General features: G+C 44.8%; 123 protein-coding genes, 1 tRNA gene, 1 other RNA gene and 2 pseudogenes (1 of these 127 running past the window's edge). 95 read left to right on the top strand and 32 right to left on the bottom strand.

Going from position 1 to position 114,122, the window contains the following annotated elements; all coding sequences use genetic code 11:
• On the bottom strand, positions 1-2,572 hold the 5' portion of the coding sequence (locus L2W36_RS10165; protein WP_236109965.1) for a response regulator. The gene continues 1,046 nt to the left of window position 1, outside the view; only the first 2,572 of its 3,618 coding nucleotides appear in the window; the start codon lies at positions 2,570-2,572; the stop codon falls past the left edge of the window.
• A gap of 25 nt (positions 2,573-2,597) precedes the next feature.
• Positions 2,598-3,629, bottom strand: a complete 1,032-nt coding sequence (locus tag L2W36_RS10160; RefSeq protein ID WP_236109964.1) for a response regulator — start codon at positions 3,627-3,629, stop codon at positions 2,598-2,600.
• A 251-nt stretch (positions 3,630-3,880) separates the two neighbouring features.
• On the opposite strand from L2W36_RS10160, the gene L2W36_RS10155 reads away from it, so the two are divergent.
• Genes L2W36_RS10155 through L2W36_RS10145 form a run of 3 tightly spaced genes read left to right on the top strand, consistent with a single transcriptional unit; the run spans position 3,881 to position 7,080 of the window.
• Entirely contained in the window at positions 3,881-5,218 is a 1,338-nt protein-coding gene (locus tag L2W36_RS10155; protein WP_236109963.1) for an aspartate aminotransferase family protein, read from the top strand.
• Positions 5,215-6,057 carry a 3-keto-5-aminohexanoate cleavage protein gene (locus L2W36_RS10150; protein WP_236109962.1) on the top strand — a complete coding sequence of 281 codons (843 nt, stop codon included), beginning with the start codon at positions 5,215-5,217 and terminating at the stop codon, positions 6,055-6,057. The genes L2W36_RS10155 and L2W36_RS10150 overlap by 4 nt, the downstream gene beginning before the upstream one ends.
• Before the next feature lie 48 nt (positions 6,058-6,105).
• The gene (locus L2W36_RS10145; RefSeq protein WP_006070071.1) at positions 6,106-7,080 is read left to right on the top strand and encodes a TAXI family TRAP transporter solute-binding subunit; all 975 of its coding nucleotides are present in this window, start codon (positions 6,106-6,108) and stop codon (positions 7,078-7,080) included.
• An 82-nt stretch (positions 7,081-7,162) separates the two neighbouring features.
• On the opposite strand, the gene L2W36_RS10140 is transcribed toward L2W36_RS10145, so the two are convergent.
• On the bottom strand, positions 7,163-8,056 hold the full coding sequence (locus L2W36_RS10140; protein ID WP_236109961.1) for a LysR substrate-binding domain-containing protein: 894 nt from the start codon (positions 8,054-8,056) through the stop codon (positions 7,163-7,165).
• Positions 8,057-8,075: 19 nt separating this feature from the next.
• Positions 8,076-9,047, bottom strand: coding sequence for a KpsF/GutQ family sugar-phosphate isomerase (locus tag L2W36_RS10135; RefSeq protein WP_236109960.1), 972 nt, complete (start codon positions 9,045-9,047; stop codon positions 8,076-8,078).
• Positions 9,048-9,452: 405 nt separating this feature from the next.
• On the opposite strand from L2W36_RS10135, the gene srlA (L2W36_RS10130) reads away from it, so the two are divergent.
• The 9 genes from srlA (L2W36_RS10130) (at position 9,453) to L2W36_RS10090 (ending at position 15,728) form a co-directional block, all read left to right on the top strand.
• Positions 9,453-10,004 (top strand): PTS glucitol/sorbitol transporter subunit IIC, encoded by a 552-nt coding sequence (gene srlA, locus L2W36_RS10130; RefSeq protein WP_038230885.1) that lies wholly within the window; start codon positions 9,453-9,455, stop codon positions 10,002-10,004.
• A gap of 12 nt (positions 10,005-10,016) precedes the next feature.
• Positions 10,017-10,994 carry a PTS glucitol/sorbitol transporter subunit IIB gene (srlE, locus tag L2W36_RS10125; RefSeq protein ID WP_006075329.1) on the top strand — a complete coding sequence of 326 codons (978 nt, stop codon included), beginning with the start codon at positions 10,017-10,019 and terminating at the stop codon, positions 10,992-10,994.
• A gap of 31 nt (positions 10,995-11,025) precedes the next feature.
• Positions 11,026-11,382 (top strand): PTS glucitol/sorbitol transporter subunit IIA, encoded by a 357-nt coding sequence (locus tag L2W36_RS10120; protein WP_006075328.1) that lies wholly within the window; start codon positions 11,026-11,028, stop codon positions 11,380-11,382.
• Positions 11,383-11,499: 117 nt separating this feature from the next.
• On the top strand, positions 11,500-12,279 hold the full coding sequence (gene srlD / locus L2W36_RS10115; protein ID WP_062458724.1) for a sorbitol-6-phosphate dehydrogenase: 780 nt from the start codon (positions 11,500-11,502) through the stop codon (positions 12,277-12,279).
• 100 nt (positions 12,280-12,379) lie between these two features.
• Positions 12,380-12,733, top strand: a complete 354-nt coding sequence (locus tag L2W36_RS10110) for a transcriptional regulator GutM (RefSeq protein ID WP_006075326.1) — start codon at positions 12,380-12,382, stop codon at positions 12,731-12,733.
• A 100-nt stretch (positions 12,734-12,833) separates the two neighbouring features.
• Positions 12,834-13,613 (top strand): glucitol operon DNA-binding transcriptional repressor SrlR, encoded by a 780-nt coding sequence (srlR, locus tag L2W36_RS10105; protein ID WP_038230883.1) that lies wholly within the window; start codon positions 12,834-12,836, stop codon positions 13,611-13,613.
• Positions 13,614-13,824: 211 nt separating this feature from the next.
• Positions 13,825-14,385: a PTS glucitol/sorbitol transporter subunit IIC gene (srlA, locus tag L2W36_RS10100; RefSeq protein WP_275661188.1), complete on the top strand. Its 561-nt coding sequence runs from the start codon at positions 13,825-13,827 to the stop codon at positions 14,383-14,385.
• Positions 14,382-15,359 (top strand): PTS glucitol/sorbitol transporter subunit IIB, encoded by a 978-nt coding sequence (gene srlE / locus L2W36_RS10095; RefSeq protein WP_038230741.1) that lies wholly within the window; start codon positions 14,382-14,384, stop codon positions 15,357-15,359. Before srlA (L2W36_RS10100) ends, srlE (L2W36_RS10095) begins: the two co-directional genes overlap by 4 nt.
• Positions 15,360-15,368: 9 nt before the next feature.
• On the top strand, positions 15,369-15,728 hold the full coding sequence (locus L2W36_RS10090; RefSeq protein ID WP_031493292.1) for a PTS glucitol/sorbitol transporter subunit IIA: 360 nt from the start codon (positions 15,369-15,371) through the stop codon (positions 15,726-15,728).
• 21 nt (positions 15,729-15,749) lie between these two features.
• On the opposite strand, the gene L2W36_RS10085 is transcribed toward L2W36_RS10090, so the two are convergent.
• Complete coding sequence (locus L2W36_RS10085; RefSeq protein ID WP_236109958.1) at positions 15,750-16,025, bottom strand: hypothetical protein; 276 nt, start codon at positions 16,023-16,025, stop codon at positions 15,750-15,752.
• Between the two features lie 266 nt (positions 16,026-16,291).
• Between L2W36_RS10085 and L2W36_RS10080 the strand changes: the two genes are divergently transcribed.
• Entirely contained in the window at positions 16,292-16,693 is a 402-nt protein-coding gene (locus L2W36_RS10080; protein ID WP_006075320.1) for a hypothetical protein, read from the top strand.
• Positions 16,694-16,772: 79 nt separating this feature from the next.
• Here L2W36_RS10080 and L2W36_RS10075 read toward each other — a convergent pair whose 3' ends face one another.
• The 8 genes and pseudogenes from L2W36_RS10075 to L2W36_RS10040 all read right to left on the bottom strand — a co-directional run bounded on the left by L2W36_RS10075 (position 16,773) and on the right by L2W36_RS10040 (position 25,679).
• On the bottom strand, positions 16,773-18,104 hold the full coding sequence (locus tag L2W36_RS10075) for an anaerobic C4-dicarboxylate transporter (protein ID WP_062458712.1): 1,332 nt from the start codon (positions 18,102-18,104) through the stop codon (positions 16,773-16,775).
• 380 nt (positions 18,105-18,484) lie between these two features.
• Positions 18,485-19,540 (bottom strand): YjhT family mutarotase, encoded by a 1,056-nt coding sequence (locus L2W36_RS10070; protein WP_236109957.1) that lies wholly within the window; start codon positions 19,538-19,540, stop codon positions 18,485-18,487.
• 13 nt (positions 19,541-19,553) lie between these two features.
• Positions 19,554-20,705, bottom strand: coding sequence for an N-acetylneuraminate epimerase (locus L2W36_RS10065; protein WP_236109956.1), 1,152 nt, complete (start codon positions 20,703-20,705; stop codon positions 19,554-19,556).
• Between the two features lie 188 nt (positions 20,706-20,893).
• Positions 20,894-21,727, bottom strand: coding sequence for a MurR/RpiR family transcriptional regulator (locus L2W36_RS10060; RefSeq protein WP_031493297.1), 834 nt, complete (start codon positions 21,725-21,727; stop codon positions 20,894-20,896).
• A gap of 160 nt (positions 21,728-21,887) precedes the next feature.
• A pseudogene (locus L2W36_RS10055) lies at positions 21,888-22,776 on the bottom strand (dihydrodipicolinate synthase family protein).
• 55 nt (positions 22,777-22,831) lie between these two features.
• The gene (siaM, locus tag L2W36_RS10050) at positions 22,832-24,115 is read right to left on the bottom strand and encodes a sialic acid TRAP transporter large permease SiaM (RefSeq protein ID WP_063604823.1); all 1,284 of its coding nucleotides are present in this window, start codon (positions 24,113-24,115) and stop codon (positions 22,832-22,834) included.
• A 9-nt stretch (positions 24,116-24,124) separates the two neighbouring features.
• On the bottom strand, positions 24,125-24,634 hold the full coding sequence (locus L2W36_RS10045; RefSeq protein WP_006075311.1) for a TRAP transporter small permease: 510 nt from the start codon (positions 24,632-24,634) through the stop codon (positions 24,125-24,127).
• Positions 24,635-24,713: 79 nt separating this feature from the next.
• Positions 24,714-25,679: a sialic acid TRAP transporter substrate-binding protein SiaP gene (locus L2W36_RS10040; protein ID WP_006075310.1), complete on the bottom strand. Its 966-nt coding sequence runs from the start codon at positions 25,677-25,679 to the stop codon at positions 24,714-24,716.
• A gap of 248 nt (positions 25,680-25,927) precedes the next feature.
• On the opposite strand from L2W36_RS10040, the gene L2W36_RS10035 reads away from it, so the two are divergent.
• The 3 genes from L2W36_RS10035 (at position 25,928) to nagA (ending at position 28,688) form a co-directional block, all read left to right on the top strand.
• Complete coding sequence (locus L2W36_RS10035; RefSeq protein ID WP_062458694.1) at positions 25,928-26,644, top strand: putative N-acetylmannosamine-6-phosphate 2-epimerase; 717 nt, start codon at positions 25,928-25,930, stop codon at positions 26,642-26,644.
• Positions 26,625-27,485 (top strand): N-acetylmannosamine kinase, encoded by an 861-nt coding sequence (locus L2W36_RS10030; RefSeq protein WP_236109955.1) that lies wholly within the window; start codon positions 26,625-26,627, stop codon positions 27,483-27,485. Before L2W36_RS10035 ends, L2W36_RS10030 begins: the two co-directional genes overlap by 20 nt.
• A 66-nt stretch (positions 27,486-27,551) precedes the next feature.
• Positions 27,552-28,688, top strand: a complete 1,137-nt coding sequence (nagA, locus tag L2W36_RS10025) for an N-acetylglucosamine-6-phosphate deacetylase (RefSeq protein WP_236109954.1) — start codon at positions 27,552-27,554, stop codon at positions 28,686-28,688.
• A gap of 15 nt (positions 28,689-28,703) precedes the next feature.
• Here nagA and L2W36_RS10020 read toward each other — a convergent pair whose 3' ends face one another.
• Together L2W36_RS10020 and L2W36_RS10015 are read right to left on the bottom strand one after the other, a co-directional pair.
• Complete coding sequence (locus L2W36_RS10020; protein ID WP_006069378.1) at positions 28,704-29,177, bottom strand: DM13 domain-containing protein; 474 nt, start codon at positions 29,175-29,177, stop codon at positions 28,704-28,706.
• 60 nt (positions 29,178-29,237) lie between these two features.
• Positions 29,238-30,083, bottom strand: coding sequence for a LysR family transcriptional regulator (locus L2W36_RS10015; RefSeq protein WP_236109953.1), 846 nt, complete (start codon positions 30,081-30,083; stop codon positions 29,238-29,240).
• 412 nt (positions 30,084-30,495) lie between these two features.
• Between L2W36_RS10015 and gntH the strand changes: the two genes are divergently transcribed.
• The 5 genes from gntH to L2W36_RS09990 all read left to right on the top strand — a co-directional run bounded on the left by gntH (position 30,496) and on the right by L2W36_RS09990 (position 36,395).
• Positions 30,496-32,124, top strand: coding sequence for a guanitoxin biosynthesis MBL fold metallo-hydrolase GntH (gntH, locus tag L2W36_RS10010; RefSeq protein ID WP_236109952.1), 1,629 nt, complete (start codon positions 30,496-30,498; stop codon positions 32,122-32,124).
• Between the two features lie 80 nt (positions 32,125-32,204).
• A complete protein-coding gene (locus L2W36_RS10005) occupies positions 32,205-32,576 on the top strand; it encodes a hypothetical protein (RefSeq protein WP_062458680.1) in 372 nt (123 codons plus the stop codon).
• The gene (locus L2W36_RS10000) at positions 32,573-33,001 is read left to right on the top strand and encodes a hypothetical protein (RefSeq protein WP_031494541.1); all 429 of its coding nucleotides are present in this window, start codon (positions 32,573-32,575) and stop codon (positions 32,999-33,001) included. The genes L2W36_RS10005 and L2W36_RS10000 overlap by 4 nt, the downstream gene beginning before the upstream one ends.
• Before the next feature lie 174 nt (positions 33,002-33,175).
• Positions 33,176-35,359, top strand: a complete 2,184-nt coding sequence (locus L2W36_RS09995; protein ID WP_236109951.1) for a TonB-dependent receptor domain-containing protein — start codon at positions 33,176-33,178, stop codon at positions 35,357-35,359.
• Between the two features lie 151 nt (positions 35,360-35,510).
• A complete protein-coding gene (locus L2W36_RS09990) occupies positions 35,511-36,395 on the top strand; it encodes a DMT family transporter (protein ID WP_236109950.1) in 885 nt (294 codons plus the stop codon).
• 41 nt (positions 36,396-36,436) lie between these two features.
• Here the strand turns inward: L2W36_RS09990 and L2W36_RS09985 are convergent, their stop codons facing one another.
• Positions 36,437-39,487: an efflux RND transporter permease subunit gene (locus L2W36_RS09985; RefSeq protein ID WP_236109949.1), complete on the bottom strand. Its 3,051-nt coding sequence runs from the start codon at positions 39,485-39,487 to the stop codon at positions 36,437-36,439.
• Between the two features lie 266 nt (positions 39,488-39,753).
• On the opposite strand from L2W36_RS09985, the gene L2W36_RS09980 reads away from it, so the two are divergent.
• Together L2W36_RS09980 and L2W36_RS09975 are read left to right on the top strand one after the other, a co-directional pair.
• Positions 39,754-40,092 carry a hypothetical protein gene (locus tag L2W36_RS09980; RefSeq protein ID WP_236109948.1) on the top strand — a complete coding sequence of 113 codons (339 nt, stop codon included), beginning with the start codon at positions 39,754-39,756 and terminating at the stop codon, positions 40,090-40,092.
• Positions 40,093-40,340: 248 nt separating this feature from the next.
• The gene (locus L2W36_RS09975) at positions 40,341-41,153 is read left to right on the top strand and encodes a hypothetical protein (protein ID WP_236109947.1); all 813 of its coding nucleotides are present in this window, start codon (positions 40,341-40,343) and stop codon (positions 41,151-41,153) included.
• Between the two features lie 118 nt (positions 41,154-41,271).
• On the opposite strand, the gene L2W36_RS09970 is transcribed toward L2W36_RS09975, so the two are convergent.
• The 3 genes from L2W36_RS09970 to L2W36_RS09960 form a co-directional block, all read right to left on the bottom strand.
• On the bottom strand, positions 41,272-41,955 hold the full coding sequence (locus L2W36_RS09970; protein ID WP_006069367.1) for a hypothetical protein: 684 nt from the start codon (positions 41,953-41,955) through the stop codon (positions 41,272-41,274).
• 275 nt (positions 41,956-42,230) lie between these two features.
• Positions 42,231-43,262 (bottom strand): HlyD family secretion protein, encoded by a 1,032-nt coding sequence (locus L2W36_RS09965; protein ID WP_088878927.1) that lies wholly within the window; start codon positions 43,260-43,262, stop codon positions 42,231-42,233.
• Positions 43,259-43,720 (bottom strand): hypothetical protein, encoded by a 462-nt coding sequence (locus L2W36_RS09960; protein WP_006069365.1) that lies wholly within the window; start codon positions 43,718-43,720, stop codon positions 43,259-43,261. The genes L2W36_RS09965 and L2W36_RS09960 overlap by 4 nt, the downstream gene beginning before the upstream one ends.
• 811 nt (positions 43,721-44,531) lie before the next feature.
• On the opposite strand from L2W36_RS09960, the gene L2W36_RS09955 reads away from it, so the two are divergent.
• Positions 44,532-44,615: transfer RNA gene (locus tag L2W36_RS09955), tRNA-Leu, on the top strand.
• A 59-nt stretch (positions 44,616-44,674) separates the two neighbouring features.
• Positions 44,675-45,277, top strand: coding sequence for a DUF2913 family protein (locus tag L2W36_RS09950; RefSeq protein ID WP_038230711.1), 603 nt, complete (start codon positions 44,675-44,677; stop codon positions 45,275-45,277).
• A gap of 59 nt (positions 45,278-45,336) precedes the next feature.
• Here L2W36_RS09950 and L2W36_RS09945 read toward each other — a convergent pair whose 3' ends face one another.
• The 4 genes from L2W36_RS09945 to L2W36_RS27430 form a co-directional block, all read right to left on the bottom strand.
• The gene (locus L2W36_RS09945) at positions 45,337-48,450 is read right to left on the bottom strand and encodes an efflux RND transporter permease subunit (RefSeq protein WP_006069362.1); all 3,114 of its coding nucleotides are present in this window, start codon (positions 48,448-48,450) and stop codon (positions 45,337-45,339) included.
• Positions 48,451-48,459: 9 nt separating this feature from the next.
• On the bottom strand, positions 48,460-49,623 hold the full coding sequence (locus tag L2W36_RS09940) for an efflux RND transporter periplasmic adaptor subunit (RefSeq protein ID WP_236109946.1): 1,164 nt from the start codon (positions 49,621-49,623) through the stop codon (positions 48,460-48,462).
• A gap of 209 nt (positions 49,624-49,832) precedes the next feature.
• On the bottom strand, positions 49,833-50,327 hold the full coding sequence (locus L2W36_RS09935) for a TonB-dependent receptor domain-containing protein (RefSeq protein WP_329605670.1): 495 nt from the start codon (positions 50,325-50,327) through the stop codon (positions 49,833-49,835).
• Positions 50,328-50,535: 208 nt separating this feature from the next.
• A complete protein-coding gene (locus tag L2W36_RS27430; protein WP_236109945.1) occupies positions 50,536-51,393 on the bottom strand; it encodes a S24 family peptidase in 858 nt (285 codons plus the stop codon).
• Positions 51,394-51,666: 273 nt separating this feature from the next.
• Between L2W36_RS27430 and L2W36_RS09925 the strand changes: the two genes are divergently transcribed.
• The 51 genes and pseudogenes from L2W36_RS09925 (at position 51,667) to L2W36_RS09680 (ending at position 83,000) form a co-directional block, all read left to right on the top strand.
• Positions 51,667-51,924: a helix-turn-helix domain-containing protein gene (locus tag L2W36_RS09925; protein WP_236109944.1), complete on the top strand. Its 258-nt coding sequence runs from the start codon at positions 51,667-51,669 to the stop codon at positions 51,922-51,924.
• Positions 51,925-51,926: 2 nt separating this feature from the next.
• Entirely contained in the window at positions 51,927-53,912 is a 1,986-nt protein-coding gene (locus L2W36_RS09920) for a transposase domain-containing protein (protein ID WP_236109943.1), read from the top strand.
• Between the two features lie 35 nt (positions 53,913-53,947).
• Complete coding sequence (locus L2W36_RS09915) at positions 53,948-54,895, top strand: AAA family ATPase (protein WP_236109942.1); 948 nt, start codon at positions 53,948-53,950, stop codon at positions 54,893-54,895.
• A gap of 8 nt (positions 54,896-54,903) precedes the next feature.
• On the top strand, positions 54,904-55,224 hold the full coding sequence (locus L2W36_RS09910) for a hypothetical protein (protein WP_236109941.1): 321 nt from the start codon (positions 54,904-54,906) through the stop codon (positions 55,222-55,224).
• Positions 55,221-55,532 carry a hypothetical protein gene (locus L2W36_RS09905; RefSeq protein ID WP_236109940.1) on the top strand — a complete coding sequence of 104 codons (312 nt, stop codon included), beginning with the start codon at positions 55,221-55,223 and terminating at the stop codon, positions 55,530-55,532. The genes L2W36_RS09910 and L2W36_RS09905 overlap by 4 nt, the downstream gene beginning before the upstream one ends.
• Before the next feature lie 10 nt (positions 55,533-55,542).
• The gene (locus tag L2W36_RS09900; protein WP_236109939.1) at positions 55,543-56,160 is read left to right on the top strand and encodes a DUF3164 family protein; all 618 of its coding nucleotides are present in this window, start codon (positions 55,543-55,545) and stop codon (positions 56,158-56,160) included.
• 10 nt (positions 56,161-56,170) lie between these two features.
• Positions 56,171-56,443 (top strand): hypothetical protein, encoded by a 273-nt coding sequence (locus L2W36_RS09895; RefSeq protein ID WP_236109938.1) that lies wholly within the window; start codon positions 56,171-56,173, stop codon positions 56,441-56,443.
• Positions 56,436-56,654 carry an ANR family transcriptional regulator gene (locus L2W36_RS09890; protein ID WP_236109937.1) on the top strand — a complete coding sequence of 73 codons (219 nt, stop codon included), beginning with the start codon at positions 56,436-56,438 and terminating at the stop codon, positions 56,652-56,654. Before L2W36_RS09895 ends, L2W36_RS09890 begins: the two co-directional genes overlap by 8 nt.
• Positions 56,647-56,883, top strand: coding sequence for a hypothetical protein (locus L2W36_RS09885; RefSeq protein WP_236109936.1), 237 nt, complete (start codon positions 56,647-56,649; stop codon positions 56,881-56,883). Before L2W36_RS09890 ends, L2W36_RS09885 begins: the two co-directional genes overlap by 8 nt.
• Positions 56,852-57,037 (top strand): hypothetical protein, encoded by a 186-nt coding sequence (locus L2W36_RS09880; RefSeq protein WP_236109935.1) that lies wholly within the window; start codon positions 56,852-56,854, stop codon positions 57,035-57,037. The genes L2W36_RS09885 and L2W36_RS09880 overlap by 32 nt, the downstream gene beginning before the upstream one ends.
• Positions 57,037-57,375, top strand: a complete 339-nt coding sequence (locus tag L2W36_RS09875; protein ID WP_236109934.1) for a hypothetical protein — start codon at positions 57,037-57,039, stop codon at positions 57,373-57,375. The genes L2W36_RS09880 and L2W36_RS09875 overlap by 1 nt, the downstream gene beginning before the upstream one ends.
• Positions 57,368-57,832: a hypothetical protein gene (locus L2W36_RS09870; RefSeq protein ID WP_236109933.1), complete on the top strand. Its 465-nt coding sequence runs from the start codon at positions 57,368-57,370 to the stop codon at positions 57,830-57,832. Before L2W36_RS09875 ends, L2W36_RS09870 begins: the two co-directional genes overlap by 8 nt.
• Positions 57,831-57,902: hammerhead ribozyme type II (locus L2W36_RS09865), an RNA gene on the top strand. The genes L2W36_RS09870 and L2W36_RS09865 overlap by 2 nt, the downstream gene beginning before the upstream one ends.
• A 19-nt stretch (positions 57,903-57,921) precedes the next feature.
• Positions 57,922-58,158, top strand: coding sequence for a hypothetical protein (locus tag L2W36_RS09860; protein ID WP_038229014.1), 237 nt, complete (start codon positions 57,922-57,924; stop codon positions 58,156-58,158).
• 8 nt (positions 58,159-58,166) lie between these two features.
• On the top strand, positions 58,167-58,697 hold the full coding sequence (locus L2W36_RS09855; protein WP_236109932.1) for a gp16 family protein: 531 nt from the start codon (positions 58,167-58,169) through the stop codon (positions 58,695-58,697).
• A gap of 83 nt (positions 58,698-58,780) precedes the next feature.
• A complete protein-coding gene (locus L2W36_RS09850) occupies positions 58,781-59,182 on the top strand; it encodes a Mor transcription activator family protein (protein WP_236110025.1) in 402 nt (133 codons plus the stop codon).
• A gap of 197 nt (positions 59,183-59,379) precedes the next feature.
• Positions 59,380-59,610, top strand: coding sequence for a hypothetical protein (locus L2W36_RS09845; protein WP_236109931.1), 231 nt, complete (start codon positions 59,380-59,382; stop codon positions 59,608-59,610).
• Between the two features lie 79 nt (positions 59,611-59,689).
• Entirely contained in the window at positions 59,690-60,112 is a 423-nt protein-coding gene (locus tag L2W36_RS09840) for a DUF5675 family protein (RefSeq protein ID WP_236109930.1), read from the top strand.
• Between the two features lie 2 nt (positions 60,113-60,114).
• Positions 60,115-60,390, top strand: coding sequence for a hypothetical protein (locus L2W36_RS09835; protein WP_236109929.1), 276 nt, complete (start codon positions 60,115-60,117; stop codon positions 60,388-60,390).
• Positions 60,363-60,953: a hypothetical protein gene (locus tag L2W36_RS09830; RefSeq protein ID WP_236109928.1), complete on the top strand. Its 591-nt coding sequence runs from the start codon at positions 60,363-60,365 to the stop codon at positions 60,951-60,953. Before L2W36_RS09835 ends, L2W36_RS09830 begins: the two co-directional genes overlap by 28 nt.
• Positions 60,950-61,180 carry a TraR/DksA family transcriptional regulator gene (locus L2W36_RS09825; RefSeq protein WP_236109927.1) on the top strand — a complete coding sequence of 77 codons (231 nt, stop codon included), beginning with the start codon at positions 60,950-60,952 and terminating at the stop codon, positions 61,178-61,180. Before L2W36_RS09830 ends, L2W36_RS09825 begins: the two co-directional genes overlap by 4 nt.
• A complete protein-coding gene (locus L2W36_RS09820) occupies positions 61,167-61,466 on the top strand; it encodes a DUF2730 family protein (protein WP_038229024.1) in 300 nt (99 codons plus the stop codon). The genes L2W36_RS09825 and L2W36_RS09820 overlap by 14 nt, the downstream gene beginning before the upstream one ends.
• An 8-nt stretch (positions 61,467-61,474) precedes the next feature.
• A complete protein-coding gene (locus L2W36_RS09815; RefSeq protein WP_038229026.1) occupies positions 61,475-61,768 on the top strand; it encodes a VpaChn25_0724 family phage protein in 294 nt (97 codons plus the stop codon).
• 10 nt (positions 61,769-61,778) lie between these two features.
• Positions 61,779-62,357: a DUF3486 family protein gene (locus L2W36_RS09810; RefSeq protein WP_038229028.1), complete on the top strand. Its 579-nt coding sequence runs from the start codon at positions 61,779-61,781 to the stop codon at positions 62,355-62,357.
• The gene (locus L2W36_RS09805; RefSeq protein WP_236109926.1) at positions 62,357-62,548 is read left to right on the top strand and encodes a hypothetical protein; all 192 of its coding nucleotides are present in this window, start codon (positions 62,357-62,359) and stop codon (positions 62,546-62,548) included. The genes L2W36_RS09810 and L2W36_RS09805 overlap by 1 nt, the downstream gene beginning before the upstream one ends.
• A 2-nt stretch (positions 62,549-62,550) precedes the next feature.
• A complete protein-coding gene (locus L2W36_RS27305) occupies positions 62,551-62,682 on the top strand; it encodes a hypothetical protein (RefSeq protein WP_268980691.1) in 132 nt (43 codons plus the stop codon).
• Positions 62,672-64,237, top strand: coding sequence for a terminase large subunit domain-containing protein (locus L2W36_RS09800; RefSeq protein ID WP_236109925.1), 1,566 nt, complete (start codon positions 62,672-62,674; stop codon positions 64,235-64,237). The genes L2W36_RS27305 and L2W36_RS09800 overlap by 11 nt, the downstream gene beginning before the upstream one ends.
• Positions 64,234-64,404, top strand: coding sequence for a hypothetical protein (locus tag L2W36_RS09795; RefSeq protein WP_236109924.1), 171 nt, complete (start codon positions 64,234-64,236; stop codon positions 64,402-64,404). Before L2W36_RS09800 ends, L2W36_RS09795 begins: the two co-directional genes overlap by 4 nt.
• A complete protein-coding gene (locus tag L2W36_RS09790; protein WP_236109923.1) occupies positions 64,394-65,947 on the top strand; it encodes a DUF935 domain-containing protein in 1,554 nt (517 codons plus the stop codon). The genes L2W36_RS09795 and L2W36_RS09790 overlap by 11 nt, the downstream gene beginning before the upstream one ends.
• On the top strand, positions 65,940-66,719 hold the full coding sequence (locus tag L2W36_RS09785; RefSeq protein ID WP_236109922.1) for a phage head morphogenesis protein: 780 nt from the start codon (positions 65,940-65,942) through the stop codon (positions 66,717-66,719). The genes L2W36_RS09790 and L2W36_RS09785 overlap by 8 nt, the downstream gene beginning before the upstream one ends.
• 314 nt (positions 66,720-67,033) lie before the next feature.
• Complete coding sequence (locus L2W36_RS09780) at positions 67,034-68,008, top strand: phage protease (protein WP_236109921.1); 975 nt, start codon at positions 67,034-67,036, stop codon at positions 68,006-68,008.
• A gap of 3 nt (positions 68,009-68,011) precedes the next feature.
• On the top strand, positions 68,012-68,908 hold the full coding sequence (locus L2W36_RS09775; RefSeq protein ID WP_236109920.1) for a Mu-like prophage major head subunit gpT family protein: 897 nt from the start codon (positions 68,012-68,014) through the stop codon (positions 68,906-68,908).
• 85 nt (positions 68,909-68,993) lie between these two features.
• Positions 68,994-69,242: a hypothetical protein gene (locus tag L2W36_RS09770; protein ID WP_236109919.1), complete on the top strand. Its 249-nt coding sequence runs from the start codon at positions 68,994-68,996 to the stop codon at positions 69,240-69,242.
• A gap of 2 nt (positions 69,243-69,244) precedes the next feature.
• Positions 69,245-69,808 carry a hypothetical protein gene (locus L2W36_RS09765; RefSeq protein WP_236109918.1) on the top strand — a complete coding sequence of 188 codons (564 nt, stop codon included), beginning with the start codon at positions 69,245-69,247 and terminating at the stop codon, positions 69,806-69,808.
• 27 nt (positions 69,809-69,835) lie between these two features.
• Positions 69,836-70,507: a hypothetical protein gene (locus tag L2W36_RS09760; protein ID WP_236109917.1), complete on the top strand. Its 672-nt coding sequence runs from the start codon at positions 69,836-69,838 to the stop codon at positions 70,505-70,507.
• 14 nt (positions 70,508-70,521) lie between these two features.
• The gene (locus L2W36_RS09755; protein ID WP_236109916.1) at positions 70,522-70,956 is read left to right on the top strand and encodes a gp436 family protein; all 435 of its coding nucleotides are present in this window, start codon (positions 70,522-70,524) and stop codon (positions 70,954-70,956) included.
• A complete protein-coding gene (locus L2W36_RS09750; protein WP_236109915.1) occupies positions 70,956-71,498 on the top strand; it encodes a phage virion morphogenesis protein in 543 nt (180 codons plus the stop codon). The genes L2W36_RS09755 and L2W36_RS09750 overlap by 1 nt, the downstream gene beginning before the upstream one ends.
• Positions 71,499-71,511: 13 nt before the next feature.
• Entirely contained in the window at positions 71,512-72,105 is a 594-nt protein-coding gene (locus tag L2W36_RS09745) for a hypothetical protein (RefSeq protein ID WP_236109914.1), read from the top strand.
• A 40-nt stretch (positions 72,106-72,145) separates the two neighbouring features.
• A complete protein-coding gene (locus L2W36_RS09740; RefSeq protein ID WP_236109913.1) occupies positions 72,146-72,415 on the top strand; it encodes a DUF2635 domain-containing protein in 270 nt (89 codons plus the stop codon).
• A gap of 2 nt (positions 72,416-72,417) precedes the next feature.
• Positions 72,418-73,896 carry a phage tail sheath subtilisin-like domain-containing protein gene (locus tag L2W36_RS09735; protein ID WP_236109912.1) on the top strand — a complete coding sequence of 493 codons (1,479 nt, stop codon included), beginning with the start codon at positions 72,418-72,420 and terminating at the stop codon, positions 73,894-73,896.
• Positions 73,897-73,911: 15 nt separating this feature from the next.
• Entirely contained in the window at positions 73,912-74,265 is a 354-nt protein-coding gene (locus L2W36_RS09730; RefSeq protein ID WP_236109911.1) for a phage tail tube protein, read from the top strand.
• Entirely contained in the window at positions 74,265-74,636 is a 372-nt protein-coding gene (locus tag L2W36_RS09725) for a phage tail assembly protein (RefSeq protein WP_236109910.1), read from the top strand. Before L2W36_RS09730 ends, L2W36_RS09725 begins: the two co-directional genes overlap by 1 nt.
• 236 nt (positions 74,637-74,872) lie before the next feature.
• Positions 74,873-75,763 (top strand): annotated as a pseudogene (locus L2W36_RS09720) (tape measure protein); the annotation flags it as partial.
• A 677-nt stretch (positions 75,764-76,440) separates the two neighbouring features.
• A complete protein-coding gene (locus tag L2W36_RS09715; protein ID WP_236109909.1) occupies positions 76,441-77,760 on the top strand; it encodes a DNA circularization protein in 1,320 nt (439 codons plus the stop codon).
• Positions 77,757-78,845 carry a phage baseplate assembly protein gene (locus tag L2W36_RS09710; RefSeq protein WP_236109908.1) on the top strand — a complete coding sequence of 363 codons (1,089 nt, stop codon included), beginning with the start codon at positions 77,757-77,759 and terminating at the stop codon, positions 78,843-78,845. The genes L2W36_RS09715 and L2W36_RS09710 overlap by 4 nt, the downstream gene beginning before the upstream one ends.
• Positions 78,839-79,444: a phage baseplate assembly protein V gene (locus L2W36_RS09705; protein ID WP_236109907.1), complete on the top strand. Its 606-nt coding sequence runs from the start codon at positions 78,839-78,841 to the stop codon at positions 79,442-79,444. The genes L2W36_RS09710 and L2W36_RS09705 overlap by 7 nt, the downstream gene beginning before the upstream one ends.
• A gap of 2 nt (positions 79,445-79,446) precedes the next feature.
• Complete coding sequence (locus tag L2W36_RS09700; protein WP_038229063.1) at positions 79,447-79,902, top strand: phage GP46 family protein; 456 nt, start codon at positions 79,447-79,449, stop codon at positions 79,900-79,902.
• Positions 79,892-80,959 carry a baseplate J/gp47 family protein gene (locus L2W36_RS09695; protein WP_236109906.1) on the top strand — a complete coding sequence of 356 codons (1,068 nt, stop codon included), beginning with the start codon at positions 79,892-79,894 and terminating at the stop codon, positions 80,957-80,959. Before L2W36_RS09700 ends, L2W36_RS09695 begins: the two co-directional genes overlap by 11 nt.
• A complete protein-coding gene (locus tag L2W36_RS09690) occupies positions 80,944-81,531 on the top strand; it encodes a YmfQ family protein (protein WP_236109905.1) in 588 nt (195 codons plus the stop codon). Before L2W36_RS09695 ends, L2W36_RS09690 begins: the two co-directional genes overlap by 16 nt.
• A complete protein-coding gene (locus L2W36_RS09685; protein WP_236109904.1) occupies positions 81,531-82,301 on the top strand; it encodes a hypothetical protein in 771 nt (256 codons plus the stop codon). The genes L2W36_RS09690 and L2W36_RS09685 overlap by 1 nt, the downstream gene beginning before the upstream one ends.
• A gap of 9 nt (positions 82,302-82,310) precedes the next feature.
• Positions 82,311-83,000 (top strand): DUF4376 domain-containing protein, encoded by a 690-nt coding sequence (locus L2W36_RS09680; protein WP_236109903.1) that lies wholly within the window; start codon positions 82,311-82,313, stop codon positions 82,998-83,000.
• Between the two features lie 74 nt (positions 83,001-83,074).
• On the opposite strand, the gene L2W36_RS09675 is transcribed toward L2W36_RS09680, so the two are convergent.
• Together L2W36_RS09675 and L2W36_RS09670 are read right to left on the bottom strand one after the other, a co-directional pair.
• Complete coding sequence (locus L2W36_RS09675) at positions 83,075-84,640, bottom strand: TonB-dependent receptor domain-containing protein (protein ID WP_236109902.1); 1,566 nt, start codon at positions 84,638-84,640, stop codon at positions 83,075-83,077.
• A 213-nt stretch (positions 84,641-84,853) separates the two neighbouring features.
• The gene (locus tag L2W36_RS09670) at positions 84,854-85,777 is read right to left on the bottom strand and encodes a LysR family transcriptional regulator (RefSeq protein ID WP_236109901.1); all 924 of its coding nucleotides are present in this window, start codon (positions 85,775-85,777) and stop codon (positions 84,854-84,856) included.
• Positions 85,778-86,014: 237 nt separating this feature from the next.
• Between L2W36_RS09670 and L2W36_RS09665 the strand changes: the two genes are divergently transcribed.
• The 4 genes from L2W36_RS09665 (at position 86,015) to L2W36_RS09650 (ending at position 89,664) form a co-directional block, all read left to right on the top strand.
• Positions 86,015-87,040, top strand: coding sequence for an HlyD family secretion protein (locus tag L2W36_RS09665; RefSeq protein ID WP_006069358.1), 1,026 nt, complete (start codon positions 86,015-86,017; stop codon positions 87,038-87,040).
• Positions 87,037-88,524 carry an MDR family MFS transporter gene (locus L2W36_RS09660; RefSeq protein WP_062458657.1) on the top strand — a complete coding sequence of 496 codons (1,488 nt, stop codon included), beginning with the start codon at positions 87,037-87,039 and terminating at the stop codon, positions 88,522-88,524. Before L2W36_RS09665 ends, L2W36_RS09660 begins: the two co-directional genes overlap by 4 nt.
• A gap of 96 nt (positions 88,525-88,620) precedes the next feature.
• Positions 88,621-89,034 (top strand): helix-turn-helix domain-containing protein, encoded by a 414-nt coding sequence (locus tag L2W36_RS09655; protein WP_088878923.1) that lies wholly within the window; start codon positions 88,621-88,623, stop codon positions 89,032-89,034.
• 123 nt (positions 89,035-89,157) lie between these two features.
• Entirely contained in the window at positions 89,158-89,664 is a 507-nt protein-coding gene (locus tag L2W36_RS09650) for a porin family protein (protein WP_236109900.1), read from the top strand.
• Between the two features lie 82 nt (positions 89,665-89,746).
• On the opposite strand, the gene L2W36_RS09645 is transcribed toward L2W36_RS09650, so the two are convergent.
• Complete coding sequence (locus L2W36_RS09645; protein ID WP_088878921.1) at positions 89,747-90,343, bottom strand: TetR/AcrR family transcriptional regulator; 597 nt, start codon at positions 90,341-90,343, stop codon at positions 89,747-89,749.
• A gap of 130 nt (positions 90,344-90,473) precedes the next feature.
• Positions 90,474-90,899: a universal stress protein gene (locus L2W36_RS09640; RefSeq protein WP_006069355.1), complete on the bottom strand. Its 426-nt coding sequence runs from the start codon at positions 90,897-90,899 to the stop codon at positions 90,474-90,476.
• 312 nt (positions 90,900-91,211) lie between these two features.
• Between L2W36_RS09640 and L2W36_RS09635 the strand changes: the two genes are divergently transcribed.
• Together L2W36_RS09635 and L2W36_RS09630 are read left to right on the top strand one after the other, a co-directional pair.
• A complete protein-coding gene (locus L2W36_RS09635; RefSeq protein WP_038230704.1) occupies positions 91,212-91,871 on the top strand; it encodes a nitroreductase family protein in 660 nt (219 codons plus the stop codon).
• Between the two features lie 237 nt (positions 91,872-92,108).
• Positions 92,109-92,495: a hypothetical protein gene (locus tag L2W36_RS09630; RefSeq protein WP_236109899.1), complete on the top strand. Its 387-nt coding sequence runs from the start codon at positions 92,109-92,111 to the stop codon at positions 92,493-92,495.
• A gap of 68 nt (positions 92,496-92,563) precedes the next feature.
• Here L2W36_RS09630 and yghU read toward each other — a convergent pair whose 3' ends face one another.
• Together yghU and L2W36_RS09620 are read right to left on the bottom strand one after the other, a co-directional pair.
• A complete protein-coding gene (gene yghU / locus L2W36_RS09625; RefSeq protein ID WP_236109898.1) occupies positions 92,564-93,424 on the bottom strand; it encodes a glutathione-dependent disulfide-bond oxidoreductase in 861 nt (286 codons plus the stop codon).
• A 145-nt stretch (positions 93,425-93,569) separates the two neighbouring features.
• Positions 93,570-94,445, bottom strand: a complete 876-nt coding sequence (locus L2W36_RS09620; RefSeq protein WP_236109897.1) for a LysR family transcriptional regulator — start codon at positions 94,443-94,445, stop codon at positions 93,570-93,572.
• Positions 94,446-94,698: 253 nt separating this feature from the next.
• Here L2W36_RS09620 and L2W36_RS09615 point away from each other — a divergent pair, with 253 nt between their 5' ends.
• From L2W36_RS09615 to L2W36_RS09585, 7 genes are all read left to right on the top strand, one after another.
• Entirely contained in the window at positions 94,699-95,619 is a 921-nt protein-coding gene (locus L2W36_RS09615) for a DUF1989 domain-containing protein (RefSeq protein ID WP_088878916.1), read from the top strand.
• A gap of 12 nt (positions 95,620-95,631) precedes the next feature.
• A complete protein-coding gene (locus tag L2W36_RS09610) occupies positions 95,632-95,931 on the top strand; it encodes a hypothetical protein (RefSeq protein ID WP_006069349.1) in 300 nt (99 codons plus the stop codon).
• Between the two features lie 118 nt (positions 95,932-96,049).
• On the top strand, positions 96,050-97,060 hold the full coding sequence (locus L2W36_RS09605; protein ID WP_236109896.1) for a DUF1989 domain-containing protein: 1,011 nt from the start codon (positions 96,050-96,052) through the stop codon (positions 97,058-97,060).
• A 97-nt stretch (positions 97,061-97,157) separates the two neighbouring features.
• Positions 97,158-97,772, top strand: a complete 615-nt coding sequence (locus tag L2W36_RS09600) for an outer membrane beta-barrel protein (RefSeq protein ID WP_062458621.1) — start codon at positions 97,158-97,160, stop codon at positions 97,770-97,772.
• A gap of 193 nt (positions 97,773-97,965) precedes the next feature.
• Positions 97,966-98,190 carry a YqaE/Pmp3 family membrane protein gene (locus L2W36_RS09595; protein ID WP_086027610.1) on the top strand — a complete coding sequence of 75 codons (225 nt, stop codon included), beginning with the start codon at positions 97,966-97,968 and terminating at the stop codon, positions 98,188-98,190.
• Positions 98,191-98,251: 61 nt separating this feature from the next.
• Positions 98,252-98,788 carry a PadR family transcriptional regulator gene (locus tag L2W36_RS09590; protein ID WP_236109895.1) on the top strand — a complete coding sequence of 179 codons (537 nt, stop codon included), beginning with the start codon at positions 98,252-98,254 and terminating at the stop codon, positions 98,786-98,788.
• An 11-nt stretch (positions 98,789-98,799) separates the two neighbouring features.
• Positions 98,800-99,627, top strand: coding sequence for a hypothetical protein (locus tag L2W36_RS09585; protein ID WP_236109894.1), 828 nt, complete (start codon positions 98,800-98,802; stop codon positions 99,625-99,627).
• A gap of 129 nt (positions 99,628-99,756) precedes the next feature.
• Here the strand turns inward: L2W36_RS09585 and L2W36_RS09580 are convergent, their stop codons facing one another.
• Complete coding sequence (locus L2W36_RS09580) at positions 99,757-101,676, bottom strand: PTS fructose transporter subunit IIABC (protein WP_236109893.1); 1,920 nt, start codon at positions 101,674-101,676, stop codon at positions 99,757-99,759.
• Positions 101,677-101,988: 312 nt separating this feature from the next.
• Complete coding sequence (locus L2W36_RS09575) at positions 101,989-102,675, bottom strand: GntR family transcriptional regulator (protein ID WP_088878910.1); 687 nt, start codon at positions 102,673-102,675, stop codon at positions 101,989-101,991.
• Positions 102,676-102,936: 261 nt separating this feature from the next.
• Here L2W36_RS09575 and L2W36_RS09570 point away from each other — a divergent pair, with 261 nt between their 5' ends.
• The 3 genes from L2W36_RS09570 (at position 102,937) to L2W36_RS09560 (ending at position 107,502) form a co-directional block, all read left to right on the top strand.
• Positions 102,937-105,228 carry a pyruvate formate lyase family protein gene (locus L2W36_RS09570; protein WP_236109892.1) on the top strand — a complete coding sequence of 764 codons (2,292 nt, stop codon included), beginning with the start codon at positions 102,937-102,939 and terminating at the stop codon, positions 105,226-105,228.
• A gap of 70 nt (positions 105,229-105,298) precedes the next feature.
• Positions 105,299-106,249: a glycyl-radical enzyme activating protein gene (locus L2W36_RS09565; protein WP_236109891.1), complete on the top strand. Its 951-nt coding sequence runs from the start codon at positions 105,299-105,301 to the stop codon at positions 106,247-106,249.
• 86 nt (positions 106,250-106,335) lie between these two features.
• The gene (locus tag L2W36_RS09560) at positions 106,336-107,502 is read left to right on the top strand and encodes an MFS transporter (protein ID WP_329605668.1); all 1,167 of its coding nucleotides are present in this window, start codon (positions 106,336-106,338) and stop codon (positions 107,500-107,502) included.
• Between the two features lie 62 nt (positions 107,503-107,564).
• Here L2W36_RS09560 and glgC read toward each other — a convergent pair whose 3' ends face one another.
• Positions 107,565-108,878: a glucose-1-phosphate adenylyltransferase gene (glgC, locus tag L2W36_RS09555; RefSeq protein ID WP_124941733.1), complete on the bottom strand. Its 1,314-nt coding sequence runs from the start codon at positions 108,876-108,878 to the stop codon at positions 107,565-107,567.
• Between the two features lie 352 nt (positions 108,879-109,230).
• Here glgC and L2W36_RS09550 point away from each other — a divergent pair, with 352 nt between their 5' ends.
• The 3 genes from L2W36_RS09550 to dnaK all read left to right on the top strand — a co-directional run.
• On the top strand, positions 109,231-112,089 hold the full coding sequence (locus L2W36_RS09550) for a M16 family metallopeptidase (protein ID WP_236109889.1): 2,859 nt from the start codon (positions 109,231-109,233) through the stop codon (positions 112,087-112,089).
• 282 nt (positions 112,090-112,371) lie between these two features.
• Entirely contained in the window at positions 112,372-112,791 is a 420-nt protein-coding gene (locus L2W36_RS09545; RefSeq protein WP_031493751.1) for an Hsp20 family protein, read from the top strand.
• A gap of 203 nt (positions 112,792-112,994) precedes the next feature.
• On the top strand, positions 112,995-114,122 hold a 1,128-nt coding region (gene dnaK / locus L2W36_RS09540), incomplete at its 3' end, for a molecular chaperone DnaK (RefSeq protein ID WP_236109888.1).

Below are 114,122 nucleotides of genomic sequence, written 5' to 3'. Positions count from 1 at the left end.
GGCTGGTACGGTGGTTTTCTATATCATATAAGCCAACTATCGCATCGAACAAGTGAGAGGCCGTTACTGGCTTATCGAGAATACTTGGTACGATAAGGCCACGCTCTTGAACTGAGTCAGCCAGAAGCTGGCGATCATAGGCTGTGAGCATCAAGATTTTAGGATTGAGGGACTCAGATTGCTGGATAGCATGAATGAGTTCAACGCCATCTTTACCGGGCATCTGCCAATCCGTAATAACCACATCAAATGCCGAATCTGATTGTGCAGCGTGATTGAGTGCGTCGATTGCGCTATCAACTCCATTAGCGCTTCGAACATTAAAGTTGAGTGATTGCAGAATATCTTCAACGATAAGGCGCGCACTGGCGTTGTCATCCACAATCAGGATGTTGAGGTGGTTCAATGATGTTGGCACGACAATCGGTTTGGTTTCTAGCACTTGGCTGCGCTTCATGTTAATTGTGAACTCAAAGGTTGAGCCTTCGCCAAATTGACTCCTAACCTCAATGTCTCCGCCCATCAACAAACAAAGCTCCTTACTGATGGCTAAGCCTAATCCGGTTCCCCCATACTTGCGTGTGGTGGAACTGTCGGCCTGGGTGAACTTATTGAAGAGCTTTTGAGTTTGTTCTGGTGTCATTCCAATGCCAGTGTCAGAGACCGCAAATCTTAACGTGACATCGTCATTCTCTAAGTTGTCTGCGGTGATAGTGATTTTGACTTCGCCTTGTTCGGTAAACTTCACCGCGTTATTGGCAAGATTGGTCAAGATTTGCCCCAATCTTAATGGGTCACCGTAAAGTGCTGTTGGTACGTCTTTTGAAGTATGAATAAGCAGCTCTAAACCATGCTCCGACGCCTTAAGCCCAATTAAATTAGAAATATTGTCCAAGACGTTTTCGAGTCTAAAATCTACCTGCTCAATGTCGAGTTTACCCGCTTCGATTTTTGAGAAATCGAGAATGTCGTTGATAAGTCCGAGTAAGGTATCAGCCGACAGCTTTACTTTTTGAATATAGTTGCGTTGTGCCTTAGTTAAATCTGTTTTTAAAGCGAGGTAACTCATGCCTATGATGGCGTTCATTGGGGTTCTGATCTCATGGCTCATGTTCGCTAAAAAATCCGATTTAGCTTGGTTTGCGTAGTCTGCTTCATCTCTGGCAATAGCGAGCTTATCCGCAGACTTTTCAAGCGCAGCGTGGGATTTATTGGCGAGCAAAACAATAAAAACTATGGTGCTCATGAAAATGATGCCACCGATGGCAAGATAGAAAGAGATTTGAGATGAGTTCTCTACAATGTTTTGCTGGTGTTCAAAATCAGGTTCAATGACTTTGAAGGCTTTCAGGTAGGCATTGTCAAGCGCCGATGATTGTTGGGCGATAGCTTGTTTCTGCGTAAATAACTGTTCGAATAAAGCGAGATATTGCGTCAACTGCCCCTTAATTTTCCCAAGCGTTTGTTGTTGGGTCGCATCTGAAATTTGTGGTATCAAACCTGCCAATTGTTGTTGACTCTCTTTGATTGTTCCTTCAATTTGCTTGGCAATACCTTGCTGTTCGTTGAGTGTTTGTGCCAAGGAGAAGTCGCGTTCGTACTGAGTGGTATCGCTAAATAGGGAACGTAACGTCAGCAATTGAGCGGTAGTGGAGAGTTTGACGTTGGTTTGTTGTTGTATGTCGTTTAGTTCTTGTTGAAAGGCGGCTAACTCTTTTTGTAAGCTCGTTCTTAGCACTACACTCGCTCGTGTAAACTCTTCCCCCGCCGAATCGATCTGGGCGGCGATGTGCTGCTGCATTGGGGCGGTAACTAGTTTGAGGTTTCTGAGCTGAATGACCGCAGTTAAATACCGATTTCGAGCGTTATCAACCAGTGTCAGTTTGTCCTTAGCAGCCTGTGTAACCATCTTTGGTTGCAGAGCTCTAATTTGGTTACGCACTTCATTGAGGCCAAATTGTAGTTGTTTGTAATCGTCATTGTTCGGTTCGAGGATAAAAGACTTTTCATGACTTCGAATTGTAGAAATACGACTTGCTAAATGATGGCTTTCAATAGCGATTTGAGCACTAGCATCAATGTGTTGACGCATGCTTTCGACTAACGCGGCCTGTTTTTCTATCGAGACTTTAAGATCGACCTGCATCTCTTCTACATCATAAATAGACGTGTCCGAATTTGAGGTAAGAGCAACGCGGGTGGTTCTTTCTTGGTCGTTAAGTTCTACGTATTCGGCAAAAGTCGTCTTGTAATCTTGAAGTAGCGCCTTTACTTCTTGATTGACCTGTTCTGAAGGTTGGTAATCGGCAAGTAGGTAGGCCATATCAATATGTTCAAAGGTTTGTTCAGCCTGCGGATGGGTGGGCGATAGGGCGTAATTGCGCTCATGCAGCTTAACGCTATCTAGGGCGGCACGAAGTTGAGCGCTTTGAGCATAATTGTCGACAGTTTCAAAACGAAGATTGAGCTTTGACCAACCTATTGACCCGGCTATCACCAATAATGTTGCTGCGATGAAAAAACCAATAAGAATGCGTTTTGAGTTGAGATTTTGTCCGATAGGAAAATTCATGGAAATCCTTTAAACCAATGTAGTTCTAGTCTTTAAAAGCAGCTCTAATGGCGAGAATATCATCCAATTTACTGATGAAAATTGGTACTAAACTTGGGTCGAAGTGAGTTCCTGCATCGCGCTCTAGTAATGCGAGCGTTTCCTCAATGGACCAAGCCTTTTTATAGGGACGCACACTGGTCAGTGCGTCAAATACATCGGCTATTGCGACGATTCTTGCACTAAGCGGGATCTGCTCTCCTTCCAATTGGTTGGGGTAGCCACTGCCGTCCCATTTTTCATGATGGTTTAACGCAATTTCTTGCGCCATTTGTAATAGCAGCGAATCGCTGTCACCAATAATGTCACCGCCAATTTCGACATGCTTCTGCATGACGGCCCATTCGTCGGCATCGAGTTTACCTGGCTTTCTTAACACGTTATCTGGAATACCAATTTTGCCGATGTCGTGCATTGGTGCGGCTTGAAATACCAGCTCAACCCAGCGCTTACTAACGTTTAGCTGTGAGGCGAGAATGCGTGAGTAGTGGCTCATCCGCACTACGTGCATACCAGTCTCGTTATCTTTGTACTCTGCTGCTCGTCCCAAGCGTTGGATGACTTCCAAACGGCTTTGTTCAAGCTGAGCCGTTCTTTCACGTACTTTGATAGCAAGTTCGAGATTTTGGTCGTACAGCGCAATATGTGTCTTCACTCGAGCTAACACAATGGGTGGACTAATGGGTTTGGTAATATAGTCCACCGCGCCCAACTCAAAGCCTTTTTGCTCGTCGACCACTTCACTTTTCGCGGTGACAAAAATAATAGGAATATCAGCGGTTAGTGGATTGGCTTTTAGTGTTTTGCAAACCTCATAACCGTCCATTTCGGGCATCATGATATCGAGCAATATCATATGAGGTTTAGGTGTGGAGAGGGCGATTTGTATAGCTTTCGCGCCGCTTGTCGCCGCTTTCACTTTGTAATGTTCATTCAAAGAGCCAGCAATGGCATGGATATTATCGGGAATGTCATCAACGACAAGCACCACAGGTTTTTCTTGGTTGTCTGTATGCATAAGTACGAGTCCTTGTACCGAAAATGCAGAGATAAGGCTTTTAAGAATAGACAAGGTTTCGTATGTGTTACAAACAATTAGCTCACTATGAGAATAATATCGCACCAAGATTTGCTTTAACGATTAGGGGAAGCTTCATGATGCAGCCATTCCATTTTCTCATAGAGGTTGATAATTATTCGTTTGTAAAAATGCCATGTTAGAACAAAAATTAACCAATAAAGGATAAGTGGTTAACTGAGGGCGGCTGCGTGGGTAGTGTATTTCACCGACATTGTTCAGATACTTTGCCAAAAGTGAGCTTTGGCGAAGGCGTGTATTTGATTGATTCAGAAGGTCGATATTATTTAGATGGTTGCGGAGGGGCGGCGGTCTCTAACCTTGGTCACAACCATCAGCGAGTAAAAGCGGCGATTCAAGCTCAATTAGAGACTATTCCATATGCTCATACAGGGTTCTTTACCAGTGAAAGCAGTGAGAAATTAGCGCAGCGAATCGTGTCGTTAGCTCCAGAATCTTTGCAACATGTGTACTTTGTTAGTGGTGGTTCAGAAGCGGTGGAGTCAGCGCTTAAAATGGCACGCCAGTATTACGTTGAGCGCGGTATGGTGTCCAAAACTCAATTTATCGCAAGGCGACAAAGTTACCATGGCAATACATTAGGGGCGCTCTCTGTTGGAGGCAATGAGTGGCGACGAGAACCGTTTCGTCCTCTGCTTTCCTCTGCTCACCATATTGCGCCTTGTTATGCCTATCGTGACCAATTGGCGTCAGAAACTGAAGACCAATACAGTCAGCGTATTGCCAATGAACTTGAAGCGAAGATACTCGAACTTGGGGCGGAAAATGTGATGGCATTTATCGCCGAACCCGTCGTAGGGGCAACTGCGGGGGCAGTACCTGCGACTCAGGGCTACCTGCAGCGTATAAGAGAGATTTGCGACCAGTATGATGTATTGCTGATTTTAGATGAAGTGATGTGTGGAGTCGGCCGAACGGGGTCTTTCTTCGCATTTGAGCAAGACGAAGTAGTACCCGATATTGTGACCATGGCGAAAGGTCTGGGAGCTGGATATCAGCCCATTGGCGCTGTACTTGTTCACGAAAAAATCTATCAGGAAATAGCCAATGGTTCCGGGTTTTTTCAGCATGGTCATACCTTTATGGGACACCCAATGGCGTGTGCGGCGGCACTCGCGACTGTGGAAATCATCATAGAGGATGACTTACTAGCTCAGGTGGTTTCTAAAGGGGAAATGCTTAAGCAAAAGCTTTTCGAAGCGTTGGGGAATCTCGATATGATTGGTGATATTCGAGGTAGAGGATTGTTTATCGGCATTGAATTGGTTTCTGACAAACATTCAAAATCCCCGCTTGCTATCCAAACTCAAGCGCACAAATGGATTAAATCGTTGGCGATGGAGAATGGTTTAATGTGTTACCCAATGGCTGGGACGATCGACGGTACACACGGTCACCATATTTTACTTGCGCCTCCGTTTATTATTAGTGAGATCGAAATGGATGAACTGGTGACCAAGCTGAAAAAAACGCTACTTTTAGCAGAAGAAAAGTGGGCCTGCTTATGAGTAACCTAACAATGCCATCGCAGTCGGCTATTATCGTTGCGCCTAATGGCGCAAGAAAAACGCAGAAAGATCATCCTGCACTGCCCGTCACTCGTGGAGAGATTATCCAAGATGTTATTGCTTGCCGAAGTGCAGGTGCCGCAATGGTACATCTACATGCTCGCAATGAAAAAGGGCTGCACTCGTTAGACGTTGCAGACAACCTCCCGCTGTATAACGAACTAAAAGATGCTGTTGGAGACAGCATTATGGTGCAATTAACAACAGAAGCGGTGGGCCAATATCAACCTGAGCAACAAAGGCAATTGATCAAAACCGTCAAACCAGAAGCGGCGTCATTTGCGTTAAGTGAGTTGATTCCAAATGATGAACACTTGAGCGAGTCGGCCGAGTTTTTTCATTGGGTTGCACAGCAAGGCATTATTGCTCAATACATTCTTTACAGTGCTGACGATCTTGATCGTTATTTTCGACTGATTGATCAAAAGGTCTTGCCTGATCACGACCATCACCTATTACTTGTTCTCGGACGCTATAAGCAAGGACAAGTAGCAACACCTCAAGATCTTGTGCCATTTCTTAGTTGTCGATTATTTGAACTGCGTCACCGTTGGGCGGTCTGTGCGTTTGGTCAATTTGAACACAATTGTTTAACGGCTGCTATGCTTATGGGGGCTGACGTTAGAGTTGGGTTTGAAAATAATCATTATGACAATCAAGGTGCTATTGCTACAAACAATGCATCTTTAGTGAACCAGCTTTGTAAGACGTCAGCGGCGCTTAATATAGATTTACTGAGCGTTACTGAATTTAGAAACAGTCTTGCCATTCGCCAGTAATTAAGGAGTTTACTGGTTTCTGAACCCTACGACAGGAAAGGAATAACTATGACCAAATTAAAAACCATGTTGACCGTGTCTGCTGCATGTATTGCCATGGGAGGAGCAACTCTCGCGCAGGCAGAAGACCGATTTGTAACTATCGGAACCGGTGGCGTAACAGGGGTTTACTATCCAACAGGTGGTGCTATTTGTCGTCTTGTAAATAAAAACCGAGCTGAATTCGGTGTGCGTTGTTCGGTAGAAAGTACCGGCGGTTCGATATACAACATCAATACCATTCGAGCTGGCGAATTGGATTTAGGTATAGCCCAGTCAGACTGGCAATATCATGCATACAATGGCACCAGTAAGTTTGCGGAAGCTGGTCCATATAAAGATCTTAGAGCGGTATTCTCTGTTCACGCTGAACCATTCACTGTGGTGGCGCGTGCGGATTCTGGTATTGAAAGCTTCGAAGATCTTAAGGGTAAGCGAGTCAATATCGGTAACCCTGGTTCCGGTCAGCGCGGGACTATGGAAGTCTTGATGCAAGGTTACGGTTGGGACAAAGATGTATTCAAACTGACTTCAGAGCTAAAAGCATCTGAGCAGTCTAAAGCATTGTGTGACAACAAAATCGACGCAATGATCTACACCGTAGGCCACCCAAGTGGTGCGATTAAGGAAGCGACAACGTCTTGTGATAGCCGCATTGTATCGGTTACTGGACCAGTGGTAGATAAGTTAGTTGAAGACAATAGCTTCTACCGTAAAGCGACCGTTCCGGGTGGTATGTATAACGGTAATCCAGACGATGTGATGACGTTTGGTGTGGGTGCAACATTCGTTACGTCTACTGCTGTGCCTGATGATGTGGTTTATGCCATCGTTAAGTCTGTATTTGAAAACTTTGATGATTTCAAACGTCTTCACCCTGCTTTTGCTAACCTGAAGAAAGAAGAAATGATCAAAGATGGTTTGTCAGCACCATTGCATCCAGGTGCCGTGAAGTACTACAAAGAAGCGGGTTTGATGGACTAACAAACTCTTTTAATGCAACACTCTTCAAAGCCCAGCGATGTAATGCTGGGCTTTTTTATTAATGGTCGTGGGGTCACAGTGACTAGCAACGAAACTGCTCTTCTAGCCATTGGTTGAACAGATAGACTAGCTTGTTGTCGCGACGATGATTTGGGGTGATGGCATAGTAACCGTACTGGCTCACTAAACTAAGAGCGAGAGGGTTACTCAACTGCTTTGCTTCAATTAAAGGGTCGACCATAAAATCAGGAAGAAGAGCGAGCCCACAGTTTGCTTTTACAGCCTCCAAAGACATAAAGAAATGCTCGAATCCGACGCCATAAAAATTCATCGGTGTATCAGGGCAAAATTGATTTCGAAACTTCTCCCATAGTTGTGGTCGAGTAATATGGGGGATAAATTGGTGAACTTCCAAATCTTGGTGGCTACGAATAGGATGACGCTCGATAAGATCTGTTGAGCCGACCAAGCGCAGCGTTTCTATGTGTAGCAGAGTGGCATTTTCGTAATGGGTAGCGATTGGTAAACAGCGGATTATGATGTCACTTCGCGCGTTCAAGCCTTTAATGGGACCATCACCTGTTTTTAGGTTGATTCGTATACTGGCGTTTTGCGACCGAAAGTCTTGCAATGCGTTGATCAACCATAAGCTGGCAAAAGATGGCGTGACATCAAGGTTTAATACCGCCTCGTTGTTTTCAGACTGCTTGAGCCTTGCCGTTGCAGATTGAACACTTTCCAAGGCTTCGATAATACTAGGCAAATATTGCTCACCAATAGATGTAAGTCGAATCCCATCAATATGTCGCTCAAACAGTGCTTGACCAAGTTGTTGCTCTAGTGCCGCGACTTGTTTACTGACGGCTCCTTGAGTCACACACAGCTCCTGTGCAGCCTTTGAAAAACTGAGGTTGTGCGCCACTGCCACGAAGGTTTTGAGCGCTTTGATAGAAGGTAAGCCTGAGCTACTACTCATAGTGTTTTCCCGAACTTGTCTACTTGATACCTCGACGATGAATATCCGAGATGCTAATTACGCCAACACACTCATCGCGTTCATTGACAACAGGTAGTGCTGAAATGGCATTATCAAGCATTAAGTTCAACGCATCGTATGCTTTTACTCGCGCACTTGTTTGTTTGCCGTTGGTGGTCATATGCTGTTCAATTTTGTCTTCTAGAACGGCACCATTGGCGAGCGCTCGCCTTAAATCTCCGTCCGTGAAGACACCTACAAGCGTCGTTTGACGACAAATGGCGATAAGCCCTTTACCACTCTCACATAGTACGCTGATCGCTTCTGCTAAGCTTTGTTCTGGTTGGCAAATGGCATTGTGTTCAAACTCGGAGATTACGTTGCCGACTGTCGTAAGTAGTTTTGCTCCGAGAGCACCAGCAGGGTGAGACTGTGCAAAATCAATACTGTCGAATTTGCGAATTTTCATTGCAGTAATCGCTAAAGCATCACCCATGATTAATGTGTTGACTGCGCTGGATGTTGGAGCGAGTCCGAGTGGACATGCTTCGCTGTCTATGGCGATGTTGACCACACAATCACTGTTCTGCGCCAAATGAGATGAAGTGTTGCCAGTCATACCGATGATAGAAATCCCGCGCTCTTTTAATATCGGCAGCATAGTCTTAAATTCGGCAGATTCGCCTGAGTTTGAAATCAAGATCACTAAGTCTTCTTTAGTGATCATCCCTAGGTCTCCGTGAAGTGCTTCCGCCGGATGAACGAAAAAGGCAGGTGAACCCGTTGAAGCCAGTGTTGCGGCCATCTTCTTGCCAATGTGCCCAGACTTGCCTATTCCAGACACAATTATCTTGCTTTGACAGTTAACGATGTGCGATACCGCTTGCGCAAAATTGTCCTCCAATCGTCCCAATAGCTTCTGAGCTTCTGCTATCTCGGCATTAATGACTTGTGTGGCGTATTCGATGACTTCTGTCTTGACGACTTGCATGGCGATGTGTCCTACGAGCTGAACGATATAGATATTGCTGCCTAGTGTTTCACACCTCTGGTAAAGAGCAAGTTGTAATTTTCATTATTTTCATTATTGGGATCTCTCTCAATCTTGGTGTCTAGTTGAAAGTTAAGATTTTCATTTCATGGAAAGGAATGCAGAACGATTGGCTGTTATTGAAATCTTATTCAAAGGAGGTGTTTGTATATGTCTGATTTTTAAAGGTATATACTCTCTCGCGCTCAATTCTATCTCTTTTATTACTTTCATTGTTTTTATTTTTGCTTTCATTTATTTTGTGATTTGAATCAATAAATGAAAAATATTAACTTTCAAAATGAAAATAATAATGAAAAAGTAAAAAGGCAATCAGCACTTATCCTTGAAACAAAAGAGGTCAACATGGACTTTATAATTCACTCAGCGGAATGGTTTATCGGGCTATTCCAACAAGGCGGAGAGGTCTTTACCGGAATGGTAACAGGCATACTTCCTCTCTTAATTTCATTACTTGTCGCCATGAACGCATTGATACGTCTCGTTGGACAAGACAAAGTAGAAAAACTGGCACAGCGTAGTGCTGGCAACCCTGTATCTCGTTATCTGGTTCTGCCTGTTGTCGGTACCTTCATTTTCTGTAACCCAATGACGTTGAGCTTGGGTCGTTTTCTTCCTGAGAGATACAAACCTTCTTACTACGCGGCTTCTTCGTACAGTTGCCACTCCATGAATGGCCTGTTCCCTCACATTAACCCTGGTGAATTGTTTGTTTACCTTGGTATCGCTAACGGTATTACTCAGCTGGGTCTACCACTAGGTCCTCTAGCTGTGAGTTATCTACTAGTCGGCATGGTAACTAACTTCTTTAGAGGTTGGGTGACTGACTTTACTACTGCAATGGTAGAGCGTCAGCAAGGTGTTCAACTAGAACGTACTGTTCACTTCCAATCATAAGAGGCCTGTGTCATGTCAAACTCATTAATTATTAATAAAGGTAATGGCGGCTGGGGTGGTCCTCTATGTTTGCCAATCGAAGCAGGCAAGAAAATTGTCTACATCACTGGTGGTACTCGACCAGATATCGTTGACCGTATTGCCGAACTGACGGGTTATGAAGCAGTAGATGGTTTCAAAACTTCAGTACCAGATGAAGAGGTTGCTGTCGCGATTATTGACTGTGGTGGGACGTTACGTTGTGGTTTATATCCGAAGAAACGTATTCCAACAGTAAACATTCACTCGACAGGGCAAAGTGGTCCTCTAGCGCAATACATCAAAGAAGATATCTACGTCTCTGGTGTGAAACCGGAGAACATTCAGCTTTCTGATGCGCAACCAACAGTGACCCTAACTCCGGAGCCAGCAGCAAACGAGTCAGCTCGTTTTGCGACGGACAAAAAACTGACTGAACAAAGCGATAGCCTGTTGGCACGTATCGGTATTGGTATGGGCTCGGTCATGTCGACGTTTTTCCAAGCTGGCCGTGACACGATTGATACTGTATTGAAAACCATTCTGCCGTTCATGGCGTTTGTATCCATGCTTATCGGCGTAATCATGGCTTCAGGCTTCGGTGATTTGATCGCGTCAGCGCTGACACCATTAGCACAAAGTCCATTTGGTCTCGTTACTCTAGCTCTGATCTGTTCTTTCCCGCTGCTATCACCGTTCTTAGGCCCTGGTGCAGTAATCGCACAGGTTATCGGTGTGCTTGTCGGTGTACAAATCGGTGCAGGCAATATCCCTCCGCACTTAGCGTTACCAGCATTATTTGCGATTAACGCACAAGCGGCGTGTGACTTTATCCCTGTTGGTCTTGGCTTAGCAGAAGCAAAACCGCGAACTGTCGAAATTGGCGTTCCATCAGTACTTTACTCGCGATTCTTAACTGGTGCTCCAACCGTATTAGTCGCTTGGTTTGTATCAATGTTCATCTATCAATAAGTAAAACAGTAACTCCCAAAGGAATCTAAAAATGACCAAATTATACCAATCAACCATCAAGCATGTCGGTGAACTCGCAGAAGAAGCGTTGGCAGACAACATGATGATTCTATTCGGTGAAATGGCACCGGCAGATGCCGCTGAGTACTGTTTTATCCACTCTCACGATAGCTTGAAAGGCAATATTAATGTGGGCGGAACGTTACAGCTTGGTTCGAATGAATACCCTATCACTGCTGTTGGTGAGGTGGTGAATAAGAACCTTTCAGAACTCGGCCACATCACGATTCGGTTCGATAGCTTGAACGAAGCGGAATATCCAGGGTGTTTGCATGTGAGTGGATCTGTTCCTCACTGCAACATCGGAGAAACCATCTCTTTCTCATAAGGTTAACTAGATTCCAATCGGTATTTTGGCCTCTGCAGATGCTTTGAAGCACTCTCCCAAAGTGGAATGTAGAGGCCCTTTTTAAAGAATTAAATTTGTAAGAATGTCGGAGTATTTATGTGTAAAACAGCGTTAGTAGTCGGTGGCGGACAAACATTGGGTGCCTTTTTATGTGAAGGCTTGGCAGCAGATGGCTATCGCGTAGCCGTAGCAGATTTAAACGGTGATAATGCTCAGCAGATTGCTGATAAGATTAATCAAACTTATGGCGAAGGCATGGCGTTTGGTATTGCCGCTGACGCGACCGATGAGATGTCGGTTATCAATATGACCAAAAGTGTGGACGAGGTGTTTGGTAGAATCGATTTGATGGTTTACAGTGCAGGCACTGCTACCGCCGCTAAAATTGACACCTTCCCTATGGATGCATGGCAACGCTCATTAAGCGTTAACCTAACAGGTTACTTCCTGTGTGCACGTGAAGCGTCAAAAATCATGATTCGTGAAAATCGTGGAGGACGCATTATTCAAATTAACTCTAAATCAGGCAAAGTTGGGTCGAAACACAACAGTGGTTATTCGGCGGCTAAATTTGGTGGCGTTGGCTTGACGCAATCTTTAGCTCTTGATTTGGCTGAGCACAAAATTACCGTGCATTCATTAATGCTAGGTAACTTGCTGCAGAGCCCTATGTTCCAATCACTGAAGCCTCAATATGCGAAAAAACTGGGTGTCAGTGAAGAGGAAGTTGAGCAAATTTATATTGATAAAGTGCCGCTAAAAGCAGGCTGCGATTATCAAGATGTATTGAACGTACTGAAGTTTTACGCGAGTGAACAAGCCGCGTACTGTACAGGACAATCGATTAATATCACTGGCGGACAGGTGATGTTCTAGTTCCCCCACTAGGTGATGTCTTGTGCTCCTGATGCTGCGTTAGGTAGCAATTTCAAGGGCAGAATATCTGCCCTTATTTAAACAGTTAGAGAGGTGTTTTGTGGACTCAACAACTACATTAATTCTAGTGGCCATTGTGGCTTGGATTGGTCAAATTGCTTTGGGATTTTTTCAAATCCGCTCTTTCAATCGAATGGTTCAATCTATGTCACAGAAAGGGCATGTAAAGATCGGCAGAACTAAAAGTCGTTGGAAGGCGAGAACGCTCATTGTGGTTGCTGAGAATGACCAACAAACCATAGTGGATGCCAAAGTCCTAAATGGAATCTCTGTTTTTGCTAGACCTAAGACTTTGGACAAAATTGTTGGGCTAAGTTACCCATTATCCGCTGCGGTAATGAATGAACTAGCGAAAGGGACGCAAGAAGCCATCTCTGTTGCCTACGAAGGTTAACTAGGTCGCAGAATGTACCAAGAAATATAAACTTAGGTTTCTTTCTTTCACAGTGAAAGGGAAATTGTGTATAGTTTAAAAAAAATTAGTGATGGTGCATATGAACATTGAAAATAGACGTCAGAAGTTGGTGAACTATCTGAAACACGAGGGTAAGACCTCGGTAAATGATTTGGCAAACATTTTTGAAACATCAGGAGCAACCATTCGTACGGATTTGCGGACATTGGAAGAGGAAGGGTTGGTTGTAAGACGCTATGGGAGCGCAGAAGCTTGTGGTGCAAGTAAGATTGGTCAAGCCTCAATCGAGGATCGGTCAATGGATGAGAAGCAGACCTTGAATCTCGACCTCAAATCCGCCATTGCAAAGAAAGCGTGTGAGCTTATACGTGATGGTGATTCTATAATACTCGACTGCGGTAGTACTACATTACAAATGGTTCCTCATTTGGAAGATAAACTAGCGCTCACTCTAATGACCAATAGCATGCACATTGTAAACGCGATGGCACAATTAGAGCGCGAGCATACCGTGATTATTCCAGGCGGAACCTATCGTCGTATCTCTGCTTCGTTTCATGGCAAATTGGCTGAACAAGCTTTTAGTCAGTTCACTTTTGACAAGCTATTTATCGGTGCTGATGGTTTTGATCTTAACAGTGGAACAACCACATACAATGAAGCTTATCAAGTGAGCCAAGCAATGTACGAAGCGGCCAACGAAGTGATTGTCGTTTTAGATAGCAACAAATTTGGTCGTCGTAGCCCTAATGTTGTTGTGCCTTTGAAAGACATCGATGCCGTTATCACCGATAGTAATATTTCTCCAGAACATCTAGCAGAGCTAGAATCAAACAATATCAAAGTTTATCTCGTCTAATGTACTTCCCCCAGTGATACTGTAGGAATCTTGCCTACAGTATCTCCGTCGCAAAACTCTTCCTTGTTTACGCATTTACTTTTACATTAAGTGATATATTTTTTCACATAAAAAGTTAATTGGTGACTCCCTTCACGTTGCGAAAGTATATCTCTTTCATTTTGATAATGATAAGAGGAACAATATGGTTCAAAGTGTAAGGAGGATAACTTTGGACTACATGATTCTAGGCGCAGAATGGTTTATTGGACTATTCGAAAAAGGGGGCGAGGTTCTTTCTGATATGATCACTGGCATCTTGCCGTTATTGGTCTGTCTGCTTGTCGCCATGAATGCACTTATTCGTTTTATTGGTCAACATCGAATTGAAAGGTTAGCGACAAAGTGTGCAGGCAATCCAGTATCTCGTTATTTGGTTTTACCTTTTATTGGGACTTTCATTTTTTGTAATCCAATGACACTAAGTCTTGGACGTTTTCTTCCTGAAAAGTACAAACCCTCTTATTACGCGGCTGCATCTTACAGTTGTCACTCCATGAACGGCATGTTCCCTCACGTCAATCCGGGGGAGTTGTTTATCTATTTAGGTATTGCTGCCGGAATCACTCAGCTTAATCTGCCGTTGGCCCCGCTTGCTGTCAGCTATTTGTTTGTTGGTTTAGTGACTAACTTTTTTCGAGGTTGGATCACTGATTTGACGACAAGCATCATCTGCAAACAACAAGGCAGGGCGCTATCTGACAAGGTCGAAATTTCTAAGGAGGGCTCATGAGCATGATGTTAAAAGTCTCTGCGGGAAATGGAGGCTGGGGTGGTCCACTGTTTGTGCCTATCATTGCCGGAAAGAAAATTCTCTACGTGACCGGAGGAACCAAACCTGATTTGGTCACTGCCTTAGAAAATCTAACGGGATTGGAGAGTGTCGACGGTTTTAGACAGGTGCTTGAAGATGAGGATGTTGCATTAGCGGTTGTCGACTGCGGAGGAACGTTGCGATGTGGGCTGTATCCTAAAAAAGGCATCCCGACATTAAACATCCACGCGACAGGGCAAAGTGGTCCTCTTGCTCAATTCATCAAAGCAGATATCTATGCCTCTTCGGTAACTCCTCAGTGTATCGAATTGGTTGAAGGTGAATCCAATAGCCACGCTGAGCCGGTTAGCCAATCTGAGACGCCTCCTCAATACGATACGTCTCAGAAGTTAAGCGCCCAGTCGGATGGGCTGATCGCTAAGGTCGGGGTTGGCATGGGCTCGGTCATGTCGGTTTTTTATCAAGCTGGCCGCGACACTATCGACACGGTGCTTAAAACTATTCTGCCCTTTATGGCATTTGTTTCAATGCTGATTGGCGTCATCATGGCATCGGGGATTGGTGATGTGATTGCCAACCTGCTGTCGCCGTTGGCTCAGAATCCTTTGGGACTGGTGACGTTGGCATTGATCTGCTCTTTTCCGTTACTTTCACCATTTTTAGGCCCTGGGGCAGTGATCGCTCAAGTCATTGGTGTGTTAGTTGGGGTGCAAATTGGTGCGGGACATATTCCGCCTCACTTGGCGCTTCCAGCTCTGTTTGCAATTAACGCTCAAGCTGCGTGTGATTTTATACCCGTAGGGCTTGGACTGGCAGAAGCTAAGCAAGAAACGGTAGAAATTGGTGTGCCTTCGGTGCTTTATTCTCGCTTCCTGACGGGGGCTCCAACAGTCCTGTTTGCTTGGTTCGTCTCAATGTTCATTTATCAATAAGGGATGATGATGGGTTATCAATTTCGAGCCAATATTGTGAGCGTCGGAGAGTTTGCACAAGAGGCGCTTCAAGATGATATGTTGATACTGTTTAATGATTCTGCGCCAGAAGATGTGGCTGACTATTGCTTTATTCATGATCAAGCGGAGTACTCCGGCGAACTGTCTACTGAAAGCACCTTATTGATTGATGACGAGCCTTATGTGGTGACCTCTGTGGGCAGTGCGGCAAATACCAACCTGAAAAACCTAGGTCATATCACTATTAAGTTTGACGGAAACCTCACTCCGGACCTCGCAGGTACGGTCCATGTACTTGGAAGGAAAAAACCGCAGCTGGAATCGGGTGTGTCGTTGATTTTTGGTTAGTGTGTTAATTGGAACGACGCGTTACTTCTCTGGCGTAATTGCATAGTACCTAAGAAACATCAAATCGGCGGGAGTGGTGTCAGCGAGGTGATGAATAGTTGCTGGTGTAAGGCCATGGTCGAGTAGGGTTTCCCAGCTTTGGCACGCTTTGTTTATCTTTTCTATGTTTTGTCCTTGCTTCTGTTCGACTCCCTGTCTAATGAGGCGTATCTGTTCTCCAATCCAGTCCGCGGATAGGCTGGTTATTCCCATAGTCCTTGATGGCAAGCCGCTAGAGTTGTGGTTGGTTGTTATCATTGGCTATCTCTCGTTGCTTCATTAGATGGGCAGTGTAATGAAAGTGGTTCGGCAAATGTATGAGCCGAGCTAGGGTTGAGATATTAATGAGTTTTATAGATGTAGGAATAGGTAGCGCGCACTTTCTGAACCGCGTGGCACAAAATGGTAAGTCGCTATGAGTCGTTTGAATAGAATAGCGGCATCAAACGACATTACTCGATTTTGAGTAGATTCATAAACTCAAGGAATACATTGCTCAGGATGGCCTTACTGAGGTTACAACATTGAAAAACACACTTATCAAACACGCTTTAGTTGCAACAACCGGTATTTTGGCGCTAACGGCGACCACTGCACAGGCTTTCGAGCTAGGCGCTGATACCAAACGTGGTATTACGTTCCAGTTTGACAATATTATCATTGGTGTTAACGATAACTACGTAAACGGTGGTATGGCGTTTTTGCAGAAGCCACTATCGCAAGAGCACAATATTAGCTGGTTCGTTGAGGGTGGTGTGGGTTATAACTGGAATAGTGAACGTGTTGACGTGCATGCGCCTGTGGGACTCCGTTGGGAGCCAGTTAAAAATCTTGATGTTGACTTATTTGCTACGCCAGAAGTCAAATTTAAAGATGGCGTTGATGTTGGTGTGGGTGTTGACTTGGGTGTGTCCTGGAAATTCTAGGTCTCAACGAGAATACTAAACGGTGACCGTATCAAGGTCACCGTTTTTGCATTTTAGTGAGATGACTTAGGTAGCTAGATTAGTATCCAATAACCATTTGACCGAGAATGTAACCCGCACAACAGGCGGCAACGACGCCTATTAAACCGACACTCATAAAGGAATGGTTGAAGTACCATTTACCGATCTTAGTAGTACCGGAAGAATCGAAATTCACGGTTGCGATATCCGATGGATAGTTTGGAATGAAGAAATATCCATAGACCGCTGGCATTAAACCAATGAGCAGTGCTGGATCCAACCCCAGTCCTAAACCCACAGGAAGCATCATTCGAGCAGTGGCTGCTTGCGAATTAACAACAACCGATACAATGAAGAGTGCCAATGCAAACGTCCAAGGGTAATCCGTTACCATTTCGACGATCCCTGATTTAAATTGTGGCATTGCATATTGGAAGTAAGTGTCTGACATCCAAGCGATACCAAAGATCGCAATGGCGGCGACCATGCCTGATTTGAAGACCACACCATTCGGCACATGGCGTGGATCTGTTTTGGTTGCGAGCAGAATGATACCGCCGAAGCAGAGCATCATCATTTGAATAATGACGGCCATACTGATCGGTTTTGCTGCGTCACCAATGGTTCTCACTTCAGGAACCATTGCAATAATAACGATGACGACGATAGACAGTAAAAACAGTAAGACTGAATTACGTGCTGATGCAGGTAGAACTTCGTCTAACGACGTCGCCGTTGTGTTCAAAATGCGCTCGCGCCATTCAGGGTCTTTTAAGCGAGCTTGATATTCAGGATCGTCCTCTAATTCCTTGCCTCGTTTCATACTATAAAGTGACATCAAAAGTGTGCCGAATAAAGTAGCGGGAACGGTGACCATGAGTATGGATAGCAAGGTAATATCTGGTCGTAGATCCGATAATTGTGCGAGGTAATACACGACAGCTGCAGAAATAGGTGAAGCGGTAATGGCAATTTGCGAAGCTACCGAAGCTGCAGCCATCGGGCGTTCTGGACGAATACCGTTCTTTAACGCAACATCACCGATAATCGGCATAATGGAGTAGACTGCGTGACCAGTTCCTAGCAAGAAGGTCATACTGTAAGTCACAAAAGGTGCTATGAGCGTCACGCGTTTCGGATTCTTACGCAGCAAGCGCTCTGCTACTTGCAGCATAAACTTTAGTCCCCCGGCGGCTTCTAAGATAGATGCGCACGTCACAACCGCCAGAATGATCAACATGACCGTGACCGGAGGAGAGGTTGGCGGCATCTTAAAAATAAAGACTTCAATGGTGAGACCGATGCCGGAGACTACACCTAAGCCGATTCCCCCTTTTCTTGACCCGATATAGAGCATCAAGAGCAGGAACATAAATTCAAAATAGAGCATTAATATTTCCCATTTACAATTTGTAACACTCTCAATATTATCCATATAAAAGTTATGGCTATTTGACATAAAGATCACACAACGTATTGAATGAAAAATGGAAAGCTGATTTTATAAGTTCGGTCACGTTATAGAGAGAGGAAGTAAATAGGGTGTAATCTAGGTGTATTTACTGGGTATTTGATTGGTTGCACAACTGAAAAATAAGAGGCAGTACAAGGGGGAGCGTACTGCCTCTGTGTCTATGCGCAAATGCGCCAACTAGGTGTTTAAGGCTCAAACACTATGCGAATAGAAACGGTTTTCTCTGTCAATTTATTGTTAGTGTGCATCGGACATTTGGTTATTAATTTTCTAATTGGAATTAGCATCACAGCTTTCTAATTACTCATGATAAAACAGTCAGTTATGGATTCTCCCTGTTGGTTTTCTCCTCCTAGTATGGCGATACCATTATCAATGGATACACTCACTCCGTACGCCTGTCCGTCGCTAAGGTTTCCAACTTTGTTCCATTGAGATCCATTGAGTTGCCAAATGGCGTTGCTATAGTGTTTTACCAGCCCTTGATGGCTGAATAAGTGCCCTTGTTGAAAGCGTTGTTGGCTGCCAACAAAAAAAGCGCCTCCTGCGACAGTGGGTATGTTGTCGATGAGTCCCACAAAACCCCCAGCTATCCCCTCATGTTTTGGTTCATTTTGGACAATGGTGGGCAGTAAATCACATTCAACGGATCCGTTAGCTCTAATTTGGAATCGTTTGGTTTCCAAACTTCTTAGACCCGGTTTGATCTCACCTTCAATGAGCAGAATTTGTTGATCTTTCTCTATCAGTCCTGCGCCACAATTAGGCAAATAGGGGTTATCTGCTAGCTTTGACCAACGGAGTGTCCGAGTATCGAACATCCAGATATGCGGATTCCAACCGTAGGCCTCGATGGGTTGAGACATAAATGAGTCTAATATTGAGCGCTTATCAGTGGCAGAGCTGACCTTAGAGAGTCTAGCGAACAACGAATCGAACGTTTCTTTGCAATATCCTCCAATGAAAATGAGCTGGTGGTCTGAAATCGAAGTGGCACTGGCACCGAGTAATCCTACCGGTATGGTAGTATCGAGCTTTGACCACGTTTGCGTCTCTTTAGAGAAAAAATAACTATCTGTCAGCACGCGGACGTGAGGGTCTGTGTCCATTTTACCTGCGCCTGAGAACACATAGATCCCTGTGTCTGTTGTTACGCTAGCGGCATCGTTGCGATCGCATCCTGGAAAGGGCTGAGCGAGTTGCCAACCAAGCTCAACGTCATCCATATCCAAATAATAAAAACGCTTCCCTGCGCTGCCTAGGCCAGTATAGAGGCGGCGGCCAAGCAGTCCTCCAATACCGTTTTTCATTGAGATAGGTAGGGGTGGTAATGCGGTCAAACAGATAGTCATTTTGGGTTATTTCCTAATCTTGAATATCAACAGATTTTCCATTCCAGCTCAGCAGATACACTTTTTTGCTTGCTGAGCGGTCAGCCATTTCACCACCTGCGATCAGCACACCCTTTGGTGTGGTAAATGATGCGCCGTAGGCGGAGCCTTCAGGGAGATTGTTTGCTTGCTGCCATAAGTTGTCTTTCAGGACATAAATCTCAGGATTGAATGCTTTACTAAAGCCGTTATGAGCGAAAAGTTTGCCTTGTTCAAAGGCGTGCTTAGCGCCGTGGAAGTTGGCACCACCTGCGACCAAAACCACGCCGTTTGATTCGCCACTAAAAGCACCCGCTACACCTTCTTGTACATTTGAGGATTGAGGTGCAGGAAGAGAGTGAAGACTTTTCCACGGTTGCGCTGCGCCAAAGTTAAACTGTTTTACTTCTGCGGTTCTAAGTCCTGGCTTGATTTCACCGCTGACCAGCGTGGCAGTATTGCCATTGGATACTAACGCGCTGCCACAGTTCGGCAGATAAGGCGAAACAATTAGGGTATTCCATTGATTCGTTTCTGGGTTGTAGCTAACGACTTTATCGTTCCATTTGTAATCTCGAGGTGCCATGCTCATGTAGTTGTCGACAATGGATTGCCATTTGTCTGGCTGCGCTTTCTTATCGGTGGTGTTGATGTCGTAAAGATACTGATCGAAATAGGCTTTGTTATAGCCGCCGAAGAAAACAATCTGACTACCGTTAGGAGAATACGAAGCGGCGCCAAGTAAACCAACTGGGCTGGTACTTTTTACTTGAGACCAGGTGTCGTTCGTGGTGTCGAACTGATAAACCGTGTCGAACAAAATAGGAGAGGTGGCATCAGCCTGCTCTTTTCCTGCGCCTCCAAAAATATAGATCTTGTCGTTAACCGCGGTTGCCGTCGCGCCATTTCTTGCGGGGCCTATAAAGTCGGCCTGCTTTTGCCAACCCTTGTCGATATTAGCGAGGTCGAGCAAATAGAATGCGCTGCCAGAGGAACCAAGACCGGCATACACTTTGTCGCCTATCTGTGCACTGACGCCGCTTTTGATGCCTTCGGGTAAATCTGGCCATGACTCAGATGCGAGAGTGTTGTCAGTGACAATCAATGATGAAAGAGCGAGTGCAAAAAGCGAGTTCCTTGTCTTCATGATATTTCCTTATCGATAGGTGATGGCCTGTTTGGCCAAAATGTATACACATTATCGATCTTTGGAGAAAATATTCTTTGATCAAGTTAACAATAAAAATAATTTTTATCTAATCGTGGTTAGGAAGGTTTTTCCTGCAACAAAAAGCCCATCAAAAGATGGGCTTAAAAATGGAGATTTGCTAGCGTTTATGACATGAGTGGTACCACAACTTCGGCGGTTTCCATAACAGAGTCACTGTATTCAGGGTACTTGTCCAAAAGTGAATTGACGAGGACATCCACCAATAATAAAGCGCCTACTTTGGAAGCAAATGCCCCACCAGTTAAGGGGCCTTCCGGTCTAGCTGCTACTAACATTTCCGTTGAAATTGCCGAGAGCGGACTGTGATTAATGTTAGTTAGTGCAACCACAGGGACATTTTTACTGAACGCCTGCTTTGCTGCATGAACGACTTCTTTGGTGGAGCCTGAACTTGATACAGAAAACCACAAGTCCCCTTGTGTAGAGCGGCTAGCATTCATGGCTGCCAAGTGAGTGTCTTCGTACATAATCGCTTTCTTACCGATTCGGATAAGTCGGTAAGCTAGGTATCGACCCACGATGCTTGATGCGCCTACACCGACACAACCAATAAAGTCGGCGGAATGCACTAAAGTACAAATCCTATCCAGGGCCTTTCTGTCAATCAGTTTTGCGGTATCTTGGAGACTATCAACCGCACTGCTTGCCGAAATATCGCAGATGTCACCATCTTTAACAGGAGCAGACTTACTGGCGTTTTGGCTTAGGTCGACTGCTAAGGCCATACGGAAGTCGGAATAACCTTTGTAACCCATATCGCGGCAAAGACGTACTACAGTCGCTTCACTGGTTTGGGTATTTCGAGCAAGATCTGTGATGGTCTGGAACTGCACTTCATGAGCATTCTCAAGAATGTAGTCCGCGACTTGTCTTAATTTCTTACTGAGTGGTTCCATGTTGGAGCGCAAACGAACCAGCAGATTGTTCGGTGATCCCACGGTATCCCCTTAATTCTTGTACCTAGATTAAAAATATCAGACTCCCTAACGGTTTAACACCAACAATTAATATAATTCGCGGCATTTCATAGAGAAATGATATACGGTTTGCCTGAAAGCCTAAAAAGGAGGCAACTGCCTCCTTTTGTGCGCGTAGGCGTTAAAAGCCGATGTCTCGCATTTTCGCTACCACATCCGCTTTTTGAGCCGCGGTCAATGCTCGAATTGGTGAGCGCGGGTCACCAGCATCGATACCATGAATTTCCATTGCTGCCTTACCAGCGGCAACGCCGCCATACTCTACAAGAATACGAATAATAGCAATGACTTTATCCATGAGTGCTGTTACACGTGGTTGATCGCCTTGATTGAAAGCTTCAATAATCTCCAAATAAAGCGGAGCAGCGTAATTGTAGGTACTGCCCACTGCGCCCACTGCGCCTACGGCAAGACCTGCTGGTAAGAACTCATCTACGCCAAACGGGATATCAAATTTTCCATCAGCAACTCGCATGCAGCGTTGATATTCGTAAAGGTCCATGTGATTAAATTTTGCACCTAGAAGGTTTGGAATTTTCTGATCACCTTGGATTAGGAACTGTTCAAGATCTAAATTGACCCCTGACATTCCTGAATGATAGTAGTAGAAGCCTTTTGAAGGTGCAGCGGCCGCTATTTGGGCGCAGTAGTCCACTAAGTCTTCAACTGAACCAGGTTTAAAGAAGCATGGACCAATGGCAGATGTTGCCATAATGTCGAGGGTCTCTGCGTGCTTGGTTAGCTCCAAGGAATCTACAATACTCAATGCGCCAGTATGAACAATCAGGTCTAACTGACCTTTTGATGCTGTTACCCAACGCTCAGCGATGGCTTTACGTTCTTCAACGGAGCAGTGAATACCTTCACCAGTTGTGCCACAAACGTATGCGCCTGTTACACCTTGCTCTACAAGCAGTTCTTGCGATTTGGTCAATCGCAGCAAAGTTCACTCGATTACTTGCATCAAAAGGAGTGTGTGGTGCTGCGATAAGTCCTTGTAGTTTTCTCATTTTATTGGCCTTCAAATTGCGATTAATGGCAGGCCAATGCTGGCCTGCGTAATTGTTATTGTCCGTATCCTAAGAACAGCTCTGGTAAGAAAAGCGTCACTTGAGGGAAGATTGCTACTAATGCCAGTACGATGAACAGTGGCACTAGAAGAGGGATAACGCCTCGGGTTAATACATGGAATGGAATGTCACCAACGCGAGATACAACATACAACGCCATACCCATTGGTGGTGTCAAAATACCAATCATAAGGTTAAGAATAGCCATCACACCGAAGTGAACAGGATCGATCCCAACAGCCGCCGCAACCGGTACGAGGAATGGTACCAACAACAGCAATAACGCTAGTGATTCAATAAAGGTTCCTAGGAACAGCAGTAATAGGTTAATCAGTAGAAGCAGTACCAGTGGGTTATCACTGATGGTTAAGAAATAGTCTGCGAGCATTTGCGGCAATTGTTCACGAGCGACAATCCAACCGAAGACGGTGACGCCCATAACCATAAGCGCAACAACAGCCGTGGTATTGACAGTTTCTTTTAGAATGTCGACGAAACCTGCGAGTGTGAGCTGCTTGTATACTACCGTGCCCAAAAACAGAGCGTAAAGAGAGGATACGACCGCTGCTTCTGTTGGTGTGAATTTACCTGAGAAAATACCACCGATGATGATTACGGGTGTAAGCAGGGATAAAAAGGCTTCTTTTAGCGACTTAAACTGCTCTTTGCGAGATGCTTTTGGCAGCGTCATGTAACCGCGTTTTTTACAGATGAAGTAGCTCATCACCATTAACGCACCACAACATAGGATGCCGGGAACTGCGCCTGCCAAGAACAGCGCACCAATAGAGGTATTGGAAACCACACCATAAATAACAAGTGGCACAGACGGCGGTACTAGCGGCCCGATGATACAAGATGCTGCGGTTAAACCACCTGCAAAGTCATCATGATACTTTGCGTCGCGCATGGATTTGATTTCCAGCTGACCTAAGCCGCCGGCATCCGCGAGAGCAGAGCCAGACATACCAGAGAACAGTAAGCTTGCCATGATGTTTACATGCCCTAAGCTACCGGTCACGTGGCCGACCATAGATTTAGCAAAGTTGAAGATACGTTCGGTTATTCCCGCGCTGTTCATCAAGTGTCCAGTGAGAACAAAGAACGGTACTGCTAGTAAGGTAAAGTTATCAATGCCGCCAAGCATTTGCTGAGCTGCAAAGTTGATTCCAGTACTGTTGGTTAATACCAAGAATACTAAAGCAACAAATATCAGTGAGAAGCCAACGGGCATACCTGCAAATAACAGAGCTAGCCAGCCGAAAATTGAACCTGCCATGAGAACTCCTTACCTCTGGGCAACTTGCGATGAGCTAGAAGCGTCTTCGCTTTTAGCTTGTTTAAACTCAGCTCCAATCGAGAAGATCTTTTGTAACTGTCGGACGACCATGAACACGCCACCAAGAGGTAGGCTGTAGTTCATCCATTTACTAGAAATGCCTAAGGTGATGAGTTCAAAGAAAGCAGTACGTTGTACGTGCTGATACCCGAGGTAAATGATGGCGAAAATGGACACCAACACAGCGAGTTCGAGTGCGATTACTAATGAATAACGGATATTTTGTGGAAGCTTATCCGAGAAAAAGGTGATGTTGACGTGGGTGCCTCGTTTGATGGCCATCGCGCAACCGATGAGTGACATATACATAAACAGCACACGAGCTAATTCCTCACTCCACAAAGAAGGATCGTTCAGCAACCAGCGTGTTCCTATTTGCCAAGTCAGCACCACTAACAGGGCAGCCATCAGCGGCACTGTTATGATTTCTTCAATATTATCAAATATTTTGCGTATCATTTTAGGCTCCAAGGCTGACCAAATCGGCCAGCCGAGATTACAACTTCAATTCAAGCGAACGTCGAATTGATTGCGGCAATTACATTGCAGCAAGTTTCTTAACGATAGGCTCGCCAATCTTCTCTTCGAATTCCGTATATAGAGGCTGCATTGCTTCACGGAATGGTGCGAGATCAGGGTAAGTGACTTTCACGCCTTCAGATTCAAAGAAAGAGATAAGCTCTGCTTCTTGTTTCTTAACCGATGCAGTATGAGCGGCTCCCGCTTTTGCTACTGCGTCAGTAATGATCTTCTTATCGGCATCAGACAGTTTTTGCCATGTTGACTCAGAAATAATCACCATTTGGTCGTTAACAATGTGGTTAGTAATGGCGAGGTTGTCCTGAACTTCGTAGAACTTCATTGTCTTAATGGTTGGCAATGGGTTTTCTTGACCGTCAACCGCGTTGGTTTGCAGTGCTAGATACACTTCTGAGAACGCCATTGGTGTTGGTGAAGCACCAGAAAGTTTTGCGTAGTTTAGGTTCGGTTTAGCGTTAGGAACGCGTAGCTTCAGACCTTTGAAATCTTCAATCGTGTTTAGAGGACGGTTAGAGGTGGTTTCACGAGTACCGTTGTACCAAGTATCTAGAGCACGCCAGTTGAATTTAGTCAGCATTTCTTCACGTACGCCTTGACCAAAATCTGAATCAAACATGCGACGTAGGTGTTCGTAGTCTTTGGCAACGTAAGGTAGGGTTACTGCTTCTGCTCGTGGGATCCATAGACCCATACGGCCAAATTCAGCGTAAGTAATATCGAGATCGCCAAGGGTTAATTGCTGAAGCATAGCGCGGTCATCACCAAGTTGCGCGCTAGGGTATAAAGCAATTTTAATGTCGCCGTTACTCATCTCTTCTACTGTATCGGCAAGAAGTTTTGCAGAGGTATATTCCACAGATCCAACAGAGGCTTGCATGCCCATCTTAAGTGTTGTCGCCGCTTGTACTGAAACTGCACATCCTAATGTCAGCATAGCGATAGTAATTTTATTTATAGCTTTCATGTTCTTCCCTTTTGTCCATTGTTTGGCGAGATTCGCGAGTTTCAAAAAAAAATTTTATTTTGTTTGAAAAAAATCTTCGTTATGGATTATTATGGTCGTGAAGATTATTTTCAAATCAACTTTTCACAAACTGTGATCACGGACAAAATTTAGCCTAACTTATCTGTTTAAAGACTCGTTAAGCGGTTTTGGGACAAGGAAGCATGTCCAATATTTCGTTGACGCCAACATAAGACGAGAGGCTCGAAGTGAGAGATAAAAGTCTAAAAATCAGAGAATTAAAAGAGCAATTGCGTGGGCAAACGGTAGTATCTATTCAGCCAGTTGTCGGAAGTCCACTCGAGAAAACCGAATTTATTGTTGCCATGGCTCTAGCTGCGCAGCAAGCGGGTGCCAAAGCTTTACGTATCGAAGGTGTTAAAAATGTTGCGGCTGTAGCAGCTAATGTGACTATACCAATTATCGGTATCGTGAAACGTGACCTTATTGACAGTCCAGTTAGAATTACTCCTTATGTTGAGGATGTGGAAGCGCTAGCAGCCGCGGGCGCAACAATTATTGCGTTTGATGCAACCAGTCGAGTTCGTCCTGAATCTAGAGCGGTGATTGTAGACGCCATTCAACGCACGCCTTGTTTTGGTATGGCGGATTGTTCATGTTTTGAGGATGGCACTTGGGCTTATGAGCAAGGTGTGGAAATCATTGGTTCGACATTGTCAGGCTATGTGGGTGGCGAAGAGCCTACCGAGCCCGATCTAAATCTAGTTCGAAGATTTGCAGCCGAAGGCTTCTTTACCATGGCAGAAGGGCGATACAATACGCCGGAGTTAGCAGCAAAAGCGATTGCCAATGGTGCGATAGCCGTTACAGTAGGTTCTGCACTGACAAGATTAGAAGTGGTGACTCAATGGTTCAATGCGGCAACTCAAGCAGAGGTGAAACAGTATGAGCACGTTAGCTATTGATATTGGTGGTACTAAAGTCGCTCTAGGATTGGTTCAAAATGGTGAACTGGTAGAGCGTGCTCAGCTAGCGACGCCTGAGACGACATGTGTACAAGAGTTTGCTAGTCAAATTCTTGTACAGTGTCGGTCATGGATACACCAGGTCACACAGATTGGGATTTCTACTACGGGATGGGTGAAACCAGAAGGCATTACTTCTATTAATCCCGATACTCTTGCCTTCCCTCAACCGTTTCCTTTACATAAAGAGATAGAAGCACAAACAGATAAGCCTGTTGCTATTCTCAATGATGCTCAAGCGGCTGCTTGGTATGAATATCGCTCTCTCAAAACCCCCGTAAACAATATGGCTTACATAACGGTATCAACTGGTGTAGGTGGTGGTTTGGTTCTTAACGGGCAACTGTATAAAGGGAGTCAGCATCTCGCTGGACATATCGGCCATACCAGTATTGATATCAATGGTCCCGTCTGTGGTTGTGGGCAACGTGGTTGTGTTGAAAGCATTGCCTCCGGAACGGCAATTAACCGAGCTGCTCGTCAAGCTATTCACCCGACAATCTCAAATATTGAGTTGTTTGAACTCGCCAGTGACAATGCGCAAGCAATGGACATCATCAAAAAGAGTGCGCATGCGGTTGCTCAGCTGTGTTGCAATTTGAAAGCTACACTAGACTTAGATCTTATTTGTCTAGGTGGAGGAATAGGGCTAACGGAGGTGTACATTCCATTAGTTCTAGACTATATCGAAACAATGCCAGCAGCATTTCGAATAGATGTCGTTAAGGCAACCGGTGATTATGATGCATGTTTATTGGGTGCTGCAGCCCAATTCTCATAGCGAAATGGGTTAAAAAATAGTGTTTCACAGCCTCATAGGTTGTTGATGGAAGGAATAGATAGACAAATGACGATACGAGCAATCACAGCCAAGACGATTTTCGATGGCGAGCAGTACCATTCCGACTCTGCATTGGTTTGGAAAGGAGACCGGATTGTAGACATAGTCCCCACGTCTACATTGCCTAGCTCAGTCATTGTTACTGATGTTGGCGACAAAATTGTTGCACCGGGATTTATCGATATTCAAGTGAATGGCGGCGGCGATGTCATGTTTAACTCTGATACAACTGTTGACGGTATAGACACTATTTGTCGAGCCCATCGTCAACACGGTACAGCCTATCTATTACCAACCTTGATCAGCGCAACGCCAGAGGAAATGAAAACGGCGTTGATTGCTGCGGAGAGTGCGATCGAGCAGGGTGTGGCAGGTGTACTAGGTGTTCACCTAGAAGGACCTTGGCTTAATAAAGACAAGAAAGGCGCGCACGATGCCAGTAAGTTTTATAGCCCAACGATTGATCAGTTAGAAGCTTTTCCATGGTTAGAGCGAGGGGTTAGCTTGGTCACGTTAGCGGCAGAGAATGTCGATACGCAGGCACTAAATTGGTTACAGCAGCATCACGTTGTGGTGTCTTGTGGGCACAGTAACGCAACTCAGCATCAGTTAACGGCAGAAAAACTTGCTTCAGTAAATGGTTTTACGCATTTGTTTAATGCGATGTCGCCGCTTGAAGGGCGTGAGCCTGGTACTGTTGGCACGGCATTGATGACCGACCATGCTTGGTGTTCAATTATTGTCGACGGTATTCATGTTGCAACGCAAAACGTTTTGATGGCTCATAAGCTTAAGCCAGACGGGAAGCTGCTTATTGTGACCGATGCGATGGCGAGTGTCGGCAGTAGAACCAATCGCTTTGTCTTAGATGGTGAAGAAATTTCGGTACAAGATGGAAAATTGGTGAACTCAAGTGGATCTCTAGCTGGTGCGCATATTGGCATGGACCAGTCTGTCGCTAATGCCATTGCCTGGGGACTGAATGAGGCTGAGGTATTGAGAATGGCTTCAACCTATCCAGCCGAGGCTCTTAATCTGGACGACGTGGGTATTTTGAAGCCGGGTTACCGAGCCGCTGCAACCATACTTAATTCTGATTACAGCTCCTATGCGGTATTAGTTGATGGTGCGCTAAACCCTTAGCTTCTGTTTATGAAGTTAGTTTGCTTGTAATTTCGCTGAGGTAATAAACTCGCCAAAGCTTTCACACCAAATGATCGCTGCCGTGTATTGGCTTAAATCTGTGCCTTCTGGCAGCGATAGCAAGAATCTATCGAAGGTTTTCACATCTCCCACCTGTAACATGTTGGCTTTGTTAGTATTAAAATCCGCTTCTGTTTCCACATATATTGGAGATAGGTACAGTTTGTAGTCAGGCCCCGGAGCAAGTTCGCCAATAAACATAGCGCTGTCATTGGTAAAACTGATATCGCCTTCACCCCAATGAAAAAGATCGCTGTCTTGTCGGTCTTTATCGAATGTCCCTTTGACGACGATTTGATTGGCATCCGCAGTGACGCTTGCGATTGAGGGGGAATCAGGCTGAGTAAGAATCGGCAGGACATAAATACCCAACATAAACCCAAAGAATAAGGCTGCAAGGTGGCTAAAAAGTAACAGAACTCGCTTCATGTTCACTCCTTGAACAAATAATTTTATCTTAATTTACTTAAACATAGTTCAAGCAATACGTCATTGGAACTGATGATTTTGGATCGTTGATATGATTTTTTCTCGCGTCGCTTTATGGTCCTCATCATTGACGAATCGACGGTGATAGATCATGCGATATTGCACATTGCGAATATCAAGGGGAATGGGCATGACTTTGAGACCCAGCATGGGCGCGAGGTGATTCGCTAAGGACAAGGTTGATGCGCCCAGCAGATCCGTTGTCGCTGCGAGTGCTAGCATACTTGAAACGGACCCTGTTTCAGCCTTTATCGTTCTTATAGGCATTGGTTTTTCTGCTAAAAAATCCATCATGTTAACGTTGTTGCGACGTATTTTTAGCGCAATATGTTGTTGTTCGAGGTACTGTTCCGTTGTTAGTGATGTGCCAATATTCGGATGGCCTTTTCGGCAAACACACACCGCAGGCTCATCAAAAATGTCTTCAACGATATGTGATTGGCTTTTGCTAGTGGCAATGTCGATTGCGAGATGGACTTTCTGCGAATCGATGTCAGCGAGAAGTTGCTGCTCGCTGAGCGGGGTTTCGATAAACGACAATCCCGGCAAATCACAAAGCAGGTGCATCAGGCTTTCGTTGCAATAGACTCGAGTGACTTCCTGTTTTTTCTCAATGGTCTCTAGAATGGCAAGGGGCGTCTCAATCTTATCTGCCAACGCAACGGCCGCTCCTGTTGGTGCAATTCCACGTCCAGAACGGACAAATAGCGTTTTCCCCACCACGACTTCTAATCGTTTTAATGCCGCACTTACTGCTGGCTGAGTCAGTTCCAACTCTTCTGCTGCCATTGTTATAGAGCGATGACGATAAACCGCGCCAAAAGTTGTAAGTAGATTTAAGTCCATAACGACCTGATTTAGTGAGTGTTATTTCTTATCCTAGCAGAGCAAAGGTGACTGTCAATTGACCTTAGTTGGAGTACGCTGATTCGAATTTAGATTAAAACACATAAATTAAATTTATATATAAAGCTAAATTTGCTCTATTTTTCGTATCTTAGGTTATGGTTAAGATGGTGAACATAGACACACGGATGTGATTTTTCCATTCAATTAAGAGATTTCGAGAAAATGAAAAATGTCCGTATTGTCTCAATTATGGCTTTAATCGCACTCATCTTTAGTGGTTTCGCCTACTCCCAAAACTGCAACGTTGAACCGTTAGAAGCAACAGAATATTCGTTGCTCAGCAACAACTGATTTCTCTCATTTATATTCATTTATTACTTTTCCCTGTTATGGGAGAGGAGGAATTATTATGCCAAAAATCCATATAGTGACTGCTGTTGCTGGCTCGATTCTTCTATCGGCGCCAGTTTTAGCTCAAACGCCTTTTGAACATTATCAGTCTGAAAATTCAGCTAGTTTCTCAGGTTACAAGCACTATAACTACGAACAAAACGTCAATACCGAAGAGTTGATGAAACAGGGTGGGAAAATCTATTCTTCACCAGAGGAAATACATGCCATTTTGCAAGGAGGGCTCAAAACAGATATCCAGACTGGCGAAGAACTCTGGAAAGAAGGTCTAATGTTTGATGGCATTGAACCAATGGATCATATGGTTACTGCCGCCAATTGGTACCCAAGGACGGAAGAGCTGTTAACTAATGAAATGCGTGTGACCTTCATGGGGACATCCCCTATGATTCGCCCAGGTCAAGCTAATACCTCCATATACGTAGAGTTAGGCAACGGTGACAATTTCGTGTTCGATATTGGTGAGGCGTCAATTGCTAACTATATTGGGGCTGGTGTTGCGCTAAACGAACTGGACAAAATTTTCATAACTCATTTGCATGTAGACCATTTTGGCTCTCTTCCTTATTTGTACCAATTTGGAGGTTGGAATGGACGGTGGGAAAAACCACTAACGATTTATGGTCCATCAGGTCGCAACCCGGAAGATGGGACGCGACATATGGTAGAAGGCATGTTGCAAATGCTTTCTTGGCATCAAGACGCGTTTGATGTTTTCCCATCAGGTAATGATATAGAAGTTGTTGAGTTCGACTTCAAAGACGATGGCGGCATTATCTATGATGTTGATGGCGTCAAAGTATCACATTGGAGACGTTCTCACGCAAAAGATGGTGCCTCAGCATATCGCCTTGATTGGACAATCAATGACGAGGAGTCGCTCTGTTTTGTCTGGACTGGGGATGGTCGACCTACCGAACTTGATATTCAGTATGCCAAAGGTTGCGATTTGTTCGTAACCGAGGTTCAGACTGAGCTCGTCGGATTAGCGTCCATCGTTCAAGGAGTGCCTGCTTTTCTAACACGCTATACCATTGATACTCATCATACGTCAGGCTATGCGGCGGGATGGCTAGCAGATCAAATACAACCACGTTTGTTTATGACTACTCATATGGAGTTTGACCCTTACTACAATAACGAAACTGTGGCTCAGGTACGTGAACATTGGAAAGGTCCATATCACTTTGGCGCCCCCGATATGATAGTCGCGAACATTACACCGGACAAAGCATGGGTCCGAGAGGGGATTATTCCAGATTTTCCAAATAACCGAGCTCCCCAGTTTAATCTCAATGACGGTGAAGTATTTCGTGTTCCAATGCCGAAAAATTCACGAGCCGATATTCAAGAGCAAGAGATTCGTGATTTAGAAATTGATGAAGCACTGTATTACCCCGAAGGTTACCACCCTCAACTATTGAAAGAATGGCCGTTGGATCGTGACCTGATAGTGCCAACGGAAGTATTGCCAGAAAGCATGAAGCAAGGGATGGGCGAGAAGCAGCGAATGGTTGATAAAATGCGCGAAGCTCATGGATTGGAACCTCGTTCCGTGCATCGTAAAGATTCAGCAGACCCATATCGCGACACTCGTGAAGGCAATACCAAACCAGAACAAGAGTAGTGACTTTGTTTGTGGGCATAGAGCTCCTGTACTCACAAACTCAAACTCCTTCCCAAACTTCAACAACGAGTAACCAATTTATGCGACGACTTACGATTGTAGTAACAGCGCTATATCTATGCACGTTTAAAGCAATGGCAGCGCAACACTCTCACGACACATTATTTAGCCGAGACAACGCAATAATGGCTGCGGCTGCAGTGGAAACCGTCAATGTGTATTGTGTTGGAACTGGCTCTATGACCTTAGAGTATACCGAACACAACTCGAAAATAGTCCGTGAAACAATAGAAGGACTTTCTGAAGATGTGCTTAACGAACCTTACGTATTTAATGAGGAAGATCCTCTGTACCTTCAAGGTGTTGCTTTAGGTGAGCAACTCATTCAAGAAGCAGAACAGAAAGGTCACGTTAGTCAAATGTGTACACAGCCAGAGGAACAAAAACGATGAAAAAGACCACGATGATTTTAGCCACCTTCATTCCTTCATTAGCTATTGCTTGCGGTGCACATGTTCATAATACGTTGCCCCACTATGAAAATTATACCGAGTCGTTGGTGGCGATGTCTGTTTGCAAGGTAAATGAGCATATTTCAGAGCAACAATCTGCAGTGTGGTTTAAAAAATTAGCATGGGTAGCGAATGGCACTGACGAAGAATTGTTTGAGCATTATGCACATTTTGCCGCAGAACACGTGAGTAACATTGCTAATGATCCCGATATGTTACCTAAGTGGAATGCGAGTTATTGTAAGGATCAATTCTTTGATGTGATGGAAATGGATCAAGTCGTTTTGGAAGACCTTTACGATGAGCAAGAACTCGCTGATCGAGAGTTTAACCGGCAAATAAAAGAAAGTGGCCTGTCGGGTTGATAGGTTTCACTGCGTTGGTGCCCACTCTGTTGTATTCATAGATTGGGCATTTTAATTTCATAACGTCATTGTTTGTAGAGTTGAGTATAGATATTGTAATGATAATGATTATCATTTTGATCTATAAGTGGAGTAAATGTACTATTCGCGACTCCTGATAACTACATAAATATAATGATGAATGTAACTCTTAGAAAAGCGATTTTGCTTGCTTTTGCTCTTCCTCAAGTGACGTTTTTTGCGGTGGCAGAGAGCTCAACAAATGATGATACCGAAGTCATGGATGTCTACGGGACAGGCTACACGAGGCCGTTAACGATTGATAAACCGGGTGAAACCTTGGTGACTCAAGAAAAGATTGAAATTGAACAGCCAACAAACATAGCAGAGCTGTTTGAAGACATCCCAGGAGTCTCTTTTGACGGTGGTGCTCGTGCTGGTGGCGAACGCATTAGCATTTGGGGGTTTTCTGACCCTAGTGATCTTGGCGTGTATGTTGATGGTGCACCTATTGGTTTTGAGCAATATCGATATGGTTCGTTCTTTTTTGACCCGTACTTAATTGGTGAAGCTGAAGTCACCAAAGGCGCTCACGATGTTCAAGCGGGTAGTAAGTTTGGTGGTACTATCCGGATTAGAACGAAGTCGGTAGATGAACTGCTAAAAGCGGGCCGTAAAGTTGGTGCTCGAGTTCATTTAGGTTACAACGATAACGATGACCAGACTCATATCGGTGTCACGGCGTTCGGTAAAGCGGACAATGGAATTTACGCACTCGCTTCTGGAACGTGGAAAGACGCTAATGATATTCGAGTTGGTGGAGGAGACCCGCTTGAATACTCTGCATATAGCCAAAACAATGGTCTATTTAAAATCGGATACGAGAATGCAGTCCATCTCTTTGAAATCAGCCATACCTTTTATAGCGATGAGGGTCGACAACCTTGGGCGACCCGCCGTGGAGCCTTTGCCAAGATAAGTGACTACAATATTCGCATATACGGCTCATTAGAAGCGGCAAAATACGCCTACACAGTACAAAACGAATACAAAGATAAAACCACATCGGCCCGATATTCATATAACCCAAGCTCACCTTTAGTGAACCTAAAAATCACAGCGGCACATAGTGACAATGAGAGGCACTGGCGTCGTCCTGATGTTGCTTGGAAGAAGATGTTCGTATCCATTGGCGCGTATGGTCATGAATCGTGGGCATCGTATCAGCGAGATTATGTCGACATTAACAATGAAATGAAAATTGGTCGCCATACCATTACTGCTGGTCTGCAATATGAGAAAAACAATCGAGATACGCTCGTTCATAATGCTACCAAGATCTATAATAAGCCGAAGAAAAACTACGGTATCTTCATCCCTTATTACGATCCATCGGGCACGCAAACCACGTATTCCGCTTACTTGGCTGATAAAATTGAAGTCACCGATCGTTTTCGTGTAACCCCATCTTTACGCTATGACTATGTTACGTCTAAAGGCAAAGAAAATCCTGCGCCGGACTACAATGACCCGGCTGCAGGGCATGACTACAGTAAAGTGTCGCATGCCGGATTCAGCCCAAGGATTCAATTGGATTATGATCTTACGGATCAAACGTTATTGAACTTTGCCTATGCCTATCAAATGAAAGCCCCTTCAGTTGATGATATCTACGCGGTGCAATATGCGCGTGCCAAAGCCTCTGCGACAGCAAGAGAATTGGAAGCACAGCGCATTCATGCCTATCGTGCATCTATGATCAACAGCCTGTCTGGACTGTTTGCTAACAAAGATATGTTATCGACGGAAATCACTGGCTTCTATAACGACGTCACCAACAATGTAATGAACCGAACTGGGGTTAATTTGGACAGTGACCCTAATACGTTGCAGAGCTGGAAAGTGAATTTGGATGGCTATCGTAACTATGGTGTTGATGTGCAAGCACAGTATCGTGTTGCCGAATTTTTCGCCGATATCAGTGCAAGCTACATCGCAGGCAAACACAAGGGCTCATTGACAGATTCTAGTGGCGAAGATCAATATATGTACGGCATTCCACCGATGAGTGTAAAACTTGGCTTGGGCTATGAGTGGATTAAAGGGCTCACTACAGGCTATAAACTGCGTTGGTATGATGCACAAGAAAATGTTGAAGATTCCATCTACTTTGCCCAAGCGAGTGAACAATACACTCTTCAGGATATTTATGTCAGTTGGCAGCCTCAAGCGCACAAGGATCTTATGCTAAGAGCTACCGTGAAGAATATCGCAGATGTGTATTACGAACCTTATCTTTCAAATGGCGTTCCAGGGCCTGGTCGTGAGGTCAGATTGAGTATGACTTACGATTTCTAACGCGCACTTCAATGCTGAATAGATGGTGCTCTCGACATCATCTATTCGCCATTTTCGGTAGTGTAAGCGGAATAAGCCTTTGGTAGGGGTTGTGGTTTTTCTAACCATCACGCAAAGTAAGTACAACGATTAGCAGACATAAGTAACAACGATGAATTTGGCAAGCTTTCTAAGACTCATACTATTGGCATCGATATGGGGCGGGTCTTTTCTCTTCATGCGTATTGCCGCCAATGTTATGGGGCCAGCAGTGCTCATTGAGGCGCGGGTCTTCTTTGCTGCTCTCGCTCTTCTTATTATCAGTGTCTATCTAAAAAAGAAACTTGAATTCACCAAACATACCAGACACTTTTTTACTATCGGACTGTTTAATACAGCGCTGCCTTTTTTGTTGTTTGCCTATGCGGCACAAACACTCAATGCATCAACACTGTCGATACTTAACTCTACCGCAGCGATTTGGGGGGCAGTTATTGGTGTATTTTGGACCAAAACACCGCTAACTAAGCGTGGTGCACTTGGTTTATTGGTTGGGATTGTTGGAGTTGCGGTATTGGTTGGTTGGGATGCAGTTCGTATTGGTGAGCAAGCGACATTGCCGATAATTGCTGGCGTGATGGCGGCCTGTTGTTATGGCATCGCAACCAATTATGCGAAAAATGCACCGTCTGTTCCTGCATTTAATAATGCACACGGTAGTATGTGGGCTGCTTGTCTTATCGTGTTGCCGTTGATTCCATTTGTGCCAATGCGAGAAACACCTACTCAAGAAGTTTGGATCTCGGTAGTTTTACTTGGTGTTGTATGCACTGGCGCAGCCTATCTGTTGTATTTCCGGTTAGTTAACGACATTGGTCCGTCTTCGGCTTTATCAGTAACGTTCCTTATCCCAATGTTTGGTATTTTATGGGGAAATCTATTCTTAGGAGAGCCAATAGGTGTGAATACCGTTGTTGGAACGGTTTTAGTAATTAGTGGCACTATGCTGGTAACGGGCTTCTCGTTGTCATCACTTCGCCGAGCTCCTCAGGTGTAGCATTACATTCGCAGAGCCTGAAGTAGGCTCTGCGCATTTGGTTAAACGGAAATAGGTTTAAATCGTTCTCGTATTTGCTGGATTAGTACAAAGAAGACACTTGCCATAATACAGCCGATGAACGTTGCCGACACAATACCGCCAAATGATGCCCAACCCAGAGCTTGTTGCCCCCCTGAGCCAACGGTGTTAGCTAACATAAGTGGAATCAGTCCAACGCCAAAGGAAAATGCCGTCATAAACACCGCGCGCGCGCGAAGCTGCAGCGCTTGTACCGCTGCTTCTTTGATGGTTAAGCTATTGTTGTCTCGAAGAGTCTTAGCAAACTCTACAATAAGAATCGCATTTCTGACCGTCATTCCAATTAGCAAGATTGCTGCAAGTTGAGTGAGTATGTTGATATTGCCTTGGATGTGAATAATGCCCTCTACGATACCAATAATGGCTGTTGGTACGGTGAGCATAATTGCCAATGGAATTAGCCATGATTCATATTGGGCAACAAGGACAAGAAACGTAACTAACATTGCAAGCCCCATCACAATAGCCACGGTATTTCCGGCGGAAACTTCTTCTTTTGCTGCGCCGGTAAACTCTACTTTATAGCCTAACTCATCTGCCAACTCTTGAATTGCGGTAATTGCCTGACCAGTAGAAACGGTTGGAATGACGTCAATAAATACTCCTTGCTCTGCGTTGTAGCGAGTGATGAAGTTTGGCACTTTGATTTCTTCAAAGTCAAAGAACTTGTCGTACGTAATTCGCGTACCGTTAGGTTTGGAAAGTCCAGTTTTCTTTAATGCCTCAGGATCTAATCGAAACTTAGGATCATTTTGTACCATGACTTTGTAGTTACGCCCTTCCATGTTAAAGGTATTGATATACATCCCTCCAAAGTGGGTTTGCATTCCTTGCACTACGTCCGAAAACGTTGCTCCGTATTTTAGTAAGTCCTTTCTTTTGATATTCAGTTTTATGGAGGGTTTTGTTACTTCAAACTGCCCCATTGCTAGTCCGATACGTGCGTCGTCCATTAAGCGAGAATTGAATTCTAGAGTTAATTCATACAATTCTGTTGGGGTAAGATTAGGTGCGAGAAGAGCGAAATTGACGCCATCAACCATACCAAGTTCAGGGATTACTGGTGGTTTGAAGGCGAAGGCTTGAATATCGGGATTCTCGGCCAAAACATGGTTAACTTGTTCGGTTAACTCTGTATCGCTCGCTTGACGCTCTTGCATATCGTCAAGAGAGAGCAACATCATAAAGCTGCTCATCTCTGCGGTATTGGTCAGTAGATTAAAACCGGAGGCTTCAACACTGGTTGATATGCCCGGGAGCTCATTCAGCTGTTTTGTTAACGTAGCTAAATATTGGTCTGTTGTTGCCAAAGCTGTACCTTGAGGGAAGCTACCTACGACAAAAATGGCACTAGTATCTTCTTCTGGAAGTAAGCCTGTAGGTAAGTTAGAACCTCGATCGATTGAGAGATACAGACCTCCGCCTAATAGTAAGATGGTGAGCAGAGGTAAACGGGTTGCTGTCCATGCTAAACCAGTGAAGGCTCGAATCTTTTGCGTAATCACCCATTCAACAGATTTAGCAATAGCGTTTTTTCTAGGTGGCTTCATGAACAACGAACAAAGCGCGGGGGTTAGGGTTAGGGCGACCAAAGTTGATACGACGACGGATGCACACAAGACGATACCAAACTCTGAATAAATCGTCCCAGCCATTCCGGGAATAAACAGTGACGGAGTGAAAACTGCGAGTAGTACTAGCATTGAAGCGATAATGGGTGAGAAAGTGATATCCAATGCTTTTGACACTGCCTGTTTTACCGTCAGGTTGGGATATTCATGAAGTTGATGCTCTGCGTTTTCAATAACAATAATAGCTGCATCTACGACAATACCTATTGCCATCACTAAACCAAACATTGAAATAATGTTAACTTGAATGCCTAATGCACTCATGACTGCAAATGTCCCGATCAAAGAAACTGGGATGGCAGTGACAGTAATGAGCGTTAGTCTGAAGTTTTGCATAAAGACTAGAGTTACTAATGAGACGATGGCAATGGCCAGTACTAACGTCTCCAGTACGCTATAGATGGCGCCATCGATAAAGGTGGTCGCATCATAAACTACTTTAATCTGGTACTGATTAGGTTGATCTAGTAGGGCTTTAATCTCCTTGGCGACATTCATCGCGTTAGCTTCGGGAGTTTTGTAAATGAACAAGACGGCCCCGTTTGAATTTTCCCCATAAGCGTTCGCAGTATAAATCTCACTACCGAGTTCGATGCTAGCAACGTCTTTCAAATAAATGGTCTTACCCAGTTCGTCAGAACGAACCACAATATTGCCGAACTCTTCTGGTGTAGAAAGACCGCCGTTTACCGTAATGGGGTACTCTAGCTTGTCATCAACTAGACTGCCTGCTGAAGCAATTTTATTTTGTGTGGCAATCGCATCATTAACGTCGTCAACGTTGATGGAGTAATACTTCATTTTATCTGGATTGAGCCATACGCGAATGGAGTATTTTTTCTCTCCCAGGACGTCCACTTTTGATACGCCATTGACGCGTTGGATCTTCTCTTTTAATGGACCTCCAGAGAAGGCACTGATATCAATGGCAGAGGCACCGCCTGACGGGTCGATGATTGATATTCCAAGCATTAAACCATTAGAGAGTTTTTCTACTTTGACGCCATTGCGCATGACATCCCCAGGCAACTCCGGTAACGCAAGATTTACACGACTTTGTACGAGGTTAACCGCTTTGTCTGAGTCTGTCCCATTTTCAAACACCACTTCCAGCGTATAGGTACCGTCGGCTCCGCTGGTGGATTTCATGTATTCCATACCAGATACGCCGTTAACTTGTTTTTCTATTTCTGGCGCCACCGATTTAGCCATAACATCTGCACTTGCTCCATCCATAAAGGTTCGGACTTCGACAGTAACAGGTGCGACATCTGGATACCTGCCTATGGGGGAGTTTGCTGCGGAAATGGCTCCAATTAGCGAAATGAGTAGGGCTATCACTATCGCGAATTTAGGTCTTTCAATGAACATTTTAAACATGTCAGCCACCGAGTTATTGGAAATTGTCCGGATATTACGCCCGTGAATTTTTAATAACAAATGGGTTACTAGCCGATCTATTGGAATGTTTGGCGTGTGATATTGAATGTTCGAATACACGGCTTAATCGATATTTTACCGATGAGAGTTTTAGAGAACTCTCGGCTTTGTTTATGGAACCTATTTTTGCCTGCTTGGCGACAAAACTTAGAATTAGTCTATCAAGAAGTGCGTTGCACCAAATGAATATTAATAGTGATAAAAAGATGAAAAAGAGACAGTTAAACAGAGCGTTGCTACTAAGTTTTACGGTTTACATGTGGCCAAATGGAGCTATGGCATACCACCCATGCGACGGAGGGAATGTCATCACTGATGCTGTTGATGGCGCGATAGTTGGTGGTGTTGTAGGAGCCGTCGCCGGTGATGCCAAATCAGGAGCAATGATTGGTAGTGCTGCTGGTGTAATTGATGGTGCATATGCGGATGCAGAATGTGATCAGTTAATTGGTGAAGCAGTTGTTGAAGATGCGATTATTTCAGACTATGAAGACGCTGTGGTTGAGGATGCTATTGTTGACGCTGCGATTGATGATAGCTGGTGATTGAGTGATGTAATTAACACTTTTATCAGTCTTTGAGACGATATAATTGATAACTAACGGTTTGATTCTTATTAACTTATATTCGAGTCAATAATCGCAGAGTAATAGAGGCTATAACCTTGAGTTAATTGAGGTTATAGCCTCTCGCTTTTAGGCTTCCCCAGCATTTTATGGATGAGGTGCTGCCAATCGAGAAAGTAGTGTTGGTAATACAAAAGGAGGCTTGTTTTGTATTAGGGTGAGTTTATATGCGTGCACACATTTCTTTTCTAACGGCGGTCACAGTCGCAGTTTGTTCTTTTTCTTCTTTTGCAGACCAAAATTCTGATACTGAAATCCAAGATATGTCTGACCCTTTAGCGGTTTATACTCAAGCGGGTGCTGGGACATCGGACAAAGGTTTAAACATCAAAGTCGGGCGCACATACGATACAGGTAACCCTGATACCATGGCGATGAACATCATCGAAGTGAAGGGAATAGCTGGAGAATATCTCGGTTGGTCGGGAACGGGTAGTCGTGATAATTCAATTGATAGCGTTCGTTTTCGAAACTTTAGTGTGGACACCACCAATGGTCGCGGTAGTCAACTTGATCTGAACTATAACGTGGAGCAAGAAAGTTTGAATGCGTCCTATAGTTTTATTCAAGCACTGCCAAAATGGGGCAACCTTAACCTCTATCCACTTGCAGGGGTGGGCGTCAATGTGCGCAATGGGAATTTTCCTAGCTGCACCGATGCTAACGATTGTCAAACTGAACCACAAGATAATGGTTACACAGTTCCAGGAACATACGCAGTAGTGGGGGCTTATACCAAATATGCGATTACGGATAAGCTATGGCTTAACTACAATCCGATGTGGTTAACGACTCTATCTGGTTCTAAATCTTATGTCGACAATGCATACGGCGTAGGAATGAGTTCTATCTTTACTAATGAATTTGCGGTGTCTTATCAGTTTACGCCTCGCTTTAACGTGCGCTATTTTGCTAACTGGACGCAAGAACAAAGCTATTTTGAAGGTGACCAGAGGGTAGAGTTTAATTACCAGTTCTAGTGTTGTTTTGAAGATATTGAGCGGTAAGACTGTTCGAAGGGGTGAAGAAGGAATAATAGGTTCGCTGTAAGATATTCATTCCTTCGAATATCTTTGCGCTTTAACTAATAGTGTCAAATTAGAATGGGAAAACAACGCCCACTTTACCGTAGGTATTGCGAGTGTCAGTGCCAAATTTACCCTCATTACCTACTTCTACATATGGGATCATATTGTCGATAGCGGTAAATGTGGCGCGCAGCTCTAGGTTGTAGATAGAGTCTTTGTTCTTGTCGCCAACAGTAATTGCTTCTTTCTTATTCTGTTTTTGTCCAACCACTTTGGCATTCAGGTACACACGTTCAGTAACTTGCTTACCAGCTGCCAGATCAAAGCGATAGATATCTCCACGTGGAGCGAGAGTATTGGAGTTTAAATCTGTGTCTTTACGCAAACGCAATGAGGTATCGAATAGTTCCGCAACGTTACCACCAACGGTAATACCAAATTTGTTTTGGTCGTTAGCTGGCTGTTGACGACTCTTCTTATCAACGAACTCATATTCGCCTTTTAGCCAGATGTTACCAAAATCATGGGTGTAGTTAAGGTTGTACTCATTTTCAAAGTTTGCTTTGCGTTTAGCCGAAGCACCGAAACCTTCATAACCGATGAACGCTTTGATACCAGAGCCATTGTCTGCTTTATATTCGGCTGCACCATCTACGAACTTAGCATCTAGTTCCACACCGCCCGTTACACCTTCTGCCATAGCATTAGTTGCAAATACTGAAGTTAACGCTAGAACGATTGCTGTCTTTTTCATTTTAATTACCTTTTATTGATACTCTTCTTGTTGAGAGCGATGCAAAAGATAATGAAAAGTTCCGATAGGAGTTAGTTGGTTTGCATTCGCTATTCGAATGGATTGGGTTGCTATTTGTGTACCTAGGGTAAGAGACTATTAAGCTGCCATAATGACGAGAAATATCTGGTTAAAGATAAAAAAACACCCCACATAAGTGAGGTGTTGTAGGCCCAATTTTCCTTACCAGTTCCAATCAGAGTTCCAACTATGCGCGGGCCTTAAAAGGGTTAACATTAAATAGCGCTTAGATAAGCTTTAAGTGCTTTCAATCGTACTGTTGCTCCACCGATGATGTCCATAAAACCAAGCGCCTGGGACGGCTTGCTTGCTGATATCCAGCCTGAACCTGTGGCGCCAAGTGGCACGTCGTAGCCTTCCGGTTCATTAAATTCAATAACAACAGTACGACCATGTGCACCGGTATTGTTTCCTACATGCTGGCGGACTTGTTGTGTGTTACCGCGAGCAGATACGGTCGCTTCACCGGTATTGGTTGTAATGCTGTGCACTCGACCGCGAAATACTTCACCTGGATGAGAATTAACATAAAACTCAGCAAATTGACCTTCCTTTATATGTCGGAAAGTTTGGTCACTTACGCGCATTTCGACGAATTTCTTCTCGATGTTATAGAGATACAAGTTGCCAGTACGAGAGCCTTTGGCAATGTTAATAACACCTACGACACCATCAAAAGGTGCTCTAATCTGATTACGGTCGTTTAACCATTGCTTTTGATTGATCTGAGCTTGTATACCATCAACATCGGAGCGAGCCGCCATTAGGTCTGCGTTCCCTTGTTGTATTTTGGTATGCAGCTCATCTCTTTCTTGTTCAGAGCTAAATTCATCTAGATTGATTAAGCGTTGATGGTTCTTAACATCAATCGCAATCTGCTCTTCTATGCTGATAATTCGATGTTCAGCTGCAATAAGGCTAGAGTTCAAGCTCTTCAACTCTTCGTCTGTGTCTTCTGACTCTAACGTGTACAGTAACTCACCTTTCTTGACTCGTTGGTTATGAGTCACGTAAATGTCTTTGACTTGCTGCCCAAACAAAGGGCTTAGTACCGCATGAGGCGCTTTTACTGTGGTGCTGTCTGTCAAATCAGCGGGTGACCAAAATCGGTGCGCAGTAAACAGCATAAATGCTAAAAAGGCACCAAATCCAACGCTAATCACCGCATTACGGAGGGTCCACTTAATGACGCCTAATTTCACTAGTAACCAAACAATCAGGACATACGGAAGCATAATTTCTTTCATGACGATTGCTCCTGCTTTTTGTCGCCGTGGATTCCGGTGTGAATGACCTTACTTAATGCTGAAGCCAACGCTTCCCAGTTAGTGAAGGCAATAATGACAGCTAATACCCACCATAATTTGTCGATAAATAACCCACAAAGGGATAGTGCAAATACTAGGTTGGCGTGAGCGCTCTGCATGTATTGACTACGGTGAACCGCGACTTCATGTAATTGCCACAACAGGTATAAGACGTAAACGATGATAGAAATGGTGATAACGAAAATAATACCCATAAAGAGCTCTGAGTTAAGAAGCCCCAATATGCTAGGCATACCATCGCTGAAATAGCTTTCAGGAAGGTCTTTACCATGCACTTTCGATAGTAATGAAAAGAAATAGCTTAGTGATAGAAAACCACTGACTATTAACATCCACTTGGTTAAAAAACGGAGTACTGCTGTTAACTTGTTTTTCATGATTTGATTACTCGTTCGGCTTTGCGACATAGTGATATGACTTCAGATAGGCACTGCGGAGGTGTAAAGGAACTTCCTGAGGACCAAGTTTAAGCCTATCGGATGATCGGCGTTCACCTGCAAAGACCAGCGTTGGGACGGCGCTGGTAACCAGTAATGAGTGTTTCAATAGTCTGAACATGTCATTGCCTTGTATCAGGCTATCCTTAGCGTTGTTGGATTAAAATTAATTTAGGTGCTGGAGCAATGTTATGGCTCGAACCTATCGCTTTTTTTGTAATAAGGACCGTACGACTCGAGATTTATGAGTGCTATTCTGCGCTCTTAATTATTGCCGTACGGGCTGCCAGTTATGTTGAGCGTCTGACTTTTATGATTCGTTCTTTCATAGGCTGAATCGCGATTGGTATTTCATATCGATTTGCTAGTGCAGGCAAACCTTGTGCAGATAGGCCTAATACTCCGTCAATATGCGTTGATGTAAGCGTTCAGCTTGAATATGTAAGGGGATATATTATCTGGCTTGATCACACCAATACACTAAGTGAACTATAATTCAGATATCATTTTCATTAATGTATTGAGCATTTGGTTTGTATTAATCACGTACCCAAGCGTGGGTGTTTAGGTTCGTATACTCAAAATGAGTGGATGTGAAACCGCCAATGTGATTATTTGTTCATCAAACGAACTGGTTTTATTGATTTTATCTATTGAAACGCTATACAAGTAAAAAATCGTCAGTTAACATTTCGGAATCCGCTAAAATAGCGGTGATAAATAGATGCGATTTAGTGATGCATTTATCGATGCCGAGATGGTGAAATTGGTAGACACGCTAGCATGAGGTGCTAGTGCCTTTGGTGTGAGGGTTCGAGTCCCTCTCTCGGCACCATTCCCTTTCTTTAATACCAACAGACTACAATGCAGAACAAAGGATCCAGTTCAAAGCAAATGAGTACGTCTAACTCGGTATCAATTCAGTTATTGACCGAGGTGTCTTTGCACGCCTTGTTACATCTAGAATTCAAGAAGTTAGAGTCCAAATCCCAATTATTCGATCTTGCCAAGAAGAACGAGTTACTGGTTCGATGGCTAAAGCCGAAACTAAAAAGCAATAAATACAAAGCGATTAGAAAGCAATTAAAAGCCATGAGCTTGCAAGCAAAGAAATCGCAAGTAGATTTAGAAGATGTTTTATTGCGAGGAGTTGAAGCTAAGCCTGACGTTTCGCAGCCACACTTAGATAGCTATCTATTATTAATTCGTGAGTTGGAAAAGAAACTGGGTACCACAGTACTGTTATCGAGTCCTGAGAAAGTGGATCTCAACCATGATGAGAATGGTTGTTTGCTGTGCGTGCTATCAACGGACCTAAACGCACATTTCGGTACACGTAACCAATTGTTATCAGGAATATCGATTTTATTTAGAGGGACGGTACGTGAAAAGCACCTATTCCTAAAAACGATATATGCCAATGATATCTTTAGCTACCAGATACAATACGAAGACGACAACTTTGTGAGAATTACACTCGAACTTGATAAGTCGTAGTCTCTGTTTAAGAAATAACAAAAAAGCCTGATAAATCAGGCTTTTTTTGTTGGAGTGCGTTAAGAGCTACGTCCTTTTACTTTCTCTCGAAGTGATTGCAACATCACGTAGAACACTGGAACAAGACAGGTACCTACAATAGTGGCCGCAATCATACCGCCCATCACCGCATAACCCAATGAGACGCGACTTGCAGCACCTGCACCGGTTGCGATGACCAGTGGGATTACCCCCAAGATGAACGAGAAGGCTGTCATCAAGACCGCCCGGAAACGCAGTCGCGCGGCCTTTATGGCTGAGTCCGTGATACTCATACCGCTTTCCCTGAGCTGTTTGGCGAACTCTACAATCAGAATCGCGTTCTTACAGGCAAGACCGATTAGCAGTACCAAGCCGATTTGGGTGTATAAGTTAACGTCAGACCCCATTATCCAAATGTAGATAAATGCCCCTAGAATAGCGACAGGAACAGCGAGCATAACCGACACTGGAATCGTCCAGCTTTCATACTGTGCAACTAAGAATAGATAGGTAAAGATAAGTGCCAAGGTAAAGATGAATGGCGCTAAGTTACCTGCTTTCAACTCTTGGTAAGTTTGCCCTGACCATTCATAGGTATAGCCGTTCGGGAAAGTCGTATCTGCGATTCGCTTCACAGCATCAATCGCCTGTCCTGAACTGTAGCCTGGTGCTGGGAATGCGTTGACTTTAACCGCGCTATATAAGTTGAATTGGTTGATGTATTCAGGGCCTAGCTTAGGCTCTACGTTAACCAAGGTATTAAGTGGCACCATAACATCGTATTTGTTTCGGATGTAGAAACGAGCGATGTCTCGGTCTGAATCGCGAAACTCAGTTTCCGCCTGCATGTTCACGCGGAAAACCTTACCAAACCGGTTGAAGTCGTTTACATACATTGAACCAAGCATCGTTTGTAATGTGGTGAAAATACTGCTTAGTTCAACACCTTGTACTTTGGCTTTGTTTCTATCTACGTCGACGAACAGCTGCGGTACATCGGCCTGGAACGTACTAAATGCCGTCGTTAGCTCAGGCTCAGAAGTTGCTTGGATGGACATTGCTCGCATGACACCTGCGAGCTCGGCTGGCGTTCTGCCCAAGGTATCTTGGATATAGAACTCTACACCGGAAACCGTACCTACACCCGGTAACGCTGGTAGGGAGAAACCAGCCGCCGTCGCTTCACTGTATTGCGATAGTGCGGCGTTAGCTCGTCGTACGATCTGCGATTCTACCAAGGATGGATCTTGTCGCTCATCCCAATGAGAAAGAATGACAACCATCAAGCCTGCATTAGACGATACCGCGCCAGAAATAATCGAATAACCACTTGCTGAAATCACATTGGTTACGCCATCCATTTGGTTTAGTTCGTCTACCATTTGAGTCATAACTTCTTTGGTACGGTTGATGGAAGAGCCATTAGGTAATTGCACATCGACGAAGAATGCTTTTTTATCTTCCGTAGGGACAAATCCGGTAGGGAGCGAAGTAGCCAGATAGCCCGTTGCACCGATCAAGGCGACATAGACGACGCCAACGAGCATTAGTTTACGCACCATTCCCGAAACAAAGTTGGTGTACTTTCCGGTTGCCTTCTCAAACAAAACGTTGAATTTGGCATGGAACCCTTTTTCATGCGTTTTTGGTGGCTTAAGTAGTGAAGCACATAGCGCAGGACTGAGTGTTAATGCGTTCACCGAGGAAATTAGAACCGAAATACAAATGGTGATAGAGAACTGCGCGTACATTTGCCCAGTTATACCCGGCATAACTGCGGTTGGCGCGAATACCGCTAGTAGCACCAGAGTGGTAGCAATAACGGGTCCCGTCACCTCCTGCATGGATTTGGTTGTGGCATCGACGGCGTTGAGCCCTTCTTCCTCCATTAAACGAGTGGTGTTTTCTACAACAACGATAGCATCATCTACTACGATACCGATCGCGAGGATCAAGGCGAAGAGCGACACGGTATTGATGCTCATGCCTGTTGCCAGTAGGAATGCAAATGTACCGACTAAAGACACTGGAATAGCGATAGCGGGAACTAAAGTTTGTCGAACATCCTGCAAGAATATATACACAACGAAGATAACCAGTGCTACGGCAATCAACAGAGTTTCAATCATTTCATCGATGGACGTTTCTACGAACTGAGTAGTGTCGTAGAGAACTTTATAGTCCATATCTTCAGGAAATTGCTCGCGCAGGCGGGATAATTCTTCGTGGACACCTTTCGCTACTTCGAGTGCATTTGCGCCACTTGATTGGTAAATGAAAAGTAGTGCAGATGGTTTGTTATCCAGCATCGCTTCCGCATCGTAACTTGCGGCACCAAGCTCAATACGCGCAATATCACTCATATAAACTGCGCTACCATCCGGGTTCGAACGGATGATGATTTGTTCAAACTCTTCTGGGTGGCTCAAGCGACCTTTGGTGGAGAGGGTGTACTGAAATTGTTGATCTCGAGGTACTGGCGCTGCGCCAATACGTCCCGCAGCAACTTGGATATTCTGCTCTTGAATTGAGGCAATGGCCTCTTCTACGGTAACACCTAAACTTGCCATGCGATCGGGGTTGAGCCAGATCCGCATGGAGTAATCCATACCACCGATAATGCTTACTTTAGAGACACCGTTAACACGAGCAAGGTTATCCTTAATATTAATGCCCATGTAGTTGTTTAAAAATAGGTTATCTAGACTTCCATCTGGTGATACCAAGTTAAGCATCATTAAGATGTTTGGGTCTTGTTTCTCAACTTTTACCCCGTTTCGTTGAACTTCTTGGGGAAGCCTAGGCATGGCTTGTTGTACCCGGTTTTGGACGTTAACCTGTGCCATATCGACATTGGTTCCCACCTCAAAGGTAACATTGAGCGAGTAGCTACCATCGTTTGCGCCCTTGGACTCCATGTAAATCATGTTTTCCACCCCGTTGACTTCGGCCTCGATAACCTTAGAAACGGTGTCGGCAACAACCTCAGCACTCGCACCCGGATAGGATGTAGTCACGGAGACCATCGGAGGGGAGATGTTAGGGAATTCTGCCACGGGCAGAGCAGGAATCGACAACAGACCGGACAAAGTCAGGACTATAGAGATAACGAAGGCAAACTTCGGCCTATGTATAAAAAACTTACTAATCATAACTTGTCCTTAAGAGTCGTTTTCATCGAAAGGCTGTACGGTATCCATTTCGTACTCGACTTCAGCGCCTACACGGGCTTTTTGTAACCCTTCAGTTATGACCAGTTCACCTTTCTCTAAGCCTTCTTCTAGCTCCCAGTCAACACCATATCGTTTACCCAAAGTGACGTTTTTACGTTTGACGACGTTTTCCTTACTAACAGTTAATACATAACGACCTTGCTGGTCTTCTTGCACCGCGCGTTGGGGGATGAGCATAACTTCTTGAACTCGTGGAGCTTCGATTATTGCCGTCACGTAAAGTCCGGGCACAATTAGGTGTTCTGTATTGGCAAACTCAGCACGGACAGCCAGAGTACCGGTAGTGGCGTCAACACGGTTATCGATGAAATCTATCATGCCTGTTTCTTCAAACATCGACCCGTCAGGGAATCGCAGTTTTACTGGTAGGTCTTCGATTTTGTATTGATTTTGAGCGTCACGAGCTGCTTTTTGAGCGTTGATAATGACTTTTTCTGGTAACTGGAAGTTGACCCAAATCGGTTCCATTTGTACCAAGTTCACCATTTCGGTTTGTTCAGGAATGATCAAATCACCTGAAAACACTTCTGCACGGCCAATTCTTCCGGCAAATGGCGCATGAATCTTGGTGTAACCCAGTTCAAGTTTGGCATTGTCTAACTCAGCGTTGGCACTCTGTAGCGCTGCTGCATTTTGCAGTTTGGCGGATAATAGATTGTCGTAATCCGCTTGGCTGATGTACTTGTCTTTAATCAATCCTTCGCCACGTTTAAAGTTACGAACTGCTGTGTCATAGGCAGCACGTGATTGAGCCACAAGTGCTTTGGAGGACTTGAGGGCGGCTTCATATTGTTCAGGGTCAATCTCAAACAACAATTGTCCTTCTTCAACCATACTGCCTTCTTCAAAATAGGCTTTTAGTAAGTTGCCTCTTACCTTTGCTTTAAGTTCGATGTCTTGAGTTGCCTCAGTGCGACCCACGAACTCTTCACTTGGTGTGATTTCTTTCATGGTCACTTCGAGAACTTTTACACTGGGCTTGACTGCTGGAGGGGCTTCGATGGTTTTTTCGCAACCTGAAAGGAGGAGAATAGGTAGCGCAACGATGAGTCCTTTAGCGATGACACCATCTGCTTTGGGAAAGTAAGACATAGACAATCCTTGTTTCTGATAATTATATAAAATGTTTATTGTTTGAGTTTAGACCATAAATGACGAATGTCTGTGAAGCATTTGGGAAAATTAATGAATTGAATTAATGGGTTAAGTAGTGTGAACGGAATATGTTGGTCGTGAGGAATTTTTTCAGGTGAAAAAACGCCAACCTGATTGGTGGTTGGCGTGGAAGTGGTTTTGATGGATTAGAAGTTTAACGTTGTTCCGACGTACCAATTACGTGGTGTGACTACATAGCCACGGCGTGTCACATCGTAGTCGTCGAATTGTTCATTGGTGACATTCTTAACGCCAACTCTTAGCCGCCAGTCGTTGTTAACGAAGTAGTTCATACCAAGGTCGGCGGTCACGTAAGATGGACGGTATACGTTATCGTCAACTGAAAGCAAGGTTCTACTTGTGTAGTTAACGCGAGCGAATGTGCTGATTGAATCGACAGGTTCCCAAACCAACCTTGCCATTGCCATGTGATTTGGGCGGTTCTCTAATTCTTCACCGGTAGTTTTGTCTTCCGTAGTAAGGTAGGTGTAGGTGCCGTTCAGACGAAGATTTGCCAAAATATCGTACTCACCGCTGAACTCCGCGCCTTGAATAATCGCTTCATCAATATTCTTGTAGGTATAGACATCTCGACCGCCTACATTATCAACCGGTGTATAGAGACTAAAGAAATGAACAATACTGTGTTATAGGGTGTTAAGGTAGGTTATAAGTGGTTAAAGTCAGTTGGGATAAGGGGTTGGGCTCGAATAGCTTGGCCCCTTTTTATGTTTCGATGAAATTTATGAAATGAGCAATAAATCTGAATCGTAATGTTTTACCCTGTTAAATTGAGCACTAAAGCAAATGGCGAAACGTAGCTTTAAAACTAGTTTAAAGATTTAAATTTTAATCTCCAATGTCTTTAGCAATGTGAACTACTTGGCCGACTACTTTAAACTGGTGTTGTTCTTCCTTTGGTATGTCTAAAGGGCTATAGAAGCTGTTGTCGCTAATTAAGCGCCAGGTGCCTAGCATGCTTTGATAACGCTTAACAAATAGCTCGTCGCCGTTCCTGAAGATATATATATGACCATCCGCTGGTTTGTTTCTGCCTAGGTGTACCACCAACGTGTCATTGTTATGTATCGTTGGCTCCATGCTGTCACCCTTAGCCCAAACGATCGCTAAGTCTTTTTTGTTAAACCCTCTGTACTTCAACCATTTACGTCGAAACGCCAAATGTCTCGTTGGCTCTAGCTGATCAGGGTTTAATGAGCCATGACCCGCAGATACCTGAATTCGATAGCCAGGAATCATAGCGAACTCTTCATTAAATGAACTTTTTAGCTCATCAATTATCGCAGTGAACGCCTCATCATCAAACTCTTTAGAGTTCATTAGGCTGCTGGATGATAAAAAGTTCTTCGTGACTTCAGAATATGACTCAAAAACTTTTACAATAGTGTCCCATCTAGCAGATGTGGCTTTAATATTAGAATGGACTGCGTTATCCAGCATATCAGAAATGCAATCATCGTTTGATAACAGAGCGATGGCACGCTCATCCGTAACAAAACCACCTTCTTCAACTTCTAGAATAGAGCCTTTCCCCGTAAGGATCCAGCCTGCATTTACTCCTGTATTTTCAGCAATTTGTAGAATTTTGGATGCGGTAGGTTCTCCTCCTGATAAATAGCGCTTTAGACCTGATACTGATATTCCTACAAGTTTCGAAAACGAGTTAGGGTTTCCAATACAGTCCACTAAAAACTGAATCCTTGTTTGAATTGAGTCTGTATTTTCAAGTTGTGCCTTATAACTTGAAAGTCTCTTTAAAGTTTTTTCATCTCTCTCCATTTACATCTAACTCTCTGATTTGATTAAAAAAGTCCCTATAGAGTCAAAAACTCAAACTCTAAAGCGCCCATATATACACTTTTTAAAGTTGACAATAAGCTTTTTAGCGTTCATATTAAGTTTGTAAGTTTGCTCTATTGAGTTAATTAGTTGAGTAAAGAGAGAGTATAGAGGCTTTTTATGGATCAGCAAACACACTTCGAGTTCAGAAAAGATAATGGCGATTTAAAAGATGAGTTCATCTTGGCTGCTTTAAAGTCAAACGGTTGGACTTATTCAACCTTAGGTGAGGCTCATGGTTTAGGAAAAACCACTTTGAGGAATGCAATTCGTGCCAACTGGCCTAAAGGTGAAGATATTATTGCCTCAGCACTGGGCGTTACTGCTGACGTTATATGGCCTAGTCGATTTCCTCGCCGTGAAGTTAAGCGAGGTTAATTATGGAATGGTTCTCAGCATCTGAGCTAATAGATATGCCAGCTCTTCCCAATACTGTTCAGGGGATCAATTACAAAGCCAAAACAGAACGTTGGATATCAAGACCTAGATCAGGCCATGGTGGAGGTAAAGAATATCATATTTCTTCATTTGCACCGCTAACTCAAGCTGCCTTATATCGGAAGCAAGGCAAAGTCAAAGTTGGATCCCAACTATTAGATTTGCCTTCTGAAAAGAATCCCAAAACTTACTGCCGTGAGGCTCTTTGGGCTCGTTGGAGTAAAACCAACAACGCTGCTAAAGAGAAAGCTCAACAGGCGCTGCGTACTGTTCAAGCCGTACATGCTTTGCGCAAGAACGGCATCAAATTAATGGACGCATACGAATCTGTTTCAGAAGAGTATGGCGTTGCACTTTCAACACTTCGCCGCAGCTGCGCGAAGGTGAAAGGCATTGATGAATGTGATTGGGCTCCAGCTCTGCTACCCAAGCACTTTGAAGTAGCACAAACCAAGAAGGCAAAACAATTTGCTTATATCACGCCGGATGCGTGGGAGTTCTTCAAGTCGGACTACCTAAGTCTAGAACAGCCCACCATGACAGCCAGCTATGAACGCCTAAAAAATGCCGCTGTGCATCACGGCTGGAAAGTGCCGAGCTTAAAAAGTCTAAGCCGCCGTCTTGAGTTTGAGGTGCCAATCCAACAACGAGTTCTATTACGCGAAGGTGAACATGCACTGCATCAAATGTTCCCACCGCAGGAACGTACCGTCGAAGGGCTTCACGCCTTGGAATGGATTAACGGCGATGGTTACCAACATAACGTTTTTGTTCGTTGGTTCAATGGTGAAATTCTTCGTCCTAAAACGTGGTTCTGGGCAGATGTATACAGTCGAAAAATCGTGGGTTGGCGTTGTGACCTGAGTGAAAACACAGACAGCATTCGCTTGTCACTGATGGATGTTTGCGAGAAATACGGCATTCCTAAAGAGATCACACTGGATAACACCAGAGCTGCTGCCAACAAGTGGATGACAGGCGGCGTACCTAATCGTTATCGCTTCAAGGTTAAAGAGGATGACCCTCTAGGCATTATCCCAATGCTGAATATCAAGTTGCACTGGTCAAGCGTGATTTTGGGCAAAGGTCATGGACAGGCGAAACCTATAGAACGTGCATTTGGTGTGGGTGGCATTGAGGAATACATCGATAAGCATCCCCTTTGTCGAGGTGCCTACACAGGCCCGAATCCTATGGCGAAACCTGACAACTACGGTAGCAAGGCGATTGATGCGGAAGACTTCCTAAACGCAATAGCTCAAGGCGTAGAAATGTATAACGCCAAAGAAAACCGAAATACAGAAATCTGTAAAGGGTTTATGAGCTTTAACCAGGCATTTAATGCCAGCTATGAATCAGCCCCTATTCGTAAAGCGAGTTCTGAACAGCTTCAGATGATGATGTTGCAAGCTGAAGCAGTGCGTGTTTCTCGCCATGGCACGATTTCTCTGGATGCAGGTGGAAGCCTAAAAGGACGCAAGAACCGTTACTACCACGATTCGATGATGAATTACATCGGTCAAAAGCTCGTGGCTCGATTCGACCCTCTCAAGCTGCATGACTCTGTAGAAATTTACACCCTCAACGGTGTGCGAGTTTGTACTGCGGACTGTCTTGAAAAAGTGGGCTTTGGCGATACGCAAGCTGCTCGTGAGCACAAACGTAAACGCACTCAATTTACCAAGGCTAATAAGGCAGCTGCGCTGGCTCAAACAGAAATGGATGCATTGGAAGTCGCCGCCATGATGAAGCCGCTGGAGGAAGAAGTCATCCCTGAGACCAAAGTGGTTGAGCCATTTAGACCAATATCCATCGGTAATACCGCTCAGCAAGTTCAAGTCGATCATGACGAAGAGGAAGACTACGAAAAGAACTTCAGTGAGAGCGTTGCCTACTTGATGGAACAGCGCAAGAAGAACCGCCTTTAAACCGAATTTAAACATCGAACAAACGGAGAATAACTATGACAAGCAACGTCGTCACCCTTGGCAATAGTGAAGCCAAAAGCACAGACACTCTTATGCGAGTCAAAGCGTTGACAGAATCCAAAACGGTTCCTGCTTCACAGATAGCGAAAGAGATCAGCGTTTCACCTGCCACCCTTAGTCAGATTTTAAATGGTTCATACAAAGCTGACCCATCAAAAATGATCGACAAGCTAGAGAACTGGCTGCGCATGCGAGACCAGCGCAATGCCACTCCGAGTGTTAACCCTGGCTTTGTTATGACACAGACCGCGAAACAAATTACTGATGACCTGACCTACGCCCAAGTGACTGAATCCATCGTGGTTATCTTTGGCGCATCCGGTGTGGGGAAATCTGAAACCCTGCGTGAGTACAAACGCAATAACAACAATGTCTGGATGATTACAGCCAGCCCAAGCCGCTCAAGCCTGACAGAGTGCCTTTACGAACTTGCAATGGAACTGGGCATGGATGATGCGCCGCGTAGAAAAGGCCCTTTGTCACGTGTGATTCGAAACCGTCTTATGGGAAGTGAGGGCTTAGTCGTCATCGATGAAGCCGATCACCTTGATTATCCAACGTTGGAAGAGCTGCGCATTCTGCAAGAAGAAACCGGAATCGGCATGGTTTTGGTTGGTAACAATAAAGTCTACACGCAGCTGACGGGTGGACGTCGAAACGAAGATTTCGCGCGTTTGTTCTCTCGCATTGCCAAGAAGCGCGGCATCCACAAAACCAAATTGGCAGACGTTCGCGCCATTGCCGATGCCTGGAATGTCAATGGTGAAGCTGAACGTAGTTTGATGGTGCAAATCAGTGAGCGTCCAGGTGGTCTTCGACTACTCAGCAAAACCCTAAAACTAGCGGCCATGTTTGCTAAAGGCCAAAGCATCAATGAGCAAGTGCTGCGTAAAGCGTTTGCTGAACTAGAAACCAATGAGTGAGGTTTGTTATGGGAATTGAAGCAAAAGTGAAATGCGACAGCAGACATTGTGAAGCCGATATCAGTCTGGAAGTCCATGACTTTTCAACGGCTGAAACTCAATTTTATGACCTTGAAGAACAAGGTTGGTCCATTGACCAAGATGGTGTGGACTTATGCCCTGAGTGCAACCCAAATTTTGATAGTGATAAAGCACGTTATGAACAAGCTTTAAATGTTGCTGAAGAGTTGATTGGTAAGCAGGACTTAAACCCAATGGAAACATCTCTATTAATGAAGCAGCAAACTTCTGTGAGAAATATGAAGCGAAGCAAGGATGGTAATCAATGATGAATCCACATGAAAAACAAATGGCTGTTCTGACCGCACGAGGCCGATTGACCTTAGCTGACTGCTTTATTTTGCGAGTCAATTATGCGCCAGCGATTCCGGTTATAGAGATTACAAACCCGTCACAAAAGCTTATCGACAAAGCGGTAACGGTGATGGAAATGCGCCACGGTACATTGAACAAAATGTTCGTGGCTCGCTTTAACAAGTGCCTTGTTCGTTGGTGGTCTGGAGAGTGTCAGCAATACGTTGGCAACACAGTTATCAACTCACAAGAAAACAAATATGCAAATCCAACTTACCAATAAGAGAAAGAACATGACTAACCAAACCCAACTACCTGAAGGCTTTCGTACTAACGCACAAGGCCACTTAGTACCTGAAAGCCAAATCAAAGAAATCGACAAGTTGCGTGATGATGTTGTGCTGCAAATTGTTGAATCTGCTAAAGCAACTCAAGCAGAGATGGCAACCTTTAAAGGTGAAGCAATGGCTCAAGTTTCGGACTTTGTAGACCTAAGCTCTGCCGAGTTTGATGTGAAATACGGCGGTACAAAAGGCAACGTCACACTGATGTCATTTGATGGCAAATACAAGATCCAACGCTCGATTGGTGAACACCGAGTTTTCGATGAGCGCATTCAGGCTGCAAAAGCAAAAATTGATGAGTGCATTACCCGTTGGTCTGAGGGCTCTAGCGACCAAATTAAGGCGCTGGTTGAGCTGGCATTTCGCGTCAACAAACAAGGTCACATCGATGTCAATCAGGTGCTCTCGTTACGCCAATTAAATATTGATGATCCTGATTGGCTTGAAGCCATGGACGCTATCGCGGACTCAATACGTGTGGTTGGTAAAACCCCATACCTGCGCATCTATGAACGTCATGGTGATGGTCAATACAAACAAATTGCTCTCGATATCGCGAAGCTGTAACGGGGTAACTATGGAAGTACCGACTCGTTATGGACACATCACTGTCACCCGTCATGCGATTGAACGCTGGCGACAAAGGGTTGGACGCAACGAGTGGGATTTGATTGGGGCGGTGCTTAAGGCTCGCCGCCCTACCAAAAACCAACTGCGTCGGATCATGAAACGGGAAGCTGGCTGGCAACCAAAACGAATTCTTGAATGTGAGCATGCCTACTTCCTTCTTAGAAACAACCACATTGTGACCGTTTACGACAAACGGAATGGAGAGCATCACTATGTTTGAATCGAATTTCTATATGGATGCCGCGAACAAAGCTGCCCATGCAGAGAGAACTAGTGCGTTTACTTACGCGGAGCAACTTTGGGAAAGCGCTGCCTATTCTGCGGTGAGCAAACTAAATCGCCACTGGGCACAAGCTAGAGCTGATTTTTGCCGCCGCCAATATGACCTTAGTCAAATCGAAAAACTAAACAAGGAGGTGGTCAATGCTTGACGAACTGCAACGATCATTTATCACACCTCATAGCTTCAGAGCATTAGAGCGCGAAGTCGAAATGGCAGAAGCACTTATTGAGCGCGATGGCACAGCGTTCCCAGATGCCTGCTTTGAAGATGGTTATATCGCAGCGCTGAGATTTGTACTTAACCGTCAAGGTTCAAATGTGAGAGAGGAATTTGAGGGATTGATGGATGAGCTCAAAAACAAAGGTGAAGCGTCCTAAGCAACTAATCAAGTACATCATGGCCCATCGTCGATGCGACCAACAAGAAGCAGAAACATGGGCAGATAAACATTGTGGGGATTGGCGAAATACGCCACTCCCCAGGGCTAAAAGAATTGAATCTATTTCGAGTAATGAGAAGGAGTGGGACTGATGAGTAAGCAAGACAAACCAACACTTGGGCAAATACTAGCAAGTGGTCTAGAGGATATCGTCTCAAAAGAAGACCTACCGCGAATAAGCCAGTCATTAGATGAGCTATTCGAAACGGTTGTTGATGAAGCCTTAAACCAACACAAGGAGATGATTTTTAATGATCTACTTGAAGCTTTTGATGAGCAAATTGGTAAGGAGCAACAAGACCGAAGTATTTGGTTGTGTCGAGGTGACTCTATGGCTATTCGACATGCCAATGGCCGCGTCGATGGTGTTGATACAGGCCGTGCTCTAGTTGAGAACTACTTTGTTTCCAAGGAGCCTGAGAATGAGTAAGTCAATAACTAAAGAAATGTGGAAAGCGATTGAAGAGGAACTATCACGTGGTTGGTTTCTCAGTGTTCGATTTGCCTACATGGGCTATGAAATTTCTGTAACTCGCGTGCGTATCGATGAATCGAAAACATGCCTTCAAGTCTATATCGATGACTTAATCAAAGGAGATTGGATCAGCTTTAAAAATGGTGGCATTGAGTTCAGTGACGATGCACCGAAATGCCTTGCTGATGTTTGGGGACAAAAGAGCAAGTCTAAATATTCCCCTTCTTACAAAAAGAAGTTGGAAAAGATTTATGGAAAACGTCGATTCAAGAAAGAGTTTCCTGATGCAGACGACAAGTACATTTTCTATGTCCCTAATTTCTCTAAAGCTTCTGTCCTTTGTCGCCAGTACAAAAAACTAAAAGGCATCACACTTCTTCAGGCCGAATGTTTGGATGAAGTCGAAGCTTAAGCGAAACAAGCAAGGGGATTCCTTGCTTGTCTGTCTGGTGTGGTTGCCAGGCACTGATGAGCAGCCAATTTTCATCATGAGGAGGGTTTATGTTTGGTGAATACACACCGCTAATGAAGCCTGGTTTATTACAGCGTCGATTAGCAAATGGAAAAGCCATTCTGGATGAGTGCTTAGGGCTTCAAAAGTATTGTCCTCATTGCCAGGAATACTGGCCTCAAGACACCCTTTTTTGGACGCCAGCAACCAGAGAGCCTGATGGCCTTCAGACATGGTGCAAGGCTTGTCAGCTTGAATACAAAAATGCCAAGCGCAAAGCGGCTTAGGAGGGAGTATGTCTAATCTACTCAAATTAATTCAAATCGGTAAGCGTGATCTTGTAATGGATGACGATGTATACCGCGATATGTTGGAGCAAGAAACAGGTCAACGCAGTGCTAAGAACCTGAGCCAGTGGCAACTGAGTAAAGTGCTTGAACGCATGAAAGCGCTAGGCTTCAAACCAAAACATAAATCAACTAAGAACGGGAAACCAAGAGCGCCAGAAGTTGGAAAAATAAAAGCGATTTGGATCACCATGCATAAGCAAGGATTTGTGCGCAATGGAAGTGATGCTGCTATTGATGCTTACGTCCGTCGAATGACTACACGCATGAATGGTCGAGGTATCGAACGAGCAAACTGGCTTAAATCTCATCAAGCGGCTGAAGTGTTGGAGTCTTTAAAGAAATGGCATTACCGATTAATGGCTGAAGCGATCACTTCTAAAGGTGGTCGATTACCCACAAATGACGACTGTACTGGCCCAGCTGGCTACAGCAAGCTAACCATTTTTTATGAAGATAATTACCAAAAAACGGCTTAACATGCCCACGATATGAACCTTGTCATATACTACCAACACCTCGCCAATGCGGGGTGTTTTTGTATTTACGGGAGGGCACAGTGATGAATACTGAAGAGAACGGCGATCTATTTGGCTATGCCAATGTCAGCCTTGAGGAAGTTGAGAAGCTGGCAGATAACGAAGAAGCGCAACGTTGGCCTGAAGCTATGCGCCAGATTTACGCCATGTTCAAAGATGAACTGGTGAAAAGTGAGGCAGATCCGAAGCTTGCCGTTATTCTGTTAAATCGAATCTGTAAGGAGTTCGGTGGTGTTCAATTGTACCTTCCCCGTGGACGACAGCTTGAATCTGAGATTATGAACCTTTCTATTTGGCATGAGTTTAAAGGTGATAACGTGGAAGAGCTGTCACGTAAATACGACAAGAGCATGCAGCATATCTATCGAGTAGTTGCTAAAATGCGCAAACGTGAAATTAAGAATAGACAACCAGATTTGTTTTAAGGAGAAAAAATGACCATATTTGACTTGCTTGTAATGATAATAGTTGGATTTATAACAGCATTCCCAATTTGCCGAATAGCGAAAAATCAGGGAGTAAAGGCTGACTGGTGGGTGATGCTAATATTGATTTTAATACCCGTGATCCAAATACCATATTTATATTGGATAGCTTTTAAGAGGGGGCGATAAGGTACGTTATGATTTACTCATATACTATTAAAATTGGTGTAGAAATATATGTTGTTGAGTTTTGTTACAAAACAAAAACAGCTAATTTTGTCGATGCTTTCCCTGAGTTATATGGTTTAGGATTACAAAATACCTTAGTTTCAACCTATCCAATGGATGTCGGTGATACTATTGATTGGGGTAGAGAAAAAGGTGAGTTTATACGTGCTGAGCAAGTTAGTTCATTCACCAAAACATAGCAATTAATGTTAGTTCCCTCATTATCATAATAAAAAGCACAATCAGAAATAACATCAATTGCTAGTATCTGGTTGTGCTATGAAAACCCTCACATTACATCGTAACTACTTTCCTCATGGCGTCTTCTCTTATCTGTGTGATGAGAACGGAAATGCCATTCTTAAAACTATCGAGCGCCCTTGGAAAAACAACCAAGCGGGCATTTCTTGTATCCCAGAAGGCACTTACGACCTATTGCCTCATAACAGTCCGAAGTTCGGCAAATGCTACGCCTTGGAAGCGCCAACACTTGGTGTGACTCGATACGGCCCTTCGCAACGAACTCACATTCTTATCCATGCTGCAAACCGAGCATCTCAACTCGAAGGATGTATTGCACCAGGTATGGACTTTGGTGTGGTCAATGATGATTGGGCGGTGATTAATTCCCGTACTGCCTTCGACTATTTGATGGCTCACCTTGGTGGTGAAAAAGCCAAGCTTGTTATTCGTCGAGCGTAACCATGGGCCGCAATTGGGAATACTCAAAACAACAGGGGCGCAAGATGCGCCTCGATGCTGAAATGCAAGCGTTCAAACATGACGTTCCTGTCTCAAGTGTTCCCCCACTATTTAGCCACGATGCCACCATGCAAAGTTATTTCGAAAAGGCGTGGACTCGTGTTTCTCAAAATGAAATCAACCGTCACCTTGGTTTAGCCAAAACGCCGGAAGGCAATGACTTGGTCTCAAAAATTAGGAGCTTTAGAGAATGTCACTTTCACTCATCGCGAGGGTAGCCTCGCTCGCAATGGAATATGGCCCTGCGGCTATCCGTGGTATCTCATCGATGTTTGGTGGAAGTGAAACCGCCGACAAGGTAGCCGATGCGGTTGAAAAAGCCGATGCCATGTTTGGTGCCACGAAGGAACAAAAAGAGATGGCAGTGACTCGTCAATTACAAGCCCTGCCGCCAGAGTCCTTAGTGGAGCTTGAGAAGATCAAAGTCGAGCTGGAAAAACAAAAGACCCGCCGTATGGAGTTAGAGCTTGATGATAAGCAAGCCGAGCACCATGAGACTCAAACCACTATCCGCGCTGGTGACAGTGCTGAAGATGAATATGTTCGTCACACTCGACCTTGGGGTTGCCGCCTTAGCCTTTATGCTGCGATTGCTTACATCTTTCTGTTCGAAGTCTTAGAGGCGTTTAGTAAAGGCACAGGTGCGAACTGGGAAATTGCGGCTGGATTAATGGCCCCGTTCCTCACCTATCTTGGCTGGCGAAGCGCAGATAAGCGTGGAATGACGCCAGGCACAGGCTCTATGGTCAGTGATGCACTTAAGGCGGTAAAGCGTAAATGACAGACCAGTTTGATAAAGCCCAAGAGCTTGAAACCACTTTCAGAGAAAAAGCGATCGCTCATCATCGAAGCCGCCAAACAGAGCAGCCAGACGAAGATGAGCATGGGAATCGATATTGTCTGAGCTGTGGTGGGGAAATTCCACCACAAAGAATTAAAGCGATACCCAATGCGGTTCGCTGCGTCAGTTGTCAATCACTAAGGGAGCCAGTGTATGGAGTGGCTTAAGGAATATTGGGCTTTGATTTGGGCGGCGGTGCTGACGTTATCGCAGATTGCCAACATGCTGTTGACAAAAACGTTCGCCCGAAAAGAAGACCTTGAAAAAGTGAGGCGCGACGTGGATGAACTACAAGCGAAAATTGACCAGTTACCTACGGATGAAGAAGTGAATCGCCTTCGTCTGGAACTGTCGGAAATGCGAGGTGAGCTGAAGGAGCTTAGAGCTGAGCTTAAGCCCATCAATCACCTTTCTCAACTGCTTTTAGAACAACGTTTAAATGACGATAAATAGGAAGTTATATGGCCTTTAAAGACTTATTAGAAGAAGACCAACGTCTTCTCATTCTGCGTTCTTTATTTGAGATGACGGGATACGATGCCAATGAATCTATTCTTGATTCCATCCTAGATACCTATGGTCATAAAGTGAGTCGTGATCAGGTTCGTACACATCTCCATTGGTTAGAAGAGCAAAGACTCATTACATTACGTAATGTCTCTGATTGTCTGATTGCCACTTTAACCGCTCGCGGTGAAGATGTTGCCACGGGTCAATCTATTGTTCCTGGCGTCAAGCGTCCACGCGCACGTTAAGGAGAGCGGTATGGTTAGACGTAAACGCACCTTATCTAAAATTGATTTGCTTCCTGAAGATATTCGCCAGTCTCTTAATATTTGGCTTCGTGGCGGGTCGATGTCACAGACAGATGCTCTTGCGGCTATTCATGAATTAATTGATGAAGCAGGGTTGCCTGAGAATGCTAAACCAAGCTACACATCGTTAAATCGCTATGCAAGAAGAATGGAAGACATTGGTGCGCGTCTCCGCCAGTCTCGTGAAGTAGCAGAAGTGTGGGTATCTAAATTAGGGGAAGCACCAACATCAGACGTTGGTCGGCTATTGCAAGAATTCGTCCGAACGATGGCGGTAGAAACTTCAGTTAAGCTCATGGAAAACGCAGACAAAGACGATGAGATTATTCCGCCAAAAGCACTGAATCAGCTAGCGTTGGTTGTACAGCGTATCGAGCAGGCATCAATGATGAGCCTAAAAGTGGAAAAAGAAATTCGTGAAGCCTTTGCACAAGAAGCTGCCGAACAAGCGGAGAAGATTGTGAAGCAAGCAGGTATCACGGCCAAGACCGCAGAAGATATTAAGAAACAAATATTGGGGATCGCATAATGAAACAGCCAGACATACTCAAATTCTTCAAGTATGAACATCTTCCTTTAAAGCTTCAGCGAATCAGCAAGCCATTCAGTGATATGGCCCACCTCATTGTCAACGAGCTTCCAGAAAACGAAGAGAGCCTTGTGGCACTTCGCAAATTGCTGGAAGCAAAAGATGCTGCCGTTCGTGCGCTAGTGGAGTAGACATGGAGCTTCCTCTTTGGCTGATTTACTTCTTTTTGATTTGCCTTGCTGCTACAGCAGGGCTGTTTGTTTGGTCGGTTGGCATCATTTACCAACTGTTTATGGAGGTAGAGAGTAATCGTGATGAATACTGAGAAGTACGATGAAAACGATGTGTTGCTTCCCTACCAGAAACGATGGGTAGCGGATGAATCACCATTAAAGATAGGTGAGAAAAGCCGACGAACAGGTATCACCTGGGCAGAAGCGTCTGATGCGTCATTGACCGCTTCAAAGTCTCGAAGCGCAGGGGGGACAAACCATTTCTATGTGGGCTCAAACAAAGAGATGGCTCGTGAATTTATTGATGCAGTGGCAATGTGGGCCAAAGCATTCAATTACGCGGCCAGCGATGTACAGGAAGAAGTGTTTCTCGATCAAGATGGTGACAAAGAAATCCTTACCTTTGTGGTTAACTTTGGCTCTGGGTTTAAGGTACAGGCATTATCAAGCAATCCTTCTAACTTACGTGGTATGCAAGGCAATGTGACCATTGATGAAGCCGCGTTTCATGAAAGGCTGGCAGAAGTATTAAAAGCCGCACTGGCTTTGACTATGTGGGGCGCAAAGGTGCGCCTTATCTCTACCCACAACGGTATAGAAAACCTTTTCAATCAACTCATCATTGATAGCCGAGCAGGTAAGAAACGCTATTCCATCCATACTATTACGCTTGATGATGCGTGCCGAGATGGACTTTACAAGCGTATCTGTCAGGTTAAAGGGATGACCTGGAGCATCGATGCTGAAGAGAAATGGAAGTCAGACTTGTTGCGAGATACCGCCACGGAAGAGGACGCCCTGGAAGAGTATTTCTGTGTCCCTAAAAATGGCGGTGGAGCTTACATTAGCCGCAGTCTTCGCGAACGTGCGGCAAGTTTAGAAAGCGCTAAGGTGGTTCGCTTTACTGGTTCGATAGCCTTTAACTGCGCAGGTGAAGCTGAGCGCATGCGTGAGATGCAAGAGTGGCTGGTTGAAAACGTTGGCCCCTTAGTCAAAGCCTTACCTAGTCACCTACGTCATTCACTGGGTGAAGACTTCGCACGTAGTGGTGATTTAACGGTCTTTGCTCCGGTGACCGTTGAGGACGATACCCGCCGCACGGTTCCGTTCTTAGTCGAGCTGGCGAACGTACCATTTAAGCAGCAAGAGCAAGCTCTTTACTATATCTGTGATCGCCTTCCTCGTCGTGATGGTATTTTTCTCGATGCACGAGGTAACGGTCAATATCTCGCAGAACAAGCGCATTACAAGTACGGGGAAGAAGTTCAGGAAGTCATGCTCTCTGTCGCTTACTACCGTGAGAACATGCCAAGGTTCAAAGCGGCCTTTGAAGATGATGAGATCAAGCTGCCAAAACATGAAGATGTGATCACCGACCTGGGGCAAATCCAAATCTATCGTGGTGTGCCTGGTATTGATGACACACGCACCACAGGCAGTGATGGCAACAAGCGACATGGTGATAGTGCGATTGCGATTTTCCTTGGATTCTTAGCCTCTAAAGCTGATCTCACTCGCTATGAACTACACACCATTAAAGCCAGTGGTGATGAAACGCACCGCTCTTTCTATGCTACCGCAGAAGAAAACAACCGATTTGATGATATGCCACACCAAGACTTGCGTGGTAAAGGAATTCGATTATGAAGCGCGATGAAATGGAAAAAGCTAAACGCCTAGCGCGCCGACATGCAAGGCAAGCATTACAGGAGCAAGTGCTCCACACTCCAAAAGATATGAATGTATTTGAGAAAGCTGCCTACGAATTAGAGTTGTACCGCTGGGCAGATAAGGTAGTAGATTATGATTCTTGATTCCAAAGGCAACCCAATTAAGCCAGATAAGAACGTCCTTGCGGAAGACATCGCCAAGGCATACACCACGAGTATTCGTAACCCAAGACCTGCCAGTGTTGCCAACAGCATCAACCCTCAACGTTTGGCGGGATTGCTAAGAAGTGTTATCGATGGCAACAATCCTGAAGATTACATGACATTGGCCGAAGAGATGGAAGAGCGTGATTTGCACTATGCGGCGCAGCTGCGCACACGCAAGTTAGCCGTTGCGGCCATTGCACCGACTGTTGTTGCTGCCAGTGAGGACAAAGCCGATTTGGAGATGGCCGAACGTGTTCGCACCATTATGGATGATGACCAAATTCCAGAGCTGTTTTTTGATCTGCTTGATGGTTTAGGCAAAGGGTTATCGGTGGTGCAAATCCTCTGGGATACCAAAGCGACCCCATGGAAACCAGAAGACTATAAGTGGGTAGACCCACGTTACCTGCGCCAGGACAGTGACACGCTACAAGAAATTTTACTCATCAGTAATGATGCCCCAAGCGGTGAGCCATTAGAGCCTTACAAGTTTATGGTGCATACCCCTCGCTCCAAATCTGGCAGCGTTTGGCGCAATGGTCTAGCGCGTTTAGTAGCAGTGATGTACATGCTCAAGTCATTTACCGTGCGTGATTGGTGGGCATTTGCAGAGGTGTTTGGTATCCCTGTTCGCGTGGGTAAGTATGGGCCTAACGCCAGCTCTGACGACATCAGTACCTTAGTCAATGCGATTGGGCGCATTGCCAGTGATGCAGGTGCAGTGATCCCCGAATCGATGAAGCTGGAGCTGATTGAGACGGCGAAAGGCAATGGGGGTACCACCCTATTTGAAAATATGGCCCGTTGGTGTGATGAGCAAATCAGTAAAGCGGTCTTAGGTCAAACCATGACGGCAGATAATGGCAGCTCTCAATCTCAGGCTAATGTGCATAATGAAGTGCGTATGGACATTGCTGAGTGGGATGCCCGTCAGCTCCAGTCCTGTATCAATGAATATTTAGTTAAGCCTTACATTATCCTAAATTGGGGTGTACAAACGCACTACCCTAAAGTGCGTATCAAAATTCCTCAACCAGAAGATTTGAAGATGCTGGTTGATAGCATTACGCCTTTGATTGATCGCGGTTTGAAAATCTCTGCATCGAGCGTTCGTGAGAAGTTTGGTTTATCAGAGCCCGATGAGAATGAAGAAGTGCTGATGCCTACTTCAGCAATCCTAGCGCAAACCATGCCAGCAGCCATGAACAGCCAGCGTAGCCGACTGGCGATAAACCGTGTCAGTAAAACGGCAGACGCTGAGATGAACGAGTTAACCGATGAAGCCATGGATGAGTGGGTGGAAGTCGGTGCCGAGTTTATGAATCCCATTATTAAGTTGGCGTCAGAGTCAGACAGCTATGAGACATTCTTAGCCCAGCTGCCAAGCCTACAAGATGAATTAGGCGCAGAGCAGTTCACTGAGCAGATGGCGCAGTTTATGTTCCAGATGCGCGGCTATGGGGACGCCAAAGATGCCTAAAGACATTGTGCCCAAAGAGTCGCTGGAGTGGTTCAAAGCGAAAGGCATTGAACCAGGCTTTGATTATCGTGACGTATGGAATGAAGAGCATGCGAATGCTTTCACCGTCGCTAAGATGCTCAATGCTGACTTGCTGGTTGATGTAAAGGCCATCGTTGAAGAGGCCATTGAACAAGGACAGACGTTCGAGCAGTTTCGGGATGTGCTCAAGCCTTTACTGGTTGAGTCTGGTTGGTGGGGAATTCAAATCATGAATGATCCATTGACCCAAGAATCCAAGCCAGTTCAATTGGGCAGTGAAGGTCGGATACGTACCATTTACAACACCAATATGCGCACGGCTCGTGCAGCAGGCCAATGGGAACGCATTGGACGAACCAAACGCGCGATGCCCTATTTGCTCTATCAGCTTGGCCCTTCCATGGAGCATCGTGTTGATCACGTGAGATGGAAAGACACACTACTGCCTGTGGATGATTCATGGTGGAACCAGCACATGCCACCGAACGGTTGGGGATGTAAATGCTGGATACGGCAAGTTTCTCAATTTGAGGCTGACAAGCTGATCGCCTCCGGTAACGTCTCGACCACTGCACCAGAGGATGGCTCCAAGCAGTGGGTAAACAAGCGAACGGGGGAAGTAGAAGTCTTGCCAGAAGGGATTGAGCCAGGTTGGAATTACAATCCTGGTAAAGCCCGTCAGGAAGCGATGCAAGCTGACCTTACAAAGAAAGAAGCGAAAATGCGCCAAACGCTCTCTAATGGCTCTTAGTGCCTTTACGGCTGCAATGACTCGCCTTAAAATCTTCTAATCAATCTGGAGCAATTTAAACAGGGTTTAAACATGGTTTGGTGATGTGTTTTAGCTCTGTTTGTTCCTCTGTGCTTGCCAAGCCGCAATTTTTCGGTACTCTTTAAAACCTTACCAAGGCTTTTTTGCCAATCACAATATCCTTTCAATAGAGCAACTGAGGTTAATTTAGCTTGGTTGCTTTTTTTTCGCATTCTTAACTCCACGAAACGAGTTCATACCAGCCCATCCAAAGCAAGGAGGTTGTTATGTAGTTCTGATTTTTGGAGCGAGCAATGAAGAAAACCTATCTAGCTGTGTGCTTTAACCTTTCACAAACGGTGATTGACGGTTTAGGCAATGAGCAAGAAACCAACACCGTTTGGATTCCAATGATCCCTGCTGGAGAAGCCAAAGGCCGAGATGGCCGCACTTGGATGAACAGCAATCCTGACGGCATCGTTGACGCTTTCAATGCCAAGCTGCCTTTTGATGTGGAACACGCCACGGAAATCAAAGCCCCTGAAGGTGAAGAAGCCGGTGCTTATGGCTGGATTCTCGCCCTTGAAAACCGTGATGGTGAAATCTGGGCTGAAGTGGAATGGAATTACCAAGGCCGCTGGCTCATCGAAGACAAGCGTTACCTTTATTACTCCCCTGCCTTTCATTACGACTCTGATGGCGTCATCACTGCGATGAGCAGTGCTGGCCTGACGAACAAACCTAATTTTTATGTGCCAGCCCTTAATCGAGAAGAGGACGAAATCATGAAGCTTCCAAAGCTTATTCGAGAGGCGCTAGGTCTTGGTGAAGACGCAACCGAGCAAGATGCTTTGGTGGCGATCAACTCTGTCAAGGCTGAGCGTGATGTTGCCCTAAACCGCAAGCAACAGCCCGACCTTAATAAGTATGTTCCTAAAGAAACGTACGAAATTGCGCTGAACCGCGCAACCAAAGCGGAAGGTGAGCTGGCTGATATTGCCAATCAGGAAATTGACGCTCTGGTTCAGTCTGCGGTGGACGAAGGCAAAGTGGCCCCTGCGAACAAAGAGATGTACATCGGCCTTTGCCGTACTGAAGATGGCATTGAGCAGTTCAAGCAGTTTGTGGCGACTGCACCAGCGATTGCGACCAACACGCAAAAGCAACCACCAAAAGATAAAGATGGCAATGTGAAGCTCGAAGAGCACGAAGTTGCTACCTGCCGCAAGATGGGTATTTCTCAAGAAGATTACCTGAAGCAAAAAGAAATGCTGAGTCAAGGAGAATAATCAATGGCTACTGAAGCACAAATCCTAGAGGCGCTCTTTGTCTCAATGTCTACGGCCTACACGCAAGGCGTGAATGCGGCCACGCCACAATGGAATAAAGTGGCAACCGAAGTGCCCAGTGCAGGTGCCGCAAACTATTACGGTTGGCTAAAAGACTTACCTGGTATCAAAGAATGGGTGGGTGATCGTCAATTGGCGGATATCGGCAAACATGGTTACTCCATCGAGAACAAAACGTGGGAAAGCTCAATTGCGGTTAAACGTGAAGATGTGGAAGACGACCAAATTGGTATGTATTCCGTTATTGCACGTAAGTACGGCGAAGATGTTACTTACTTCCCAGATACGCTGGTCTACAAGCTGCTTTCAGATGGCTTTACAACCTTGTGTTATGACGGTCAGAACTTCTTTGATAATGACCACCCGTTAGAAACCACGCCAGCAAGCACCTTCTCTAATGTGGTTGGTGATCCTACAACAGACACTGGTGAAGCTTGGTTCCTGCTGGATACCTCCAAGGTTATCAAGCCAGTGGTCTATCAGAACCGCCGCGCGTTCAACTTCAAAAATATGAACCCAAGCGAAGAGTATACCTGGTTCAACAATAAGCTGGCGGCAGGTGTCGATGGCCGCTGCAACGTGGGCTACTCCTTCCCTCAGCTGGCAATTGGTTCTAAAGCCGCACTGAACGAAGCGAACTATGCCCTGGCTAAAAAGCAGTTGCTCGAAATGATGCGTGCTAACGGCACTCGTTTAGGCACTCGCGCAACAACGTTGGTGGTTGGCCCAGCTAATGAAGCCGCTGCTAAGAAGTTGATTAGCCGCATGCTGATTGATGGTGGTGATTCCAACATCTACTACAACGACGTTGAAATTGTTGTGAGCACAGAAGTCGAGTAATCGATAAAGCGTAAAGGCTTATCAGCCGTAAGGCGATGACGGGCTGGCGGTGAACATTCACCGCCACGCTATAGCGGAGAACATCATGACCACAAGAGTTGAACTAAACCCTGATACCTGGACGGAGATTTCAAGTGCTGCCGCTGGGTATATGGATAACGAAGGTCAGAGCATCGTGAAGTATCGCGTTGAAGATGCGCCCCCTTCAGATGCTGAGACATGGGGACATAAGCTTGATCTTGAAAAAGGCATTGGTTGGTCACGTGCTGTTGCCAAACCTATTTTTGGCCGCACCGTGACTCAAAAAGGCTTCGTCATTGTGACTGAGGGGTAAGTATGTTTTTCGAGGGCCCACCACTCATTGCGCAGAGCGCACCGCCAGCACCAGAGTCTGTATTGCTTATGCGTGCTAGTTATGTGACTCAAGATGCAAACGATCTAAAACAAACACTGGCTGCCAACAATACACCTGAGACTATCCAGTTCAATCAGATCCCTTTGGCCTCCCCAGACTTAACACTGGATTTAGCCACTGGAGAAGTCACTGCATTGAAGGATTTCAATGGGATGGCAAGCCTGAATGTCTCAATTCTTCGTGAGCTTTCCGGTGCTGGAAACACTGACTGGGGCATGTTTATTGAAGTTTTTGATACGGGAAGCAGTCAATGGGTGCCTTATGAAGGCAGTTTGCGCCCTATTACGTTGGACAGTCAATCAACCAATGAGAAGCGTTCTGTTGATTATTCAGTCTCTGTATCGGTTCTTGCTGGTCAGAAGTTCCGATGGCGTCACTCAACCAGTGATGCAAGCCGAACGGTCTCGATTGTTTCATTTGCTGCTGTTAATGGGTTGCCAGCATCAGCAGGTGTGATCATGAGTTTCTGGGGCATTAAGCCTTAATTAAATCGTGTTTAAAAGGAGTTCACTGTGAGTGGAACTAAAAACGCAACTACCCAAAAAAAACCTCGCGCCGCAAAACCTGCCGATGGAGACGCTGCTGCATCAATGGATGCAGATAAAGCCAAGGCAGCAGAGGAAGCCAAACAGAAAGCGTTAGACGAAGCAGAAGCAAAGTCAGCGGCGGAGGCTAAGGCTAAGCAAGATAAAGACAATGCTGATGCAGAAGCTTTATCAACCAAAGAGCCTGCGAATAGGCAGGATAGTCCACAGCCTGAATCTGACTCGTCGAAACCTGAAGAGGTGGAGAGTGACAAGCCGGAGCAACCTGCGTCGATGGCGGATTCAGACACAACTAAAGAAGGAGCATCGAAATATGACGCATTGGATTCAGAGAAAGTTACTGATGGTGATATTGGGGAGCATGTTGATGTGCTCGGTATTCTTGGTGCCTTTAAAGTTCGCGCTAAATCAGATCAAGGTTTTTGGCGCAGTGGTGTTAAGTTCCGTCGCCTTCAAGAAACCGTGGTGCTCGTGGTTGATGAAGAACCGAAAGATCAACCTGAAATCTTGGCTGCGGAAGATATCGACCCTGAGTTTGTGGTCTTTATGTCTACGGAAAAAGCTCAACGCGTGCACCGTGAACCCAACCTGGTTATTGAGGACGTCGAGTTAGAAGACGTCATCGACATCAAACAGTAAGCGAGTGAACCAAGATGGCAATCTATGCAACCAAACAAGACCTGATTGACCGTGATGAGCAGATGCTGTGGAACTTCGCGGTAGACCGTGACACAGGCGAACTCAACGACACCTGGATTAATCAGGCGTTAGACCAGGCTGATGAAGAAATTGACTCGTTCCTTGGTCGTCGTTATGTGCTGCCTTTGCCAACAGTGCCAGGCATGTTGAACAAGATTGCCATCACTATTGCGTTCTACTGGCTCGCTGACCGTGATCAACAAGCCACTAACCTTCTGGAAGAGCGTTACAAAATGCAATTGACCACTTTACGTGAGATTGCAGATGGCAAACGTGAACTTGGCCTACCAACGATTGAAGCCCCAGAAGAAAGCAGCGTGGGAAAAGTTGAGCTGATTCAAGAGAACGAACGCCAGTTTACCCGCAACAGCTTAAAAGGGGTGTTGTGATGAGTGCCAGTATTCAGGTGAGCGGAACACAGGAGCTTGAGCGTTACCAGCAACTCATTGACACGCTGGGTAACCCTAAACACAAGGCAGAGCTACTTGATTCACTGGGTGCGGTAGTCGAGAGCCAAACACGGAGACGCATTGCAGATGAAAAAACCTCACCGGATGGTCGTGCTTGGCCTGATTGGTCTGATGGTTATGCCAAGACACGGCATGGCAATCAGTCATTACTCCAGGGTGAAGGCGACTTGCTTGATTCGATTCAGTTCATCGTGGAGCGAAATCAAGTTCGAATTGGATCGCCCTTACCTTACTCAAGAGTTCCTCAAGATGGATTTTCAGGTGCGGTTCAAGTGGCTGCGCATACGCGCCTTGTCACACAAGCGTTCGGCAAAGCTTTGGCATTTCCAGTTTATCAATCGGTCAACGCATTCACTCGCATGATGAACATTCCACAGCGTGACTACCTTGGTCTTAGTCGAGACAACCAGACCGAAATCTACGCCGTGATTGGGGATTTTTGGCGTGAGCTGATGCAATAAGAGGATGGCTGAAATGACAACAAGACCCGACTTTAACACCATTGGCTCCACTGTGTGGGCCTGCAATGAAATCGTGAATTACCTGAAGCCTACATTGGAAGGTGGACAAAGGGAAATAGGTAAGGTTCAAACGGTAGAGCGCCATATAGGCCAATTCGATACGCCAGCCGATGTTAAACGCTGGCTATCAAATCGAGATGGCGGCGTTCGCATTGCTGCACTCAGAGTAGCGGAATACGACACCGTAGGTAATCGCCTGATTGGCAATGTCAATTTCGTTGCTTACATCTTTACCGCAGCCCAATACGGCTATGAGAAAGATACCCGTGCAGAAGTCATTACTGGAAGCTTAGTGCGAGCTCTGCTTGATAGAAGTGCACTTCCGAGCGCTTATAGCAAAGCAATGAATGTTCGCAGTGACAACCTTTACAACGGGAAAATTGATGAGCTTGGTGTTGCTATATGGTCTGTCACTTGGTCACAGCAGTGGTACTTGGATGAAGAGATTGATCTGAGTAAGTTGGATGACTTCTTAACCTTTGGTCTGAAAGGTGAAGTTGCAGAGGGCGCTCCCACGATTGAAGGTGAAGTGCCTCTACCTCAATAGTCATTAAGTTTTTAACGTTAACAACCATAGGACGTAAACCATGTCGTTAGGAAAGAAACTGATTTTCTTGAAACCGAAAAAGACCGAAGTGCCAGTGCGCAAGCCAGAGGGTGGTTTCCTGGCAGAAGGTGGTGAAGATGTCGAACGCAGTGCTTATTGGCTGCGCCGCATTAAAGATGGCGATGTTCTTCAACCCTCTGATGAAGAAGTCGAAGCCATCAAAAAAGCCCGTGCTGACGAGAAAGCCAAGCAACTCGAACAGCAGAAAAAAGCGGCAAAAGCCAAACCACAAACAGATAAAGGAGAATAAGCATGTCATTAGGCTCAATTCCTAACGATATTCGAGTCCCCCTCGTGTATATCGAGATCGATAACAGCCAGGCTCTGACCGGAACAGCTGCCCTTGCGCAGAAAGTGTTAGTGCTTGGTCAACAGCTTGCCAGTGGCAGCGCTACACCATTGACACTCAATCGCATCACAACCAGTGAAAGCCAAATGGACGACCTGTATGGCAAGGGTTCAATGATGGCATTAGAGCTGAAGAAGTTTCGCAAGAACAATCAGTTCACTGATGTGTACGCACTTGGCGTTGCAGACCTAGCCGCTACCGCAGCAAAAGGGGAAATCTCCGTTACCACCACAACGGTGAAGGCAGGTGTGATCTACTTACTGATTGCAGGTGAAAGTGTGCAAGTGACGGTTAAAGATACCGATGATGCAGATTCAATTGCGACGGCCATCATTGCGAAAGTCACGGCAAACGAAAACTTACCTGTTACCGCTGCGCTGAAATCGGGTGAAACCTCAATCGTTGAGTTGACTTGTAAATGGACAGGTATCACGGGTAACGACATTGATATCCGTTACAACTATTACGATGGTGAAGTGCTTCCTGGTGGTGTCACGCTTGCGGTGACCGCCATGGCAACGGGCGCAGGAACGCCAGATATGAGTGCGGTTATCGCTGCCATTCCGAACGAATGGTACAACCATATAGTGATGCCGTTTAATGATACCCAGTCGATGAATGACTTGCGTGATGAGCTTGTCAGTCGTTGGGGGCCACTCAAGATGATTGAAGGTATTGCCTATACTGCGTTCCGTGGCACGTTTGCCGAAACTGGCGCATTTGGTCAGGCTCGCAATGACTTTTTATTTACCTGTATGGGCACCAACGATGCGCCTCAGTCTCCGTGGGAATGGGCAGCGGCTTACGCTGGCCGTGCTTCCTACTCTTTGGGTATTGACCCAGCACGCCCACTCCAGACGTTGGTATTAACGAGCTTGTTACCGCCAGCCAAGACCACACAGTGGGATATGACAGAACGTAACCTGCTACTTCACGATGGTATTGCGACCTACATGGTGACCGCTGGCAATGAAGTAGCTATTGAGCGTGAAGTTTCGATGTATCGAGAGAATAGCTTTGGCGACCCAGACCCAAGTTACCTTGATATTACAACGCCAGCGACCTTGGGGTACTTGCGTTATTCGCTGCGCACCTTAGTCACGAACCGTTTTCCTCGCCATAAACTGGCAAATGATGATGTGCTTGATCGCCTTGACCCAGGACAACCTGTGGTGACGCCTAAAATCATGCGCAACACCATTTTGGAGTTGGCAAATGATGACTGGGTTCCAGCTGGTCTCATGGAAGATTTTGATGGTTTCAAAGAAACCCTTGAGGTGTACCGAGACACCAGTGACCAGAACCGCCTGAACTGTGTGTTCAAGCCTGACATTGTTAACCAGTTCCGAGTCTTCGCGGCACTGATGCAGTTCAAACTTTAATAGGGAGTACGCACCATGGGACAAATCCTTGGTCAAGTTGTTATTCGAGCGAATAGCAAACAATTAAAAACAAAGAAGGGGTCGAATCTGAACCCTGGTGGCTTCAATCATGTTTCGCACTCTGGGCCAAACCGTATTTGGGGTAAATCAAAAGAGTTCGTGCCTTCTACGGTAGCAGTGGTCATTGCGGCAGATGAAGATGTCGATGTGGTGGAGATCAACAATATCACCGATGCCACGTTAACCTGGGAAGGTGATAACGGCGTGGACTATATGATCACTGGTGCGTCCCCCCAAGCGCCGTTTCAGTTGAGTGACTCCGGTGAGATTACGGGCACATTTGAAGGTAACCCAGCGGAGAAAATCTAATGGCAGTTCTTACTTTTGAACTTAAGGATGGCCTTAAATCGGGAGATAACACTGGATATGAAGTTGGCCTTCGAGAGCTCACTCCGAGAGATGTTTTTGACGCTCAATTGGCTTCTGAAAAGTTAGGGTTGATTGAGGGCCGTCCATACGCTTACACCAGTAATGTTCAAATGGGGATGGAATTACTGTGTCGTCAAGTGGAATTTATCGGGAAGATCCAAGGCCCATTCTCTGCAAAAGAATTGCTGAGATTGTCACAAGAGGATTTTAACCTTATCCAGTCAAAAGCTTCTGAGCTAGATGATGCAATGGTTCCAGAAGAAGTAACGGAGGCTCTCGAATCGCGGGGGCGACCTGAAATCGCTGACTAAACCGCTTAGAACCTTGCTCCTTAATATGGGAGCAAGGTATCCAGTCAGCGATTTAAAAGTCCTTCCTATCCGTCATATTTTTGAAATGCTACCGCCGCTTATCGAAGGAAAAGAGCATGGCTAAAAAACTTGAAACCGATATTGTTCTGAATTTGCAGGGCAATCTAGCCTCTAAAGCAAGTAAATACTCGCAATCAATATCCACTCTTGGGAAAAAAAGCCAAAGCGCATTCAATATGATGGAACAATCAGCTAAATCGGCAAGTAAAGGTATCGATACTTTTGGTAACCGTACTGTTCTTGGTGCGGGAGCAGTGGCTTTTGCATTTGAAAGAACATTTATTAAAACGGCTGCTGAGTTTGAACGTTATCAAGTAATGCTCAATAAGCTGCAAGGTTCAGAAGAAGGAGGAGCGAAAGCTTTAGAATGGATTGAAGACTTTACTCAAAACACCCCCTACGCAGTAAACGAAGTCACTCAGTCATTCGTAAAGCTTAAAGCTTTTGGCCTCGATCCTATGGATGGCACGATGCAAGCTATTGCCGACCAAGCCGCAATGATGGGTGGGACAGCTGAATCAGTAGATGGTATAGCGACAGCTCTTGGTCAAGCATGGACGAAAGGAAAGCTACAGGGTGAAGAAGCTCTTCAGATGTTGGAGCGTGGCGTTCCGGTTTGGGACTACCTTGTGCAGGCTAGTAAAGACCTAGGTAAAAATAACGGGCTCGGATATACGGCTGCGCAATTACAAGATATGGCAAGCAAGGGCCAGCTTACCCGAAACGCTATTAAAGATCTCATAGACCAAATGGGTAAATCTTCACAAGGTGCGGCTAAAAAGCAGATGGAGACATGGAACGGTATGATTTCCAACATGGGCGATCACTGGTCTGTTTTCCAAAAAGACGTAATGGAAAGCGGTGCGTTCGATGTATTAAAAGATGAGCTTGGTACTTTCCTTTCAATGCTTGATGAGATGAAAGAAACGGGTGAGTACGATGAACTTGTACAAACAGTAGGTAAAGATCTCGTTGAGGCTTTTAGAGCTGCTGCTGAGTTTGCTGGTGCCGTAAAGGAAGTTGGTCAAGAATTACTTCCAGTGCTGCGAGCCATTGGGAATGGCGCTTCAGCAATTAGCGATGCAGTTGGCGGATATGGCAACTTAGCTAAGATTTTAGCTTCAGTTTACGCCTTGAATAAAGCGATAAGAATTGGTGCTCCATTATTGAAAGGTGCAGCCGGACTTGTTGGCAAAGGCTCTGGTGGAAAAGCTGGAGAAATTGCAGAGAAGTTGGGGGCGATGCCTGTTTACGTCATTAATATGCCAAGTGGTGGCATGGGTGGTCTGTCTGGAGATGTTTCCGATACAACGGATTCGAAAAAAACAAAATCAAGTAAAACTGGTACTGCTTTAAAAGGCGCTGCTGCTGCGACAGTTATCTATCCGCTTGTAGATACTGTGCTTGATTCTTTAGTTGGAGATACTGATTTTGGTAAGTGGGCCAAAGCCACCAAACTTGCTGATGTTTTTCCCGGTGTATTTGGCTCATCAGATGCCAAACCTGCAAAGCAAACCGCGGTTAACCTCGCGAATGAATATTTAAATAAACAAAATCAACAAGGCTTACCTTCATACTTAACGGGCAATTACAACCAGATTGGCGGTCAATCTAATTATCCTGTTAGTGGGCAAGTAAATGTAAAAGTTGATGTCTCGGATGATAGGACTAAAACTTCCGTTACTTCATCATCTCCCACTATCCAAATCGACCCAGACACCGGCACAAATTAAAGGGGCTATAAATGGCATTTGAAGATCGTTTAATGGCCTCCGTTCGTGGGGTGGAATTCTTTCTAGATGAAGCAGACGGCGAATCTGGCCGTCGTGCTATTCCTCATGCTTACCCTAAAAAGGAAGTGGGTTATACCGAAGACAATGGCAAGGTCTTAACACAAGAGCGCATCAGTGGCCGCTGTGTGGGTGATGACTACATGCAGCAGCTCAGTGATATTTTGGAAGCTCTGAATAAGCCAGGGCCATGTGAGTTTATTCACCCTTGGTTTGGTGTACGTAAGGTTCAGATTGGTAAAGTTAGCCATAAACTGGTGAACAAAACTGATGGACTTGCCACCTTTAGCTTTGAAGTATTTGAGCAGGGTGAAAACCTGTTCCCTACCGCTAAACGTGATACGGCCAACCAGGTGCAAACCGAATCAGCCAAAGCACAAGATGCTGCAAACGATGCCTTTGAAAAGGACTTTGATGAGAGTGCAACTGAAGGCGTTGGCGATATGGTTGATCAGTTTCTTGATGACTTGGATGAGTTTACCCGTGGCTTGCCCTCTCTTCCTAGTGAGCTGCGTGAGTGGACTGACCGCCTTATGCGCACCAAAGACTCGATTGGTAACTTGTTGGCTTACCCTGGTGAACTGGCAAGAGAAACCATGGGCTTATTGGAAGACGTCAAAGGCGTAGTGACTGACCCTATCCGTGCGTTCGATGTTTACCAGAACGTGCAAAGCCGTTGGGAAGGTATGCGTGCCGAGTTGGCAGTCACAGGTGGTTTAAGTCGTAACATTGAAAGTGAAAACGGCTTTGCCAGCTCTGTTCCTGGTGTAGCGAACCCGACCAAACAAGCGGCGGTGCTTTCCAATGCGGATGCCTATAAGCGTCTTATTTTGAACTCTGCGGTGGTATCTAAAGCTTCAGCCATGGGTGAGGCAGACCTCAGTGTTGATCTTATCGACCAGGAAGAGAACATTGAAAGCCTATCCGGTGCTGAACGCAAGGCGGTATTAACAGGTCAACAGCTAAAGCAAACAGGCTATGACATTGCCAATGAACTTGCCGAGCGTTCTGCTGATGCAGTAGAGCTGGGTGACTCTGCTGTTTGGCGTCAGTTTCGATTGCTTCGCCAAGCGGTACTTGCGGATACTCGATCTCGTGCTGAGCTGCTTCCTCAACTTAGCGTCTACACGCCAGTGAGTACCGTTCCTGTCTCTTTGGTGGCATGGCAAGAGAACGCTGATACCGAAACGCGCCAAAGTATTGTGCGTCGTAATGGTTTGGCTAATCCTTCATTTATCCTGCCTTCAGATTCCGTAGAGGTTATTCGCTCATGACAACTCAATTGGATGAAATCCTTTTAAAGGCAGGCGGCAATGTTTATGGTGGCTGGACAAAAATCAATGTCACTCGTTCATTAGAAGCGATGTCAGGCTCGTTTGATTTGGAGTTGACGTGGAAGTGGCAGGATTCAGACGCTAAGTACCAAGCGTTCATGGAGCCGATTAAACAGGGTGAGCCTTGCGTTGTTGAGATTGGTGGTGAGCGCGTGATTACAGGATACGTCGATGACTGGGTGCCAAGTTATGATGCTAACCAAGTGATCATTTCTGTCAGTGGCCGAGATAAAACCGCTGACCTTGTGGATTGCTCTATAGATTACCCATCCGGCCAATTCAATAATCAGACGTTAACCCAGATTGCTCAAACCGTGTGTAAGCCTTTCGGTATCAAAGTGATCGTGAATACGGATGTAGGAGAAGCTTTTGCCCGCATCCAGATTGAACAAGGTGAAACACCTCATGAGCTGCTGGCACGTTTAGCCCGTCAGCGTGGCGTTCTGCTCACCAGTGATACCTATGGCAATTTGGTCATTACGCGAAGAAGCACACAGCGAGCAGGCGTATCACTGATACTGGGTGAGAACGTGAAAGCCGCTCGTGGTCGCTTTAGTTGGCGTCAGCGTTTTAGCAGCTTCACTATCAAGGCTGTAGGTGCAGCATTTGGATCATGGGACGACTCACCTTTGTCCACGGTGGGTGGTATCAAAGCCGAAGTGAAAGATGCAGAGATTAGCCGCTATCGCCCCATGATTATTGTCAATGAGGAAATCACAACCGCAGAGGGTGCAGCCAAGCGCGGTCAGTGGGAACGCCAGCGCAGCATTGCCAAAGCCAATGGTGCCGAGTATACGGTGACAGGGTGGCGCATTCCTCAAACGGGTAAGCTCTGGAACTTCAATACGCTTGTTCCCGTTCAGGATGAAATCATCGGTCTGGATGAAGCGCTGTTGATTGCTTCAGTTATGTTCAGTGAAGACGATGGGGGGCGTTTGGCTGTGATTAGCGTTGTGAATCCTGAAGCGTTCGATATTCCTGCTGAAGCCGAGAAGCAAACGAAAGTGGGAGGTGGTCAATGGTAACCATGAGACATATCGAGAAGTTACTTGCACCTATCAAGCGCCGTATCACTGGCATGGTCACCCGTGCGTTAGTCTCTGGTATTGTGGAAGACTTGCAGCGTCAGAATGTCCAGGTGCAGATCCATTCCGATGAGTCTGCGGATAACATCGAGCGCTTCCAGAACTACGGAATGAGCTCTGTCCCACCAACGGGAAGTGAAGCCATTCTTGCCGCTCTAGGTGGCAACCTTGGGAACCTGGTTGCGTTAGCCGTTGAAGACAAAAAAGTGCGACCAAAAGGTGAAATTGGCGATGTTTTTCTCTACCATTTGGAAGGTCACCAAATCAGGCTTACCAAGGATGGCAAGGTGGTAATAACAGCAACTGATGTGACTTTAGAATTAAGCAACTCCCTCACTATTATTTCCCCTGAAACATTAATTCAAGGCCCTTTGCATGTCACAGGTGGCATTTCAACGGACTTAGGTATTTTCGCCACTGGGGGCATTACGTCTGCCAGTGTTGTTGGCGGCTCAGACTTGACCGCTGGCAATATCAGCTACCTTGGTCACTTCCACAAAGACGCAGAGAACAGGAATACATCAGTACCAGTGGGTTAGTTATGAGCGTAAGCATTGTGTTCGACATGATGAAGAACACAGGAGTCATTATCGAGGGCGGAAGTGTCGCAGATGACACAGTTTCTGCCCTCGTTTTGATCTCACTGTTTACTGATGCTCGCGCTGAAGACTCTGATACCTTGCCTGACGATTCAGGCGACCTTCGCGGTTGGCCTGGGGACACTTTCTATGATGCACCATGGGGTTCAAAGCTTTGGCTCTTGTATCGAGAAAAGCTGACTACCGATGTGCGAAATCGCGCCGTGAAATACGCACAAGATGCGCTTGCCTGGATGCTTGTTGATAGCGGTGATGGTCAGATGGCAAAAAGTGTTACTGTCGTTGGTTCGATTCCCCGTTTTCAAACCTTGGCCTTGAATATCGATATTACCAAACCGGACGGTGAAGTGATTTCACTGACGGTTTCTAAACGATGGGAGGCGCAACGTGCCGTTTAACGTTCCGACGCTACGACAACTGATTGAAAGCGGTTTAATCGATATTGAAGCCTCGTTAGATGAGGTGCTTCCGAAATTTGGTATCGAGCAAGCGTTAAACTCTGCCGTAAGTGGCAGCGTTCGTGACCTTTACGACTACCAGACTTGGATCGTGCGTCAAATCATCCCGTCTACCGAGTCTGAAGACCAAACCATTATTGATGCGGCGCGTTATGAAGGCGTGATTCAAAAGCTTGCGACTAATGCCGCTGGCCCTGTAACGTTTGTCGGTGATGTGCCTATTCCTGTGGATACGGTGATGACGCATTCTGATGGGCGCTTGTATCGAGTCACGCTATCCAATGCGCCATCGGGTGGTAACGTGGTCGTTGAAGTGGAAGCTGAAGAAGCAGGAGCCGATGGCAATCTAGCCGCAGGTGAGACGCTTACTTTGGTTTCAACCGTGCCAGGTATTCAACCTAACGGCATCACTGGCGATATTTCAGGTGGTGCGGATATTGAGCCTGTCTCTCAGGTGTTAGAGCGCTTGCTGTTTCGCAAACGAAATCCACCTATGGGCGGTGCAGTGCATGACTATGTGGCTTGGTGCCGTGAAGTTGCAGGGGTGACTCGTGCATGGGCCATCGATGCCTACCAAGGTGGTTCAACGATGGGTTATGCGTTCGTCTTCGATGGGCGTCAGGACATTCTACCCACGGTGACAGATAAGCAAGTGATGAGTGCTTATATTTACCGCCATCAAGACCCAGCGACAGGGACAGATGTTGGCCGTCCAGCTGGTATCGAAGCCGTTGATATTGCTCTATCACTCAAGACTACCGATTTAGATATCAACTTGACCCCAGACACCACAGAACTTCGTGCCAGTGTTCAAACCAGTATTGATGGGTACTTTAAAACGCTCAGTCCTGGTAGCACGCTACTGGTGAGCGCAGTGCGTACTGCGATTGGTTCAGTGACTGGCGTCGAAGACTACACGCTAGACCTAAACGCAGACGTTCCTGCTGCATCGAATGAGTTACATGACCTCGGAGTGATCACATGGGCCACACCGTAGAGCAATGGACAAATTCGATAATGGCGCAAATGCCACGGGGTATCCTGTGGCAACGTTCTACATCATTAGATCTCTATAAGTACGCCGCAGGTTATGCGCCGCGACTGGAAGCAGCAGAAGTTAGTGCTGATAGTCTACGACTTGAAATGCGCCCTGAAACCACTCAGAAAATGATTGATGAGTGGGAAGTGTATCTGGGACTGCCTGAGTGTCAGGTGCAGAATAATACTTTTGAATCTCGCCGTGCCGCTGTGGTTGAAAAGTATCACCGTAAAGGTGGCTTGCAAGCATGGAACATCGACAAGCTAGGCGCTGATTTAGGGTTTGATATCGAGGTAGAAGAAATCTTCCCTCACCATTGTTTGCGTGGTTGTACTTATCCACTTTATGAAGAGAAGTACCGTCATCTCTTACGTATTCACGTCAAAGGCTTTACCCAAGCTTACGCTACCTGCCTAGACGATTGCTTAACCCCGTTAGTATCTCAAATCGCCGCTATTCTGGAATGTACCCTAAACCAGTTCAAGTTAGGTGGTAAATACTATGAATTCATCTATGAGGAGAGCGTGTAATGCATCCCTTAAATAATGGCTCTCAGGTCGAGAACGTGCCCGCACTCAAGCCAAGAGTCGGTTCGCCTGGTTACTTCAGTGAGAGCAATGACAATGGCGCACCAAGTTACCCAGGACAGGATTGGTTTAATGCAGTGATTCGAGAGTTTCAGACTGCATTATCGGCTAAAGGTGTTGCATTCGACCCAGACAAGTTCGATCACCTTCAGAAACTACTTGAAGCTTCAGCGGTTAACTCACTTCAATATCGCGTTGGTCAAAAGGCCGAAATCCACTCTGCGCAAATCCCTGATTGGTTATTGAAAGCTGATGGCTCCATTGTTTCAAGAACAATAGACGATGTGCTGTGGGCTCATGCGGCAGCCAGTGGACTTGTTATTGCGCAAGCGACTAAAGACGCTAATCCCGAACAGTACGCGATGTATTACGGTGATGGGGATGGCTCAACGACATTCAGCTTACCTAACTGGTACTTAGGTCATTTTGCTCGTGGTAATCCAGCTGGCGTAGTTTTAGGAGAGACTCTTGGAGACGCCATACGAAATATTGTTGGCAACTTTTCTGGTCGAAGAATATCTGATTTTGCTGGTACAGGGGTATTTTATTCATATAACACTCCAGCTACAGAAGATTCAGTTCAAGGCTCTACTAATAAACTCAATAACCAAGTAGGTTTTGATGCTTCACGAGTAGTTCCTACCGCCAATGAAAATAGACCTAAAGCAGGTCATGTCAATATTTGTATCGAACGTGGAAAAATCCCAGCATAGAGGTACCAAATGAACCAAACAGCCCACCATTATCACCCGAAGACTTTGCTGTATACACACTCTAGTGCATTGAATATATCAGCGGGTTATGAGACCCCTTTAATACCACAATGTGCTTCTTTATCGCCTCTTCCTAATCATGATCCAAGTACTCAATCGTTAAAAATAAATTTGAGTGACGATAGTTGGCAAGTGATCAAAAAGCACAAAGCGGTCACGGCCTACCATAAAGAAACACAGTCACCGAAAGAGTTTGATGATGAATCAAATGTAACCAATGACTACACTATCAAAGTACCTCCAACGCCCTATCATGATTTTAAAGGTGGGGTGTGGACAAGTAACGAAACTAAAGCAACCAAATCTAAGCATGCTGAAATTAACTCTTGGCGTTCGTCTTTGGAAAACGACGAGCAGCAAACTGTACAGGCTCTTGGTACTGATTGGGATGCGGGGCCAGCTGCTCGCTTACGTATAGATTCAACGTTACTGACAGCCGCTATGCCCCCATACTGGACTGATGCTAACAATGTAGATCATGAAGGTATGACACTTGAAGATTTGAAACAGGTAAAGATTGCTATCAGTGAACTTGGTTTTGCTATCCACGATAGACAGCGCACAATGAAGAAAGAAGTGGAAGCCCTAACAGACTTCGATGAGATTCTGAATTACCCAGTCGGTTGGTCAGACGAATAAACCTCCTTTAAATACCATTTAAGCCTAGTATTTTGAGCATTTAACGGTTTGCGCAATTTACTAGGCTTTGTTGTTCAAACGCCGAGGCGCGCTACAACCGGATTATCGAGGTCTCGGTCAATTAGATTAGAAATTTCATTTCTGAATAATCCAGCTTCCATCGACCAATAGGTATCGACATAACTTGTAGAGAGCTCATAGTTAAGACTTGTTTCAGGCTGCAGGTCAGGGTTACCGACGAGTAGGCAGTTACCCTTACAGCTGTTGACGATGTTTTCAGAGGATAACTGAGTTAAAGAGGGGGCTTTAAATGCAGTACCTACGCCACCTTTGATCGTCCATTGATCCGTTGCAGAATGAACGAGGTAGGCTCGTGGACTCCAGTGAGTACCAAAACTTTCATGCATATCAACACGCGTACCGTAAGTTAGTGTGTTTTTCTGGCTCAATGCCCATTGATCCTGGATAAATAGTGCTTGCTGGTTAACCGTTGCCTTGCCGGTTTGAGTCAGGCTGTCTGGGTTCTTTAGTTCGGTGTATTTCCACTCTCCACCAAACGTCAATGTGTGATTGCCAATGACTGTAGTGCCGTGTCCGTCAACAGTATGATTGACTTCATTTACATCATATAAACCTAGGTCGGCATTTCTGTCATTGAAATTGTCTTTGGTTTCAAATGCATCACGATTATATCGCAGTAACGCATCACCCCAATCATAGGTGCCGTTGTAGGTCAAAGCTTGAGTATTACGAACGACTTTAGACTCAGAGTCTGTTAGACCATTGGTTGACTCAATCACGCCATCACGCTGGTCGTCAGCGTAGCTAAAGTCAAACGCCAGATCGTGCTCGTTGTTGATATACCACTGGAGACTACCACTTGCTGTAAGGGTGTCTCGCTGTTCTAAAGTGGTTGCTTGAGAACGGTCATAGACATTTCCATTGTCGCTAACCCCCTGACCAGAAAAGGCGTGCCACGGATCACGAGAAGACTTATTCATAGAAAGTGATAAAAACAGTTCATCTTCTAGTAACGCGCCAGATGTATTAAATCCTGCGGTGTATTCAGAACCACCATCGTCGTCGCGATATCCATAATCACCACTGACTTGAGATTGCCATTCATTGGTTGGCTTCTTGGTGATAACGTTGATTACGCCTCCTAGCGCCTCTGAACCATAAAGCGCGGACATTGGACCACGAATGATCTCAATGCGCTGAATACTCTCTTTAGGAACCGCTGCAAGATCAAAGTCATTGCCACGGAATACTGCGTTCGAAGAGCTGAGTTTACGACCGTTTACTAGAATCATAGTGAACCCAGCATCCATGCCTCGAATAGAAATCATTTCACGTCCAGCTCTACCTCCGTCCATTTGACTTTCAACACCAGCAATGTTTTTGACTAAGTCATTCAGTGCTAGACCTGGTTCGGATAGGATATCTTCTTCGGTGATGACTGAGATTGAAGCCGGTGCTTTCGTTGTCGATACTTCAGTATGCGTGGCAGTAATAACCATCTGTTCGTCGATACGCGTATCCGAATGACTTTCTGAGTCTGTTTGGGCGATTACTGGGTAAGAAAGGATTGTCGAAATCGCCACTGCTAAGGGCGTAATTGCATGTGTTATGCGGGTCATATTAAACCTAATAGTTGGAGTATTTTTATGGGAAAGGTATTGCTAATGATAACTATTGTCATTAGATGTCAATCCATAAATTGGCTCAATATAACTAGCATCCGGAAATTGCATAATCACTATTCATAAATAGCATAGAGGTAAATGAGGTGTAGTTAAGGTGAATTTGCTGTGAAAATTGGCTGTTTTTTCAATGATTTTGTGTAACAAAAATTAATTTGGATAGAGCGTTTTGAATATTTCTCTAACCCATTGGCACATGGGATCATTGTGGTAGCGTTTATGCCAATACAAATAAATGTCACTGTAAGGTGAGCGTAATTCCTCAGGTACTTCTCTCGTCACCACGTTATGACTGCGTGCGGCATCCTCTGCAAACGGCGTAGGGAGGTGGAAAATGACGTCTGACATTTCAGCCATTTTTGGCGCAGCATTGAAGTTACTTAATCTCAATGGTGTAGAGAGCGGTCGGTCATTGGTGGACAAACCGATGTCGTTAAAACGACTTTGGATAGAGAGAGCTCGGTCGCCATGGAGCGATATTTGCCCAAAGTGACAATCTTTTAAATTATCCGGAGTTAAGGGTTGCTGAGCCAAAGGGTGGTCTTTGTTCATAAGCAGGCGAAAATCACGAGTGGCGATGAGCATTCGATACAGGTTTTGGTCGGCTGCCGGCGGCGTTTGGCTCGAGATAGAAAAGTGTACTTCGCCCGCAATTAATTTATCGAAATGCTTTTGAGGGACAGTATCAATATCGAGGACCATATTAGGCGCATGTTCCCTAAGGTGCATAAACACGGGAGGCAATAGCCAATTCACCTGAGGGACTAAACCGAAAAACTTGATGGTCTTGCGTGATTCGCTTGGGTTAAATTCAGAACCATCAACTAGATTGTCCAACATAGCCAGAATAGAGCCTATGTCTTGTCGAATTAGTTCGCCTTTGGGAGTCAATTCATAACCGTGAGTAGTGCGTACCAAAAGTTCGTCTTTAAATAAATCACGGCCTTTTTGAAGAGCGCGACTGACCGTCGGTTGACTGATATTCAGCGTCAACGCGGTATTAGAAACATGTTTCTTCTCTAATAAGTGTTTTAATATCAGAAGATTACTTAAATCTAGCTGGCTAAGATTCATTTAAGATAGGTACTGGTACGGTAAAAAACTGAAAAAACAGTAGCACTACTTATACGAAAGTAGCAACTAAATCCTATAAAATTCATCGATATAAGCTATTTTGATTAATATCAATTGCACACTGTTCAGTGAATTTTTCAATCTGTAAAAGTGGTTAATAAAGTTTCAACTCATAATATTGTTTGGTGATAAAAAAATCCTACACTGATCACATAAATATAAAGGTAGGTTATGTAAATGAGTGATAACTCCGATCAAAAAAAATCATCCCGTTCTAGCTTGACAAAAATTCTCTTTCTACTTGTTTGTGCAGCAGTATTTGGTGCTCTGTATTGGTCATGGATCTATGCAGACAGTCATCCTAGTACCGAGGATGCTTATGTTAGAGCGAAGATCCTCTCTGTTGCTCCTCAGGTTCAAGGACAGGTTGTCTCTGTTGAAGTTGCGGATTTCCAGCGCATCAACAAAGGCGACTTGCTGCTTAGAATTGACCAACGACCATACTTACTTGCAGTAAAGCAGGCAAAAGCAGCATATCAGTTAGCGGTACAGCAGCATGATGTCGCTGACAAACAAGTGACGGAAGCGGTTGCTGGACTGGATGCAGCGCGAGCAAACTTGAGCGAAGCGCAGATCGAATACAAGCGTACTGATTCATTGGTCACTCGAAAATTGGCGTCTCCACAAGACTTAGATACTGCTAAGAATAAATTAGCTAATGCTCAGGCAAGCCTGGAGCAAGCAAGAGCAAATGTTGAGAAAGCTATTGCGAATCGAGGTGAGCAAGGACTGGAAGCTGCTATCGTCCAACAAGCGGCAGCGCAGCTTGCTCAGGCTGAACTCAACCTCAGTTATACCGACATTACTTCGCCAGTAGACGGACTATCAGGAGAAGTTAGTGCGCACGTAGGAACGGTTGTTTCTGTTGGTCAAACGCTGTTTCCAGTGATCATTGACAACAGCTACTGGGTCCGAGCTAACTTCAAGGAGACAGATCTCACTCATCTTAAACCAGGTCAGAAGGCTGAGATCAAGATCGACATGTATCCTGATTTGGTATGGAACGCGACGATAGAAAGTTTATCGCCAGCCAGCGGTACCTCGTTTTCTCTTATGCCCCCTGAAAATGCGACAGGTAATTGGGTGAAAATTAAACAACGCTTCCCTGTGCGACTTAAATTGGAGGTGCCAGAAAACTCGCCTCAACTTCGTGTAGGTGCAAGTGTTGAGGTGACTGTCGATCTGAAAAGTGACTCGAAATGACCAACCAAATCACCGCTGATAAACGAGGTATCGCTACCGTAGCGGTCATGTTGTCTGCCATCATGGTTTTAATCGATATGACAGTGGCGAATGTGTCACTATCACATATGATGGGAGCTTTGGGGGCAACGGCGGACCAAATTACCTGGGTGTTAACGGGATACAGTATGGCGGAAGCTATTTTTATCCCTATGACCAGCTTCTGGGTGTCGCGATTTGGCGAGCGTAAAGTGATGCTCGTTGCTGTTATCGGTTTCGTTATCGCGAGTGCACTGTGTGGCCAAGCTAGTTCCTTGGAAGAGATGGTGCTATTCCGGATTATTCAAGGCGCGTTCGGTGCTTCGGTTATTCCTTTGGCTCAATCTACCTTGGTTCAGATTTATCCATCTGAGCAGAAAGGTAAAGCCATGGCCATTTTTTCAATTGGTATCCTACTTGGGCCTATCTTAGGCCCAGTTGTTGGCGGTGTTATTACGGATAACCTCAACTGGCGTTGGATCTTCTATGTGAATTTGCCTTTTGGTTTGGTTTGTACCGCGCTTATCTATAAATACATTCACCTATCGAATAAATCTAAACCCAACTTTGATTGGTGGATCATTGGATTTATGGCACTGGGTGTAGGTGCGCTGCAGTTTGTCCTCGATAAAGGTAATGACGAAGACTGGTTAGACTCCCGAATCATTCAAACCGCAATTGTCCTGTCTGTGATAGGTTTGATTATGTGGGCGTATCGCAGCTGGAAAACTAAGAGTCCCATTGCACCTCTTTGGCTGTTGCGAGATAAGAACTTGATGGTGTCGTCGCTGATGATGGCAGTCGTCTCCATGGCCATGTTTGGCTTGACTACTCAGCAGCCAATGTTCTTAGAAAGCTTGCTGGACTATCCGGTTGCAACAACGGGAATGCTCATGGCTCCAAGAGGTCTTGCCTCGGCTTGTATGCTGATTCTGGTGATTCGGCTGAATCCTCAGTTTGATCCGCGACTCAAGATAGTATTTGGATTGACCTGCATTGGTATCGGTTCGTATCTCATGACTCTGTATTCGATGGAGATTGATACTTTTTGGATCGTAACGCCAAGTATTATTCAAGGCTTAGGCTTAGGTTTGACCTTCTCAACGTTATCGTCTTTGGCCTATCTGACATTACCAAGAGAAGAGTCGGTAGCGGGCGCTAGTATCTTTAACTTGTTCCGAACTATCGGTAGCTCATTTGGTATCTCAATTGCCACCACTTACCAGTACCGTGATAGCCAGCAGCAATGGCATGCGCTAAGCGAAGGTTTTAATACCTATAATCCTGCACTGCAAAACTGGGCGGCATCGCAAGGCTTATCAATGACCGACCCACTGGCGTTGCAACAGTATCAAATGATGTTGCACGAACAATCTCAGATGGTTGCGTACGTTCATACGTTCCAATTAGTTGGAGTGATGTTTGTGATTATGATGCCGATGCTGATTTTCATTCGTTCTAAGTAACGGATATGCTGCGAAGTCAATATTGCTAGATGCGAGTATTTTCATAATACGAAAACTCAACTAATCTAGATGTACATTTAGCAAAAAGTGAGTGTTATGGCGGAGCTAGAAACAGAAGGGTTTGAGTTCTATGGTGAAAGTGAACATCGCTTTAGAGCTATGCTAATAGAACGAATTGAAGCTTATATGGTTCATAATCGAATGACTAAGAATCAGGTCGCAGAGCTGGCTCAAATCGGTAAAACTGCGTTTTACAGTAAAATGGATCGTGAGCAAGGCAGTGAGTTTACGATTAGAGACATCTTTCGTTTAGCCAAAGTATTTGATGTCAGCCTATTGCAGATGTTTCCTGTAGACGAAATAGATCGTCAATATGGTGGAAAACTAGCTGTCCCTGCTAGTGTAATCAATATGATGGACACAATGATGTCGATGGACAGTGAAGAAATCGAGTTATTATACGACTTAGTTAATGTGCTTAAGCGGCATAAGAAAATTGATAACCAATAGCACTTAGTGTGTTCATAATATGAAAATACGCCTATATTAGTCTTCATATTTTGTTGTTCCGATTATGAATAATACGTCTTGCTGATTCAAAGGCGACTAATTCATAAACAAGGAAACATTAATATGAAAGCTATTCAGAAAATACTGCTTCTTGGCTCAACAATATGTGCGTTACCCTCAATGGCACACGGCATCTATGTGGGTGCGAGTGTAGGTTATGGAAATCAAGAAAATCAAATTGAAAACCTCAGCTCTGGCACTGGATTTTTGCAGGCTGGTTTTAAATTTAACGACAATATTTCAGCTGAATACCGTTTTGGAGGCGTTGATGAGAACAGTAGCGAGTTAAACTTAAGTTCGTATAGCAGCGTTTATTTACGTGGTAGCTATGAGTTGAAAGAGAACATTGAAATCTATGGCTTACTCGGCGTAACACAAGCGAGGGTGAGTGGTTATATCTCAGGTGATTACAGCAGTAATATTCGAAATATTAGTAGCCCAAGTTACGGGGTTGGTGCTCGCTATGCTGTATCAGATAACATTGGTTTAATGGCAGAGTATGTCGCGGTCGCTACGGGTCGAGATTACTCATTATCTGCAGTCCACTTCGGTGCAGATTATAGATTCTAGTAAATAGGATGAAGGAAACAGAGTGCAGGGATTGCACTTAATCCAATGATTAAAGACCGTTTTTTATGGGGTTAAGGTATTGTCACTCAACTCTAAATACACTGCCTAAAAACACATCATTAACTAGGGCTTGTGTTTGTGCTTGTGAACAATTGGTTGAATGAATATAGGTCTTTATTCCCATAATCTGAATCTGAAGGTGCTGCGCTAATCGCATAGGAGAGAGTTCTTGATTGACCTCTCCGAGGGATTGGGCTTCGGCAATAATTTCAGCAAACTTGGCTTCATTTTTTCTAAGTGAGTAACGCGCAAGCTCTAATAACTCCTCATTTTCTTCGGTAAGTTCTGCGACGGTTTTAGCCAACATACACATAGCGTTAGGGTTATCCACACTACAAGGCTGCACAGACTGTAAGATAAAAGCCTTAAGTCCTTGAAGAGGTGAAGAAAACTGCTTTACGAGATCGTCTAAACGAGCCTGTCCCTGAGTCGAATAATGCTCAATCGCTGCTTTAAACAAGCCTTCCTTGCTACCAAACTCTGCATAAATACTTCCTGGGCGCATATCGATAGCATCTTGCAGGCAACGCATTGATGTGGCGTGGAATCCTTTTTCCCAATAAAGCAACATGGCTTTATGGATAACTTCACTACGATTAAATTTTGCTGGTTTGGCCATAACGGAAGAAATCTATACTGTTGAACGACTGTTCAACAGTATAGCAGGCAGAGAAGAAATTAAGAAAGCAGGCAAAATAAAGGCTGCATATGAGCAGCCTAGCTAGGTGTGTATGCCCTTGAATCTAACTTTATTCTTCAAGTGGCACAACAAGAACATCCACTGGTGACGTATTAATAAGTTGTCGAGAGCTAGAAACAATTTTGCTCCAAAAATCATGATGATGGCCACAAATAATGAGATCAAAACCATGCTCGGCAATGGCGCTCTTTAGCTTATCTCCCAAGTCACCAGTACCCACAATGAAGTGCTTAACCGGACATTTGGCGTACTCGGCAAACTCATGCAGTTGGTCCATGGTTTCTAAATGAAGTGGTCGCTGATCTGGGTTGAGTCTGATATCAACTAGTTCAGGATAAATTTCTCCATGGGTGCCATCAACGTGTATCAATGACACATCAGCATCCAGAAGCTCGGATAGAAAAACGGCTCTATCTATTAACACGTGGCTCTCTTTGGAAAGCTCTACTGCTACTAGTATATGTTTGTACTTCATAACCATGCCCTCACGTTGTAAGTCTTATTACTAGCATAGTCCTATGTTATTCAAAATGTTGTCGATGAGATCGCGGATTGAAGAGAAAATAAGCAGAGCAAGTTTGAATCTTGACCGTTTTAGTATTGTGGAATTAATTGTCCATAATGTCTGGATCGTTTGGTTCTTTTTCTTCGCCTTCAATACGCCTAACCTACACCTCATCAACAAGCTTGGCTTAAGGGTTAGAGTAGCGGTTTACGGTACTGAAACTCACCGAAAAAAGCATAATTCCCCCAAGCTATTAGAGATTCTATAAGTGGAGAGAGCACAGTGACTCATCAAATCATAAAAGACCTAAACAACCGCTATACAGCTAAAAAATACGACGCAGCTAAACGTATTTCTGCGGAAGATATGGAAGTCATTAAAGAAGCGATTCGCCTTTCTGCATCTTCAATTAACTCACAGCCTTGGAAGTTTATTGTGATTGAAAGTGATGAAGCTAAGCAGCGCTTTCACGATACGTTCGCCAACATGCATCAGTTCAATCAACCGCATGCCAAGGAGGCGTCACATACGATTCTGTTTGCGCATAACCCACACTTCACCAAAGACGACTATAAGAAAGTGGTGGATGTAGAGGTTACTTCCGGTCACCTGCCTGCAGAAATGTTTGACCAAATGTTGAATGGCGCGTTTGGCTTTGCGGAGCTGAATACCGATGAAAATGGTTACAACGGCCAGTGGACCAAAGCACAAACGTATATTGCACTGGGCAACCTTTTACACACTCTAGCCCGTATGGGGATTGCGTCTACTCCGATGGAAGGTGTCGATTCCGCGTTGATCGGTGATACCTTTAAAGATGAATTGGGCGGTTATGTATGCGACTTTGCTTTAGCTCTTGGTTACCACAAAGATGGCGAAGACTACAACTACGGCTTACCAAAGGCGCGCTTAGCTCAAGAAGACATCATTACGGTACTTTAAGATAATGTAGTGTTTCCAAACGACCGTCCTATGGCGGTCGTTTTTCGTTGCACCCTACCTTCTACTTTCTTGTTTTACATTCTAAATGTGAGCAACTATTTCTACCGAGTTACGCCTGCGTCAATTCTGCTCAAGTGTTATTCAGCACTGTGAAACATAGGTCAAGCCCATAGACCGCTAACAATATATTGAAATTACTGACTTACTTTGACGGCTTTTACAAGCAGTGGAACAGTAATGAAAAAACGTATCAGACTACTCTTAGTCATTACACTATTTTCGGTATCAATGGCTAAAGCAGACACCGGTATTGGTTTATTCGTCGGCGACCCTTATTGGGGACTCGATGTTAAACACAATGATTTACGTTTTAACGTCAGCCTCGACGATAAAATGGGCTTTGGTGTCAACAAAGTTTTTGGCATACAGAATACGCCGATTTATTTTTTCGCAGGTGGGCACTATGTGAATCGCAATAGTCGTTATATCGCCTTTACACCGGGAATTGGAGCGGAATTTAGAGTGAAGCCTGTGGGGTTTTATTTGGACGTGACCCCGGCGATCTATTTGGATCAATTTGATATAGAGCTTGAGGCCAGAGCGGGTTTTAGGGTGTATTTCTAATTATCAAGATACAAACGAAGAGCGAGAACAGGGAAGAACTCGCTCTTAAATTGATTCAATGGTGCTATTTACTTAGGCTGCTTCGCCAATACTGCATCAATATCAGCAGCGCTATGACGTTCTGCGAGTGCTTCCCATTCTTCGCCCCAAGAGCGGTTAACAATACGGCCACGTTGAACAGCTGGTCGTGCTGCGATGTCTTTAGCCCAGCGAATGAGGTTTGGATAGCTTTCTACGTCTAAAAACTCAGCGGCATTGTATTGATTGTTAATCACTAGATTGCCATACCAAGGCCAAGTTGCGATATCAGCAATGCTGTATTCGTCGCCACCAAGGTATTGATTCTCAGCGAGTCTAGCGTCCAATAAATGTAACTGGCGTTTTGTTTCCATAGTGAAACGGTTAATTGGGTATTCGAACTTTTCTGGTGCGTAAGCGTAGAAGTGGCCGAAACCGCCGCCAAGATAAGGGGCAGAGCCTTGAAGCCAGAATAACCAGTTCATCGCTTCAACGCGCTTAGCAGGATCGCTCGGCAGTAAAGCACCGAACTTCTCTGCTAAATAGAGTAGGATGTTTCCCGATTCAAATACTCGTACAGGTGTATCACCGGAACGATCAAGCAATGCAGGGATCTTTGAGTTTGGGTTAACGTCTACAAAGCCAGAACCAAATTGATCGCCTTCGCCAATGTTGATTAAGTAAGCGTCGTATTCAGCGTCAGATTTACCCAGAGCAAGCAGCTCTTCTAGCATGATGGTAACCTTCTGCCCATTTGGTGTAGCGAGAGAGTAAAGCTGTAAAGCATGCTCTCCAAAAGGCAGCGCTTGTTCATGGCGTGCTCCAGAATCCGGCCTGTTAATGCTAGCCCATTGGCCGCCGCTTTCACTGTCGTGAGTCCAAACTTTAGGTGGGATATATTCGTTACTCATAGCATCTCCTAATGCATTGAATGGAAGCTTTTTTGCTTCATCAGAATCCGACTCGATAGAAAAATCCTAACTCGTTTTTATTAGTATCGCAAATGTTTTGAACAATCGTTCAATTATAATATATGACGAGAAAGTTGCTGATCTTTCAGCCTAGCTTCTGCTCGGTATACAAAGCGCGAATTGCGTTGTGAACCCGCCCTGACTCATCACCAATTTTCCATATCAAAGCCGCAGGAATACTCTTTTTCAGCGATGACTCAACATTGAGTTTTACGAGCTTTCCTGAAGTAATTTGCGGTCTAATAAAGGGTTCAACCGCCATACCCCAGCAAGTTCCGTAGGCGATAGCTGTCTTGGCCGCGGATATAGACTCACACTCCCAGACGTTGGCTGAGATGCTGGTATCCTTAATGTTGACGTCGTGGGAAAGATAGGCTTGCCTGTGACGTTGTAAGTCCACGAGTGTCACCTTTTCCAGCTTGGCTAGTGGGTGCTCGGGACTAGCCACGTATAGTAGTTCCGCTGAAGGTAGAGCGATGGATCCTAGATTGCTAAAAATAGGCTGCTCTAGCAGAGTGAAACCAATGTTAGCCTCACCTTTTACTATTGATGCAATAACTCCGGAGGAAGGCTTCTCGACCAGTTTAAGTTTAAGCTTTGGAAATTTGTCGGCGAGCAACGTCAGAATCTCTTTTTCCATCGGAACGCTGTAAACACTATCCAGCGCCAAGGTAAATTCCGTTTCTTCTTCTGGGTCAAGTTCATTAGCCAAGCGCTCAAAATTTTCACATTGTGCTAAGACAAGTTTGGCCTCTTTTAGAAGAACTTCTCCAGCTGCCGTCAAGGTGGGGTTTCGCGTGGCACGATCAAACAACGCTTGATTAACATCTAACTCTAAATTGGAGATGGTCATGCTTATTGCTGAATGAGTTTTTTTCATTTTCCTAGCTGCGGCAGAAAAAGAGCCGGTTTCCGCAGCGAGAACGAATGCCTGAAGTTGGAGCAGATTAACAGTTAACATGTCAGTAAAACTTACACCTAAGTTCTTCATCTTGTAGATAACACTTAATGTTAGGTGAATTCATGAGCTTTGCAACTCCGGGTAGCTGCTAAGGTTTTTGTTTTGTTCTGTCAATTATTCTTAAGGTTTACTGAATTTGTATTTCAGAAAAAATGACTAATATAAGCGTTGTCAGAGGGGGAAACGGCAACAACGTTTTGACAATACATAGTTGAACGGACGCGCTTTATTATAGTTAGAGAAGGTAAAGACCATGACAACTGACATCAAATCTGTATACAACGAAGACATTGACCCAGTAAAAACCTATGAGCGTAAAGTCTCACCAAACGTCGCTTTCTATGAAGACGTTCGTGGCACTAAAGCCAATGGCACACGCCAGCATGTCTATGATGATGTGTTGTTACCTCACACGGGTAATGCATTTTTGGTGAAAGCAGGTCAGGTCATTCGTTTTGAACAGCGTCCAAGCCTACACAATAATCGCACTCAAATCATTGACGTTCATTTTGTCACTCCAGATCTTGAACAATATGGTGACCACCTAAATACCAGCGCGGTAGAAGGTCTGAATCAAAGGTTGTACAGCGCAGTTTGGTCACAAAGCCGTTATATGGAGAAAATCGTAACCTTGGTTGAAGATGAGTTTCCATACGAAAAAATGGATGAAGATTTTAGTCACATCTTCTTTGCAGCGCATTGCTGCCCTGAATGGCTACATATGTGTTATGGCGAAGAAGGCAACGTGAATAGCTGCCAAGAGAACTTTATTCAAGGCTTCAACCGAGTCCCGGCAATTGCAGCTATTGAAAATGAAACGCTACGACGTCAAGTGGTACAGACGTTTGCTGACCGAAATGATGTGAACATGTTCCAACCAAATAAATTCACTCAAGACGACAATGGTATTACGCGCTGTGTCTTAGCTCCTACGCCGACGGTTGATGATGGTGTCGGCTGTGAGTTCTATGCTGAAAAAGACATTTATGTAGTGGTAAGCAATTGTCCTTATGCAGACCAAGCATTGCCTTACCCAGAGGCCCGTCCAAACCCAGTGTATGTGAGCGTTTATGACACGGGAATTCAACCGGAAACCAAACACTTGGGAGATATCGGTGGTTGGGAAGAACGAATCTACCAACGCATTGCGACCAAAGATAACTCGATTAAATAGAGAGGGGTCTTTATGTCGAATCAACCAGACTCAAATCTAACAATGTTGGTTGATACTCCGATAAAGAAGGTGGCGCTGGTTGCCTTCATTATTACCAACATAGGAATGTTTGCTGTGCCAGCAGGACTTGGAGCGCTAGGTGCTTCAATGAGTTGGTCAGCAGAACAAACGGTATCGATAGTCGGCATTGGGTTTGCCATTAATGAAGTCATTTTATTTGGCTCCATCGCCATTCTAGGAAAGCCTCTCGTAGGCTTGATAAAGCGCAAGATTAAGACGTTGTTTAAATCTTCAAAGCGCAATAGTAAGTAACAGACATCAATCTTCTAAAGGACAAAAACTGAGCAAGGACGCTTACTAAATTTCTGAAGTCGAGCCAGGAACCCTCGGCCGTAGCCTACATGGATGTTGCAATCATAGGTAAATACTTATGTGCCATAAACATGTAAATCAAGTAGAAAACTTCGACTCTAGTTATAACTCTGATGTTGATCCAGTAGAGACGTTTGCGAGAGCAATCAGCCCAGACTTGGACTTCTACCAAAAAGTGAGGGCGACTAAGTCTGGTGAAAAACGTCAATTGGTTTACACGGACGTACTTGAAGCAGAAACCGGTAATGCCTTCTTAGTGAAAAAAGGTCAGGTTATTCGTATTGAGCAGCGTCCAAACGCAAAAGGTAACAATGGTCGTACTCAGATTATGGACGTGCTGATGGTAACCCCAGACTTAGAGCAATACAGCTGTCATTTAAGCTCTACAGCTGTTGAAGGGCTTAACCAAAGACTATATTCCGGTATTTGGTCTCAAAGTCGTCATTTCGAAAAGATGGCGACGCTGGTGGAAGATGAGTTCCCATATGACGAATTACCAGAAGGTTTCTCGCATATTTGGTTAGCAGCGCATTGTTCTCCTGAGTTGATTGGATTGGCACAAGGTAAAGAAAACGTGCGTAACTCTTGTCATGAGAACTTTATTCATGGCTTTGGGCGAATTCCTGCCATTGCTAACATTGAAGATGACACCTTGCGTCAGGAAGTGATTCAATTTTTCTCGGACCGTAATGATTGGAATATCTTTCAAGGCAATCGCTTTACCCAAGATGAGAACAGAATTACGCGAGCTCGAATGTGTCCAACCCCACCTGTGAAAGATGGAACGGCGATTGAGTGGTACGCAGAAAAAGACCTGTATGTTGTGATTTCAAACTGTCCTTATGGTGACCAACACACCTGCTATTCAAAGATTAAGAATAACGATGTGTTTATTGAAGTGTATGACACGGGTATTGCTCCTATACACGGCGAAGCCACTAAGCGGATTCAAGGTTGGGAACAAGCTGCATTGGAGCGTGTTGCCAAGCGCGACCAAACGCTAGCCCATGATTGCCCAGTCGACGAGATTAAACTACCTGTCGAATTAGCCCACTTAGCTTCAAGGTAGTACATACCTCTTCCTCCTTCTTCCCCCGCTTTTTTGCGGGGTTAGGCGGTTGTAACTTGCGCTATTTGCGCGCCATTTCTAAAGACAGAGGTAGTAAATGAAAAAAGTACTGTTAGTTGCACTGGTAACGGGTTTCTCGAGCATGGCTCAGGCAAGCAATGACTATGTTGGTTTTCGTATCGGAGCCGGAGCAACAACAGGGATGAAAGTGGATGGGGTAGGGACATTAAAGGCACAGCCTAAAATAGAGGTTGGTTATGATTTTAATCGGATTTTCTCAGTTAATGGTTCATTAATGAGATTCGATGGTGAGAACAATCACTACTCCTCTGATGCGCTGTATGGTGGCAAAACTGATGGATACGATGCGCGAATTGAAGGCGAAGTCGGCTATGCTTTTAATATCGCGGACGGCTGGGGTTTAAAGCCGTATGCGGCTTTTGGCGGCGCACACGTAAGTGGCTCTATTGAGTCATACAACACGGGGCCATTAGCCGTCATCCACAGCGGAAATCAAGACAACATTGGTGCGTATAGTGGCAATTTTTCAGGAAATTATCTGACGTCTGCGGCAGGGTTAAGGCTAACCACGCCTGTGGGTATTTATGCAGATGCAAGAGTACAAAGTCTTTATATGACCGGAAACCAAGAAGTGCGAACCCCAGTGAAAGAGAATGCCCAATTTGGTTTTACCGTAGGGTTTAAGTTCTAAATGAACTGCCAGAGGAGATCGCCTGATTTCTTCTGGCTTTGTTTTTAGGTTGCCGTAATTAATTGGCGCATTGGCCGAGTTCGCGGATTCTAATAGATGCCAACCTATTAAGAATGAAGGAAACAAAGCAAGAATAATCGGACATCAATGTTTTCGAGTGAAAGATATACTAGTGCAATATTTTCAATGGTAGATGACCAACTTTTTGGTCAATAGAGAAACACTAATGAGACTATTAATAGCGATTCTTATTCCATGGTTGCAATTTTTCACAATCGGAAAACCTGTAGCGGGGGTGATCTGTTTGATTCTGCAAATAACTTTAATTGGTTGGATACCTGCGGTTATTTGGTCTGTGTACGCACTGAATCAATACGAAACAGATAAAAAAATAAATGTTGCCTTAGATGATGAATAGAGAAGGTTTTGAACTTAGCTCTAGAGAATGTTAAACCAACTCCTTGAATCATCTGGCGAATATGGCACTCAAATACATTTTATTGACTCACCTTAGTACAAAAGCGGTGAATGGTGCGACGTTAGTTCGAACTATCAATGCGTTACCATACTGGCAAGTTAACTCTCAACAGGTATATACCGAACTAAAACGAATGACCTCGTATGGTTGGATTAGTATGAGTACGACCGAGCACAGCTATAAGCCAACAGAACGACAATATATAGTTGAAAAAGAGGGGAGAGAGGCACTTGCCAATTGGCTCGGGCGAAAGCTAGCATTTCCTGCAACACGAGATGAGCTGTGCGCAAAATTGATGGCAAGCGGAAGTATGGATTCTAGTGATGTCATACATTCACATTTGCTCAGTGGCTTGCACCAAACTCAACAAGCGCTGAACAACATTCTGCTTTATCTAGACAATGTTGCTCACGACAGGCAGAAAGCTTCTTCCGCTAAGCTTCAATGTAAACAGCTACAAGCACGAATTCAATGGCTAAACGAATGCATTGATGAAACGCTAGAGCGAGAGGTCATGATCGTTCCAGAAGTGCTGTAAAGGAACTCGCTTTGGGAATGTACACTTTGCTTGCTTCACACTACAAACGGTTCGCTCTAACCGTCTTACTTATCAATAGCTTTCCACTGTTAGCGCTTGAACATGAAAGTGCGGCTACCGAGTACGTACAAGAGCGTTGTGATACAACGCGATACTCATCATTTTTGCCGCTTCTATCACCGGACTGTCCTATTGGTCAGGGGCTGTATGGAAATGATGAACCTGACGAAAAGCCGGCTTTTTATTGGGTGCAATGCGGAGCCTCTTCTAATCCATTTCATGTTGATGATACTCACCGAAAGGTGGCAATTGCTACGCAAAGTAACCTAGTGCAATCTTTTGACGGAGAGTACTACCGATGCTTGAGTGGTCCTTACTTTCAATATATCGATGCCAAGGTGGTTGGACGTTATATTTCAAGCCTGATTAAAAAAGAGACTTTTCTCCGGCAGCACGTATTCATCTCTGCGAATCGTAGTCAAGTGACATCAGTCCTTAAGAGTTACAACGAACCAAAGGTTGTTATTGAGACCCAACAACAAGTTGGCGAACAGACTTTCTTTATTCCTACCTATCCGGAGAGTCCACGCATTTCTAACTGGGAAGCTAACCAACGTTGGCAACGTTTCTCTTATGAAGTAGCGAAGCAAACATGCCAATCGCTAAATGCCAGTTTAGTAACTAAGCCGGATATTGAAGCTCTAAAACGTCATATTGATGTGACTGCATGGCCCGTAGCTTTACCCTTTTGGCTAGATGAGGAACAGGCCGCGTTTCTTAGTGGAAAAAGCGTATCTGCAACCCCCAAATCGAAACTCTATTTAATGTGTAAACGATAACTCGGATGGTCATGATTGTAGTGCGCCGACCTGTGCGTATTTGGCTAAACTAAAAAGCCAGCAGAGTTCACTGCTGGCTTATGACGTCGCCTGGTTACTTATGGTTGAGACTACGAATATGCAAGGGACTTAGCTCATTGCTAACTGTGTCGCTTGTTCTTTTTGCGCTTTGTTATAGCGAATCTTCTTCAGCGTAATCGCAACAGCGGCCGTAGTGACAACACCGATAGCCATTGCGAGCAATGCTAGAACAGGTTTGTTGAACGCACCAAGTAGAACGACGATTGGACCACCGTGTGCAACGTTACAAGTTAGTCCGAAGGTAAAGCCAAGCACACAAGCTACTGCTGAACCAATCATGTTCGCAGGGATTACAGCAAATGGGTCACGTGCAGCGAACGGAATGGCGCCTTCGGAGATACCGACCATGCCCATAGCGGTTGCTGCTTTTGCGTTTTCGACTTCTTCGCGTTCGAACAGTTTCATGCGGCTACCGAGGAATGCAGCTAATGCCATACCTAATGGAGCAACTGGAATGGCTGCCGCTTGTGCACCCATAAACTGAGTTTGTCCTTCGGCAATCAAACCAACACTGAATAGGAAGGCCACTTTACCAAATGGACCACCCATATCGAAACCTTGCATCAAACCGATGACCAAACCAATGATGATTACGTTCCCGGTTGATAAGTTCGCTAGGACGTTGTTCATGGTTTCCATGATGCCCGCGATTGGGGCACCGATGATGAAGATGAATACGGCGGCAATAAAGAGCGAGCCAGCGATTGGCGCGATCATAATAGGGACCAGTGGTTGAATCATCTTCGAGTAATTGAAGCTGACAATCCATTTCACGAAGTAACCAACCAAGAGACCAGCAATGATTGCACCAATAAAACCTGTACCAGCATCAGCGTCATAGAATGAACCGTTGTTGGCAATCCAGCCACCAATGAGGCCCGGTGCAAGCCCTGGACGGTCCGCGATAGCGTAAGCAATATAACCGGCTAGAACCGGAATCATTAGGGTGAAGCCGACCACACCGACATCAAGGATCTTGTTCCACAAACTGCCTTCAGGAATAGCAAGGCCGCCCGGTGTTGGTTCTCCGCCGATAGCTAGGGAAATGGCAATCAAAATACCGCCGACGACTACAAATGGGATCATGTGAGATACGCCATTCATTAGGTACTTGTATAGGTCTTTACCTGAGCCACCAGGACTCGTTGTCGCTTGGCTCGCGCTAGACTTACCATCACCCGCATAGAGAGGGGCGGCAAGGGCTTGTTCAATCAACTTGTCAGCATCTTTGATGGCTTTTTTGACGCCAGTGATAATAACGCGTTTGCCTTTAAAGCGATTAAGATCAACTTGTTTATCGCAAGCCACAACAATGGCATCTGCACGAGCAATTTCTTCTTCGGTAGGGATGTTTTTAACACCGACAGAGCCGTTTGTTTCAACTTTGCACTCGTACCCCATTTCGGCGGCAGCATTTTCGATGCCTTCTGCTGCTAAGTAAGTGTGTGCAACCCCTACCGGACAACCCGTCACACCAATAATAAAGCCTTTGGTAGCGGCGACAGTTGGTGTCGATGCTTTGTCGTCTGCCACTAATAAGGCAAGCGCCTCTTCGTTAGATGTCGTGCTTCGTAGGTTTTCTAAAAATGTAGGCTCAACTATCTTTGAAGATAATTTTGCAAGGACTTCGACATGGAAGTTGCTCGCTTTTTCAGGCGAAGCAATCATAAAGAAGATATTAGAAGGTTGTCCGTCTTCTGAGCCGTATTCGATGCCTTGTTTGCTGATACCAACGGCAATCGCTGGTGAAACAACTGAGGCGCTCTTGGCATGTGGCAGTGCAATGCCATCTTCAAAACCTGTGTTACCAGTTTCTTCGCGTGCCCAGACATCTTTCACAAATTGTTGTTTGTCAGATACTTTGCCAGCATTGACTAGCACATCTGCTAATTCATTGAATACCGCGTCCTTGTCGGTTGCCGCCAAATCAAGCTTGATTAGCTGCGCGTTTAGGATCTCTTTCATCATAATGTAGATCTCTTCTTGGTAGGGATTTTTAATTTATGTATTTACAAATTTTAAATAATCTTAGTAATGGTTTTGTAGATAGAGATTGATCTAAATCATTATATTGTGTGTGGGTATACTGATTTGTGGTGAACTGTGAGGTGGATAACGAATATTGGAAACCAAAGCACTTCCAAAATCACAAAAATATTTGTTAAGTCAAGTGGTGGGTTTGACTGGGCTTTAACCAAAGGTGTGGGGTAGTTGAGGACAGAGCACAGGCGGTTTTAATAGGATGAAACCGCCTATAAGATGGGTTAACTAACTGATAAATCAGCGTATTGATACAGTGGTCAGTTCGTTTGAAGCCAAGGTTTCAATGGTGTATTGCGCGAGTACTGAATGCAGGAGATACACATTATGTTGGATAGAAAGGCACAAGTGTCCGGGTTCGACTCTTAGCAGGAATGCTTCTTTGTCATTCAGCATCTTGCCGGAGATGGTTTTTGCATCATGACTTATGTTATGTCCTGCGACTTGCTCCACGTAGGTAAGAACAGAGTGCTCACAATGAGCTTCTGTGAAATCAGGAAATAAACTCTTTGGCATCCAAGTTTCTTCAAGAATAGCGGGTTCACCATTGATAATACGCATTCGTTTGAAGTGATGAAGACTGGCGCCAACGTCTAAACGAAACCTATCTGCAAGTGATTGATCTGCAAGGATTGAACTAAATTCTAGCACGATGTTTTTTAGGTCAGTATCTTTGTTTATTCGCTCAGAAATACTGGTTAAATTATTGTCTTGATAGAATTCTGGCGGATTGACAAAAATCCCAGAGCCTTGTCTGGAATGCACAAAAGACTCTTGTTTTAACTTCTCAATCGCCTTTCTTAATGTCGGGCGACTGACACCAAATTTATCTGATAGTGCGTGCTCACCTTCGAGCTGAGACCAAGCTGGAGAAAGGCCGTTGATAATGTCAGCCTTGATTGCTTGATAAACTTCTACGTATTTCATTACTTCATTTACAACTATACAAATTGCTGACCAAAGCCTCTTAAGCCTATACCTGTCAACACATATCTGCTTAGAGGTATCGAGAGACTATCCGTTAATACTTAAGATGTTACCAGAAAAGCCCATTCCAAAACAAAGTGGTTAGTAACATTTTTTGATGCATGATCTCGATCATTATTTTGGCAAAATCAATAATATTTGTATTTACATATTTTTAGTGTGGATTTATGGTTATCTCATAAAGATACGAGGAGCCCTACCATGTCATCCAAAATCGAAAATAATCCAAGCCAAGTAGACGTAAACAAGAAAATTCCATGCGAGAAGCCAGCAATAATGCAGCTTGAAATTATGGAAGCTTATACGCGAGCCCATCAAAGCGAAGAAAATCTTTATAAACGAGAAGTGGCTTGCTTGTCTGAACTCTATCCTGTGTTGTTCCGCCAAATCGAATCGGAAGATATCGTCGTGGGTCGTCTAGACGCTCTGCATATTGGTTTTGGTAGTGTGACTTCTGTCGGTGGCGTGGGTCACTACTGTAATTTTGACAAACTTGAAGCCTTTAAAACGGAACTCTCTTCTGAAGATCATAGTCGAGTAGACGTATTGTTGGATTACTGGAAAGAGAGAGATACGCGCTCCATTTACTTCCGACAAACGTTAACCGACACCACACTTGGTAAGTTTGTTGACGTAAACTATCCTGCTATTGCTACAGCGCGCCTTAGCGGCATGTACCTTGATTACAATAAGCTGATTGACAATGGTATCGGCGGTATGCGCCGCCTAATTAGTGACAAGCTCGATTCTGCTCGCGCTTGTGACGATAAAAAAGCTATTGCGCTGCATGAATCCTTCTTGGGTTGCTTTGATATTGTTGAGCAGGTCATTGATCATCACATCAAGCTGTGTGCAAAAGAGCTTGAAGTCACCACTGACCTAACGCGCAAACATCAAATGAATGACTTGATCGATGCGCTCAATGCCATTCGCAATGATAAACCACAAACATTCTTACAAGGTATCCAGCTCTCATGGTTGTATAGCTTATGTTCTGGGGTGGTGAACTTTGGTCGTATGGATGATTATTTAGGTGATTTACTGGTAGCTGACTTGGAGACTGGGCGCATTACTGAACGTCAAGCTATCAATTATATTCGATCACACTATCGCCTTATTGAAGCTCGTAAAACCACGGTTAATGGTCGAGTCGTTGTTGGTGGTCTTGGTCGACGCAATCCTGAAACCGCAGATGTATATTGCAAGCTTGCGATTCAGGCAGTGCGTGAGAACAAAGATACTGAGCCGCAGTTTACTCTTCGAATTTACAAAGGGATGAATCAGGGAGTTTACCAAGATGCCCTAGAAGCGATTGGCGAAGGGCTGACCTATCCGATTCTTTATAATGATGATGTGAACGTACCTGCCGTAATGAACTCGATGCAGATTTCCGAACAAGATGCACAACACTATGTTCCATTCGGCTGTGGTGAGTTTGTGTTATCTGGTAAAAGTGTTGGAACTCCGAATACGTGTATCAACATCCTCAAAATTCTCAACATTTCGCTGACTGGTGGCACGGATTTCTGGGACGGTCAAAACAAAAGTGGTGGTACCTCGTTATTACAACCTGAGCAGGTCACAAGTTTTGATGATGTGGTTAAGAACTACAAAGATCTGCTGGATTTCTATATTGAACTGACTTCGAAAGCTCAAGCATTCTCTTATCAAGTGATGAATCAGGAAGTGGGTTTCCTATTTACCAGTATTTTGACTGATGACTGTATTGGCCGTAGTAAGGCTCTACTGGATGGTGGTGTGTATAAGCTTGGTGGTACTAATGAAACGTACGGCAACACCAACGCTTACGATTCTTTAGCGGCAATCAAAAAAGTCATCTTTGAGGACAAAAAATACAGTTATAGCGAGCTTATCCAGGCACTGCGCGTTAATTTTGATGGTTATGATCGTATGAAATATGATCTGATCAACGCACCTAAGTTTGGTAATGATGATGCGTATGTCGATGATATTGCTGTGGAAATGCACGAGTACATCTGCAACGGCATTAAAGATTCCGCGGCAAAGGTGAGTATGGACAGCTACTTAGTCGTTATCATCAATAACCAAGTGAACACAGAGTGGGGACGTGCAACCAGCGCGTCGGCAGATGGCCGTCACACTGGCGTTTATATGAGTAATGCCAACAATCCACAAAGTGGTGCTGATAAGAATGGACCAACGGCGATGCTAAACTCGCTGGCAAAATTGAAAGCCGAGGTACACGCTGGTTCGGTGCAAAACATGAAATTCAGTAAGAATATGTACCAAAACAAACGGATGATCGTTGAAGCTTTACTGGATGGCTACTTTGAACAGGGCGGGCCACAAATTATGGTTAGTGTAGTTGGCAAAGGTGAGCTTGAAGACGCTTATCATAATCCCGAAAAATATCCGAATCTTGTGGTTCGTGTGGGTGGATTTAGTGCCAAATTCGTCAACCTAGATAAAGACGTACAGCTAGAAATTTTAAATCGCACGCTTAACGACTAAACACCTCCGATTGGGCGAACACGGCAGTTAAGGTTCGCCTTTTTTTCTTGCGACAGTTATGAGGCAAACCATGCTCATCAAAGACTCCACTTCTCACACATCCTTCGCTCAATCATCAACTACAGGTGTGGTATTCGACATTCAGAAATTCAGTGTCAATGACGGCCCAGGTGTTAGAACGGCAGTGTTTATGAAAGGTTGCCAAATGAAGTGTGTGTGGTGTCACAATCCTGAGTCACTGAGCGCTCAGAAACAGCTCGCGTTCAATGCGGATAAATGTGTTGGTTGTCGTCGCTGCGAGCAAGTATGTCCTAACAATGTACATAGTTTTGATGCTGAAGGTAACCACAATGTTGATTTTGAAGCTTGCCAAACCTGTGGTCAATGCGTTGATGCTTGTATGCAAGATGCACTCAAGATCTATGGGAAGGAGATGACGGTAGAACAGGTTTTTGCTGAGGTCATTAAAGACAAGGTGTATTTCGACAAGTCAGGCGGCGGTATTACACTATCCGGTGGGGAAGCGCTTAAGCAATTCGAATTTTGTTTGGCGTTGGCGAAAATGTGCAAAGCTAATGATGTGCATGTGTGTGTTGAAACCAATGGTGCTTCCAAAACGGAACATTATCGAATGATAGCGCCGTATGTCGATCTGTTCTTATTTGACTACAAGGCCACCGGAGATGAGCTTCATAAAACGCTAACGGGCATGACCCGCCGCTTGGTAGATACCAACCTTCAGCTGCTTAACGAAATCAACGCATCAGTGATTCTACGTTGCCCTATGATCCCCGGTTACAACCTTTCTGATGACCACTTTGCGGCAATAGCACAGCATGCGAAGTCTATGACAAATATCCAAAAGGTCGAGGTGCTTCCTTATCATAATTTTGGCAAGGGAAAAGCGACCGAAATTGGCAAAACGTATGATGTCGATGCGGAAATGCCTGACGACAACGAAGTAAACTCTTGGATTGAATCGATAAAACGCTATGGTGAGATTAACGTTACGCTGAGTTAGTTGTGAATTTTCGTTATCTAGACGTTGAGGAGGACTAGGATTAAAAGAGTAGATATACCGCCAAATTGATACTTTTATTACTTGCTATGACTAACCAGCAAAGAAATAACCTCGCAATTCTTATGTACCTGCTCATCTCTCTAGGTGGGATAGTAGTGGATATTGTGGTGCCATCTCTTCCTTCCATCAAAACCGAGTTTTCGGCTACTGAAACGGTAACTCAATGGTCATTTACGTCAGCAATGTTGGGGTTTGGCCTTGGGCAGCTAGTTGCTGGTTTTATTGTCGATGCATACGGCCGCAAGACACCAATGCTTATAGGAGTCTTCCTGCTGGTTGCTGCCTTGCTCCTGTCCATCATTTCTCCCAACATCTACAGCTTAATTGTACTTCGATTGATTGAAGGACTAGCCGTGTCTCTGATTTGTGTTGGAGGCAGGGCAGTGATCAAAGATATGTATCATGGAGCAGAGTATCTGAAAGCGGTTAACTGGATTACGATTTCGTTTGCGATGGGAATTACCTTGTCCCCGTTTGTAGGCGGTCATTTAGAATCTATGTTTGGTTGGCAATCGGTCTTTATCGCTCTGGCAATCTGGGTCGCATTAGGAGGCGTTTTTCTTTGCTTGTTTTTTCGTGAAACACTGCAAATTGTGCAGCCATTACGTGGGGAGCAAATTAAAAGCAATCTTACCGAGATCGTTTTTAATCGAAACTTTCAACGTACAGCCATCATTTGTGGTGTTTTCTACAGTATTTTGCCAGCGTTCAATACCGTCGGCCCTTTTATCATCCAGTCGCGTTTGGGTTATAGTCCGGTGTTTTATGGCAATATTGCGTTAGCGTTGGGTGCATGTTGGTTGCTAGGTAATTTGGCGAATCGTTTTTTATTTAGTGTATCCGCTGAACGGAAAACCAACGTTGCAATCACCGCGTCGCTAGCCGCGTTAGTGATTGGTATGTCATTTCAGTATATTTATGGGTTGAATTTGTTGGCGTTCTTGTTGCCAGTTGCTGTGATTATAGTTTCTCTGGGAATGCTATTTCCGTTATATCTGGGAAAGGCGTTGTTACCTTTCCCGCATATTGCCGGAGTCGCTAATGCCATTGTTTTTTCGGGCAGTTGGTTGTGTACGGCGTTGGTCTCGTTTGTTGCTTCGACTTTGCCCGTCGGTTCTGCATTTCCGCTTCTTGGAATGTACTTTGTACTTCTTGTGATGATCGTAGCTATTAAGAACTCACGCAACGTATAACCTAATAAACACAAAACGCCCTAATAGTTTAGGGCGTTTTGATAGAGGAATGCGAGAAGCCGTTACGCGGTTTGAGCGTTTTTCTCACCTTCGGAAACGAGAGGGCTGTCTTCTTTCAGCGGGAACATGTCCTGAGTGACGAGGACGATGCCTTCGTCAGTAACAGTAAAGCGCTGCTTATCCAGTTCCACGTCAAAGCCGATTTCCATACTGTTTGGAATGTGACAGTTTTCGCCGACAATCACTTTCTTCAGCTTGCAGTTTTGTCCTACCGAAGCACTTGGCAGCAAAATGCTGTCAGTGATTTCGGTAAAATCATCGATGCGAACATCAGAAGATACCAAAGTATGTGTAACCTGTGCACCCGAGATAATTGCGCCGGCGCAAACCACTGAGTCTACGGCATATCCACGACGATTTGGGTCATTAAACAGAAACTTAGCTCCAGGACGTTGAACTTGGTTGGTCATAATAGGCCAGCTCTTGTCATAGATATCTAGTTCTGGTGTCGGAGCGAGTAAGTCCATCGTGGCAGCATAATATTCATCTACATGACCGACATCTCGCCAATAGCCATTGGCGCCCGGGTGACCACGTTCCGTAAACACATAGCCTTTGAGATTGCTGCGACCGATAAGACTAGGGATGATGTTGTGTCCGAAATCGTGCTTATAGTCAGGACAGGTAAGAGCCTGACGCAATTCAGCATCTAGAACATCTACGTTAAAAATGTAGATGCCCATTGAAATGAGAGCCTTAGAGTCATCGTTAGGCATAGGGGTTGGGTTTGCTGGTTTCTCTACAAAGTTGATGATATCGCCTTCGTCGTTTAATCCCATTACGCCAAATTCAGATGCTTGCTCGATGGGTTTTTGAATACAAGCCACGGTGACATCAGCGCCGCTTTCCACATGGAAGTTGATCATTCGAGAGTAGTCCATCTTGTAGATATGGTCTCCACCAAGAATCAAGATGCGCTCAGTTTGATCGTGTCGTTTTATCAAGTCGAGGTTTTGGTAAATAGCGTCCGCAGTGCCTCGATACCAGTTTTCGCCAACACGTTGTTGCGCAGGAATGATATGGACACCTTCACCTAAGGCAGAATAGGACGATTGCCAACCTGATTGTATATGGCTAATTAGGTCCTGAGCCATGTACTGAGTGAGTACACCAACTTTGCGGATACCAGAGTTAATACAGTTTGATAAGGCAAAGTCGATGATTTTGAATTTGCCGCCAAATGAGACCGCTGGTTTAGCAATAGTTGAGGTGAGTTCTTTAAGCCGTGTTCCCTTACCTCCCGCTAGGATCATCGCGGTGGTATTACGAAGACGAGCGTTACTAGAAATGTGGGAATATTGATTTTCCTTCGGCATTGTATAACTCCTTATATTACAAGCACAAAAGACGTTTCGGGGGAGTGTGGCTGTCGTCGTCCTTCTTTGGGACGGTTATTTGTCGACTCTCACGCTCGATGACGTCGTTAATAATCCTTTCCATAAGAGCAGAATTTTCTTATGCAATCCATACCATAGTGGGTAAAGATTTATCAAAAATTATGAAATAGGTGATTTGTCACATATGCCTCGCAACAATGTAATTGCGAAACACGCTACTACAGACTATTACAAAGACATTGGTTAGTTTTTAATACAATAAGAAACTATGCACACTATCTGTGTATTGTTACGCCCAAGTGACAACACCAACTTTCAGGGAATTTTTGATATGGTTTTTCCTCAATTAGGTCGAGCTTATCTGATGAAATCATCAGTATTTATCGTTACCTTGCTCCTTCTATCATTCTCATATGCAACCAATGCGCATGTTGAGACGCCGAATAATAAAGCAACCCTTTGGTTTGAACAGTCTGATTTGCCGTTGAATGAGAAATTGCATGTAAAAGTCTTAGACAATGGTATGCGGGTTGTCGTAATTCAGAACGTAAAACCGAAAAAAGCGATTTCGATTCGAATGCGAGTTGGTGCGGGATCTCTACAAGAAACTGGCAAACAACCGGGTCTTGCGCACTTTTTAGAGCATATGGCGTTTAACGGTTCTACTAATGTGCCTGAAGGCGACATGATTCAGATTCTAGAGCGACACGGACTGTCTTTTGGTAAGGACAGTAACGCAGAAACGAACTTTAAGCAGACGGTTTACATGTTAGATCTGCCAAAAAACGATAAAGAGACGCTATCGACGGCCTTGTTTTTGATGAGAGAAACGGCATCAGAATTAACACTAGATAAGGATGCTATTGCTCGTGAGTTACCCGTTATTTCTTCAGAAGTTCGCGAACGAACAACTTTAGATTTAAGAATACTTAAAGATTGGTCTAGCTATGTACTTCAAGGGGCGAATATTATCGATCGTATTCCACTTGGCACGTTAGAAGGAATGAAGGAAGTTAATCAATCGAGATTAAAAGCGTTCTACCATAACTATTACACGCCTAATCATACAACCCTAGTTATTGCCGGAGATGTTGACGTCCAATCTGTGTTCTCTATGGTAGAGAAACAATTTGCAAGCTGGGATAACAAAGGTCATGACATTGTTCCTTATAGCAAGCAAGTGATGTTTCCAACCACAGCCGAAGCAAGAGTGTTTAAAGATAGCAATGTGACGACACATGTTGAATTTAACTACTTAGAGCCTATAAATCGAGCGCCTGATTCTCGTGCCAAGCGAGTTGAAGAGTTCATGCTTTATGTAGCCAATCAGGCGCTTCAATACCGTCTAGAGACAACCGCTTTCGCAAGCCAAGGCGAACTGTTATCTCCCTATGTTGGCTCTTACAATCAGTTTGATGTTGTTACGAGTAATCAACTGAGTGTCGCGACAAAGTCGGACCAATGGCAGGCTGGGGTTGATATGCTGGAATCATCCCTAAGGCAGGCGGTTAAGTACGGGTTTTCTAAACAAGAAATTCAGCGCCAATTAGATAAATATCACACATTATTAAAGCTGGATGCCGAAGCCACTAAAGATACGCTGAGTTCGAGCTACGCAGCAGGTGTCGTTAATGATATCAACAATAAAGCGGTATCAACGAGCAATGAATTTGCATTGTCATTATTCGAAAGTGATGTATTACCGAAAGAGATTTCTGCGTATAACCAAATATTCAACAAGCATTGGAGCGATAAGCATCCAAGAATTTATGTGATGGACAAACCCCAGTCCAAGGTTACGGCCAAGACGGTACTTGAGGCATATAAAGACAGTGAATCGACGCAAGTTAAGCCATATGCAGAAGCAGAAAAAGTACAGTTTGCGTATCAGAACTTTGGGCAACCAGGGACAGCCAAGCTAATCGAGAAAACCGCCTTTGGAGATGTGACACGATATCGATTCGACAATGGCGTTTATCTCAATGTTAAACCAACTGAGTTTGAATCCAATGCGGTCTATATCAGTGTTCGAGTGGGCAAAGGCAAGCTTGATCTTGCAAAGAAAGATGCCCCATTAGCTACCTTGTTTGACTCTGCCTTCATCGCTGGTGGCTTGGAAGCTCATGATATTAACGATTTACGGTCAATTTTCTCAGGGCGACAAATTGGTGCCAGTTACTACCTGACTGATGATGCTATCGAAGGTCACTACCGAGTTCCACCACAAGATACTCTAGACCAACTAAAAGTGGCAGCGGCATTTTTGACACATCCTGGATACAGACCAAGCGGTCATGCTCTTGCCGTACAGAGCCTCAAGTCAGTTTATGACAGTTACCCGACAACTCCAGAGGGCGTATTAGGTTTTAATGTTGGCAAGGTGTTGTATCAAGATGACCCTCGCTGGGAATACCCGAAAGTGGAGGTAATCGACAAACTACCGTTAACCGCATTGAAGCAGTTTGTCGATCGCTCTGTTAATCAAGGTCCAATCGAAGTGTCTTTGCTGGGTAACATCACCCAACAACAGGCGGTGGATTATGTCGCTCAGACGTTTGGAGCGTTAAATATCAAGGCACAAGACTTTGTTCCTAGACCAAGAGATGATATCCAGCTTAACGTGGGTGAGCATTACACGTTGTATCACCAAGGAGAACAGAACACGGCACTAGCGTCGGGCTACTTCTCTTTGCCTGATGGACGCGATTATAAGCAAGTGGTTGGATTCGCGGTACTGCGTTCTATTTTGCAGCTGCGCGTCAACGATGCTATTCGAGAAAAGACGGGTAAGGCGTATTCACCATGGGTAGATTCGTCACAGTCACTACTGTACAAGGACTACGGTTATCTTAGTTTGAACAGCAATACCACAGTTGATAATGTCGATATCGTGTTTGATATCTATCGTAAGTTGATCAGAGACATCCAGGAAACGGGTGTATCGAGTGATGAGCTTAAGCGTGCAGTGACGCCTATGATTGATGGTATTGAACAGAGCTACGAGAATAATGGTTTTTGGTTTGGTCTTATGTACAAAGCTTCAAGTTATCCCGAGAACCTTGCTAATGAGCAGACGTTTAAACAGTTAGTATCGGCGGTGACCGCGGCTGATGTTCAACAGTTAGCGAAACAAATCGTTCTGAAAGATATGATCACAGTTGCGGTACTGCCCAAAGAGAAAGAAGAATAAAAAAAACTAATATTAGTGTTGACAGGTTTATCTCGGAAGCATATATTGATTACACGAACTGCCGAATGGAGTTCCTGAGTTGTCTACTTCGCCTAATTAGGGAAGTAAAGGCAACTGTAATCAAAGGACGTTGACGTTGCAATAGTCGATATCAACAAGCTCCTTTAACCTGTTAACACTTGGAACATATGTCTTAAGGCGCCAATGAGGTGCAACAGAGTATGTCTCCGGTCTTGGTGAATCAAACATCAAGAACTATTGCTTATTTATGAGGATAGTATTATGCGTAATGTAGATTTTTCTCCCCTATACCGTCATGCCATTGGTTTTGATCGCCTATTCAACCTAGCGGAAAATAGCGCGAAAAAGCCATCTTCTAATGGATACCCTCCATACAATATCGAACAGAAAGACGAAAATAACTACCGTATAACGATGGCTGTTGCAGGCTTTTCTGAAGATGCACTAACTCTTACTCAGAACGAAAATATGCTTATCGTTTCTGGTGAAGTTAAGTCTGTAGAAACCAAACCAAACTACGTTTATCAAGGCATCGCAGAGCGTAACTTTGAACGTAAGTTCCAACTTGCTGACTACGTAACCGTTAAGGCCGCAAGCATGGAAAATGGTTTATTGCACGTTGATCTTGTTCGTGAAGTTCCAGAAGCAATGCAGCCACGTAAAATCTCAATCAACAAATAATCATTGAGAAGTGAAATGTGATAAGGCGATTTTAGAATTCGATTTGAAATTGGATCTCACTAGCCTTATCTAAAAAGTATTGCTGCCTACACATGCAGTGTAGCGACATCTAGAGTGCAAGAGTGAAATACTTGCACTCAAATAAAGAATAGAATTACATACTTTGCATTAGAAAAAATAATGCGAAGAGGAGAGGTATTATTATGAGTAAAATTATTGGTATTGATTTAGGTACAACAAATTCATGTGTTGCAGTGCTCGATGGCGACAAACCACGCGTAATCGAAAATGCTGAAGGTGAGCGCACAACCGCATCGGTTATCGCTTATACAGACGGCGAAACGCTTGTAGGTCAACCTGCAAAACGTCAAGCAGTTACAAACCCAGAGAACACGCTATTTGCTATTAAGCGTCTAATCGGTCGTCGTTTTGAAGACGAAGAAGTTCAGCGTGATATCGAAATCATGCCTTACAAAATCGTTAAGGCGGACAACGGTGATGCGTGGGTAGAAGCAAAAGGCCAACAAATGGCGGCTCCTCAAGTATCTGCTGAAGTACTTAAGAAAATGAAGAAAACTGCGGAAGATTTCCTTGGTGAGGAAGTAACTGGCGCTGTTATCACAGTTCCTGCTTACTTTAACGATGCACAGCGTCAAGCAACCAAAGATGCTGGTCGTATCGCAGGACTAGAAGTTAAACGTATCATCAATGAACCAACAGCAGCAGCACTTGCTTACGGTCTAGACAAGAAAGGTGGTGACCGCACCGTCGCTGTGTATGACCTTGGTGGTGGTACATTCGATATCTCTATCATTGAGATTGATGAAGTCGAAGGCGAGCAAACCTTTGAAGTTCTTGCAACTAATGGTGACACACACCTTGGTGGTGAAGACTTTGACAATCGTCTAATCAACTATTTGGTTGATGAGTTTAAGAAAGAGCAAGGTATTGATCTTAAAAACGATCCACTAGCAATGCAGCGTGTTAAAGAAGCAGCAGAAAAAGCGAAGATCGAGCTTTCTTCTACTTCTCAAACTGATGTGAACCTACCGTATGTAACAGCTGACGCAACGGGTCCTAAGCACATGAACGTAAAAGTGACTCGTGCGAAACTAGAATCTCTAGTTGAAGATCTCGTGATGCGTTCAATTGAGCCATTGAAAACCGCACTTGCGGATGCCGAGTTAACTGTTGGTGATATCAACGATATCATTCTTGTTGGTGGCCAAACGCGTATGCCTATGGTTCAAGCGAAAGTGGCTGAGTTCTTCGGTAAAGAAGCTCGCCGTGACGTGAACCCAGATGAAGCAGTAGCAATGGGTGCTGCAGTT

It is taken from the genome of Vibrio sp. McD22-P3 (genome assembly GCF_021568915.1).
In the GTDB taxonomy this organism is placed as follows: Bacteria; Pseudomonadota; Gammaproteobacteria; order Enterobacterales; family Vibrionaceae; genus Vibrio; species Vibrio mediterranei.
Note: the sequence above shows the minus strand (reverse complement) of the source record. Positions and strands in the feature narration are given on the sequence as shown.

Excerpts from the sequence above, each read along its gene's own strand:
- L2W36_RS10160 (WP_236109964.1), bottom strand. The coding sequence starts at position 3,629 with ATGCATACAGACAACCAAGAAAAACCTGTGGTGCTTGTCGTTGATGAC.
- L2W36_RS10150 (WP_236109962.1), top strand. The coding sequence starts at position 5,215 with ATGAGTAACCTAACAATGCCATCGCAGTCGGCTATTATCGTTGCGCCT.
- L2W36_RS10145 (WP_006070071.1), top strand. The coding sequence starts at position 6,106 with ATGACCAAATTAAAAACCATGTTGACCGTGTCTGCTGCATGTATTGCC.
- L2W36_RS10140 (WP_236109961.1), bottom strand. The coding sequence starts at position 8,056 with ATGAGTAGTAGCTCAGGCTTACCTTCTATCAAAGCGCTCAAAACCTTC.
- L2W36_RS10135 (WP_236109960.1), bottom strand. The coding sequence starts at position 9,047 with ATGCAAGTCGTCAAGACAGAAGTCATCGAATACGCCACACAAGTCATT.
- srlA (WP_038230885.1), top strand. The coding sequence starts at position 9,453 with ATGGACTTTATAATTCACTCAGCGGAATGGTTTATCGGGCTATTCCAA.
- srlE (WP_006075329.1), top strand. The coding sequence starts at position 10,017 with ATGTCAAACTCATTAATTATTAATAAAGGTAATGGCGGCTGGGGTGGT.
- L2W36_RS10120 (WP_006075328.1), top strand. The coding sequence starts at position 11,026 with ATGACCAAATTATACCAATCAACCATCAAGCATGTCGGTGAACTCGCA.
- srlD (WP_062458724.1), top strand. The coding sequence starts at position 11,500 with ATGTGTAAAACAGCGTTAGTAGTCGGTGGCGGACAAACATTGGGTGCC.
- srlR (WP_038230883.1), top strand. The coding sequence starts at position 12,834 with ATGAACATTGAAAATAGACGTCAGAAGTTGGTGAACTATCTGAAACAC.
- srlE (WP_038230741.1), top strand. The coding sequence starts at position 14,382 with ATGAGCATGATGTTAAAAGTCTCTGCGGGAAATGGAGGCTGGGGTGGT.
- L2W36_RS10090 (WP_031493292.1), top strand. The coding sequence starts at position 15,369 with ATGGGTTATCAATTTCGAGCCAATATTGTGAGCGTCGGAGAGTTTGCA.
- L2W36_RS10085 (WP_236109958.1), bottom strand. The coding sequence starts at position 16,025 with ATGATAACAACCAACCACAACTCTAGCGGCTTGCCATCAAGGACTATG.
- L2W36_RS10075 (WP_062458712.1), bottom strand. The coding sequence starts at position 18,104 with ATGCTCTATTTTGAATTTATGTTCCTGCTCTTGATGCTCTATATCGGG.
- L2W36_RS10070 (WP_236109957.1), bottom strand. The coding sequence starts at position 19,540 with ATGACTATCTGTTTGACCGCATTACCACCCCTACCTATCTCAATGAAA.
- L2W36_RS10065 (WP_236109956.1), bottom strand. The coding sequence starts at position 20,705 with ATGAAGACAAGGAACTCGCTTTTTGCACTCGCTCTTTCATCATTGATT.
- siaM (WP_063604823.1), bottom strand. The coding sequence starts at position 24,115 with ATGGCAGGTTCAATTTTCGGCTGGCTAGCTCTGTTATTTGCAGGTATG.
- L2W36_RS10045 (WP_006075311.1), bottom strand. The coding sequence starts at position 24,634 with ATGATACGCAAAATATTTGATAATATTGAAGAAATCATAACAGTGCCG.
- L2W36_RS10040 (WP_006075310.1), bottom strand. The coding sequence starts at position 25,679 with ATGAAAGCTATAAATAAAATTACTATCGCTATGCTGACATTAGGATGT.
- L2W36_RS10030 (WP_236109955.1), top strand. The coding sequence starts at position 26,625 with ATGAGCACGTTAGCTATTGATATTGGTGGTACTAAAGTCGCTCTAGGA.
- nagA (WP_236109954.1), top strand. The coding sequence starts at position 27,552 with ATGACGATACGAGCAATCACAGCCAAGACGATTTTCGATGGCGAGCAG.
- L2W36_RS10020 (WP_006069378.1), bottom strand. The coding sequence starts at position 29,177 with ATGAAGCGAGTTCTGTTACTTTTTAGCCACCTTGCAGCCTTATTCTTT.
- L2W36_RS10015 (WP_236109953.1), bottom strand. The coding sequence starts at position 30,083 with ATGGACTTAAATCTACTTACAACTTTTGGCGCGGTTTATCGTCATCGC.
- gntH (WP_236109952.1), top strand. The coding sequence starts at position 30,496 with ATGCCAAAAATCCATATAGTGACTGCTGTTGCTGGCTCGATTCTTCTA.
- L2W36_RS10005 (WP_062458680.1), top strand. The coding sequence starts at position 32,205 with ATGCGACGACTTACGATTGTAGTAACAGCGCTATATCTATGCACGTTT.
- L2W36_RS10000 (WP_031494541.1), top strand. The coding sequence starts at position 32,573 with ATGAAAAAGACCACGATGATTTTAGCCACCTTCATTCCTTCATTAGCT.
- L2W36_RS09995 (WP_236109951.1), top strand. The coding sequence starts at position 33,176 with ATGATGAATGTAACTCTTAGAAAAGCGATTTTGCTTGCTTTTGCTCTT.
- L2W36_RS09990 (WP_236109950.1), top strand. The coding sequence starts at position 35,511 with ATGAATTTGGCAAGCTTTCTAAGACTCATACTATTGGCATCGATATGG.
- L2W36_RS09985 (WP_236109949.1), bottom strand. The coding sequence starts at position 39,487 with ATGTTTAAAATGTTCATTGAAAGACCTAAATTCGCGATAGTGATAGCC.
- L2W36_RS09980 (WP_236109948.1), top strand. The coding sequence starts at position 39,754 with ATGAAAAAGAGACAGTTAAACAGAGCGTTGCTACTAAGTTTTACGGTT.
- L2W36_RS09975 (WP_236109947.1), top strand. The coding sequence starts at position 40,341 with ATGCGTGCACACATTTCTTTTCTAACGGCGGTCACAGTCGCAGTTTGT.
- L2W36_RS09970 (WP_006069367.1), bottom strand. The coding sequence starts at position 41,955 with ATGAAAAAGACAGCAATCGTTCTAGCGTTAACTTCAGTATTTGCAACT.
- L2W36_RS09965 (WP_088878927.1), bottom strand. The coding sequence starts at position 43,262 with ATGAAAGAAATTATGCTTCCGTATGTCCTGATTGTTTGGTTACTAGTG.
- L2W36_RS09960 (WP_006069365.1), bottom strand. The coding sequence starts at position 43,720 with ATGAAAAACAAGTTAACAGCAGTACTCCGTTTTTTAACCAAGTGGATG.
- L2W36_RS09950 (WP_038230711.1), top strand. The coding sequence starts at position 44,675 with ATGAGTACGTCTAACTCGGTATCAATTCAGTTATTGACCGAGGTGTCT.
- L2W36_RS09945 (WP_006069362.1), bottom strand. The coding sequence starts at position 48,450 with ATGATTAGTAAGTTTTTTATACATAGGCCGAAGTTTGCCTTCGTTATC.
- L2W36_RS09940 (WP_236109946.1), bottom strand. The coding sequence starts at position 49,623 with ATGTCTTACTTTCCCAAAGCAGATGGTGTCATCGCTAAAGGACTCATC.
- L2W36_RS09925 (WP_236109944.1), top strand. The coding sequence starts at position 51,667 with ATGGATCAGCAAACACACTTCGAGTTCAGAAAAGATAATGGCGATTTA.
- L2W36_RS09920 (WP_236109943.1), top strand. The coding sequence starts at position 51,927 with ATGGAATGGTTCTCAGCATCTGAGCTAATAGATATGCCAGCTCTTCCC.
- L2W36_RS09915 (WP_236109942.1), top strand. The coding sequence starts at position 53,948 with ATGACAAGCAACGTCGTCACCCTTGGCAATAGTGAAGCCAAAAGCACA.
- L2W36_RS09910 (WP_236109941.1), top strand. The coding sequence starts at position 54,904 with ATGGGAATTGAAGCAAAAGTGAAATGCGACAGCAGACATTGTGAAGCC.
- L2W36_RS09905 (WP_236109940.1), top strand. The coding sequence starts at position 55,221 with ATGATGAATCCACATGAAAAACAAATGGCTGTTCTGACCGCACGAGGC.
- L2W36_RS09900 (WP_236109939.1), top strand. The coding sequence starts at position 55,543 with ATGACTAACCAAACCCAACTACCTGAAGGCTTTCGTACTAACGCACAA.
- L2W36_RS09895 (WP_236109938.1), top strand. The coding sequence starts at position 56,171 with ATGGAAGTACCGACTCGTTATGGACACATCACTGTCACCCGTCATGCG.
- L2W36_RS09890 (WP_236109937.1), top strand. The coding sequence starts at position 56,436 with ATGTTTGAATCGAATTTCTATATGGATGCCGCGAACAAAGCTGCCCAT.
- L2W36_RS09885 (WP_236109936.1), top strand. The coding sequence starts at position 56,647 with ATGCTTGACGAACTGCAACGATCATTTATCACACCTCATAGCTTCAGA.
- L2W36_RS09880 (WP_236109935.1), top strand. The coding sequence starts at position 56,852 with ATGAGCTCAAAAACAAAGGTGAAGCGTCCTAAGCAACTAATCAAGTAC.
- L2W36_RS09875 (WP_236109934.1), top strand. The coding sequence starts at position 57,037 with ATGAGTAAGCAAGACAAACCAACACTTGGGCAAATACTAGCAAGTGGT.
- L2W36_RS09870 (WP_236109933.1), top strand. The coding sequence starts at position 57,368 with ATGAGTAAGTCAATAACTAAAGAAATGTGGAAAGCGATTGAAGAGGAA.
- L2W36_RS09860 (WP_038229014.1), top strand. The coding sequence starts at position 57,922 with ATGTTTGGTGAATACACACCGCTAATGAAGCCTGGTTTATTACAGCGT.
- L2W36_RS09855 (WP_236109932.1), top strand. The coding sequence starts at position 58,167 with ATGTCTAATCTACTCAAATTAATTCAAATCGGTAAGCGTGATCTTGTA.
- L2W36_RS09850 (WP_236110025.1), top strand. The coding sequence starts at position 58,781 with ATGAATACTGAAGAGAACGGCGATCTATTTGGCTATGCCAATGTCAGC.
- L2W36_RS09845 (WP_236109931.1), top strand. The coding sequence starts at position 59,380 with ATGATTTACTCATATACTATTAAAATTGGTGTAGAAATATATGTTGTT.
- L2W36_RS09840 (WP_236109930.1), top strand. The coding sequence starts at position 59,690 with ATGAAAACCCTCACATTACATCGTAACTACTTTCCTCATGGCGTCTTC.
- L2W36_RS09835 (WP_236109929.1), top strand. The coding sequence starts at position 60,115 with ATGGGCCGCAATTGGGAATACTCAAAACAACAGGGGCGCAAGATGCGC.
- L2W36_RS09830 (WP_236109928.1), top strand. The coding sequence starts at position 60,363 with ATGTCACTTTCACTCATCGCGAGGGTAGCCTCGCTCGCAATGGAATAT.
- L2W36_RS09825 (WP_236109927.1), top strand. The coding sequence starts at position 60,950 with ATGACAGACCAGTTTGATAAAGCCCAAGAGCTTGAAACCACTTTCAGA.
- L2W36_RS09820 (WP_038229024.1), top strand. The coding sequence starts at position 61,167 with ATGGAGTGGCTTAAGGAATATTGGGCTTTGATTTGGGCGGCGGTGCTG.
- L2W36_RS09815 (WP_038229026.1), top strand. The coding sequence starts at position 61,475 with ATGGCCTTTAAAGACTTATTAGAAGAAGACCAACGTCTTCTCATTCTG.
- L2W36_RS09810 (WP_038229028.1), top strand. The coding sequence starts at position 61,779 with ATGGTTAGACGTAAACGCACCTTATCTAAAATTGATTTGCTTCCTGAA.
- L2W36_RS09805 (WP_236109926.1), top strand. The coding sequence starts at position 62,357 with ATGAAACAGCCAGACATACTCAAATTCTTCAAGTATGAACATCTTCCT.
- L2W36_RS27305 (WP_268980691.1), top strand. The coding sequence starts at position 62,551 with ATGGAGCTTCCTCTTTGGCTGATTTACTTCTTTTTGATTTGCCTTGCT.
- L2W36_RS09800 (WP_236109925.1), top strand. The coding sequence starts at position 62,672 with ATGAATACTGAGAAGTACGATGAAAACGATGTGTTGCTTCCCTACCAG.
- L2W36_RS09795 (WP_236109924.1), top strand. The coding sequence starts at position 64,234 with ATGAAGCGCGATGAAATGGAAAAAGCTAAACGCCTAGCGCGCCGACAT.
- L2W36_RS09790 (WP_236109923.1), top strand. The coding sequence starts at position 64,394 with ATGATTCTTGATTCCAAAGGCAACCCAATTAAGCCAGATAAGAACGTC.
- L2W36_RS09785 (WP_236109922.1), top strand. The coding sequence starts at position 65,940 with ATGCCTAAAGACATTGTGCCCAAAGAGTCGCTGGAGTGGTTCAAAGCG.
- L2W36_RS09780 (WP_236109921.1), top strand. The coding sequence starts at position 67,034 with ATGAAGAAAACCTATCTAGCTGTGTGCTTTAACCTTTCACAAACGGTG.
- L2W36_RS09775 (WP_236109920.1), top strand. The coding sequence starts at position 68,012 with ATGGCTACTGAAGCACAAATCCTAGAGGCGCTCTTTGTCTCAATGTCT.
- L2W36_RS09770 (WP_236109919.1), top strand. The coding sequence starts at position 68,994 with ATGACCACAAGAGTTGAACTAAACCCTGATACCTGGACGGAGATTTCA.
- L2W36_RS09765 (WP_236109918.1), top strand. The coding sequence starts at position 69,245 with ATGTTTTTCGAGGGCCCACCACTCATTGCGCAGAGCGCACCGCCAGCA.
- L2W36_RS09755 (WP_236109916.1), top strand. The coding sequence starts at position 70,522 with ATGGCAATCTATGCAACCAAACAAGACCTGATTGACCGTGATGAGCAG.
- L2W36_RS09750 (WP_236109915.1), top strand. The coding sequence starts at position 70,956 with ATGAGTGCCAGTATTCAGGTGAGCGGAACACAGGAGCTTGAGCGTTAC.
- L2W36_RS09745 (WP_236109914.1), top strand. The coding sequence starts at position 71,512 with ATGACAACAAGACCCGACTTTAACACCATTGGCTCCACTGTGTGGGCC.
- L2W36_RS09740 (WP_236109913.1), top strand. The coding sequence starts at position 72,146 with ATGTCGTTAGGAAAGAAACTGATTTTCTTGAAACCGAAAAAGACCGAA.
- L2W36_RS09735 (WP_236109912.1), top strand. The coding sequence starts at position 72,418 with ATGTCATTAGGCTCAATTCCTAACGATATTCGAGTCCCCCTCGTGTAT.
- L2W36_RS09730 (WP_236109911.1), top strand. The coding sequence starts at position 73,912 with ATGGGACAAATCCTTGGTCAAGTTGTTATTCGAGCGAATAGCAAACAA.
- L2W36_RS09725 (WP_236109910.1), top strand. The coding sequence starts at position 74,265 with ATGGCAGTTCTTACTTTTGAACTTAAGGATGGCCTTAAATCGGGAGAT.
- L2W36_RS09715 (WP_236109909.1), top strand. The coding sequence starts at position 76,441 with ATGGCATTTGAAGATCGTTTAATGGCCTCCGTTCGTGGGGTGGAATTC.
- L2W36_RS09710 (WP_236109908.1), top strand. The coding sequence starts at position 77,757 with ATGACAACTCAATTGGATGAAATCCTTTTAAAGGCAGGCGGCAATGTT.
- L2W36_RS09705 (WP_236109907.1), top strand. The coding sequence starts at position 78,839 with ATGGTAACCATGAGACATATCGAGAAGTTACTTGCACCTATCAAGCGC.
- L2W36_RS09700 (WP_038229063.1), top strand. The coding sequence starts at position 79,447 with ATGAGCGTAAGCATTGTGTTCGACATGATGAAGAACACAGGAGTCATT.
- L2W36_RS09690 (WP_236109905.1), top strand. The coding sequence starts at position 80,944 with ATGGGCCACACCGTAGAGCAATGGACAAATTCGATAATGGCGCAAATG.
- L2W36_RS09685 (WP_236109904.1), top strand. The coding sequence starts at position 81,531 with ATGCATCCCTTAAATAATGGCTCTCAGGTCGAGAACGTGCCCGCACTC.
- L2W36_RS09680 (WP_236109903.1), top strand. The coding sequence starts at position 82,311 with ATGAACCAAACAGCCCACCATTATCACCCGAAGACTTTGCTGTATACA.
- L2W36_RS09675 (WP_236109902.1), bottom strand. The coding sequence starts at position 84,640 with ATGACCCGCATAACACATGCAATTACGCCCTTAGCAGTGGCGATTTCG.
- L2W36_RS09670 (WP_236109901.1), bottom strand. The coding sequence starts at position 85,777 with ATGAATCTTAGCCAGCTAGATTTAAGTAATCTTCTGATATTAAAACAC.
- L2W36_RS09665 (WP_006069358.1), top strand. The coding sequence starts at position 86,015 with ATGAGTGATAACTCCGATCAAAAAAAATCATCCCGTTCTAGCTTGACA.
- L2W36_RS09660 (WP_062458657.1), top strand. The coding sequence starts at position 87,037 with ATGACCAACCAAATCACCGCTGATAAACGAGGTATCGCTACCGTAGCG.
- L2W36_RS09655 (WP_088878923.1), top strand. The coding sequence starts at position 88,621 with ATGGCGGAGCTAGAAACAGAAGGGTTTGAGTTCTATGGTGAAAGTGAA.
- L2W36_RS09650 (WP_236109900.1), top strand. The coding sequence starts at position 89,158 with ATGAAAGCTATTCAGAAAATACTGCTTCTTGGCTCAACAATATGTGCG.
- L2W36_RS09645 (WP_088878921.1), bottom strand. The coding sequence starts at position 90,343 with ATGGCCAAACCAGCAAAATTTAATCGTAGTGAAGTTATCCATAAAGCC.
- L2W36_RS09640 (WP_006069355.1), bottom strand. The coding sequence starts at position 90,899 with ATGAAGTACAAACATATACTAGTAGCAGTAGAGCTTTCCAAAGAGAGC.
- L2W36_RS09630 (WP_236109899.1), top strand. The coding sequence starts at position 92,109 with ATGAAAAAACGTATCAGACTACTCTTAGTCATTACACTATTTTCGGTA.
- yghU (WP_236109898.1), bottom strand. The coding sequence starts at position 93,424 with ATGAGTAACGAATATATCCCACCTAAAGTTTGGACTCACGACAGTGAA.
- L2W36_RS09620 (WP_236109897.1), bottom strand. The coding sequence starts at position 94,445 with ATGTTAACTGTTAATCTGCTCCAACTTCAGGCATTCGTTCTCGCTGCG.
- L2W36_RS09615 (WP_088878916.1), top strand. The coding sequence starts at position 94,699 with ATGACAACTGACATCAAATCTGTATACAACGAAGACATTGACCCAGTA.
- L2W36_RS09610 (WP_006069349.1), top strand. The coding sequence starts at position 95,632 with ATGTCGAATCAACCAGACTCAAATCTAACAATGTTGGTTGATACTCCG.
- L2W36_RS09605 (WP_236109896.1), top strand. The coding sequence starts at position 96,050 with ATGTGCCATAAACATGTAAATCAAGTAGAAAACTTCGACTCTAGTTAT.
- L2W36_RS09600 (WP_062458621.1), top strand. The coding sequence starts at position 97,158 with ATGAAAAAAGTACTGTTAGTTGCACTGGTAACGGGTTTCTCGAGCATG.
- L2W36_RS09595 (WP_086027610.1), top strand. The coding sequence starts at position 97,966 with ATGACCAACTTTTTGGTCAATAGAGAAACACTAATGAGACTATTAATA.
- L2W36_RS09590 (WP_236109895.1), top strand. The coding sequence starts at position 98,252 with ATGGCACTCAAATACATTTTATTGACTCACCTTAGTACAAAAGCGGTG.
- L2W36_RS09580 (WP_236109893.1), bottom strand. The coding sequence starts at position 101,676 with ATGATGAAAGAGATCCTAAACGCGCAGCTAATCAAGCTTGATTTGGCG.
- L2W36_RS09575 (WP_088878910.1), bottom strand. The coding sequence starts at position 102,675 with ATGAAATACGTAGAAGTTTATCAAGCAATCAAGGCTGACATTATCAAC.
- L2W36_RS09570 (WP_236109892.1), top strand. The coding sequence starts at position 102,937 with ATGTCATCCAAAATCGAAAATAATCCAAGCCAAGTAGACGTAAACAAG.
- L2W36_RS09565 (WP_236109891.1), top strand. The coding sequence starts at position 105,299 with ATGCTCATCAAAGACTCCACTTCTCACACATCCTTCGCTCAATCATCA.
- L2W36_RS09560 (WP_329605668.1), top strand. The coding sequence starts at position 106,336 with ATGACTAACCAGCAAAGAAATAACCTCGCAATTCTTATGTACCTGCTC.
- glgC (WP_124941733.1), bottom strand. The coding sequence starts at position 108,878 with ATGCCGAAGGAAAATCAATATTCCCACATTTCTAGTAACGCTCGTCTT.
- L2W36_RS09550 (WP_236109889.1), top strand. The coding sequence starts at position 109,231 with ATGGTTTTTCCTCAATTAGGTCGAGCTTATCTGATGAAATCATCAGTA.
- L2W36_RS09545 (WP_031493751.1), top strand. The coding sequence starts at position 112,372 with ATGCGTAATGTAGATTTTTCTCCCCTATACCGTCATGCCATTGGTTTT.